The organism is Pseudomonas sp. S3_B08 (genome assembly GCF_054667725.1).
Map to the genome: position 1 here is coordinate 676,577 of NZ_CP162750.1, position 112,890 is coordinate 789,466.

General features: G+C 59.2%; 108 protein-coding genes and 5 tRNA genes (2 of these 113 only partly in view). 56 read left to right on the plus strand and 57 right to left on the minus strand.

What is annotated here, in order from left to right; all coding sequences use genetic code 11:
• The 3 genes in view from AB4N73_RS03210 to AB4N73_RS03220 are tightly spaced (at most 54 nt apart) and all read left to right on the plus strand, a layout consistent with a single transcriptional unit that may run on beyond the window.
• Positions 1-1,068 carry the 3' portion of an MFS transporter gene (locus AB4N73_RS03210; protein WP_460142909.1) on the plus strand. Its footprint begins 141 nt before the window's first position, so the window shows 1,068 of its 1,209 coding nt (coding positions 142-1,209); the start codon falls outside the window, past its left edge; it ends in the stop codon at positions 1,066-1,068.
• Positions 1,065-1,187 (plus strand): hypothetical protein, encoded by a 123-nt coding sequence (locus AB4N73_RS03215; protein ID WP_256584315.1) that lies wholly within the window; start codon positions 1,065-1,067, stop codon positions 1,185-1,187. Before AB4N73_RS03210 ends, AB4N73_RS03215 begins: the two co-directional genes overlap by 4 nt.
• Before the next feature lie 54 nt (positions 1,188-1,241).
• Positions 1,242-1,802, plus strand: a complete 561-nt coding sequence (locus tag AB4N73_RS03220) for a glutathione peroxidase (protein ID WP_041479535.1) — start codon at positions 1,242-1,244, stop codon at positions 1,800-1,802.
• Positions 1,803-2,014: 212 nt separating this feature from the next.
• On the opposite strand, the gene AB4N73_RS03225 is transcribed toward AB4N73_RS03220, so the two are convergent.
• The 3 genes from AB4N73_RS03225 to AB4N73_RS03235 form a co-directional block, all read right to left on the minus strand.
• Complete coding sequence (locus AB4N73_RS03225; RefSeq protein WP_056783953.1) at positions 2,015-3,286, minus strand: OmpP1/FadL family transporter; 1,272 nt, start codon at positions 3,284-3,286, stop codon at positions 2,015-2,017.
• 146 nt (positions 3,287-3,432) lie between these two features.
• Positions 3,433-3,915, minus strand: coding sequence for a hypothetical protein (locus AB4N73_RS03230; protein WP_073472662.1), 483 nt, complete (start codon positions 3,913-3,915; stop codon positions 3,433-3,435).
• 271 nt (positions 3,916-4,186) lie between these two features.
• Positions 4,187-4,411, minus strand: a complete 225-nt coding sequence (locus tag AB4N73_RS03235) for a hypothetical protein (protein WP_016773719.1) — start codon at positions 4,409-4,411, stop codon at positions 4,187-4,189.
• 909 nt (positions 4,412-5,320) lie between these two features.
• Here AB4N73_RS03235 and AB4N73_RS03240 point away from each other — a divergent pair.
• Together AB4N73_RS03240 and AB4N73_RS03245 are read left to right on the plus strand one after the other, a co-directional pair.
• Positions 5,321-5,644 (plus strand): sel1 repeat family protein, encoded by a 324-nt coding sequence (locus tag AB4N73_RS03240; RefSeq protein WP_460142910.1) that lies wholly within the window; start codon positions 5,321-5,323, stop codon positions 5,642-5,644.
• Between the two features lie 175 nt (positions 5,645-5,819).
• Positions 5,820-7,184, plus strand: coding sequence for a DNA recombination protein RmuC (locus AB4N73_RS03245; protein WP_164488343.1), 1,365 nt, complete (start codon positions 5,820-5,822; stop codon positions 7,182-7,184).
• A gap of 662 nt (positions 7,185-7,846) precedes the next feature.
• On the opposite strand, the gene AB4N73_RS03250 is transcribed toward AB4N73_RS03245, so the two are convergent.
• Positions 7,847-11,317 (minus strand): hybrid sensor histidine kinase/response regulator, encoded by a 3,471-nt coding sequence (locus AB4N73_RS03250; protein WP_236169116.1) that lies wholly within the window; start codon positions 11,315-11,317, stop codon positions 7,847-7,849.
• A 223-nt stretch (positions 11,318-11,540) separates the two neighbouring features.
• On the minus strand, positions 11,541-12,083 hold the full coding sequence (locus AB4N73_RS03255; protein ID WP_236169115.1) for a TetR/AcrR family transcriptional regulator: 543 nt from the start codon (positions 12,081-12,083) through the stop codon (positions 11,541-11,543).
• Positions 12,084-12,186: 103 nt separating this feature from the next.
• Between AB4N73_RS03255 and AB4N73_RS03260 the strand changes: the two genes are divergently transcribed.
• The 3 genes from AB4N73_RS03260 (at position 12,187) to AB4N73_RS03270 (ending at position 16,609) form a co-directional block, all read left to right on the plus strand.
• Positions 12,187-13,374 (plus strand): MFS transporter, encoded by a 1,188-nt coding sequence (locus tag AB4N73_RS03260; RefSeq protein ID WP_236169163.1) that lies wholly within the window; start codon positions 12,187-12,189, stop codon positions 13,372-13,374.
• A gap of 115 nt (positions 13,375-13,489) precedes the next feature.
• Positions 13,490-14,641: a TDT family transporter gene (locus AB4N73_RS03265; protein ID WP_236169114.1), complete on the plus strand. Its 1,152-nt coding sequence runs from the start codon at positions 13,490-13,492 to the stop codon at positions 14,639-14,641.
• 96 nt (positions 14,642-14,737) lie between these two features.
• Complete coding sequence (locus tag AB4N73_RS03270) at positions 14,738-16,609, plus strand: MFS transporter (RefSeq protein ID WP_130900883.1); 1,872 nt, start codon at positions 14,738-14,740, stop codon at positions 16,607-16,609.
• 103 nt (positions 16,610-16,712) lie between these two features.
• Here AB4N73_RS03270 and sugE read toward each other — a convergent pair whose 3' ends face one another.
• The 3 genes from sugE to rdgC form a co-directional block, all read right to left on the minus strand.
• Positions 16,713-17,027, minus strand: coding sequence for a quaternary ammonium compound efflux SMR transporter SugE (gene sugE, locus AB4N73_RS03275; RefSeq protein WP_041479526.1), 315 nt, complete (start codon positions 17,025-17,027; stop codon positions 16,713-16,715).
• 119 nt (positions 17,028-17,146) lie between these two features.
• The gene (locus tag AB4N73_RS03280; protein WP_041479525.1) at positions 17,147-18,112 is read right to left on the minus strand and encodes a bile acid:sodium symporter family protein; all 966 of its coding nucleotides are present in this window, start codon (positions 18,110-18,112) and stop codon (positions 17,147-17,149) included.
• Positions 18,113-18,255: 143 nt separating this feature from the next.
• Positions 18,256-19,176 (minus strand): recombination-associated protein RdgC, encoded by a 921-nt coding sequence (gene rdgC / locus AB4N73_RS03285; protein ID WP_024012190.1) that lies wholly within the window; start codon positions 19,174-19,176, stop codon positions 18,256-18,258.
• Positions 19,177-19,335: 159 nt separating this feature from the next.
• Between rdgC and AB4N73_RS03290 the strand changes: the two genes are divergently transcribed.
• The 4 genes from AB4N73_RS03290 to AB4N73_RS03305 all read left to right on the plus strand — a co-directional run bounded on the left by AB4N73_RS03290 (position 19,336) and on the right by AB4N73_RS03305 (position 19,869).
• Positions 19,336-19,411 (plus strand) — tRNA-Val (locus AB4N73_RS03290).
• 19 nt (positions 19,412-19,430) lie between these two features.
• Positions 19,431-19,507 (plus strand) — tRNA-Asp (locus AB4N73_RS03295).
• Between the two features lie 190 nt (positions 19,508-19,697).
• A tRNA-Val gene (locus tag AB4N73_RS03300) sits at positions 19,698-19,773 on the plus strand.
• Between the two features lie 19 nt (positions 19,774-19,792).
• Positions 19,793-19,869: transfer RNA gene (locus AB4N73_RS03305), tRNA-Asp, on the plus strand.
• 89 nt (positions 19,870-19,958) lie between these two features.
• On the opposite strand, the gene AB4N73_RS03310 is transcribed toward AB4N73_RS03305, so the two are convergent.
• Positions 19,959-21,128: a catalase family protein gene (locus tag AB4N73_RS03310; RefSeq protein ID WP_236169113.1), complete on the minus strand. Its 1,170-nt coding sequence runs from the start codon at positions 21,126-21,128 to the stop codon at positions 19,959-19,961.
• Positions 21,125-22,936 carry a di-heme-cytochrome C peroxidase gene (locus AB4N73_RS03315; RefSeq protein ID WP_457263903.1) on the minus strand — a complete coding sequence of 604 codons (1,812 nt, stop codon included), beginning with the start codon at positions 22,934-22,936 and terminating at the stop codon, positions 21,125-21,127. The genes AB4N73_RS03310 and AB4N73_RS03315 overlap by 4 nt, the downstream gene beginning before the upstream one ends.
• A gap of 269 nt (positions 22,937-23,205) precedes the next feature.
• On the opposite strand from AB4N73_RS03315, the gene AB4N73_RS03320 reads away from it, so the two are divergent.
• From AB4N73_RS03320 to AB4N73_RS03350, 7 genes are all read left to right on the plus strand, one after another.
• A complete protein-coding gene (locus AB4N73_RS03320) occupies positions 23,206-23,922 on the plus strand; it encodes an FKBP-type peptidyl-prolyl cis-trans isomerase (protein WP_016773732.1) in 717 nt (238 codons plus the stop codon).
• A 292-nt stretch (positions 23,923-24,214) separates the two neighbouring features.
• Positions 24,215-24,670: a YkvA family protein gene (locus AB4N73_RS03325; protein ID WP_016773733.1), complete on the plus strand. Its 456-nt coding sequence runs from the start codon at positions 24,215-24,217 to the stop codon at positions 24,668-24,670.
• Between the two features lie 112 nt (positions 24,671-24,782).
• A complete protein-coding gene (locus AB4N73_RS03330; protein ID WP_056783977.1) occupies positions 24,783-25,124 on the plus strand; it encodes a helix-turn-helix domain-containing protein in 342 nt (113 codons plus the stop codon).
• Positions 25,121-25,492 (plus strand): hypothetical protein, encoded by a 372-nt coding sequence (locus AB4N73_RS03335; protein ID WP_003223109.1) that lies wholly within the window; start codon positions 25,121-25,123, stop codon positions 25,490-25,492. Before AB4N73_RS03330 ends, AB4N73_RS03335 begins: the two co-directional genes overlap by 4 nt.
• Entirely contained in the window at positions 25,493-25,900 is a 408-nt protein-coding gene (locus tag AB4N73_RS03340; RefSeq protein ID WP_076566754.1) for an SEL1-like repeat protein, read from the plus strand.
• 239 nt (positions 25,901-26,139) lie between these two features.
• Positions 26,140-30,813 carry an RHS repeat-associated core domain-containing protein gene (locus AB4N73_RS03345; protein WP_460142911.1) on the plus strand — a complete coding sequence of 1,558 codons (4,674 nt, stop codon included), beginning with the start codon at positions 26,140-26,142 and terminating at the stop codon, positions 30,811-30,813.
• Positions 30,810-31,196 (plus strand): hypothetical protein, encoded by a 387-nt coding sequence (locus tag AB4N73_RS03350; RefSeq protein ID WP_263469732.1) that lies wholly within the window; start codon positions 30,810-30,812, stop codon positions 31,194-31,196. The genes AB4N73_RS03345 and AB4N73_RS03350 overlap by 4 nt, the downstream gene beginning before the upstream one ends.
• Positions 31,197-31,323: 127 nt before the next feature.
• Here AB4N73_RS03350 and AB4N73_RS03355 read toward each other — a convergent pair whose 3' ends face one another.
• Both AB4N73_RS03355 and AB4N73_RS03360 read right to left on the minus strand, forming a co-directional pair.
• The gene (locus AB4N73_RS03355) at positions 31,324-33,105 is read right to left on the minus strand and encodes a bifunctional diguanylate cyclase/phosphodiesterase (protein WP_460142912.1); all 1,782 of its coding nucleotides are present in this window, start codon (positions 33,103-33,105) and stop codon (positions 31,324-31,326) included.
• 118 nt (positions 33,106-33,223) lie between these two features.
• On the minus strand, positions 33,224-35,308 hold the full coding sequence (locus tag AB4N73_RS03360; RefSeq protein ID WP_252879691.1) for a carboxy terminal-processing peptidase: 2,085 nt from the start codon (positions 35,306-35,308) through the stop codon (positions 33,224-33,226).
• Positions 35,309-35,446: 138 nt separating this feature from the next.
• Here AB4N73_RS03360 and AB4N73_RS03365 point away from each other — a divergent pair, with 138 nt between their 5' ends.
• Positions 35,447-36,409, plus strand: a complete 963-nt coding sequence (locus AB4N73_RS03365) for a zinc-binding dehydrogenase (protein WP_460142913.1) — start codon at positions 35,447-35,449, stop codon at positions 36,407-36,409.
• Positions 36,410-36,504: 95 nt separating this feature from the next.
• Here the strand turns inward: AB4N73_RS03365 and AB4N73_RS03370 are convergent, their stop codons facing one another.
• From AB4N73_RS03370 to AB4N73_RS03395, 6 genes are all read right to left on the minus strand, one after another.
• Complete coding sequence (locus tag AB4N73_RS03370) at positions 36,505-37,158, minus strand: HAD family hydrolase (RefSeq protein ID WP_095180777.1); 654 nt, start codon at positions 37,156-37,158, stop codon at positions 36,505-36,507.
• A 34-nt stretch (positions 37,159-37,192) separates the two neighbouring features.
• Complete coding sequence (locus AB4N73_RS03375) at positions 37,193-38,182, minus strand: ABC transporter ATP-binding protein (protein WP_130929269.1); 990 nt, start codon at positions 38,180-38,182, stop codon at positions 37,193-37,195.
• Positions 38,179-38,979 carry an ABC transporter permease gene (locus AB4N73_RS03380; protein ID WP_016773742.1) on the minus strand — a complete coding sequence of 267 codons (801 nt, stop codon included), beginning with the start codon at positions 38,977-38,979 and terminating at the stop codon, positions 38,179-38,181. The genes AB4N73_RS03375 and AB4N73_RS03380 overlap by 4 nt, the downstream gene beginning before the upstream one ends.
• Entirely contained in the window at positions 38,966-39,802 is an 837-nt protein-coding gene (locus AB4N73_RS03385) for an ABC transporter permease (protein ID WP_191637016.1), read from the minus strand. The genes AB4N73_RS03380 and AB4N73_RS03385 overlap by 14 nt, the downstream gene beginning before the upstream one ends.
• Positions 39,803-39,807: 5 nt before the next feature.
• Positions 39,808-40,614 carry an alkaline phosphatase family protein gene (locus AB4N73_RS03390; protein WP_150638736.1) on the minus strand — a complete coding sequence of 269 codons (807 nt, stop codon included), beginning with the start codon at positions 40,612-40,614 and terminating at the stop codon, positions 39,808-39,810.
• Between the two features lie 133 nt (positions 40,615-40,747).
• Positions 40,748-41,815 carry an ABC transporter substrate-binding protein gene (locus AB4N73_RS03395; protein WP_041479304.1) on the minus strand — a complete coding sequence of 356 codons (1,068 nt, stop codon included), beginning with the start codon at positions 41,813-41,815 and terminating at the stop codon, positions 40,748-40,750.
• A 350-nt stretch (positions 41,816-42,165) separates the two neighbouring features.
• Between AB4N73_RS03395 and phnR the strand changes: the two genes are divergently transcribed.
• Positions 42,166-42,879 carry a phosphonate utilization transcriptional regulator PhnR gene (gene phnR / locus AB4N73_RS03400; protein WP_431078389.1) on the plus strand — a complete coding sequence of 238 codons (714 nt, stop codon included), beginning with the start codon at positions 42,166-42,168 and terminating at the stop codon, positions 42,877-42,879.
• Between the two features lie 526 nt (positions 42,880-43,405).
• On the opposite strand, the gene AB4N73_RS03405 is transcribed toward phnR, so the two are convergent.
• Complete coding sequence (locus AB4N73_RS03405) at positions 43,406-44,740, minus strand: amidohydrolase (protein ID WP_460142914.1); 1,335 nt, start codon at positions 44,738-44,740, stop codon at positions 43,406-43,408.
• A 304-nt stretch (positions 44,741-45,044) separates the two neighbouring features.
• Between AB4N73_RS03405 and AB4N73_RS03410 the strand changes: the two genes are divergently transcribed.
• Positions 45,045-46,955: an S-type pyocin domain-containing protein gene (locus AB4N73_RS03410; RefSeq protein ID WP_460142915.1), complete on the plus strand. Its 1,911-nt coding sequence runs from the start codon at positions 45,045-45,047 to the stop codon at positions 46,953-46,955.
• Positions 46,955-47,209, plus strand: a complete 255-nt coding sequence (locus AB4N73_RS03415) for a bacteriocin immunity protein (protein ID WP_076566779.1) — start codon at positions 46,955-46,957, stop codon at positions 47,207-47,209. The genes AB4N73_RS03410 and AB4N73_RS03415 overlap by 1 nt, the downstream gene beginning before the upstream one ends.
• Positions 47,210-47,256: 47 nt before the next feature.
• On the opposite strand, the gene AB4N73_RS03420 is transcribed toward AB4N73_RS03415, so the two are convergent.
• The 9 genes from AB4N73_RS03420 to minC form a co-directional block, all read right to left on the minus strand.
• A complete protein-coding gene (locus AB4N73_RS03420; RefSeq protein WP_041479310.1) occupies positions 47,257-49,413 on the minus strand; it encodes a mechanosensitive ion channel family protein in 2,157 nt (718 codons plus the stop codon).
• A 74-nt stretch (positions 49,414-49,487) separates the two neighbouring features.
• On the minus strand, positions 49,488-49,664 hold the full coding sequence (locus AB4N73_RS03425; protein WP_016773747.1) for a hypothetical protein: 177 nt from the start codon (positions 49,662-49,664) through the stop codon (positions 49,488-49,490).
• A gap of 192 nt (positions 49,665-49,856) precedes the next feature.
• On the minus strand, positions 49,857-51,146 hold the full coding sequence (locus AB4N73_RS03430) for a M18 family aminopeptidase (RefSeq protein WP_016773748.1): 1,290 nt from the start codon (positions 51,144-51,146) through the stop codon (positions 49,857-49,859).
• A 78-nt stretch (positions 51,147-51,224) separates the two neighbouring features.
• Complete coding sequence (locus tag AB4N73_RS03435) at positions 51,225-52,298, minus strand: hypothetical protein (RefSeq protein WP_460143571.1); 1,074 nt, start codon at positions 52,296-52,298, stop codon at positions 51,225-51,227.
• Positions 52,299-52,412: 114 nt separating this feature from the next.
• Complete coding sequence (locus AB4N73_RS03440) at positions 52,413-53,255, minus strand: protein kinase family protein (protein ID WP_460142916.1); 843 nt, start codon at positions 53,253-53,255, stop codon at positions 52,413-52,415.
• A gap of 150 nt (positions 53,256-53,405) precedes the next feature.
• Entirely contained in the window at positions 53,406-54,041 is a 636-nt protein-coding gene (locus AB4N73_RS03445) for an RluA family pseudouridine synthase (protein ID WP_024012204.1), read from the minus strand.
• Between the two features lie 169 nt (positions 54,042-54,210).
• Positions 54,211-54,465: a cell division topological specificity factor MinE gene (gene minE / locus AB4N73_RS03450; RefSeq protein WP_003223146.1), complete on the minus strand. Its 255-nt coding sequence runs from the start codon at positions 54,463-54,465 to the stop codon at positions 54,211-54,213.
• A complete protein-coding gene (gene minD, locus AB4N73_RS03455) occupies positions 54,465-55,277 on the minus strand; it encodes a septum site-determining protein MinD (RefSeq protein ID WP_056784017.1) in 813 nt (270 codons plus the stop codon). Before minD ends, minE begins: the two co-directional genes overlap by 1 nt.
• 169 nt (positions 55,278-55,446) lie before the next feature.
• A complete protein-coding gene (gene minC, locus AB4N73_RS03460) occupies positions 55,447-56,184 on the minus strand; it encodes a septum site-determining protein MinC (protein ID WP_041479318.1) in 738 nt (245 codons plus the stop codon).
• Positions 56,185-56,301: 117 nt separating this feature from the next.
• Between minC and AB4N73_RS03465 the strand changes: the two genes are divergently transcribed.
• Both AB4N73_RS03465 and AB4N73_RS03470 read left to right on the plus strand, forming a co-directional pair.
• Positions 56,302-57,234 (plus strand): lipid A biosynthesis lauroyl acyltransferase, encoded by a 933-nt coding sequence (locus tag AB4N73_RS03465; protein ID WP_041479319.1) that lies wholly within the window; start codon positions 56,302-56,304, stop codon positions 57,232-57,234.
• Between the two features lie 35 nt (positions 57,235-57,269).
• A complete protein-coding gene (locus AB4N73_RS03470) occupies positions 57,270-58,442 on the plus strand; it encodes a patatin-like phospholipase family protein (RefSeq protein ID WP_041479321.1) in 1,173 nt (390 codons plus the stop codon).
• Between the two features lie 91 nt (positions 58,443-58,533).
• On the opposite strand, the gene AB4N73_RS03475 is transcribed toward AB4N73_RS03470, so the two are convergent.
• From AB4N73_RS03475 to puuE, 8 genes are all read right to left on the minus strand, one after another.
• Positions 58,534-59,319 (minus strand): outer membrane protein OmpK, encoded by a 786-nt coding sequence (locus tag AB4N73_RS03475; RefSeq protein WP_056784020.1) that lies wholly within the window; start codon positions 59,317-59,319, stop codon positions 58,534-58,536.
• A gap of 371 nt (positions 59,320-59,690) precedes the next feature.
• Positions 59,691-60,476: an outer membrane protein OmpK gene (locus tag AB4N73_RS03480; protein WP_460142917.1), complete on the minus strand. Its 786-nt coding sequence runs from the start codon at positions 60,474-60,476 to the stop codon at positions 59,691-59,693.
• A gap of 162 nt (positions 60,477-60,638) precedes the next feature.
• On the minus strand, positions 60,639-61,991 hold the full coding sequence (locus tag AB4N73_RS03485) for a nucleobase:cation symporter-2 family protein (RefSeq protein WP_039763799.1): 1,353 nt from the start codon (positions 61,989-61,991) through the stop codon (positions 60,639-60,641).
• A gap of 168 nt (positions 61,992-62,159) precedes the next feature.
• A complete protein-coding gene (locus AB4N73_RS03490; protein WP_016773757.1) occupies positions 62,160-63,473 on the minus strand; it encodes a urate hydroxylase PuuD in 1,314 nt (437 codons plus the stop codon).
• A 51-nt stretch (positions 63,474-63,524) separates the two neighbouring features.
• Positions 63,525-64,028, minus strand: a complete 504-nt coding sequence (locus AB4N73_RS03495) for an ureidoglycolate lyase (protein ID WP_016773758.1) — start codon at positions 64,026-64,028, stop codon at positions 63,525-63,527.
• 119 nt (positions 64,029-64,147) lie between these two features.
• Positions 64,148-65,143: an allantoicase gene (gene alc, locus AB4N73_RS03500; RefSeq protein WP_016773759.1), complete on the minus strand. Its 996-nt coding sequence runs from the start codon at positions 65,141-65,143 to the stop codon at positions 64,148-64,150.
• 87 nt (positions 65,144-65,230) lie between these two features.
• On the minus strand, positions 65,231-65,746 hold the full coding sequence (gene uraD, locus AB4N73_RS03505; RefSeq protein ID WP_252877737.1) for a 2-oxo-4-hydroxy-4-carboxy-5-ureidoimidazoline decarboxylase: 516 nt from the start codon (positions 65,744-65,746) through the stop codon (positions 65,231-65,233).
• Positions 65,743-66,669 carry an allantoinase PuuE gene (puuE, locus tag AB4N73_RS03510; RefSeq protein ID WP_056784025.1) on the minus strand — a complete coding sequence of 309 codons (927 nt, stop codon included), beginning with the start codon at positions 66,667-66,669 and terminating at the stop codon, positions 65,743-65,745. Before puuE ends, uraD begins: the two co-directional genes overlap by 4 nt.
• 420 nt (positions 66,670-67,089) lie before the next feature.
• Between puuE and uraH the strand changes: the two genes are divergently transcribed.
• Entirely contained in the window at positions 67,090-67,443 is a 354-nt protein-coding gene (uraH, locus tag AB4N73_RS03515) for a hydroxyisourate hydrolase (protein WP_041479332.1), read from the plus strand.
• Between the two features lie 127 nt (positions 67,444-67,570).
• Here uraH and AB4N73_RS03520 read toward each other — a convergent pair whose 3' ends face one another.
• The 6 genes from AB4N73_RS03520 to AB4N73_RS03545 all read right to left on the minus strand — a co-directional run bounded on the left by AB4N73_RS03520 (position 67,571) and on the right by AB4N73_RS03545 (position 76,020).
• Complete coding sequence (locus AB4N73_RS03520; protein WP_460142918.1) at positions 67,571-69,409, minus strand: hypothetical protein; 1,839 nt, start codon at positions 69,407-69,409, stop codon at positions 67,571-67,573.
• 96 nt (positions 69,410-69,505) lie between these two features.
• Positions 69,506-71,254: a hypothetical protein gene (locus AB4N73_RS03525; protein ID WP_460142919.1), complete on the minus strand. Its 1,749-nt coding sequence runs from the start codon at positions 71,252-71,254 to the stop codon at positions 69,506-69,508.
• 98 nt (positions 71,255-71,352) lie between these two features.
• On the minus strand, positions 71,353-73,026 hold the full coding sequence (locus AB4N73_RS03530; RefSeq protein WP_460142920.1) for a hypothetical protein: 1,674 nt from the start codon (positions 73,024-73,026) through the stop codon (positions 71,353-71,355).
• Between the two features lie 193 nt (positions 73,027-73,219).
• Complete coding sequence (locus tag AB4N73_RS03535) at positions 73,220-73,849, minus strand: LysE family translocator (protein WP_041479336.1); 630 nt, start codon at positions 73,847-73,849, stop codon at positions 73,220-73,222.
• Between the two features lie 85 nt (positions 73,850-73,934).
• Positions 73,935-75,284, minus strand: coding sequence for an NCS2 family permease (locus tag AB4N73_RS03540; protein WP_024012217.1), 1,350 nt, complete (start codon positions 75,282-75,284; stop codon positions 73,935-73,937).
• A gap of 289 nt (positions 75,285-75,573) precedes the next feature.
• Positions 75,574-76,020 (minus strand): MarR family winged helix-turn-helix transcriptional regulator, encoded by a 447-nt coding sequence (locus tag AB4N73_RS03545; protein WP_056786765.1) that lies wholly within the window; start codon positions 76,018-76,020, stop codon positions 75,574-75,576.
• 81 nt (positions 76,021-76,101) lie between these two features.
• On the opposite strand from AB4N73_RS03545, the gene AB4N73_RS03550 reads away from it, so the two are divergent.
• Complete coding sequence (locus tag AB4N73_RS03550; RefSeq protein WP_460142921.1) at positions 76,102-77,268, plus strand: aminotransferase-like domain-containing protein; 1,167 nt, start codon at positions 76,102-76,104, stop codon at positions 77,266-77,268.
• Positions 77,269-77,405: 137 nt separating this feature from the next.
• Here the strand turns inward: AB4N73_RS03550 and AB4N73_RS03555 are convergent, their stop codons facing one another.
• The 5 genes from AB4N73_RS03555 to AB4N73_RS03575 all read right to left on the minus strand — a co-directional run bounded on the left by AB4N73_RS03555 (position 77,406) and on the right by AB4N73_RS03575 (position 80,177).
• Positions 77,406-77,777 carry a glutathione S-transferase N-terminal domain-containing protein gene (locus AB4N73_RS03555; protein WP_095180792.1) on the minus strand — a complete coding sequence of 124 codons (372 nt, stop codon included), beginning with the start codon at positions 77,775-77,777 and terminating at the stop codon, positions 77,406-77,408.
• A gap of 102 nt (positions 77,778-77,879) precedes the next feature.
• A complete protein-coding gene (gene folE, locus AB4N73_RS03560; RefSeq protein WP_011062625.1) occupies positions 77,880-78,425 on the minus strand; it encodes a GTP cyclohydrolase I FolE in 546 nt (181 codons plus the stop codon).
• Between the two features lie 77 nt (positions 78,426-78,502).
• A complete protein-coding gene (locus AB4N73_RS03565) occupies positions 78,503-79,060 on the minus strand; it encodes a Smr/MutS family protein (protein ID WP_252883427.1) in 558 nt (185 codons plus the stop codon).
• Between the two features lie 74 nt (positions 79,061-79,134).
• Positions 79,135-79,455, minus strand: coding sequence for a hypothetical protein (locus tag AB4N73_RS03570; protein WP_041479344.1), 321 nt, complete (start codon positions 79,453-79,455; stop codon positions 79,135-79,137).
• A gap of 131 nt (positions 79,456-79,586) precedes the next feature.
• Entirely contained in the window at positions 79,587-80,177 is a 591-nt protein-coding gene (locus tag AB4N73_RS03575; protein WP_016773772.1) for a cysteine hydrolase family protein, read from the minus strand.
• 239 nt (positions 80,178-80,416) lie between these two features.
• On the opposite strand from AB4N73_RS03575, the gene prmB reads away from it, so the two are divergent.
• On the plus strand, positions 80,417-81,325 hold the full coding sequence (prmB, locus tag AB4N73_RS03580) for a 50S ribosomal protein L3 N(5)-glutamine methyltransferase (RefSeq protein ID WP_016773773.1): 909 nt from the start codon (positions 80,417-80,419) through the stop codon (positions 81,323-81,325).
• Positions 81,326-81,459: 134 nt separating this feature from the next.
• Here the strand turns inward: prmB and AB4N73_RS03585 are convergent, their stop codons facing one another.
• Positions 81,460-82,251 carry a hypothetical protein gene (locus AB4N73_RS03585; protein ID WP_460142922.1) on the minus strand — a complete coding sequence of 264 codons (792 nt, stop codon included), beginning with the start codon at positions 82,249-82,251 and terminating at the stop codon, positions 81,460-81,462.
• 99 nt (positions 82,252-82,350) lie between these two features.
• Complete coding sequence (locus AB4N73_RS03590; RefSeq protein ID WP_110645197.1) at positions 82,351-83,304, minus strand: alpha/beta hydrolase; 954 nt, start codon at positions 83,302-83,304, stop codon at positions 82,351-82,353.
• 130 nt (positions 83,305-83,434) lie between these two features.
• Between AB4N73_RS03590 and aroC the strand changes: the two genes are divergently transcribed.
• The 5 genes from aroC to mtnC all read left to right on the plus strand — a co-directional run bounded on the left by aroC (position 83,435) and on the right by mtnC (position 87,655).
• Positions 83,435-84,526 (plus strand): chorismate synthase, encoded by a 1,092-nt coding sequence (gene aroC, locus AB4N73_RS03595; protein WP_460142923.1) that lies wholly within the window; start codon positions 83,435-83,437, stop codon positions 84,524-84,526.
• A 34-nt stretch (positions 84,527-84,560) separates the two neighbouring features.
• Positions 84,561-85,706: an MFS transporter gene (locus tag AB4N73_RS03600; protein WP_024012224.1), complete on the plus strand. Its 1,146-nt coding sequence runs from the start codon at positions 84,561-84,563 to the stop codon at positions 85,704-85,706.
• The gene (locus AB4N73_RS03605) at positions 85,703-86,329 is read left to right on the plus strand and encodes a methylthioribulose 1-phosphate dehydratase (RefSeq protein WP_024012225.1); all 627 of its coding nucleotides are present in this window, start codon (positions 85,703-85,705) and stop codon (positions 86,327-86,329) included. Before AB4N73_RS03600 ends, AB4N73_RS03605 begins: the two co-directional genes overlap by 4 nt.
• A 92-nt stretch (positions 86,330-86,421) precedes the next feature.
• Positions 86,422-86,967, plus strand: a complete 546-nt coding sequence (locus AB4N73_RS03610) for a 1,2-dihydroxy-3-keto-5-methylthiopentene dioxygenase (RefSeq protein ID WP_038861971.1) — start codon at positions 86,422-86,424, stop codon at positions 86,965-86,967.
• A gap of 4 nt (positions 86,968-86,971) precedes the next feature.
• Positions 86,972-87,655 (plus strand): acireductone synthase, encoded by a 684-nt coding sequence (gene mtnC, locus AB4N73_RS03615; RefSeq protein ID WP_236169483.1) that lies wholly within the window; start codon positions 86,972-86,974, stop codon positions 87,653-87,655.
• Between the two features lie 174 nt (positions 87,656-87,829).
• Here the strand turns inward: mtnC and AB4N73_RS03620 are convergent, their stop codons facing one another.
• On the minus strand, positions 87,830-88,108 hold the full coding sequence (locus AB4N73_RS03620; protein ID WP_016773780.1) for a DUF3509 domain-containing protein: 279 nt from the start codon (positions 88,106-88,108) through the stop codon (positions 87,830-87,832).
• Between the two features lie 385 nt (positions 88,109-88,493).
• Here AB4N73_RS03620 and AB4N73_RS03625 point away from each other — a divergent pair, with 385 nt between their 5' ends.
• From AB4N73_RS03625 to AB4N73_RS03670, 10 genes are all read left to right on the plus strand, one after another.
• The gene (locus AB4N73_RS03625; protein ID WP_095180815.1) at positions 88,494-90,332 is read left to right on the plus strand and encodes a long-chain-acyl-CoA synthetase; all 1,839 of its coding nucleotides are present in this window, start codon (positions 88,494-88,496) and stop codon (positions 90,330-90,332) included.
• 95 nt (positions 90,333-90,427) lie between these two features.
• On the plus strand, positions 90,428-90,946 hold the full coding sequence (locus AB4N73_RS03630) for an ankyrin repeat domain-containing protein (protein ID WP_056784059.1): 519 nt from the start codon (positions 90,428-90,430) through the stop codon (positions 90,944-90,946).
• 158 nt (positions 90,947-91,104) lie between these two features.
• Positions 91,105-91,635 (plus strand): hypothetical protein, encoded by a 531-nt coding sequence (locus AB4N73_RS03635; RefSeq protein WP_056784060.1) that lies wholly within the window; start codon positions 91,105-91,107, stop codon positions 91,633-91,635.
• 71 nt (positions 91,636-91,706) lie between these two features.
• On the plus strand, positions 91,707-91,898 hold the full coding sequence (locus tag AB4N73_RS03640) for a PLDc N-terminal domain-containing protein (protein ID WP_016773784.1): 192 nt from the start codon (positions 91,707-91,709) through the stop codon (positions 91,896-91,898).
• A gap of 240 nt (positions 91,899-92,138) precedes the next feature.
• A complete protein-coding gene (gene speE / locus AB4N73_RS03645) occupies positions 92,139-93,014 on the plus strand; it encodes a polyamine aminopropyltransferase (RefSeq protein WP_016773785.1) in 876 nt (291 codons plus the stop codon).
• Positions 93,015-93,302: 288 nt separating this feature from the next.
• Positions 93,303-93,536: a hypothetical protein gene (locus AB4N73_RS03650; RefSeq protein WP_236169486.1), complete on the plus strand. Its 234-nt coding sequence runs from the start codon at positions 93,303-93,305 to the stop codon at positions 93,534-93,536.
• A gap of 209 nt (positions 93,537-93,745) precedes the next feature.
• Complete coding sequence (locus AB4N73_RS03655; RefSeq protein ID WP_003223226.1) at positions 93,746-94,093, plus strand: ribonuclease E inhibitor RraB; 348 nt, start codon at positions 93,746-93,748, stop codon at positions 94,091-94,093.
• A 477-nt stretch (positions 94,094-94,570) separates the two neighbouring features.
• Positions 94,571-95,980 carry a circularly permuted type 2 ATP-grasp protein gene (locus AB4N73_RS03660; protein WP_056784066.1) on the plus strand — a complete coding sequence of 470 codons (1,410 nt, stop codon included), beginning with the start codon at positions 94,571-94,573 and terminating at the stop codon, positions 95,978-95,980.
• A 12-nt stretch (positions 95,981-95,992) separates the two neighbouring features.
• A complete protein-coding gene (locus AB4N73_RS03665; protein WP_016773788.1) occupies positions 95,993-96,943 on the plus strand; it encodes an alpha-E domain-containing protein in 951 nt (316 codons plus the stop codon).
• A complete protein-coding gene (locus AB4N73_RS03670; protein ID WP_056784068.1) occupies positions 96,940-97,743 on the plus strand; it encodes a transglutaminase family protein in 804 nt (267 codons plus the stop codon). The genes AB4N73_RS03665 and AB4N73_RS03670 overlap by 4 nt, the downstream gene beginning before the upstream one ends.
• A 121-nt stretch (positions 97,744-97,864) precedes the next feature.
• Here AB4N73_RS03670 and AB4N73_RS03675 read toward each other — a convergent pair whose 3' ends face one another.
• On the minus strand, positions 97,865-98,686 hold the full coding sequence (locus AB4N73_RS03675) for a c-type cytochrome (RefSeq protein ID WP_460143572.1): 822 nt from the start codon (positions 98,684-98,686) through the stop codon (positions 97,865-97,867).
• Between the two features lie 577 nt (positions 98,687-99,263).
• Between AB4N73_RS03675 and AB4N73_RS03680 the strand changes: the two genes are divergently transcribed.
• The 3 genes from AB4N73_RS03680 (at position 99,264) to AB4N73_RS03690 (ending at position 103,458) form a co-directional block, all read left to right on the plus strand.
• On the plus strand, positions 99,264-100,469 hold the full coding sequence (locus tag AB4N73_RS03680; protein WP_252877747.1) for an acetyl-CoA C-acetyltransferase: 1,206 nt from the start codon (positions 99,264-99,266) through the stop codon (positions 100,467-100,469).
• Positions 100,470-100,493: 24 nt separating this feature from the next.
• Positions 100,494-102,638 carry a 3-hydroxyacyl-CoA dehydrogenase NAD-binding domain-containing protein gene (locus AB4N73_RS03685; protein ID WP_460142924.1) on the plus strand — a complete coding sequence of 715 codons (2,145 nt, stop codon included), beginning with the start codon at positions 100,494-100,496 and terminating at the stop codon, positions 102,636-102,638.
• 91 nt (positions 102,639-102,729) lie between these two features.
• On the plus strand, positions 102,730-103,458 hold the full coding sequence (locus AB4N73_RS03690; protein ID WP_252877749.1) for an amidotransferase: 729 nt from the start codon (positions 102,730-102,732) through the stop codon (positions 103,456-103,458).
• Positions 103,459-103,527: 69 nt separating this feature from the next.
• Here the strand turns inward: AB4N73_RS03690 and AB4N73_RS03695 are convergent, their stop codons facing one another.
• From AB4N73_RS03695 to AB4N73_RS03705, 3 genes are all read right to left on the minus strand, one after another.
• On the minus strand, positions 103,528-104,499 hold the full coding sequence (locus AB4N73_RS03695; RefSeq protein WP_056784082.1) for a magnesium and cobalt transport protein CorA: 972 nt from the start codon (positions 104,497-104,499) through the stop codon (positions 103,528-103,530).
• 132 nt (positions 104,500-104,631) lie between these two features.
• Entirely contained in the window at positions 104,632-105,354 is a 723-nt protein-coding gene (locus tag AB4N73_RS03700) for a 1-acylglycerol-3-phosphate O-acyltransferase (RefSeq protein WP_460142925.1), read from the minus strand.
• Between the two features lie 219 nt (positions 105,355-105,573).
• Positions 105,574-106,263, minus strand: a complete 690-nt coding sequence (locus AB4N73_RS03705) for a crotonase/enoyl-CoA hydratase family protein (protein ID WP_252877751.1) — start codon at positions 106,261-106,263, stop codon at positions 105,574-105,576.
• A 297-nt stretch (positions 106,264-106,560) separates the two neighbouring features.
• Here AB4N73_RS03705 and AB4N73_RS03710 point away from each other — a divergent pair.
• The 6 genes from AB4N73_RS03710 to AB4N73_RS03735 all read left to right on the plus strand — a co-directional run bounded on the left by AB4N73_RS03710 (position 106,561) and on the right by AB4N73_RS03735 (position 109,890).
• A tRNA-Ser gene (locus AB4N73_RS03710) sits at positions 106,561-106,650 on the plus strand.
• Between the two features lie 431 nt (positions 106,651-107,081).
• A complete protein-coding gene (locus AB4N73_RS03715; protein ID WP_256811930.1) occupies positions 107,082-107,336 on the plus strand; it encodes a type II toxin-antitoxin system HicA family toxin in 255 nt (84 codons plus the stop codon).
• Positions 107,333-107,665, plus strand: coding sequence for a type II toxin-antitoxin system HicB family antitoxin (locus tag AB4N73_RS03720; protein ID WP_423664445.1), 333 nt, complete (start codon positions 107,333-107,335; stop codon positions 107,663-107,665). The genes AB4N73_RS03715 and AB4N73_RS03720 overlap by 4 nt, the downstream gene beginning before the upstream one ends.
• A 137-nt stretch (positions 107,666-107,802) precedes the next feature.
• Positions 107,803-108,234, plus strand: coding sequence for a LexA family protein (locus tag AB4N73_RS03725; protein WP_460142926.1), 432 nt, complete (start codon positions 107,803-107,805; stop codon positions 108,232-108,234).
• A complete protein-coding gene (locus AB4N73_RS03730; protein ID WP_457263849.1) occupies positions 108,221-109,501 on the plus strand; it encodes a Y-family DNA polymerase in 1,281 nt (426 codons plus the stop codon). Before AB4N73_RS03725 ends, AB4N73_RS03730 begins: the two co-directional genes overlap by 14 nt.
• A 68-nt stretch (positions 109,502-109,569) precedes the next feature.
• Positions 109,570-109,890 carry a YbjQ family protein gene (locus AB4N73_RS03735; protein ID WP_016773801.1) on the plus strand — a complete coding sequence of 107 codons (321 nt, stop codon included), beginning with the start codon at positions 109,570-109,572 and terminating at the stop codon, positions 109,888-109,890.
• 55 nt (positions 109,891-109,945) lie between these two features.
• Here the strand turns inward: AB4N73_RS03735 and AB4N73_RS03740 are convergent, their stop codons facing one another.
• Positions 109,946-110,224 carry a hypothetical protein gene (locus AB4N73_RS03740; RefSeq protein WP_056784095.1) on the minus strand — a complete coding sequence of 93 codons (279 nt, stop codon included), beginning with the start codon at positions 110,222-110,224 and terminating at the stop codon, positions 109,946-109,948.
• A 221-nt stretch (positions 110,225-110,445) separates the two neighbouring features.
• On the opposite strand from AB4N73_RS03740, the gene AB4N73_RS03745 reads away from it, so the two are divergent.
• The 4 genes from AB4N73_RS03745 (at position 110,446) to AB4N73_RS03760 (ending at position 112,165) form a co-directional block, all read left to right on the plus strand.
• Positions 110,446-110,634 (plus strand): hypothetical protein, encoded by a 189-nt coding sequence (locus AB4N73_RS03745; protein ID WP_024012286.1) that lies wholly within the window; start codon positions 110,446-110,448, stop codon positions 110,632-110,634.
• A gap of 312 nt (positions 110,635-110,946) precedes the next feature.
• Positions 110,947-111,318, plus strand: a complete 372-nt coding sequence (locus AB4N73_RS03750) for a hypothetical protein (RefSeq protein ID WP_016773803.1) — start codon at positions 110,947-110,949, stop codon at positions 111,316-111,318.
• A 135-nt stretch (positions 111,319-111,453) separates the two neighbouring features.
• Entirely contained in the window at positions 111,454-111,873 is a 420-nt protein-coding gene (locus AB4N73_RS03755; RefSeq protein ID WP_024012287.1) for a YMGG-like glycine zipper-containing protein, read from the plus strand.
• A 118-nt stretch (positions 111,874-111,991) separates the two neighbouring features.
• Positions 111,992-112,165: a hypothetical protein gene (locus tag AB4N73_RS03760; protein WP_460142927.1), complete on the plus strand. Its 174-nt coding sequence runs from the start codon at positions 111,992-111,994 to the stop codon at positions 112,163-112,165.
• A 68-nt stretch (positions 112,166-112,233) separates the two neighbouring features.
• On the opposite strand, the gene AB4N73_RS03765 is transcribed toward AB4N73_RS03760, so the two are convergent.
• On the minus strand, positions 112,234-112,608 hold the full coding sequence (locus tag AB4N73_RS03765; RefSeq protein WP_460142928.1) for a hypothetical protein: 375 nt from the start codon (positions 112,606-112,608) through the stop codon (positions 112,234-112,236).
• 267 nt (positions 112,609-112,875) lie between these two features.
• Positions 112,876-112,890, minus strand: the 3' portion of a protein-coding gene (locus tag AB4N73_RS03770) for a DUF6896 domain-containing protein (protein WP_409037392.1). It continues 144 nt past the right edge of the window; 15 of the gene's 159 nt are visible here — the last part of the coding sequence; its start codon lies off the right edge, out of view — the gene reads right to left on this strand; its stop codon occupies positions 112,876-112,878.

Consider the following 112,890-nt stretch of genomic DNA (forward strand, 5'->3'; position numbering starts at 1 on the left):
GCCTTCGCCATAGCCCTGCAAAACCTGATCTGGGGCCTGGCGCAGCCGTTCACCGGCGCGCTGGCCGACCGCTTCGGTGCGGCGAAAGTGGTGCTGGTCGGTGGGATCCTCTACGCGGCGGGCCTGGTGTGCATGGGCCTGTCTGATTCGGCGGTGACTCTGTCACTCAGTGCCGGTCTGCTGATCGGTATCGGTCTTTCGGGCACTTCGTTTTCGGTCATTCTTGGTGTTGTGGGTCGCGCTGTGCCGCCAGAGAAACGCAGCATGGGCATGGGTATCGCCAGCGCCGCCGGTTCGTTCGGCCAGTTCGCGATGTTGCCGGGCACGCTGGGCCTGATCGGCTGGCTCGGCTGGTCGGCCGCGCTGTTGGTGCTGGGCCTGCTGGTGGCGATGATCGTGCCGCTGGTGAGCATGTTAAAAGACAAGCCACTGCCGGTTCTCGGCCACGAACAAACCCTCTCCGAAGCGCTGCGTGAAGCCTGCTCGCATTCGGGATTCTGGCTGCTGGCGTTCGGCTTTTTTGTCTGCGGGTTTCAAGTGGTGTTCATTGGCGTGCACTTGCCAGCGTATCTGGTCGATCAGCATCTGCCCGCCAGTGTCGGCACTACGGTGCTGGCGTTGATCGGACTGTTCAATATCTTCGGCACTTACACCGCTGGTTGGCTCGGTGGCCGCATGTCCAAACCGCGTCTGCTGATGGCGTTGTATCTGCTGCGCGCGGTGGTGATCGCGCTGTTCCTGTGGTTGCCGGTGACGACCACCACAGCGTATCTGTTCGGCATGGCCATGGGCTTTCTGTGGCTGTCGACGGTGCCGTTGACCAACGGTACGGTGGCAACCTTGTTCGGCGTGCGCAATTTGTCCATGCTCGGTGGCATCGTCTTTCTGTTCCATCAGCTCGGCTCATTCCTTGGTGGCTGGCTGGGCGGGGTGGTGTACGACCGAACCGGGAGTTATGACTTGATCTGGCAAGTGGCGGTTCTCTTGAGTCTGCTGGCGGCGGCGCTGAACTGGCCGGTGCGCGAGCGTCCGGTGGCGCGCCTGCAAGCTGCGGCGAGCGCAGCATGAGCCGGATCTGCGCGCGATTCGCGCTGACCGCACTGGCTGCTGCGCTGTTGGCGCTGGTGTGGTGGGGCTGGCAACGCGGCGGTCTGGCGCTGATGCAGTTGGGCATGAGCATTTGCTAGATGGCAGCGTGGCGAGTAACGTCGAAGCCTGATGACTGCCCAAGGAAATTCGACATGTTGATGCGCTGGTGTGCTGTTCCCGCGTTGCTGATGGCGTTGACTGGCCTGGCCCAGGCCGCCGACTGTCCTGAGCTGTTGCAAGGCTCGCTGCCCAAGCTGCGCGCCAAGGAATCCATCGATCTGTGCAAGCAGTACGCCGACAAACCGCTGGTGGTGGTCAATACCGCCAGCTTCTGCGGTTTCGCGCCGCAGTTCGAAGGGCTTGAGGCGCTCAACAAGCGCTATAAGGATCAGGGGCTGGAAATGCTCGGCGTGCCGTCGAATGACTTCAAGCAGGAGTCCAAGGACAGCGCCGAAACCGCCAAGGTCTGCTACGCCAATTATGGCGTGACCTTCAACATGACCGAGCCGCAGAAGGTCCGTGGCGACGACGCCACGCATCTGTTTCAGGTGCTGGCCGCGCAGAGCAATGCGCCGAAGTGGAATTTCTACAAGTATGTGGTCGACCGGCAGGGCAAGGTCGTGGCGAGTTTTTCCAGCTTGACCAAACCGGATGACCCCGAGTTTATCGCCGCGATCGAAAAGGCCATTGCCTCCAAACCGCTGAAGCCCTGAAGCCCTGAAGCCTTGTGATGGTCCTGTAGGAGCTGACGAGTGCAACGAGGCTGCGATCTTTTGATCCTGGAATTTCAAGAACAAAAGATCGCAGCCTCGTTGCACTCGTCAGCTCCTACCGGTTTGTTCGATGCCCAGGCATGAAAAAGCCCCGCCTCTGTAAAGAGAGCGGGGCTTTTTCTTGGGCGAGGGGTTAGCCTCGCCACGGTGCATCAGAAGCGGTATGTCGCGCCGACACCGAAGCCGTTTGCCGAGTTTTCATACTTGGCATCGTAAGTCTGGCCACGCGCGTTTTCGTTGCGGATGTTGACCGACTCTTCTTTCAGGTACGAGTACGCGACGTCGATGGTCAGGTCGTCGGTCGGGCTCCAGCCGGCACCGATACTGAAGATGGTGCGGTCGCCAGTCGGGATACGCGGCGAGCGGTCTTCGTTATTGGTTGGCGACTGGTCGAAGGTCAGACCGGTACGCAGGACCCATTCCTTGTTCAACTGGTACGAGGTACCCACGGCATAGGCCCAGGAGTCATGCCAGTTCTGGTCTTCGTTGATCGAACCGAACTGACCGGCCAGCAGAGGCTGCACGCCGGAGTTCTTCACGGTGATCTTGTCCAGTTGGCTCCAGCGGGTCCAGGTGGTGCCGGCGTAGACGTTCCAGCGATCGTTGATCGCCTGGGTGACCGACAGGTCCACGGATTCCGGCGTGGTGATCTTCAACGAAGCGTCGTACTTCTGGTTGGCGCCAACGCCCACCAGCGCCAGAGCGTTGTAGTTGACCTTGGTGTCGCCTTCGAGCTTGTAGTCGACCTTGGAGTGATAGGTCAGGCCGACACGGGTGGTGTCGGTGGCCTGGACCAGCAAGCCGACGTTGTAGCCCAGCGCGGTGTCGTCACCCTTGATCTTGACCTTGCCGTCCGGCAGTGCCTGGGTGATCGACAGGTTGGATTCCAGCGAGCCGTCGATGCGGTTGATGGTCGGGCCGAAACCGATCGACACCTTGTCGTTGAAGGCGTAGCTGACGGTTGGCTGGAAAGTAATGACTTGCACTTCGGACTTGCTGCCGAAGTAACGACCGGCGAAGCCGTTTTCGTAATCCGTGATCAGACCGAACGGTACGTACACACCGAGGCCGAATGCCCAGTGATCATCGATCGGTTTTACATAGAAGCCCATCGGTACGGCAGTGAGGGGCACCATGTCGCCCTTGTTGCTGCCGCCGTTCGGGCTGGAGCTGGTATCGCTGATATCGGTATGCGCGTCGACCAGGGCGACGCCGCCGGTTACTTGTTCGCGCTTGATGCGCGCCATGCCGGCCGGGTTGCCATAAACAGTGCTTGCGTCGTCGGCAGAAGAAGATCGCCCGGCAAAACCAGTCCCCATCCCACTGATGCTTTGTTCGTTGAGGGCAAAACCTGCCGCGAAGATTTGTGTGGAGGCAAGGGTAACGGCGAGGCTAAGGGTGGTTTTGAGCATGACTTTTTTCATTATTAGAACTCCTGGTGATCACCGGGGCGAAAATTACCAACATTTTCGTCCCAGCGCTATAGCTTGTAAGCCTTGAGTTAGAGCGGTTTTGTAGGACAATCCGACCAAAATGGCGACTTGTTGCGAGAACTTGTGAAACCGCCCGGTCAGCAAGCGACCTGATTCAGCGGTGAAACACAGGTTTGCCAGGCATAGGTGAAGTCGCGCAAACGGCCTTGCGGTTGAAAGGTCTGGCGCCAGATGCGCGCCATGCCGAGCAGGTCGGTCGGAGCGGGGAGGATGGGGTTCTGTTCTTCTACCAGCAGCCAGGCGATGGCCGTGGCGTAACGCAGGTTGACGGTCAGTTCCAGATGCGGGCCGCTGAGGAATGCATGCTGACTGGCGAGGCCGCGCACCAGGCTGGCGCGCTCCGGGTCGAGCGCCAGATAATCGTCCCAGAGCGCCTGATGCCGATGCTCGGCAATCCGGTAGAGGCCGTGGCCACGGCGGTCGTGCAGGGCAGAGCCGAGGGCGGATTGGCTGGCAGCGATACCCAGCAGCAGGGATTCGGCGGTTGCGCAGTGGCGTCCCAGATAGATCAATGTGGGACGGATCACATAGCGGCACAGTTCGCTGGCAGCGATACCCATAACACCCTCGGTTCTTATTGTTGAGGGCGAGTCCTGAAGGGGCTTTGGCAGCAGTGGATCGAATCAGGCTCGCCGCAAGCGGGTCAAGCCGCTTGAGTTGAAGTGTAGTGTCATATTCAGCCTGTAAAGGCCTGTTTTTAAAATATTTCCGCCATCGCATCCCGGGCGTTAGATCGGAACATGCTTAGAAGCGTTGCGCTAAAAGTGAAATATCAGGCAATAAAAAGCCCCGCTTTTCAGCAGGGCTTTGCTTTTGCAGCCTGTCCGGCTTTCAGGCAACCAGTGCCTGACGGGTACGCTCGATCACGGCCTGCAGCGGTTCGGCGCTGGAGTATTGATCGGGGTACAGACGCTCGCTGTGACGAGCGATACCGTGTTCATTGACTACGGTGAAGCTGAAGCAGCCTTTGCGAGCGGCCATGATCAGGCAGTTCATTGGAGCAAAAGCGTTGGTTAGGGTGCGAATGGCATCCTGAGTCTGGATTTGAGTAGACATAGTTATTAGGTGTTCCTACAAATGACACGGATAAGAACCGTGCAACGTTAAAACGTTCCAGTAACGTTGATCACCATTGATCGAACGAAGAACCCGACTGGAACAAAGCAGCCAGTTTGAAGCGCTGATAAGTGAGCGCGCTTGGGCTGGCAGGTAGGTACTTAGGAGGACAGGCATCACAGCGAGGGCAAAGGTTCTGGGCCCGGGGTGAAGATCCTGATCAATTTGCAGGTTGGTTCGGTCAGAGTAAGTGTTCTTCGCAACGCCCTTTGCTTTCGTTCAAAGGCAGCGTCGTCGCAAGAGTTACCTGGAAACCATCGAGGGGTCGTTCCCGCTTTTTTCGGCAGTGTCTTCCTGTTGGAAGTTGACCGTGGGAGATGTTCGACCGGAATTGACTTTCAGCTTGGTACTAACGCCGCGGATAGTAACGGATCCGTTCGGGCGAAGCAAACCCCATGACGAAAAAAGCTTCGCACGGAATGGTCGTGTCACACCGTCCGTCGGCGTGCATGCTTTTCGCAGAGCCTTTCGGTCGTTCGCAGCTGCGCAAAATGACCCCAAAAAGCGCACGCATATAACCGGCGCACAGGTACTTGTGCACATTAGTTGCGCAGAGCGTAACGCAACTGTCACATCGATCCTGACTCCAGTCGCTGCCTGTATCAAAAGTTTAAGTCAATGAAAAATATCGTCTTTTTTTGTTGGTGAAAAAATCGTCAGTTTGACTGCGAGCCCCATTCCATAAGGCTTTGCGAGGATCACAGAGCGGTTGTCCACTGACTTATCCACAGCTTCTGTGGATTGTCCCTAGCGCTTGCTCTAGGACGGGCGTGCCGGGTTTTTTTCGACTTTACCTGTAAGAAAAAGAGAGTAAAGTGGCGCGCCTTCCGATCTGTCCCGCAGTGCTTTATGAAGTTTCGCTCAGTATCAGACTCTGTTACCTCCAATCCGAACTCTGTTACCGCTCCCAAGCGTTTTTCCGTACGTGTGGCTGAGTGGCTGCTCGATGCGCCGCGCCTGAGCGACAGCCCCAGCGCCAAACACCTCGCGGGCCGCCTGCTCAAGCAACCGGCCCGTGAAGGTGTAGTCGCTGCGCAAAGCCGTCTCGGCCAATTGATCTGCCGTGAGTGCGGCAATGCCCGTGACCGGCGTATCGGTCAGGAGCTGCTGCGTCAGGCCGCCCGCGCCGGTGACCGTCGCGCACAGCAGGAACTCGGTCTGATCGAAGACTGAGCTGTCCAAGCCCAGACACCTTGGTTAACCTTCAGGCTTTATCCGATTGGCAGGAGTCGCTATGGCTATGGACTTGACCAGCATATTGCTTGGTCTTGCGGCAGCAGGGGTGCCGCTGCTGGCGCTGGCCTGGCAACTGCAACGCCGGGCCGGCAATGCCCAGGCCGATCTGGCCTTGCTCGAGGAGCGCCTGGCGATGGCGCAACTGGCCCAGGACGGCCTCACCGCGCAGCTTGAAGCGAGCCGCGATGAAATCGCCGATCTCGGCCAGGCCAATGCCGCCAAACAGGCAGACCTCGCCGCCCTGCGCCGCGAAGTTGAATTGCTGCAGATCGAGCGCGATGACGCCCGCGACGCCTCCCACGCCTGGAACCTCGAACGCGCCAACAAGGACGCTGAGTTGCGCCGCCTCGACGCCCAAGCGGCCTCGCTGAGTGCCGAACTGCGAGAGCAACAGGAAAGCCATCAACAACGTCTCAACGACCTGCAAGGCTCGCGCGATGAGTTGCGTGCGCAATTCGCCGAGCTGGCCGGCAAGATCTTCGATGAGCGTGAGCAGCGCTTTGCCGAAACCAGCCAGCAGCGGCTCGGGCAGTTACTCGATCCGTTGAAAGAACGCATCCAGTCCTTTGAAAAACGCGTGGAAGAAAGCTATCAGGCCGAAGCCCGCGAGCGCTTCTCGCTGGCCAAGGAGCTGGAGCGTTTGCAGGCATTGAACCTGCGCCTGAGCGACGAAGCGACCAACCTGACTCGCGCGCTCAAGGGCCAGAAAACCCAAGGCAATTGGGGCGAACTGATCCTCGAGCGCGTTCTTGAGCATGCAGGTCTGGAGAAGGGCCGCGAGTACCAGACCCAGGTCAATCTCAAAGGCCCGGACGGTGAACGCTTCCAGCCCGATGTGATCATTTATCTGCCCGGCGACAAGCAGGTGGTGGTCGATTCGAAAGTCAGCCTCACGGCCTATCAACAATATGTTGCGGCTGATGACGACACGTTGGGGCAGATCGCGATTAAGCAGCACGTGTTGTCGCTGCGCAATCACGTCAAAGGTCTGGCCGGCAAGGATTACAAGCGCCTGGAAGGCCTGCACAGCCTCGATTTCGTTTTGTTGTTCGTACCGATCGAAGCGGCATTTTCCGCTGCGTTACAGGCTGAGCCGTCGCTGTTTCAGGACGCTTTCGACCGCAATATCGTGATCGTCAGCCCGACTACGCTGCTGGCCACGCTGCGGGTGATCGACAGTTTGTGGAAGCAGGAACGGCAGAGCCAGAATGCCCGGGAAATCGCTGAGCGGGCGGGTTGGCTGTACGACAAGTTCGTGTTGTTTATTCAGGATCTGGACGAAGTGGGCAATCGTCTGCAGCAACTGGACAAGGCTTACAGCTCAGCGCGCAATAAGCTGACAGAGGGGCGCGGTAATCTGGTCAGCCGCAGTGAGCAGTTGAAGTTGCTCGGTGCGCGGGCGAGCAAGAGCTTGCCGGCGGATTTGCTGGAGCGGGCGATGACGGATGTTGATGGGTTGGTTGAGTTGCCTGAGTAGGCGTCGTTTTTTGGGCTGATTTTGGGGGCATATCCGTTGCTGCGGGCGTGGCGGCTGGCGGTTTCGCCTGACGGCGACTTACTTTTTTACAAGCGCCTAAAAAAGTAAGCAAAAAACGCTAGCTCCTGCGTTCGGCCCTCGCAGGCTCGGGTTCCTTCGCTCCGGGATCGATCCGGGCGCAGCGGCTCCGGTTTGCTTCGCTGCACCTACACTCGCTGTGTCTGGCTGCGCCAGACGGTCGCTGCGCTCCCACGCCCGGATCAATCCCTCCACTCAGCCTTCCGACGTCGCCGGTGGATCAAGATCAAAAGCACTCGAGCTTGCGCTCATTGTTGAGTGGGGCGGCTGCGCCGCGGGCAGCTTCGCTGCTTTGCTTTTCTGTGGGAGCGAGCCTGCTCGCGAAGGCAATCTGCCGACCAACCATTCCATTCAGATATCGACGGTCCAACTGTAGGAGCTGCCGAAGGCTGCGATCTTTTGCTCTTGCTCTTGCTCTTGCTCTTGCTCTTGCTCTTGCTCTTGCTCTTGCTCTTGCTCTTGCTCTTGCTCTTGCTCTTGCTCTTGCTCTTGCTCTTGCTCTTGCTCTTGCTCTTGCTCTTGCTCTTGCTCTTGCTGTTCTGTGGGAGCGAGCCTGCTCGCGAAGGCGTCTGCAAGGTCACCTTCTACAACGGCAAATACCGACTCAACAGTGCCCGCAACGCTGCCGGCTTCACCGGTTTGGCCAGGTAATCCAGGCCCGCAGCATGCACTTGCGCTACGGTCTCCGGGCGTCCATCCGCGCTGATGACCACGCCGGGCACGGGTTCACCCAGGCGCGTGCGCAACCACGCCATCAGCTCTGTGCCGGTATCGCCGTGGTCGAGGTGATAGTCGACCAGCGCCAGTTGCGGCCGCACACCTTCATTCAATATCGCTGCGCATTCTTCGCGATTGCGCGCCGTCCATACCTGGCAGCCCCAGCGGCTCAGCAGGCTGTTCATGCCGATCAGGATGCTGTCTTCGTTATCGATGCACAGCACCTGCGCGCCGCTGAGCATTTTGCTGTTTGGCTCGACCGTGGCGCTCGCCGCAGGCGTTTGCGTGCGCGCCAGCGGTACCGTGACGCTGAACACACTGCCGCGCCCCGGCCAGGAGCGAACGCGCAGGGTGTGCCCGAGCACGCGGCACAAGCCGTCGGCGATCGCCAGACCCAGGCCCAGACCTTTTTCGGCGCGGGTCTGGTGGCTGTCGAGGCGTTTGAATTCTTCGAAAATCACTTGTTGTTTGTCTTCCGGAATGCCCGGGCCGCGATCCCAGACTTCCAGACATAACTCACCACCGCGCCGACGCACGCCCAGCAGCACCGGGCCTTTGGCGTAGCGGAACGCGTTGGTGAGGAAGTTCTGCAGAATCCGCCGCAGCAGTTTGATGTCGCTGTCGATGCGCAATTGACTGCCGCGCACCCGGAACGTGAGCTTTTGCTCTTGGGCGAGCGCCTTGAACTCCGCGCCGAGGGTGTCGAACAGTTCATTGACGACGAACGCTTTGCGGTCCGGGTTGATCTTGCCGTTTTCCAGGCGCGAGATGTCCAGCAGATCGCTGATCAGGTCTTCCGCCGAACGCAGCGAGCTGTCGAGGTGTTGCACCAGTTGTTGCGCCTCTGCGCTCAAGCCTTCGTTTTGGTGGGAGAGGGCGGCGGAGAACAGTCGCGCGGCGTTCAGCGGTTGCATCAAGTCGTGGCTGACGGCGGCGAGGAAGCGGGTTTTCGACTGGTTGGCCGCCTCGGCATTGCCCTTGGCTTCGGTGAGCGCGACGTTGAGTTGCGACAGTTCCTGGGTGCGCTCGCTGACCCGTTGTTCCAGCCCTTCGTTGGCCTCGGTCAGCGCCTGTTCGGCTTCGCGGAACGCGGTAATGTCGGTGAAGCTCATGACAAATCCGCCGCCGGGCATCGGGTTGCCGATCAGCTCGATCACCCGGCCATTGGGGAACAGCCGTTCGGAAGTGTGCGCGCGGCCCTGACGCATCCAGTGCAAGCGTCGCGCGACGTGCACTTCCGCTTCGCCGGGGCCGCACAAACCGCGTTCGGCGTTGTAGCGAATGATGTCGGCAATCGGCCGGCCGACGCTGATCAGGCCGTCGGGGTAGTTGAACAGCTCCAGATAACGCCGGTTCCACGCCACCAGTTTCAGCGACTGGTCGACCACGCTGATGCCCTGGGTGATGTTCTCGATCGCGCCTTGCAGCAGGGCGCGGTTGAACTGCAGCACTTCCGAGGCTTCGTCAGCGATTCGGACTACGTCCTCCAACTGCATTTCCCGACCTTCGATGGCGGCCTTTACTACGGCGCGCGTCGAAGAGGCGCCAAGGACACCGGCGAGCAAGCGTTCGGTGTGGGCAATCCATTCGCTGTCGGCGTTCTGGTTGGGGTTGAAACCCTTGCCCTGACGGTAGGCGAAGCGAATGAAGCTCTGCCGCGCGCGTTCTTCGCCGACGAAACGCGCCGCCAGTTGCAGCAGATCGTCGATCTGCACCGCCAGCATTGAACGAGCATTAGGCCGCGCGCTGATTTCCTGACCGATGAAACGCCCGGCCTGCCAGTGCTCGGAAACCCGCGTGCGCGACAGCACCGAGACCCAGGCGAACAGGGTGAAATTACCCGCCAGCGACAACACCACGCCTTGGGTCAGCGGCGTAATCGGCAGGTTCAGCGGATTACTATGCAGCCACGCCAACCCCGGAAAACTCGCCAGCGACCAGCCGAGACTGTGCGCGGCAATCGGCAGCACCAGCGTGTAAAACCACAGAAACGTCCCGGTGGCGAGGCCGGCGAACACGCCCCGGCGGTTGGCCTGTTTCCAGTACAGCGCGCCAAGCATCGCCGGCGCCAGTTGCGTTACCGCCGCGAAAGCGATCTGGCCGATGGTCGCCAGGCTCGCGGTCGAGCCGAGCAAGCGATAACTGACGTAGGCCAGCAGCAGAATCACCACGATGCTGACGCGGCGCACCGAGAGCATCCACTGGCGGAACACTTCGAACGGGCGCTCGGCGTTGTTGCGCCGCAACAGCCACGGCAACAGCATGTCGTTGGAGACCATGGTCGACAGTGCGACGCTGGCGACAATCACCATGCCGGTCGCTGCCGATGCACCACCGATAAACGCCAGCATCGCCAGCGCCGGATGGGCCTGGGCCAGCGGCAGGCTGATCACGAACGAGTCGGGTAGCACGTGGCTGGGCAGCATCATCTGACCGGCAAGGGCGATAGGGACTACAAACAATGCGGCCAAAGCCAGATAGGCGGGGAAGACCCATTTCGCCAGTCGCAGATCCTGCGGGTCGATGTTCTCCACCACGGTGACGTGAAATTGCCGCGGCAGGCAGATGATCGCCATCATCGCCACGCCGGTCTGCACCACCATCGATGGCCAGTTGATGGTTTCCTTCCAGTACGCCTCAAGGCGCGGGGCGAGCATCGCCTGATTGAACAGGTCGTCGAAACCGTCATACAGGCCGTACGTGACGAAGGCGCCGACGGCGAGAAAGGCGAACAGCTTGACCAGCGATTCGAACGCGATCGCCAGCACCATGCCACGGTGGTGTTCGGTGGCGTCGAGGTTGCGCGTGCCGAAAACGATGGTGAACAACGCCAGCACCAGCGACACGATCAGCGCCGTGTCTTGAGCGCGGGTGCCCATGGCATCGGCGCCGGCGCCGATCAGCAGGTTCACGCCAAGGACAATGCCTTTGAGTTGCAGGGCAATATAGGGCAACACGCCGACCAGACAGATCAGCGCCACAACCACCGCCAGCGATTGTGATTTGCCGTAGCGCGCGGCGATGAAGTCGGCGATGGAGGTGATGTTCTCCTGTTTGCTGATCATCACCATTTTCTGCAGGACCCACGGCGCGCCGACCAGCAGCAGGATCGGCCCGAGGTAGATCGGCAGGAATGACCACAGTTGTTCCGCCGCCTGACCGACCGCGCCGAAGAACGTCCAACTGGTGCAGTAAACCGCCAGCGACAGGCTGTACACCCAAGCGCGCACCCGTGGCGGCAACGGCGTGCTGCGACGGTCGCCGTAGAAGGCGATGGCGAACATGATGGCCATGTAGGCCAGGGCAACGACGGCGATCAGCCCGGTGGACAACGACATGCAGCACTCCCGACAAAAGACTCCCCGGCACTCCTGCCCGGGCGGACAGTCTCGCACGCGCGCGGCGGTTAGTCAGTGTCGACCAAGGTCGTGGCGTGGCGGGGTGTCGCAGGCGGGGTACCGGGTGGTTTTTGTGGTGCCCGGGCGGGCCTCTTCGCGAGCAGGCTCGCTCCCACTTTCTGGAATGCATTCCCTTGTGGGAGCGAGCCTGCTCGCGAAGGCGTCAGTCCTGCCGCAATGCAATATCGATCAACCGATGCAACTCATCCACCTCCAGCGCCGTGGCCGAAAACAGAATCCGGAACACCACCGGCGCCACCACCAGATTGATCAAGCGGTCGACACTCGGTGTGTTTTCATCCGGATAGCGATCGACAATGGTCTGCAACTGCGCACCGATGATCGCCACGCAATAGCCGGGCGTAGCGCTGGCCTGCACGTCGCGCATCATGTTGCGCCCGACCTCCGAGCTCATCTCGTCGAGATATTGCTCGGCCCAGGCGCGGATATCGCCGCGCAGGCTGCCAGTGTTCGCCGGCTCGCTGTCCGGGCGCATGCGGGCGAGGGCGACGTCCGCCAGCAACGCCGCCAGATCACCCCAGCGGCGGTAGATCGTCGACGGCGTAACCCCCGCGCGGGCGGCAATCTGCGGGACGGTCACGGTGGAACGTTCCTGCTCTTGCAGCAGCGCATTGACCGCCGAATGAATCGACTCCTGCACCCGGGCACTGCGGCCACCGGGGCGTAAACCTTCTTTAATAGCCATGCGGCAGACCTTAACACAAAGAATTTGCTTTAAGCGCTGGGCGGTAGCACACTCCGCAAAAGCAAAAAATTAGCTTTTGCGGAGTATGCCCATGACCAGCCCCTTGAATAGTGTCGCTTCCCACCGGTCCAGCTTGTGGTTTCTGGCGATCACCTTACTCAGTTTTCTCGCCGCTTCCACCGCTCCGACGCCGTTGTATCACTTGTATCAGGATCAGCTGCATTTCTCGGCAGCGATGTTGACGCTGATCTTCGCCGTTTACGCTTTCAGTCTGTTGGCGGCGTTGCTGACGGTTGGTTCGCTTTCCGACCATCTCGGACGCAAACCGGTGATCTTCAGTGCAGTGCTGCTCAATGCGCTGGCGATGCTGCTGTTCATTTATGCCGACAGCGTGTCGTGGTTGATCAGCGCACGGGTGCTGCAAGGTTTCGCCACCGGCATGGCCACTGCCGTATTGAGTGCAACGCTGCTCGACACCGACCGTCAGCAGGGGCCGCTGATCAACAGTGTCGCGCCGTTACTCGGGATGGCTTTGGGCGGTTTGGGCTGTGGCTTGCTGGCAGAATTCGCACCAGCGCCGTTGCAGCTGACCTATTGGTTACTGTTGGCACTGTTTGTGTTGCAAGGCGTGTATGTCTGGCGCCTGCCGGAAAGTGTCTCGCGGCAAGGTGGGGCGCTGGCGTCGTTGCGGCCGACCCTGCACGTGCCGGTGCAAGCGCGTTCAACGTTGTGGCGAGTGCTGCCGCTGAACACCGCAACCTGGGCGCTCGGAGGTTTTTATGCCTCGCTGGCACCGTCGTTGGTGCGCACGGCCACTGGCTCTTCCTCCAATCTGATCGGCGGCGCTACGGTCGCGGCGCTCACCGTGACCGGTGCGTTGATGATTTTCATGATGCGCAATCGTCCGGCCGCTCAGGCGTTGCGGCTGGGTGCGAGCTTGCTGCCAATCGGGCTGGTCCTGATGCTGCTCGGTGTGCATGGCGCCAGTCTGTCGTTGTTTTTCTTCGGCACCCTGGTCGCCGGTTGCGGCTTCGGTTCCGGTTTCCTCGGTGCGGTGCGCAGTCTGGTGTCGCTGGCTTTGCCGCATGAACGAGCCGGGTTGATGTCGGCTTATTACGTGCTCAGTTATCTGGCGTTCTGTCTGCCGGCGCTGCTGGCCGGGCATCTCGCTCGCAGTTTCGGGTTGCTGGCGACCACTGATGGTTACGGCGTTGTATTGATCGTGCTGGCCGTGGCTGCGCTGCTGCTCAGTCTGCGTCCGCAGACAGGCAGAGTTTGCAGCGCTCCTTGAGCGCGTGTAGGCACTTATCTGCAAAACAGATAACAGTTAGAGATATTACCCGTTATATCGATATTCGATTCGGATCTACCATGGACTCCACCTCACCAGAGGACAGGAGTTCATGATGATTTGCCCTAATAGTGTCACGCCCGGCTACAAACCTTTCAGCCAGCTTCAGCATCCGCGCGAAGTGATCCGCCAGTTCACGCCGAACTGGTTCGCCGCGACCATGGGCACCGGTGTGCTGGCATTGGCGCTGGCCCAGTTGCCGCTGGCCATTCCCGGATTGCGCGCTGTGGCCGAAGGGCTGTGGCTGTTCAACATTCTATTGTTCAGCTTGTTTACTGCTGCCTACGCCGCGCGCTGGATTTTGTTCTTTGACGAGGCGCGGCGGATTTTCGGTCATTCGACTGTATCGATGTTCTTCGGCACCATTCCCATGGGCCTGGCGACGATCATCAACGGCTTTCTGTTGTTCGGGCTGCCGCGCTGGGGCGACGGTGTCATTCAGCTCGTTGAAGTGTTGTGGTGGATCGATGTAGCGATGTCGCTGGCCTGCGGTGTGTTGATTCCGTACATGATGTTTACCCGTCAGGAACACAGCATCGATCAGATGACTGCGGTCTGGTTGCTGCCGGTGGTGGCGGCGGAAGTGGCAGCGGCCAGCGGCGGTTTGCTCGCCCCGCATCTGACCGACGCCCATGCGCAACTCGTCGTACTGACCACCAGCTATGTGCTCTGGGCTTTCTCCCTGCCGGTGGCGTTCAGCATTCTGACCATCCTGTTGTTGCGTATGGCCTTGCACAAACTGCCCCACGAAAACATGGCCGCGTCGAGCTGGCTCGCCCTCGGTCCGATCGGCACCGGTGCGCTGGGCATGTTGCTGTTGGGCGGTGAGGCGCCAGCGATTTTTGCCGCCAATGGCCTGGCTGGCGTCGGTGAAATCGCTTCGGGCCTGGGCCTGGTGGCGGGGATTACGCTGTGGGGGTTTGGTCTGTGGTGGATGTTGATGGCGCTGCTGATCACCGTGCGTTATCTGCGTGACGGCATTCCGTTCAACCTCGGCTGGTGGGGCTTCACCTTCCCATTGGGCGTGTATTCGCTGGCAACGCTGAAACTGGCAAGCGTCCTCAGCCTCACGTTTTTCAGTGTGTTCGGTACGGCGCTGGTGATTTTGTTGGCGGCAATGTGGCTGATCGTCGGCAAGCGCACCGTGCAGGGCGCGTGGCGTGGCGAGCTGTTTGTCTCGCCGTGTATTGCAGGTTTGAAGAAATAATCCGAAAAGTTTAGGTAAGGTGTGGCCTGGATCGTGGTGCGGGATTCCAATAACAAGCACCCAGGCCTCACTACCTAACATCAGGAAACACGGAAGATGAGTCACCCCTCACAGTTCAACCTGTTGCGCACCCGGCGCTTTTTGCCCTTCTTTATTACCCAGTCGCTCGGCGCGTTTAACGACAACGTGTTCAAGCAGTCGTTGATCCTCGCCATCCTCTATCGGTTGACCATCGAGGGCGATCGCTCGATCTGGGTCAACCTCTGCGCGCTGCTGTTTATCCTGCCGTTTTTCCTGTTCTCGGCGCTGGCCGGGCAGTTCGGGGAAAAATTCGCCAAGGACGCGTTGATCCGTCTGATCAAACTCGCGGAAATCGCCATCATGGCCGTAGGATCGATCGGCTTTCTCTTCGATCATCTGTCGTTGATGCTGGTGGCGCTGTTCGCCATGGGCACGCACTCGGCGCTGTTCGGCCCGGTGAAGTATTCGATCCTGCCGCAGGCCTTGCGCGACGATGAACTGGTCGGCGGCAACGGTCTGGTGGAAATGGGCACGTTTCTGGCAATTCTCGCCGGCACCATCGGCGCCGGGATCATGATGTCGACCGAGCACTACGCGCCGGTAGTCTCCGCCGCGATCGTCGGCATTGCCGTGCTGGGTTATCTGGCCAGCCGCAGTATTCCGCGCGCGGCGGCCTCGTCGCCGGAAATGCGCCTGAACTGGAACATCTTCAGCCAGTCCTGGGCGACGCTGAAACTCGGCTTGGGCCAGACGCCAGCGGTGTCACGCTCGATTGTCGGCAACTCGTGGTTCTGGTTCGTCGGGGCGATTTACCTGACGCAGATCCCGGCCTACGCCAAGGAATGGATGCACGGTGACGAAACCGTGGTCACGCTGATCCTGACCGTGTTCTCGGTGGGCATCGCGCTGGGTTCGATGCTCTGCGAGAAGCTCTCCGGGCGCAAAGTCGAGATCGGACTGGTGCCGTTTGGCTCGTTTGGCCTGACCGTGTTCGGCCTGTTGCTGTGGTGGCATTCCGGTGGGATCCCGGACAGCGTCACCGGCCATAGCTGGATTGCCGTGCTGGGCTTCGTGCACACCTGGGCGGTGTTGATCGACATCCTTGGCCTCGGCATTTTCGGTGGCTTCTATATTGTCCCGCTGTACGCGCTGATCCAGTCGCGCACGGCTGAAAACGAACGGGCGCGGGTGATTGCCGCCAACAACATTCTCAACGCGCTGTTTATGGTGGTGTCGGCGATTGTTTCGATCGTCTTGTTGAGCGTCGCCAAGCTGTCGATCCCGCAACTGTTCCTGGTGGTGTCGCTGCTGAACATCGGCGTCAACGCCTACATCTTCAAGATCGTTCCGGAATTCAGCATGCGCTTCATGATCTGGCTGCTCAGCCATTCCATGTACCGCGTCGAGCACCGCAACCTTGAAGCGATCCCGGACGAGGGCGCGGCGCTGCTGGTGTGCAACCACGTGTCGTTCGTTGACGCCTTGCTCATCGGCGGTGCCGTGCGTAGGCCGATTCGCTTTGTCATGTACTACAAGATCTACAACCTGCCGGTGCTGAACTTCATCTTTCGCACGGCGGGCGCGATTCCTATCGCCGGACGCCAGGAAGATATCCAGATCTACGAGAAAGCCTTCACGCGTATCGCTCAGTATCTGAAGGACGGCGAACTGGTGTGCATTTTCCCGGAAGGCAAATTGACCGCCGATGGCGAGATCAACGAGTTTCGCGGCGGCGTGACGCGGATTCTCGAAGAGACCCCGGTGCCGGTGATTCCGCTGGCGCTGCAAGGATTGTGGGGGAGTTTCTTCAGTCGCGATCCGAATAAGGGTTTGTTCCATCGCTTGTGGTCGCGGGTGACGCTGGTGGCGGGGCCGGCAATTACCGAAGGGACCGAGCCGGCGAAGTTGCAGGTGTTGGTGGGGGAATTGCGCGGATCCGTCAGATAGTTGTTGACTGGACGGCCCTCATCGCTGGCAAGCCAGCTCCCACAGGTTCGATGGTGTACACCAATCTTGTGGGAGCTGGCTTGCCAGCGATGGGGCCGGTGGCTTAAGCGCTGACCTTGAGCCCGATCAACCCGGTAACGATCAACGCCACACTGGCCAGCCGAATCAATGCCATCGACTCGCCGAACAAAATGATCCCGGCGATCACCGTGCCCACCGCACCTACGCCGGTCCAGATCGCATAGGCCGTACCCAACGGCAATTCCTTCATCGCCAAGCCCAATAGACCCAGACTGATAGCCATGGCGGCAACGGTCAGGGCGGTGGGGAGCGGGCGGGTGAAGCCGTCGGTGTATTTCAGCCCGACGGCCCAGCCGACTTCGAACAGACCGGCGCAAAACAGAATGATCCAGGACATGCAGGACCTCCATCGATTGACGGGGTCGTCCCCAGATGAATGACTCGATCGAGCCGCAGGGTCGTCCCCGCGTTGCGCAATATACTGACGAGCATTAACCCGGGGATCAAGTTTTCAGCTCAGTCGGCAGCCCTTTGCGCGAGGTTGTCGCGATCTTCTTTTTCGCTCATGCGCCGGAAGTACGTCGACAGCAGCGCCCCGGAAATATTGTGCCAGACGCTGAACAGCGCGCTCGGCACCGCCGCCAGTGGCGAGAAGTGCGCACTGGCCAATGCCGCGCCCAGTCCCGAATTCTGCATGCCGACCTCCAGTGCCAGCGACTTGCGCTGAGCCAGCGGCAAGCCGAACAGGCGCCCGGTGAAGTAGCCGAGCAGATAGCCGAAGCTGTTGTGCAGCATCACCACCGCCATGATCAGCAGGCCGGACTCGGCGATTTTCGCCTGACTCGCCGCGACCACGGCGGTGACGATAATCACGATGCTGACCACCGACACCAGCGGTAACACATCCACCGCATGCCGCACCTTGTCGCCGAGTAAACGCTGCGCGACCACGCCGAGAACGATCGGCAACAGCACCACTTGCAGGATTGACCAGAACAGCTCCATGAACGATACCGGCAGCCACGCCGAGGCCAGCAGCCAGATCAGTGCCGGGGTCAACAGTGGGGCGAGGAGGGTAGTGACCGCGGCAATCGCCACTGAAAGCGCCAGATCACCGCGTGCCAGCCAGGTCATCACGTTCGAAGAGGTGCCGCTCGGGCAGCAGCCGACCAGAATCACCCCGACGGCGATTTCCGGCGGCAGGTGAAACACCTGGCAGAGCAACCACGCCACACCGGGCATGATCACGAAATGCGCAACCACGCCCAGCGCCACCCGCCACGGATGGCGAGCGACGGCAGCGAAGTCGTCGAGCTTGAGGGTCAGGCCCATGCCGAACATCACCAGACCCAGCAGCGGTACGATCGCGCTTTTCAGGCCGATGAACCACGCCGGTTGCAGGAAGGCCACGACGGCGAATATCAGAACCCAGTAAGCGAAGGTATTGCCGACAAAGCGGCTGAGTGCAGCCAGTGCGCGCATGGCTTGATCCTTATTATTGGTTACACCACAAAACATTGTGGGAGCGAGCCTGCTCGCGAAAGCGGTGAGCCAGATACATTAATGTTGCTGGCGCACCGCATTCGCGAGCAGGCTCGCTCCCACAGGTTAGATGCTCGTCAGAGTCAGATCCCCTGCGGCATCTCTTCCCCACCCAACGCTTCAACCAGTGCCGGCAGGAAGTCGCCGAAGGTCAGCATCATCAGGGTGAAGCTGGCATCCAGTTGGCCCAGGGCTTCATCACCACCGTCCTGTTCCGCCTGATCCTGCAGCAGATCCTCGAATTTCAGGCGCTTGACGGTCATCTTGTCGTCGAGCATGAACGACAGTTTGTCCTGCCAGGCCAGCGACAGCTGAGTGACGACTTTGCCGGTGCTCAGGTGCAGCTGGATTTCCTCGCTGGTCAGGTCCTGGCGCTTGCAGCGGACGATGCCGCCGTCTTCGTGGGTGTCGCGCAGTTCGCACTCGTCCAGTACATAAAAATCGTCGGCGGCTTTCTGCGTGGTGACCCACTCGGTCATCACCGCAGTCGGTGCCATTTTCACGGTCAGCGGACGCACGGGCAGGGTGCCGATCACTTCGCGCAGCGTCGACAGCAGGTCTTCGGCGCGTTTCGGGCTGGCCGAGTTGACGAGGATCAGGCCCTGTTTCGGCGCGATCGCGGCGAAGGTCGACGAGCGACGAATGAACGCGCGCGGCAGAAACGCCTGGATAATTTCATCCTTGATCTGGTCGCGTTCCTTCTTATAGACCTTGCGCATCTGCTCGGCTTCGATCTCTTCGACCTTTTCCTTGACCGCGTCACGCACAACGCTGCCCGGCAGAATACGTTCTTCTTTACGCGCAGAGATCAGCAGGAAATCGCCGCTGACGTGTACCAGCGGCGCATCTTCGCCCTTGCCGAACGGTGCAACGAAACCGTAAGTGGTCAGCTCCTGGCTTGCACACGGCCGCGCCAGTTTGGTCGCCAGTGCAGTTTCCAGCGCCTCGGCATCGACAGGCAGGTCTTGGGTCAGGCGATAGATCAGCAGGTTCTTGAACCACATGGGGCGAGTCACTCCTTTATACAAAGGGGGGCATTATTGTCTTCGCCGGGGCGTAGGCCAACCCTTCTCTAAGCCTTTGGAAGGCCTCGGAAAATTATTTAAAAAAGTGCTTGCCAGAGGTAGGGGTGCTCCGTAGAATGCGCGCCACACCGAAGCGAAGGGTGATTAGCTCAGCTGGGAGAGCGTCTGCCTTACAAGCAGAATGTCGGCGGTTCGATCCCGTCATCACCCACCATTCGTTTCAAGTGTTTAGCGCAGCGGTAGTTCAGTCGGTTAGAATACCGGCCTGTCACGCCGGGGGTCGCGGGTTCGAGTCCCGTCCGCTGCGCCATATTCGGTAACCTGGACCACTGAACGCCAGGTCACCACGGAAAAACCCGCTGAGGCGGGTTTTTTTCTGTCTCAAGGTTGTACCCGCGGGATGTATCGTTTCACCGGTTTTCAGATTTTTTTGAAAAATATTCAATTAAATCAACACTTTACGAAAACTTGTGGCATAATGCGCCCCGTAACGAAGCGAAGGGTGATTAGCTCAGCTGGGAGAGCGTCTGCCTTACAAGCAGAATGTCGGCGGTTCGATCCCGTCATCACCCACCATTCGTTTCAAGCGTTTCGCGCAGCGGTAGTTCAGTCGGTTAGAATACCGGCCTGTCACGCCGGGGGTCGCGGGTTCGAGTCCCGTCCGCTGCGCCATATTCGGTATCTGGAACTGAACGCCAGACACCACAAAAAGCCCGCCTTGTGCGGGCTTTTTGCTGTCTGCGATTTATGAAATCGCCGCGCTACTGCGCCGCATTGCGGGCATGCCGATAATCGCTCACCGCCTCGTACACTGCCTTGCGCAAGCGATTGATCCCGCCAATCGGCCGATGCGCCTCGATGCCGAACCACGGGTTGAACGACAGGTTGTCGCATTGCAGATTCAGCGCCGGCGTATCGAAGTCCTGCGCAGGCAGAGTGATCCGCGCCACGGTTTCAAACGGTGCATCTTGCTCACGCCACTCAATGCTGGTGTCCTCGATCGGCATGTACTTGTTCGCGTCCTGGCGCTGGATCTGCAGGGCAAAACACGCCGGCACCCGATCCGTGGATAACTGTTGATTCAGTGCACTGCGCAGAAAATTCGGCAAGTCGTGATTCTGTTTGGGCAAGGTATACGCCGGGCAACGCTCCGGATCCGGCACGACGCGGAATTTCGCATTGGCCTCACCGAACTTGTAGGGCGATACCGAGAAATATGTAGTCTCGGTCGGACTGTCCGGCGGCGCTGACAGCGTAGCCAGCGCGATAGACAGATGACGGACTTGCCAGGTGCGCGGATCCCATGTCGGAAAAAACGCCATTACCTTCTTGCCGTCAGCCTGCGCCGCCACATTCTGACGATACTCGGCGACATCGCTGACAAAGAAATTCGGATGGCTGAACATCACGAAATCCTGTTCATGCTGGTCCTGGCGGTTGCCTAGCAGTTGCGTGCCAGGAACCTCAAGCAACTTGATCGCCATTCCGCGCGCGTCGCGAATGCTGTCGAATTGCGGGTAGGCATTGCCGTTGGACAACCGGATCAGCGCCTGCCAGGTCTTGCCCGGCTCGCTGAACACACCCTGTCGCAGCGATTGCGCCAGTTCCGGTAAAACCTGCACTTGCGCCTTCACGCAGCCATGCGCTTTGGCGTGGGCATCGCGCAGATAACGCGTGCTTTCGCGATGCTGGTCGACGATGCGCACAGCGGTTTGAATGATGTCCTGGGTCATCGCCGCTTCGCCTGGTGGAATCTGTTCCTGCGCCGACACCGGCCCACGATGCTGCCAAGCGAACCACGCGGCGGCGATGGCCCAGCCGAGCAGGCCGATGATCAGCAGGATCAGCAGCGTCTTGCCAAGCAAACGCCCCAACCAGAGCCAGAAGCGAGCCAGTGGCGGCAGTTCTTTTTTGAATGTCGGCATGATCATGGCAACTGCGCCTCCAGTGATCCGCCCAGCACTTTCAGGTATTCGAGCAGCGCCCAGCGCTCCTCTGGTTGCAGGAGGCGGCCGATCACCCCGTTGCCGCGAGCGCCAGCGCGGAATTCGTGGCCGCTGTTGTGGTTGCCGCTGATGCGCGTGTCGAACAGAAAACCGTTGGCGAAAGGCTCGGTGCGATAGCCGAGGTGGCGCGGGTCGTATTCGAGCGTGCCTTTATAGAAGGTGGTGGCGCGCTCATCCTGCGGTGACAGCAACTGATAGATGCTTGGCACCGAACCGTTGTGCAGAAACGGCGCAGTCGCCCACACGCCAGCCAGCGGTCGAGCCTTGTAAGCGACCTTCTCGCGCACGCCGATCGGCAGGCCGAAACCGTCCATGCGCGGTTTTTCTTCCGGCGTGATCTGCGCGTCGCGATAGGCACGGTTTTCCACGAACGCGGTGACGTAAGCCAGGCCCTTGGCCACCGACAATTGGCTCAGATCAAGCGGCGCTTTAGGTTCGGGGTGCAGTCTGACGTCCATTTTTTCCAACTCTTTGACATCCCATTGCAGCGCGCTCAGGTCGAAACGATGGCTGGCAACGTTGTTGGCCGCATTGGGATCGGTACCGATCACGTCTACGGGCAGCATGTGCAAGTGCTGCACCCAGCGTTCGCCTTCCTGCGATTGGCGCGGGACATGGCAGCCGACGCAGTTTTCCGCGAACAGCGCGCGGCCTTTGGCGGCCAGCGGCTTGTCGATCGCACCGAACAGATCTTCCGGCCAGGTCGGCGGCTTCAACTGCTGCAAGGTTTCTTCGATGGCGTGCAGATCGCGCACGCGCACGCTGGAGGGGTAGCGCTCAGCACCTTGCAGCGGCTGGCCGTTGCCGTCGAAGAAATTCAATGTGGCTCCGACGCCGAGCGCTTCGCCGATATTGCGCGCCATCGGCTGCTGGGCCGAGCCATTCCACTGCACCCAGTCGAACGTCCACATGTCCCACAGCTGCGGATAATCCACCGGGGCATCGGCTACGCGGTAGTTGGCAGGGGAAATCGCATCGCCAAACGTCGCGTTGGCAATCCGGCCGAACGCATCGGTGCGCCCCGGGCCTTCCTCGGTCGGGTACAGGCCGCGATGGGTGTCGTTCCACGCCACTTTGATGAAGGTGTTCAGCGAGGTCTTGAACTCGCTGCGCAATTGTTCGCGGCGCGCTTCGTAATCATCTCCGAGCACCTGGCGGGCGAAGCGCTCGAACTTCCACGGGTTGTAGTAAGTCGAGGCGAGACTGGCGACCAGGGCCTGTCCGAAACTGCCACCGCGCAACGTAGGAACGCTGGAAGGCAGCACGTGCTGTGCGCTGCCGCCATCGATACGTACGGCCTGGCCTTTGACGCGCAACTCGCCGGTGTGGCAAGCGGCGCAGGTGATGTCCAGATAATGCTCCGAGGCGTTGCCGGGATTCTGGTGCCGGGCAAAACCGACGGGAAGGTTGCCGGGGTTGTTCGCGCTCGCTTTCTGCTGCGGGTCGACCAGGAAGCCGAAACGGGCGAGATATTCAGGGGAGGCGAAGCGCTGCTCGGAGAAGGGCAATTCCAATGCCTGAAACCACTCGTAACGCAGGCCTTTGACTTGCGTACCTTGGGGCGTGAAGTAGTAGGTCTGCCGTTGCTCTTCGCTCCATTGATCCAGGTAACGTACCTGTTGCGGCGGGGTGTAGAAGGGCAATTTCGGGCTGGCGACGTAATAGACGATCACCGCGAGGGCGATTATCGCCAGCACGATCACCAGAGTGAGAACGCGGAATAGAAGGCGCAAGTTAAACATCCTTGTCGAATTGTTGCGCTGTTATGCCTGAGCCATGACTGCTGGGCAAGTGGCCATTACGCCAGACGCTGAGGCAAGCTCCGATGACGCTTGTCGTCCGTGGATGACAGAAGCTTCATCCAGCCGTTGCCCAAATGCGTTTTAATCCCTGAACTTATCGGAAGATTCCTGCTCTCATGCCGGTAGCCATTGGTCGTGGCGGCCTGATAAGCTCGCGGCTTTACTCGATTGCCCATTCGGCGCATGAACAAGGAAATAGCATGAAACAGCATCGGTTGGCGGCGGCGGTAGCCCTGGTTAGCCTGGTACTCGCGGGTTGTGACTCGCAGACCAGCGTAGAGCTGAAAACCCCGGCGCAAAAAGCTTCCTACGGCATCGGCCTGAACATGGGCAAAAGCCTTGCCCAGGAAGGCATGGATGATCTGGACTCCAAAGCGGTAGCCCAGGGCATCGAAGATGCCGTTGGCAAGAAAGAACAGAAGCTGAAAGATGAAGAACTGGTCGAAGCCTTCGCCTCGCTGCAAAAGCGTGCTGAAGAGCGTATGGCCAAGATGAGTGAAGAGTCGGCAGCCGCCGGCAAGAAATTCCTCGAAGAAAACGGCAAGAAAGCCGGTGTGACCACCACCGCTTCCGGCCTGCAGTACGAAGTAGTGAAGAAAGCCGACGGCCCACAGCCTAAGCCGACCGACGTAGTCACTGTTCACTACACCGGCAAGCTGACCAACGGCACCGTGTTCGACAGCTCCGTAGAGCGCGGCAGCCCGATCGATCTGCCAGTCAGTGGCGTGATCCCGGGTTGGGTTGAAGGTCTGCAACTGATGCACGTTGGCGAGAAGTACAAACTGTACATCCCTAGCGATCTGGCTTACGGCGCTCAGTCGCCAAGCCCGGCAATCCCGGCCAACTCGGTTCTGGTTTTCGACCTGGAACTGCTGGCCATCAAGGATCCAGCCAAAGAAGACGCCGCTGCCAAGTAACACGCAACGGCTGGAAAACAACGCCTCGCACATGCGGGGCGTTGTTGCATCTGCAGGTCAGGGAAGGTAAACAGAGCGAACTGACAGCGATCAGCACAGTCATAGCTTTGAGGCTGCCCGCGCTAGACGCCCTGAGCTGCCAAGTCAATGAAATATTGGGCTTTTTTATGTGAGTAAAAAACGCCCGATCTGAGCGCAGCCCTTATGAAACGGGGCTCTCAGCGCTGAAATGCAGCTCTGTTCACAAGGTTATCCACAATTTGTGTGGATAACATTTCAACGGGAAGAATAGATGAAAGCTCCGTGGAATTTCGCTCGATTCCTGCCGTTGGCCGGTCGCCTGCTGGCCCGTGGACGCTTGCCGACCCTGTTGTTTGCCGTGGCCAGCAAAGGCGCCGCGCAAGGCAATCGCCTGGGCAAACTCAAGGATGATCTGCGCTTGCTGCAGTCGCTGTGCCTGGCCTACTGGCGTGGCGAGTATCGCGCGATCAGTGCCAAGTCGCTGATTTCGGTGGTGGCCGGCCTGATGTATTTCCTCAGCCCGGTCGATGCCATTCCGGATTTCATTCCCATGTTCGGCATGCTCGATGACATCGCTGTCCTCGCCTGGCTGATGAAAACCCTCGATGACGAGCTCAACGCCTTCCGCCTGTGGCGCAAGCGCCAGCAACCCGAGAAGCTGGCGGTGGTTGAGCGCCTTCCTGATACCCCTGAACAATTGCAGCTGCAAGGCCCGAAAAAGCCCTGACTGACGAAGACTGCCTACAGATAGATACCACTCGCGACCTTGGCCGCTGTTAGGATTACACTTCTAGGGAAAAGTGCCGACTCGCTAAGTGGTGTTGTCCTACGGGGTAGTCATGGATATTCAGATAATTGCACGCGATGGCGAACCCGAATACGCGGTTCTGCCGTGGGCTCAATATCAGGCTTTACTGAAAGCAGCAGGGATCAACGCAACACCGGTGCAGCAGCCAGCAGCGCCGCTCGCCGCCTCGCCGGAGCCGATTCTTCCGGGTCTGGATCAATTACGCAGTTTGCGCGAAGGGAAGGGCATCGCCATCGAGGCGCTGGCCCGCACGGTAGGTATCAGCCCGTCTTATCTGGCCATGATCGAAAGTGGTGAGCGTCAGCCCGACGCCGCGATTCGCCGCAGCCTGGCCTGGGAACTGACGGTGCCGGGTTGGAGGGACGAATCGTGAGCGTACGAATCAGCCGTCAACATTGGGACGGATTGCTGGGGGAACTGGACCAGGCGCGTCGTCAGCGCCATCTTCTCACTTATCGAGCCTTGCTTGAGCGTTTGCAGCTGCCGACGCCGGCGATGCAGACACTGACGGCTGCGCTGGAGCATCTGGCCGCACTGGACGCCAAAGCCGAGCAGCCGTTGCGCAGTTCGCTGGTCATCAGTCAGGGCGCCAGTCGTTTGCCGCGTACCGGTTTTTTTGAATGTGTCGAGCGTCTGGGGCGCTTTTCCGGGCCTTCGGATGGCGTTGCAGCGGCGTCCTGGCATGCGTCGGAAGTGGTGCGCGTCTTCGAATACGAATACCCGGAATCGGCGGAGGCCTGAGTGTTTCTGCGCCTCAAGGCGCGGGCCGGTTACTGGCTGGCCCGCAGGCTGTTTCATTGGTCGTGGTTCGTTCGCCAGCCGCGTGGCTGGCGCTGGCTCGAAGGCCAGTTTGCACGCATGGCCAACCTCGGCGATGTCGGTGCGCAAAGCTTTTATGGGCACATTCTGACTTTTCGCGGCGTCGGGTTAGGCGCGCGTGAAGAAGGCGTGCGCTTACTGCGTCTGGCGGCGTTGGCTGGTGATGGTAAAGCGGCGTATCAAGTCGGCGTGATCAGCCTCGCCGGTACCCCGAGCAAGGCGCCGGATCCCGCTGAGGCCGCTCGTTGGTGGAGCATGGCCGCCGAAGCCGGCCACCCGTTGGCCGAGCTTAAGCTGCAACAGCTGATGGCTGGTGATTCAACGCAGTAATTCCATGTATGTCTTCTAAGTAAACGCGGCGTGAGGTTTTCCTCACGCCGCGTTTACGTTTTTGCCTGCACGTTTTTCGCTGGATGTTGGATTGCAGATTAGTCCTACATCCTTTGCCTACTCGCCTGACTTCTTTCCTTTCTGATCCCCCGCACAGTTCCCGCGACTAATTTCTTGCGCGAGGGACCGCTCATGCTTCAGCCCGTTTTTCAGCCCACCTTGTCTGCCTGCGTGTGTTGATGGAAGCCATCGCTCGCATCGAGCAGGAACTCGACAGTTTCCCGCAAACGCTCAGCCTCTACCGCAAACAGCTCGATCACTGGCTCAGTCGCAGGGTGGACCAGATCAGCGAGGCAGCAGACCTGCCATCGCTGGTGGGCATGGAGCGGATCATTCGCTTCGGCGATCGCAGCACGGCGGTCAGTAGCAGCGACGAGGAGTTTTCTTCCAGCGTCGTCCAGTGCCCGCAGGGCGGGCTCATGCAGATCGAGAGCAAGTTCGAATCGGTCTACGACATCCCGCTGGGCAACATTTCCGTCGATGTGGTCGACGTGGATAGCGGCAAGACCGCGCCGGTCACCCTTGATCAGCAGGGCAAGGGCGAATTCAGAGGTGAAGAGGGCAAGTTCTACCGCGTTCTTGTGCACAGCGCTGTCACCTCCAATCAAGTCGCGAAGCTGTTCGAATCCTATGACGGTTTGACCGGCGAGCTGGACGGCTGGCTGCGTAGCGAGTGGCAAGGTTTCAAGCCGCAGTGGTCACAGTCGGTAGCGGCCGCAGCCAGCAACGGCATGCTCGCCGGCAGTTGGGCGGCCATCGAGGGGGTATGGGACAGCCTCGGACTGCTCTCGGAAATTCTTCAGGAACCCGGCAAGTTCGCCGAGCGTTTGGGCAGTGGCGCGGCTGATCTGATCGAGCTGGCACAGACCGCTCCGGATCTCATGGAAAAGCTGCAGTTGCTGGTCAGTGACGAAGCGGCGATGTGCTTGCTGCTGCGGTCGGCAAGCCTGTGGCTGGACATGCTGCCGCCCAGCGAGATTGCCGGCAAGTCTGCTGAAGTGGCGTCGATGATGATCGTGCAACTGATCATCGATGTGTTGATCAGCGTGGTGCTGACGTTTGTCGGAGCGGGGGCGGGGATCGCTTATCTGACGCTGCGTCTGGCTGACCGCGCAGCGCAGCTGTTCAACGTCGCCAAGCGTCTGGTCAAGGCGCTGTTCAGCATCGTCAACGCCTTTATTGAATACGTCGACCGCTACAAAGCCGTTGCCGCGCGGGGCATCGCCGCCGGGGTGAAAAAGGGCCGGATGCAATTGCGCTGGGATGCCAAGCGCAACGCCATGTTGAAGAAAGACGAGCCCCACGACGACGTCCCCGACCAGGCGAAAAACCCCAACGGCGATGCCGCCGACTGCGTCCCCAATACCTGCAAAAACGGCTGCCCGGTGTCGATGGTCACCGGCGAAGAACTGCTGACCCTGACCGACGCAGTGCTTGATGGCGTGCTGCCCTTCGAGTTCACCCGCTTGTACCGCAGCAGCGCGGTCGAGATCGACATCGGCCTGGGTTTTGGCTGGAGCCACACGCTGGCCCATCGCCTGTCCTTCGACGGCGACGGCGTGATCTGGATCGACCACGAAAACCGCCGCACTCGGTTTCCCCTGCCCAACGTCGCGCGTCCAGCGATTCACAACAGCCTGTCGCGGGCGGCGATCTTTCTCGGTGATGAACCGGAAGAACTGATCCTCGCCCTGGCCGGGGAAAACGCGCGCTTCTACCACTTTCGCGCCGGCCGGCTGACCGCAATCAGCGATGTCTACGGCAATCGTCTGACCCTGCAACGCGATCGCTCCGACCGCATTCAGCGTCTGGACAATGGCGCCGGCCGCTCATTGCTGTTGCGTTATGACCGCACGCAGCTGGTGGCGATCGATTATCAGGTGTTCGTCCAGGGCGAGTGGACCACCGAGCAAAACCTTGCCACCTACAGCTTCGATGCCCGGCAACGCCTGCTGGTCGCGACCAACGCGGTCGGCGACAGCGAGCGCTACGACTACGACGACCACCACGTCATCCTCCAGCGCCAGTTGACCGGCGGTGCGAGCTTCTTCTGGGAGTGGCAGCGCGAGGGCAAAGCCGCCCGCTGCGTGAGGCACTGGGCTTCGTTCTCGCAGATGAACACCCGTTACGTCTGGAACGATGACGACGCCAGCGTGACCGTGCATTACGTCGACGGCACCGAAGAAGTCTACGTCCACGACGAGCGCGCGCGACTGGTGCGCCAGGTTGCGGCCGATGGCGGCGAGCAGCTCAAGGCTTATGACCAGCAGGGGCGATTGATCGCCGAGCAGGATGCTTTGGGCGCGGTTACCGAATACCGCTATGACGAACTCGGACGGCTGATCGCGCTGATTCCGCCGGACGATGCACCAACGTCCTACGAGTACCGCAACGGCTTTCTCTACAAGCGTTGCCGTGGTGATGCGGTGTGGATCTATCGGCGCAACGCTGAAGGCGCCGTTACCGAAGCGGTCGATCCCGACGGCCAGGTCACCCATTACTACTACAACCTGCGCGGCCAATTGCTGTCGCTGCGTTACCCGGACAGCAGCCGCCACCGCTGGGTGTGGAACGAGCTCGGCCAGCTCATCGAAGAAACCCTGCCCGATGGCGGCGTGCGGCGCTTTTCCTACGATGCGCTGGGACGGCGGATTACCACCCAGGACGAATTTGGTGTTGTCAGTCGTCAGCAGTGGGACGCGGCCGGCCGACTGATCCTGACGACTTCTCCTACGGGCAGCACGCGCGCCTACAGCTACGGCGCTTACGGCCAGATCACCGCTGAGCGCGACGAGCTCGGACGCATCACCCGCTACGAATATGACGACGACCTGCACTTGGTCTCGCGGCGGATCAACCCCGACGGCACCCACGTGCAGTACCGCTATGACCATGCGCGGCTGTTGCTGACCGAGATTGAAAACGAGTCCGGAGAAAAGTACCGACTGGATTACACGCCGACCGGATTGATCCGACAGGAAACCGGGTTTGATGGGCGGCGCACGGCTTATGCCTACGACCTCAACGGGCACCTGCTGGAGAAGACCGAGTTTGGTGATTTCGGCCCCAGTCTGGTCACCCACTATGAGCGCGATAAGGCCGGGCGTTTGCTGGTCAAAACCCTGCCCGATGGCGCCAAGATCCGCTACGACTACGACCGCCTCGGGCGCTTGGTTGCCGTTGATGACGGGCAAAACCATCCGCTGGCCTTCGAGTACGACCGTCAGGACCGGCTGATCACCGAGCATCAGGGCTGGGGCACCTTGCGCTATGCCTATGACGCCTGCGGTCAGCTCAAACGCCTGCGCCTGCCGGACAACAGCAAGCTCGACTATCACTACGCCAAAGGCGGTGCGCTGTCAGCCATCGACCTTAACGGCACGCCGCTCACGCGCCACGTCTACCAGTCCGGTCGCGAACAGCAACGCCAGCAAGGCTTGCTGCTCAGCGAATACTCCTACGACGATCAGGGCCGCTTGCTTGCCCATGCTGTAGGCCATCGCCACGCCTCGCTGTACCGCCGCGATTATGCCTACAGCGCCAACGGCAATCTCGAGCACATTGCCGACAGCCGCCACGGCCAGCGTACCTACGGCTACGACGCCCTCGACCGGTTGATCCGCGTACGTCACTCGCGCGACGAACTGCCCGAATCCTTCGCCCACGACCCGGCGGGCAACCTGCTGATGCAGGACCGCCCCGGTCCCGCGCAGATCAAGGGCAACCGCCTGCTGATGCAAGGCGACCGCCATTACGACTACGACGCCTTCGGCAACCTGATCCGCGAACGCCGAGGCCACGGCCAGACCCTGGTCACCGAATACCGCTACGACTGCCAGCACCGCCTGATCGGCCTGACCCGCCCCGACGGCCAGACCGCCACTTATCACTACGACGCCTTCGGCCGGCGCATCCGCAAAACAATCGACGGCGCCGTCACCGAATTTTTCTGGCAAGGCGAACACCTCGTCGCCGAAAGCAGCGCCACGCAATACCGCAGCTTCCTCTACGAACCCGGCACCTTCCGCCCACTGGCGATGCTCGACGGCAAAGGCCCGAAAAAAGCCTGCCCGTTCTACTACCAACTCGACCACCTCGGCACCCCGCAGGAACTCACCGACTACAGCGGCGAAATCGTCTGGTCCGCGCAATACGACGCCTACGGCAAAGTCGCCGCCGTCACCCTCGCTGGCGAAGACTACCTCGACCAACCGCTGCGTTTTCAGGGGCAGTACTTCGATGTTGAAAGTGGGCTGCATTACAACCGGCATCGGTATTACGACCCTAGGTTAGGGCGGTATCTGACGCCGGATCCGGTGAAGCTCGCGGGTGGGTTGAATCAGTATCAGTACGTGCCGAATCCGACGGGGTGGGTGGATCCGTTGGGGTTGAACGGATGCCCGCCAGATGGAGACGGAAAAGGGAATCCAACGGCACCATGCGGGAATGCAAAGGTTGATACCAGAGAACCTCTTCCACCGGATATAGAATGGTCGAGTCCTAGCGTTAAACGAGCTTCTGCGCTGCTGGATCAAGGTGCTAAGGACGTTACTGTTAACAGTCGAGCTGAAGCTGAAGAATTGTTCAGAGGGAAATATTTAGGTCAAGGATATAAGAATGCTGAAGAGTTCAATTCCGTTACCGCCAAAGACTATTTCCAAACGCCCTTTGGGAAAGAATCGTACTATCACTGGGATGACACAGCTGTATCTAATGTTGTGAATCGAAAAGTTTACATGGCAAATCATAGTCCTGACGATCCGCATGCTGTCATGCCTCATCTACAATTACATCCAAAGGACGGCAAAGTAATCCGAATTTACTGGCCAAACTCATTTGCAGGTCAAATATGAAACAGCAGAAGAAAATCGCTCGTAGCGTATGGTATGGACTCGAAGGGACGAGCTACGACAATATTGCACAAGAACTTCCGTGCAAAGATCACTCAAGTCGAAAGTGGGTCTCAATATATGCTAATTACAAATATTCTTTCTCAGGCGATCCGCATCAATATTACGATTTTATTCATAAATCGAAAGGGTTCAGGTTTTCGATTGTAGTGTTTACTGTGGCTATTGAAGAAATTGGCTCCAGCGATGGTATTGATGATCGGGATATCGTGATATTAAACTTTGTACCCGTTAATTCTGAGGAGGATATCTATACGGTTTTGGAACGGCTCGCGATCGATCCGGAATTATTCTGCCCTCCATGGCGGTGCGGGTATCCGATTTGAGTAGTCCGATAGATTGAGAATTAGTAGTCACTACTTAGTACCCTTGCGTGTCTTAAGAGGGGGCATGTGATCGCTAGATTATGATTGTGAACTACATGGAGTTCATGATGCGCTACTGTGCTGGGGTTTAACCAACTAGCTGTGATGTCTGGGCCGGAGGCGCTATAGCATCGAGCAAATACACACTAAACCCCACAACCCCCTTCGCATGATGCTTAGCCTGCGAAGCCATCTCCGCAAGCTGGCTGGCATCAAGCGCTGCACAAGCCTCAGGTCGCAGATGCACCACCCCGATCGATAACGACAACAACGCAAATTCTTGCCGCACACCCTGTCGGTTTGGCGCTACAAAACAACCGGCTTCCAGATGCTCGGGCCGATAGAACCGGCGGCATTGGCTTTGGAAATCGTCGAGCAGTTGGTTGAGGCGTTTGCGCCAGTCTTCGGGGCCGAGGACGAGGAGGAAGTCGTCGCCGCCGATGTGACCGACAAAGTCGCGGGTGGGGTCGATGCGTTCGTTGAGGCATTGCGCGAGGCAGAGCAGGACTTCGTCGCCGCGACCGTAGCCGTAGATGTCGTTGAAGGGTTTGAAGCTGTCAATGTCGACGTAGCAGATGATCGATTCGCGGGCCTGTTGCAGCAGGCGGGTGAGGCACTGCTGGATCGGTACGTTGCCCGGCAGCAGGGTGAGGGGATTGGCGTAGCGCGCCTGCTGGATTTTCAGTTCGGTGATCAGCTTCAGCACGTCGATGACCCGGCCGAGGCCGAGGTAACTGCCGTTGAGGGTGATGATGAAGTCTTCTTCGATGCGCTGGCGGGCGCGGCTGGTGATCAGGCGGCTGACTTGCTGCAGTGACTGACTGATTTCCACGGCGAGGAAATCATCGTTCATCAGGCGGCTGATCGGTTTACGTGCAAACAAGTCCGTGGCAAACGGTTTGAGCAGTGCGTCGGACAGGGAATGGCGATGGACGATGCCACAAGGCTGGCCTTGTTCGTCGAGCACCGCGAGCGAATTGAGGTTGGCCTGGCGGCGAAAGGCTTCCAGTACCGTCGCGGTGGGCGTATCGCGTTGCACGGCGGGCTGCTCGTTGAGCAGGGCGCTGAGGTCGCTGCCTTCGTCATTCAGCGCGACGGCGCTGCTGTCGTGTTTGGGCATCAACGCGCGAGCGTCGCGGGACGGATGTTCCTGAGGGCGGCCGAGCAGGTAGCCTTGCACCAGGTCGACGCCCATTTCAGTCAGCACCGCGAGTTCTTCCGGTAGCTCGATGCCCTCGGCGATGACTTGCGCGCGCGAGGCTTTGGCGATTTGCAGAATCGAACCGACAAACTCTCTTTTCAACGCATCCTGATGAATGCCATCGATGAAGTGCCGGTCGATCTTCACGTAATCCGGACGCAATTCCGACCACAGGCGCAGGCTCGAATACCCCGCGCCCAAGTCGTCCAGCGCAATGGAAAAACCCATCGCCCGGTAGTGATGCAGGGCGGTTTGCAGCAACTGGAAGTCATCGATTGGCGTCTGCTCGGTGAGCTCGATGACCACTTGGCTCGGCGCAATGCCCAAGTCCTGCAGCAGTTGCAACGTACGGCCGGGTTGGTGCGCGGCTTCGAGCAAGGATTCTGGCGACACGTTAAGGAACAGCTTGCCCGGCAGTTGCTGCTCATTGAACCGTCGGCAGGCGCTTTGTCGGCAGGCGATTTCCAGTTCACTCAATCGACCAGCCTGTCGCGCCACGGCGAACAGGGCAATCGGAGAGTGAAGAGGGCTGTTGGACGGGCCACGGGTGAGGGCTTCGTAACCGAGAATGCGGCGTTCGGAAAGACAGATGATCGGCTGGAACAGACTGTGTAAACCGCTTTGAGTCAGGATCGAGCCCAAGGCGCTCAGCTGTTCGGTCGTGGTCATGGCAGTCTCTGGCGATAAAAAAAGGACCGGGAGCGCTTGCTCCCGGTCCTTTATTGCACGACAGAATGATGACTGTTTGATGACGATCCGGGGATCGTCAGCACTAAATTGCCATCACTTACTTCTTGGCCACCTGATTGCTCAGTTTCAGGTAATCCAGCAGCACGCGCCCGGTTTCGCTCAGGTAGGCATCGTCTTCTGGTTTGACCTTGTCCGGCTCGGCAGCGGCCAGTGCGTCTTCGTCTTCTTTCTTCAGCTCTTTGAGCGGTTCTTCGCCTTTGGCCTTGCGACGGATGTTCTCCATCGCCAGTTGCTTGGCGTCGATGTCGGCGTGCTGGGCACGACGATCGGCTTCGTTGAGGCTGACGGTTTTTTCTTCCATCAGTTTCTGCGCCAGGGCCAGCTTGTCGCGGATGAACACGAACTCGGCATCCTTGTTGGTGCGCGAGTCATGTTCGGACTTCAACTGGGCGAGGAACGGCTTGAACGGATCGGCCGCCGGCTTGATCGCCGCGCGAATGGTGTCCCACGGCATGGCTTCCGGCAGGGCACTTTCGCCGATTTCCTTGGTGTCGATCAGCGACGGGTAGTCGATGTCCGGCAGTACACCCTGATGCTGGGTGCTCTGCCCGGAGACACGGTAGAACTTGGCCAGGGTCAGTTTCAGTTCGCCGTGGTTCAGCGGCTGAATGGTTTGCACAGTGCCTTTACCGAAAGTCTGGCCGCCGATGATCAATGCGCGATGGTAGTCCTGCATGGCGCCGGCGAAGATCTCCGAGGCCGAGGCGGACAGGCGGTTGACCAACAGCGCCATCGGGCCTTTGTAGAACGCGCCCGGGTTTTCATCTTCGAGCACGTCGACACGGCCGTCGGCGTTACGCACGAGTACGGTCGGACCTTTGTCGATGAACAGGCTGGTCAGCTCGGTGGCTTCCTGCAGGGAGCCGCCGCCGTTGTTGCGCAGGTCGATGACCACGCCGTCGACTTTGTCCTTCTGCAGCTCGGTGAGCAGCTTCTTGACGTCGCGAGTGGTGCTCTTGTAGTCCGGATCGCCGGCACGGAATGCCTTGAAGTCGAGGTAGAAGGCCGGGATCTCGATCACGCCAAGTTTGTAGTCCTTGCCGTCCTGTTTCAGGCTGAGAATCGACTTCTTCACGGCCTGATCTTCGAGCTTCACCGCTTCACGGGTGATCGGCACGATCTTGGTGGTCTGGTCGTTCGGCGCATTGCTCGCCGGAATGACTTCCAGACGCACCACGGTGCCTTTAGGACCGCGAATCAATTTGACCACTTCGTCCAGACGCCAGCCGACCACGTCGACCATTTCCTTGTTGCCCTGAGCAACGCCGATGATCTTGTCGGCCGGAGCGACCTGCTTGGTCTTGTCCGCCGGGCCTGCCGGCACCAGACGCACGACCTTCACTTGATCGTTGTCGCTCTGCAATACGGCACCGATGCCCTCGAGGGACAGGCTCATGTTGATGTCGAAGTTTTCCGCGTTATCCGGCGACAGATAGTTGGTGTGCGGGTCGTAGGACATGGCGAAGGTGTTGATGTACGCCTGGAAGATGTCCTCGGCGCGGGTCTGGTCGAGACGCGCCAGCTGATTCTTGTAGCGCTTGGTCAGGGTTTCCTGGATCTGCTTCGGCTCTTTGCCGGCGATCTTCTGGCGCAGCACTTCGTCCTTGACGCGTTTGCGCCACAGGTCGTCGAGTTCCGCGGTGGACTTGAGCCAAGGCGCGTCCTTGCGATCGATCAGCAAGGTCTCCTTGGTGTTGAAGTCCATCTTGTCGACGCCTTTGTTCAGCTCGGCAAGTGCGAAGTCCAGACGCGATTTGACGCGGTCCAGGTAGCGCTTGTAGATGGTGAACCCGGCGTTGAGGTCGCCGCTTTTGAGGAAGTCGTCGAACTGGGTCTTCCACTTGTCGAATTCGGCGATGTCGCTGGCCATGAAATAGCTGCGCGACGGGTCGAGCAGCTTGATGTAGCTGTCGTAGATGATCACCGAGCGCGCATCGTCGAGCGGCGGCTTGCTGTAGTGGTGACGCTTGAGCAACTCGACGACGTTCAGGCTGGCGATGACTTCATCGCGATCAGGCTGCAACTTGTCCCAGCTGTTGGCTGCGAATGTGGTGCCCGACACCGGCAACAGGCCGATACCGATGAAAAGAGCGAGGGCGGTGCTGGGGAGCAGATGCTTCATGCTGATTCGACGCGGGGACAATTGATAACGCATATTAGGCCGTCTTTGAAGTCGCCGGTTCTTTGAGAGCCGGTCGCATAATGCAAAAAGCCCGGCGCTACAGCTTCGGGCTCAGTCCAGACTCACTATGGAGGCAGTGTGAAGGCATTGCAAGGCGTTGAAGGTCAAGTGGCATGGGTTGAAGAGCCGAGTCCGACGTGCGATGTAGGACAAGTCCGCATCCGGGTGGCGGCAGCCGGCCTCAATCGCGCCGATTTATTACAGAAAGCAGGGCTTTATCCGCCACCACCCGGGGCCAGCCAAGTGCTTGGTCTTGAGTGCTCCGGGGTGATCAGCGAGGTCGGCGCGGGCTCGTCCTGGCAGGTTGGCGACCGGGTTTGCGCCTTGTTGGCCGGGGGCGGCATGGCTGAAGAGGTGGTCGTCGACGGACGGCATGTGCTGCCCGTGCCCGAAGGTGTTTCGCTGATCGAGGCGGCGGCATTGCCCGAGGTGTACGCCACCGTCTGGCTGAATGTGTTTCAACTTGCAGCGCTGAAACCCGGTGAGAAAATTCTCCTGCACGCCGGCGCAAGTGGAATCGGTTCAGCCGCCATTCAGCTGTGCAAAGCCTTCGGTAACCCTTGTTGGGTCAGCGTCGGTTCCGCCGAACGCCTGGCTTACTGCGAAGCATTGGGTGCGCAGGGCGGCGTGGTCCGCACCGATGAAATTGAAAGTCTGCGCGACTTCGGGCGGTTCGATGTGATTCTCGACCCGGTGGGCGGCAATTATGCGGCGCTGAACCTCAAGCTGATGGCGCTGGACGGACGTTGGGTGCTGATCGGTTTGATGGGCGGGCGCGAGGCGAAACTGGATCTGGCGCAGGTGTTGGCCAAGCGTGTGCAACTGCTCGGTTCGACGTTGCGCAGCCGTAGCGATCAATTCAAGGCCGATCTGCTCAGTGATCTGGGCCAGCATGTGTGGCCGCTGTTTGCCGAGGGCCGCTTGCGTCCGCAATTGGCCAGAGCCTTTGCGGTGAAGGATGCCGAAGCAGCGTTTGCCGAACTGGCGAGCAATACGGTGGCGGGCAAGTTGGTGTTGGTGATCAATGAGGGTTTGAGCTGACAGCAAAGCAAGGTCAAAAGATCGCAGCCTTCGGCAGCTCCTACAGAGGCACGCATCCAAAAGTAGGAGCTGCCGAAGGCTGCGATCTTTTGCTTTTATTTCCAGAGGTGGATCGGCCAGCCGGATTTTTCCGCGTGCTCGAGTAGCACCGGATCCGGATTGACCACGTGTGGAAAATCCACTTTCAACAGCAGCGGCAAGTCATTGCGCGAATCGGAATAGAAACTCGCGCCCTCGAGGTTTTCTTCTTCGGCGTCCAGCCATTCCAGCAGGCGAGTGATCTTGCCTTCGCGGTAGGTCAACGTGCCCACGGTATGGCCGCTGTAAACGCCGTGCGCGACTTCCAGTTCAATCCCTAGAATCTCGTCGATGCCGAGTCGATCGGCAATCGGTCTGACCAGGTGCGTGCCCGACGCCGAGATCACCAGAATCCGGTCGCCGGCCTTGCGGTGCGCGGCGATGGTTTTGGTCGCGTCGCTGAAGATGATCGGTTCGATAAAGTCTTCAACCCACGGCCCGACCAGGTGCTCGACTTCTTCTGGCGTACGGCCGATCAGCGGTTCGAGGCTGAACGCCATGTAATCTTCCATGCGTAATTTGCCATGGCTGTAGGCGTCCATCAGTTCGTTGTTCTTGCGCATGAACGACTCGGGATCGACCCAGCCCAGGCGCCCCATCTGCTCGCTCCAGAGGGTGGCGCAGTCGCCGTGGATCAACGTTTCGTCCAGATCAAAAATTGCCAGGGCCATCAGTGCAGTTCTCTCTTCAACGTCAGCAAAGTCATCAGGCTACCTCACACAGGGCCGTAGGATCGATGGAAAGTGCCAGGCGCTGTCCGTCGGGATGCAGATCGGCGGCGGAGCGGTTGAGCACATCGACCACCAGTTCCACGCCGCGTGCTTCGACGCGATAGCGAATGACGTTGCCGAGCAGGCTGTGGCTGCGGATCTGCGCGTCGAGTTCGCCGTCAAGGCTCAGTTCGATGGCTTCCGGGCGGATGGCGATGCGGTGGTTGATCGGCCGTTGCAACAGCTTCGACGCAGCCTCGGCGTCGAGCAGGTTGTAGTTGCCGATGAAGCCGGCGGCGAATACATCGACCGGCGCGGTGTAGAGGGTTTCGGCATCGCCACTCTGGACGATCTTCCCCTGATTCATCAGGAAAATCCGGTCCGACATGGTCAGCGCTTCTTCCTGATCGTGGGTGACGAAGATCGTGGTCAGGCCGAGTTCGCGCTGGATCTGACGAATCTGTTCGCGCAGGTGTTTGCGAATCCGTGCGTCGAGCGCCGACAGCGGCTCATCCAGCAGCAACAAGCGCGGGCGGGTCACCAGCGACCGGGCGAGGGCGACACGCTGGCACTGCCCACCTGACAGTTGATGCGGATAGCGGCTGGCGAAGTCGTGCAGTTCAACCAGTTTCAACACTTCAGAGACGCGCTTGTGGCTGTCATCGGCGTTGACCTTTTGCATGCGCAGGCCGAAGGCGACGTTCTGTTCGACGGTCATGTTGGGGAATAGCGCGTAGCTTTGAAAGACCATACCGATGCCACGTTTCTGTGGGCTCAACGGCACGAGGTCGACACCGTCGAGGAGGATCTTGCCGCCATCCACCGGGGTCAGGCCGGCGATGCAACGCAGCAAAGTCGACTTGCCGCACCCGGACGGGCCGAGCAGGGTGACGAACTCGCCTTTGTTGATTTCGCAATCGATGTCGCTGAACACCGTGGTGCCGGCATAACTTTTCTGCAGGTGTTGGACGCTGACGTAGCTCATTCGCTTTTGTCCTTGTTCAAGATGTTGGCGATCCAGGTCAGGACCAGCACGAAAAAGAAATACGAAATGACCAGCGCACTGGTGAAGTGACCGCTGCTGTTGCGCATGTTGTTCAGGTATACCTGCAAGGTTTCGTAGCGGGTGCCGACGAGAATGTTGGCGAACACGAACTCACCGAAGAGGAACGAGAATGACAGTAGCAGCGCCACCATCAGGCCTTTGCGCAAGTTCGGCAGCACCACCAGAAACGCCGCTTGAAAGGTGCTGGCGCCGAGCAGTTGCGCGGCGTCCATCAGGTCGCGCAGGTTGATCGCTTGCAGGTTGTTGGTGATCGCGCGGTACATGAACGGCAGCGCTACGGTGAAGTAGCAGCCGATCAGAATCCACGGTGTGCCGACCATCGCCATCGGCCCGGAACCGTAGAGCTGCAGCAGCCCCACCGAGGACACCACCGGCGGCACCGCGAAGGGCAGCAGGATGAGGATGTTCATCAGCGCATCGAGTTTCGGAAAGTAGTAATGCACGACAAACAGCAGCGGCAGGATCAGCACCACCGATAACACCAGCGCGCCGACGCAGACGATCAGCGACTGCCCGAATGCGTGGAGAAAGCGCGGATCGCTCCACAGCTGGATGTACCACTTGAAGGTGAAGCCGCTCGGCAGAATGGTCGCCGACCAACTGCTGGCGATCGAATAGACCAGCGTGCCCAGCAGCGGCAACAACAGGATGGCGAACAGCAGATAGACCACGACGCGGTGGTAGAGGCCGGCCGGGCCGGATTCAGCGCGAGACATGGTAGCTCCTCTTCAACAGCAATTGATGCACGACGGTGACAATGGTCATCAGCGCCACGAGCACCACCGCCAGCGCGCTGGCCAGGTTCGGGTCAAGGGAAATGTCGCCGGAGACCATCGCCGCAATACGGATCGGCAGAACGTTGAAGTTGCCGGTGGTCAGCGCATAAACCGTGGCGTAGGCGCCGAGGGCGTTGGCCAGCAGGATCACGAACGTGCCGAGCAACGCCGGGGTCAACACCGGCAGGCCGATGTGCCGCCAGAACTGCCAGCCGTTGGCGCCGAGCAGTGCGGCGGACTCGCGCCAGTCTTCACGCAGAGCGTCGAAAGCCGGATAGAGCAGCAGCACGCCGAGGGGAATCTGGAAATAGGTGTAGAGGATGATCAGGCCGGTTTTCGAATACAGGTTGAAGTCCTGAATGATCCCCGACTGCTTGAGCATGATGGTGATGCTGCCGTTGAAACCGAGCAGGATGATGAACGCGAACGCCAGCGGCACGCCGGCAAAATTGCTGGTCATGTTGGCGAAGGCATTCACGAAGTTGCGCAGCTTCGAATCGACGCGGCGTAGTGAATACGCACCAAGCACGGCGATGATGATGCCGAATACGCTCGACCAGAAACTGATCTCCAGGCTGTACTGGATTGCCTGCCGATAGAACTTCGAACCGAAGATCTTGCTGAAATTGGCCAGGCCCCACCCGGACTCTTCCGATTCCAGGCTGTTGATCATCACCCAGACCAGCGGGGCGATTTCGAAGACGATAAAGAACAGCGCGAAAGGCACCAGACACAGCGCCGCGAGCCATTTGCCGCGAGTCATGGCATTCACTTGAGCAGCTCCCGGCACACAGGTTTGTCGTGGGGCACGCCGAGCAGCTCGCAAACCGTGCCGCAGAGCTCGGTCTGCTTCGGTGTGACATCAGGGTTGAGGCTGAACGCCTCGCCGAGGACGAACAGCGGCACCTGACGTTCTTCCGCCAGCAGGCCGTTGTGCGAGCGATCGTTGTTCATGCCGTGGTCGGCGGTCACCAGCACCTGATAACCAGCGTCGAGCCAGGTCTGCAGATAGTCGGCGAGGATGACGTCAGCCGAGCGCGCGCTGTTGCGGTATTGCGAGCTGTCGAGGCCGTGCTTGTGCCCGGCGTCGTCGATGTTCATCGGGTGGATCAGGAGGAAATCCGGCGCATGACGCAGGCGCAGGTTCTCCGCGTCGGCGAACAGGTGCGAATCCGGATAATGGTCGTTCCAGTAGAAATGCCCGTGCTGGATCGGCAATGTCGGATCGTCGGTGTGGCGGTCGCGCGCAGCCACGAACGGTGAGCGGTTATACAACTCGCTGACCCAGTGATACGCCGCAGCGGCGGTTTTCAGCCCGGCATCGCGGGCGTAGTGATAGATGCTGCGCTGGTTGGACAAGCGCGAGACATTGTTGTGGACGATGCCGCTGCCGATCGGTGGCACGCCGGTGAGGATACATTCGTAAAGCGGTCGGGACAGGGCGGGCAATTCGCACTCCAGTTGATAGAGCGCCGCGCGTCCTGCGCCAACATAAGCCTGCAGATGCCCCATGGCGTGACACGCAACCTCGTAGTTGAGGCCGTCGAGCACGACAAGGATGACGTTGTGCTTCATAGGGGCAAGAACTCCGAAAACAAATCTGGAACCAATCTGTGTCGGAGCTGCCGGACGCTGCGATCTTTCGATGTTGCTTTTAAAGGGCAAGATCAAAAGATCGCAGCCTTCGGCAGCTCCTACAGATGAAGGATTACTTCATCTCTACGATGACTTCTTCGTTCCACTGCTGCGGCAGGGCTTTGGAGGTCTTTTCCCACGCGTCGGCGTCCTTGACTGGCGTAACGTTTTTGTATTGCTCGTTCGGCAGCAGCTTGGCTTTCACGTCTTCCGGCAGTTGCAGGTGTTCGGCGCGGATCGGCCGGGCGTTGCCGCGGGCGAGGTTGGTCTGGCCGGCGTCGCTGAAGATATATTCGCGCGTCAGCTTGGCGGCATTGGGGTTTTTCGCGTACTTGTTGATGATCGTGGTGTAGCCGGAAATCACCGAGCCGTCGGATGGAATCAGCACTACGTAATCATCCGGGTTGGCCATCTTGGCTTTGTAGCTCAGGCCATTGAAGTCCCAGACCACGCCGACTTCAATCTCGCCTTTTTCCATAGTGGCGATGGTCGGGTTGGCCATCGACAGACGACCCTGTTTGGCGAGGTCGGCGAACAACAGCAGTGCAGGCTTGATGTTTTTCTCGTCACCGCCATTGGCCAGTGCGGCAGCGAGGACACCGTTGGCGGCCTGGGCAGCAGTGCTCACGTCGCCGATGGAGACTTTGTATTTACCGGTTTTCAGGTCAGCCCATTTGGTCGGCACGTCGGAGCCGTTCAGCAGCTTCTTGTTGACGATGAAGGCGATGGTGCCGGTGTAGGCCAGTGCCCAGTTGCCGTCCTTGTCCTTGGCCCAGTCCGGAATCTGATCCCAAGTGCTTGGCTTGTACGGTTGCACCACGCCTTGCTTGACCGCGATCGGGCCGAAGGCAGCACCGACGTCGCCGATGTCGGCGGTGGCGTTGTCTTTTTCAGCGGCGAACTTGGCGATTTCCTGAGCCGAACTCATATCGGTGTCGATGTGTTTCAAGCCGTAATTCGCAGCCAGATCATCCCAGGTGCCTTTCCAGTTGGCCCAGTTGTCGGGCATGCCGACGCTATTGACGGCGCCTTCCGCTTTCGCAGCGGCTTCGAGGGTTTTCAGATCGGTGTCGGCCGCCATGGCGGCGCTGCACATTGCAATGGTCGAGCCTAACAGTGTTGCCAGGAAAAGCTGTTTCATTCCGAAGCTCCTTGGTCGTGTTCAACGCTGCGATTGCGGTTGGGTTGGTCTAGGTCAGCAATACCTGAGCCAATTTAGGCGGGCTGGATGACATTTTGATGTCGATGGCCTTGTGGCTGATCTTTTCTCCGCCCGGGATTGGCGGTTGCCAAACAAGCGTAGACCATGACGCAGGCCCGATACGCAAGGGACTTGGCCGATGTATTGCAAGCCGTGAAAACGACCGTTGGGTAGTTTTTGTCATCTGTCGGTCATCTGCACTGCCTAGGCTTGCAACACACGAAAGCGCTCTGAGCAGCGCCCGGATTTGCCCTGAAACAGTGCTGGTCTAGTCCAGATAGGTAACGTTGATGCGCGATGAGGCAACGAAAGCGGTGACAGCGATTGGTCAGGTGCTGCAGGAGCAGATCAATCATGGTTTGCTGGCGGCCGGGAGCAAGTTGCCCGCTGAACGCAAGCTCAGCGAGTTGTTCGGGACGACGCGGATCACTGTGCGTGAAGCGCTGTTGCAATTGGAGGCGCAAGGGCAGATTTATCGTGAGGAGCGGCGCGGCTGGTTCGTGTCGCCGCCGCGTCTGGCGTACAACCTGATGCAGCGCAGTCATTTTCACGCGATGGTCAGTGCGCAGGGGCGTGAGCCGTCGACCGAGGTGATTTCGGCGCGGTTGCAGCCGGCTTCGGCGGCGGTGTGTGCGTGGTTGCAGCTGCCGGCGTTGTCGAGCGTGATCCAGATTTGCCGCTCGCGGCGGATTGATGGGCGACTGGTGTTGTATGTCGAGCACTACCTGAATCCGCAGTTTTTTCCGGGGATTCTTGAGTTTGATTTGAATCAGTCGATCACTGAGTTGTATGCGCGGCATTTCGATTTGCACTATGGGCGGGTGCGGTTTGAGATTGTGCCTACGTCTTTATCTGTCGATGCGGCGGCGGCTTTGCGGGTGTCGGTGGGGAGTCCGGGATTGAGGATTGCTCGGGTCAATTATGATCAGCATGGGCGGCTGATTGATTGTGATCTGGAGTTTTGGCGGCATGATGCGATTCACGTAGGGGTTGATGTGGTTTGATCTTTTTTGACCTTGGCGGCCTTTGGGCCGACCAGGTTTTGGAGGTTTGGGTGAATATCCGTTGCTGCGGTAACGGCTTCTTATGGTTCCGCCCTTACGGCGGGTCACTTTTTCAAACGCCAAAAAGTAACCAAAAGGCTGCGCCCTGACGTTCGGCCCGCTCGCTGGGGCTCGGGGTTCCTTCTGCGGGATCGATCCTGGCGCAGCGGCTCCGGTTTGCTTCGCTGCACCTACACTCGCTGTGTACGACTGCGTCGTACGGTCGCTGCGCTCCCACGCCCGGATCAATCCCTCCACTCAGCCTGCCGACGGGCTCCGAGATCAAGATCAAAAGCGGTGCTCGAGCTAACGCTCATCGTGTGTAGGAGCTGCCGAAGGCTGCGATCTTTTGTTTTTGCTTTCGCTTTTCTGTGGGAAGCGAGCCTGCTCGCGAAGGCGGCCTGTCAGCCGACCAATCTCTGTCGGATGTACTTAATCCCTGTGGGAGCGAGTCTGCTCGCGAAAGCGCCCCCACAGTCACCCCTTCCTACTTGCCCACCGCCGCATTCCCATACAGATAATCCGTCGCCAACGACGCCAATGTTCTCACCCCAACCACCAGCGCCGACTCATCCACAAAGAACCCCGGATTGTGATTCGGCGCGGCCTTGCTCATGTCCTGATCCCGCGGCGTAACCCCGAGAAACACAAACAATCCCGGCGCCTCTTTGGCGAAGAACGAGAAATCTTCCGCCCCACCCACCAGCGGTCCCTGCACCACATCATCCTTGGCCGCCCACTTCAATGTCGGCAGCATTTTCTCGGTCAGTGCCGGGTTGTTAATCGTCGGGTCGTATTTTTCGATGATGGTGACGTCGGCTTTGGCGCCGCCGCTTTCGGCGATTTTCTCGATGGTCTGGCGTACGTCGCTGTGCAGTTTCTGGCGGATGCCGTAGTCGTAGGAGCGGATGGTGCCGGTCATGTCGAGTGATTCGGGGATGATGTTGTAGCGGGTGCCGCCGTTGATGGTGCCGATGCTGACCACCGACGGGTAAGAGGAAATGTCGGTGCGGCGGCTGACCACGGTTTGCAGGCCGACGATGGTTTGCGCGCCGACGGTGATTGGGTCGATGCCATCCCGGGGGCGGCCGGCGTGGGTTTGTTTGCCGTGGATCTTGATGCGCAGGTCGTCGGAGCTGGCCAGGGTCGGGCCGGGGCGGTAGGCGATCTGGCCTGCGGGGACGCCGGCCCAGACGTGCAGCCCGAACACCGCGTCTGGTTTCGGCGATTTCATTACGCCTTCCTCGACCATCATCTTCGCGCCCCAGGTGTTTTTGCCGTCGGGAATGAAGTCGCTCGGGCCTTCTTCGGCGGGCTGGAAGTAGAACACCACGGTGCCGGGCAGGGTGTCGCGCATGCCCGTCAGAATTTTCGCCGCGCTGAGCAGGATGGCGGTGTGGGCGTCGTGGCCGCAGGCGTGCATGACGTCGACTTCCTTGTCGAGATACGTGCCTTTGGCTTTTGAAGCGAACGGCAAGTCGGAGATTTCCTTGACCGGCAGCGCGTCCATGTCGGCGCGCAGGGCGACGGTCGGGCCGGGCAGGGCGCCTTTGAGAATGGCGACAACGCCGGTGCGGGCGACGCCGGTTTTCACTTCCAGGCCCATGGCTTGCAGCTGTTTGGCGACCAGTTCAGCGGTGCGTTTTTCAGTGTTGCCAAGTTCTGGATGAGCGTGAAGGTCGCGGCGGGTTTCCAGCAGCTCCGGCTCGAGCTTCTGCGCCTGCTCGGCGATGCGCGTGCGGGCGCTGTCCATCGTCGCGGCACTGGCGTGGCTGGCGACCAGGGTGAGCAAAAGGGTCTGGGCAATGCGCGTCAGTTGCATGGGCTTCTCCTTGATTATTGTTGTTGGCTTCCTTGCCTGTGACAAAGGCTTTGCACGCAAGTGCGATCGGGTCCGGAAAGCGCTATGCGCTCCGACAGATTTACGTTTGAGCATAAGTTATCAGCGAAAACTCCTACCGCTTTATCAGTTTCGTCCGGCGTGACAGATAAAACGCGGGCGATAACCATGTACCGCACCGCACAACATCTATTTCCATAAATTTCTCCAGGTGCCGGTCACGTTATTGGCTGTTTGAGGGTAACGGGTCAGTGCGACAAAACTATTGTCCATGGAGGACTTATAAATGCAGCGTAATGGAATAACGCTTCCGCCGATTGTTGTGCGTCCGGATAAACAAGATGAATATTTACATTATTTAGGTGCAGGGGACGGCTCGGGACCAGGCATTAACTTTGCGCCGTTGGGTGAAATACTCGATATGGAAAGTATCTATAAAGATACTTCCAGGAATATTGCTCAGGTCATTGAAAATGAACTGGCAGAAGCGAGGGCGGCAGGTGATCAAAGTGTCTTGCCGCCTTTGGATGCGCTGGCGCGGGAGATGCAATTCAGGGATTCCCTGATCGCCAGGAAGTTTGGTGCGCTTTTGGTGGCCAAGGACGTGGCCATCGAACGTTTCGGCCACGCCCAGGTTGAAACCTTTTTCAACGGAGGCCGCTTACCGCAAGTCAATCGGCGAAGCGCCAGCGTCAGCGTACGGCAGGCTTATAGCGCTCTGTTCAACGCCAAGTTACTGGTTGAGGGCATTGGCGTGTTGAACAGCCAGTCGGCCACGGTCAAGGGCATGATTGCCGTGGTGCAAGCGCAGGAAGCCGAGCGGATCGCTCAGGAGCAGGCGCGGTTGGCGGCGGAATACGCCGGGCAGGTTGCACAGGAACAGGCCCGCGTCGCTCAAGAGCAGGCGCGGCGGCAGGCGGAGGAGCTGGCGCGGCAGGCCGCGGCCGATGAAATCAGGCGGCTCGAAGAGGAACAGGCCCGTTTGGCGGCTGAGGCACTAGAGCGCAAGCGTGCCGAGGAACAGGCAGCGCTTGAGGCTGAGGCCGAAGCACGCAGGGTTGCTGAGGAAAAGCGCTGGCAGGACACCTCCGGTGGGCACAGTAGCCTGTTGCGCTTTCAGGGCAATACCAGCCACGCCCAACTGGTATTTGCGACGTCCGCTGGTGCGGTCGCGATTGCAGACAACCTGATGGCGGGTTTTGCCGCTTCGATTCGCGCGGCGGTGGCCGGTTTATCGGAGGTAGCTGCCGGCGCGGCGTCCGGGCTGATGGTGGGGGGGAGTGCGTTTGTCTATTCCCCGGTGTTGGGCAATGGAGAGTTGCCTGAACGCTTTCTGCTCAGCCTCCCACTGGCAGATCTGCTGCCCGGTCAACTGCCTGATCTGGACAGGCTGGCAAGCGAAAGAGCACGACTGAATCTGCCGGTACGTTTGAGCGCCCGTCCGCTGACGGGCTCTCTCGCCGAACTGCTTGTCGTTCCGGTAGCGGGGACAAAACGGCCTTCCGGCGTTCGCGTGGTTGCAGCTGGTTTCAACGCAGGGAACAACACTTACAGCGCGACCCTCAATGACATCCCGCCGACAACCGCGGTCTGGACTCCCGCAGTAACGCCGGCAGACAGTTCAACGCTGTTCCCCATCGAGAATCCGTCCCCACCGCGATATATCGGCGGCAACCTCGTGCCGATTGAAGGACGGATCGACGCTCACCCAGGGCGGGGCAGCATTCGTTTCGACGACTTCATTCTGGTCTTCCCGTCGGAATCGGGCCTGCCACCGCAGTACGTCATGTTCCGGGATCGACGCAATGATCCAGGGGTGGCGAGTGGTCATGGAGCGCCGGTTGCGGGTGGATGGCTGGAGGCGGCTACGCAAGGTGAGGGGGCGGCAATTCCCTCAAAAATTGCAGATCAATTGCGAGGCAAGAATTTCAAGGATTTCAGGGCATTCAGGGAGACTTTCTGGAAAGCGGTGGCCGCTGATGCGGAACTGGCGATGTCGTTTGATCCAGGTAGTCTCAGTGCAATGAGCAAAGGCCGATCACCGTATGTGAAAGCGGGCGATCGGGTTGGTAAACGAGTGAAGTTTGAGTTGCACCACGTCTCATCGTTATCGGATGGTGGGCAGTTGTACGATATTGACAACCTGCGGTTGCTAACTCCGAAACAGCATTTGGCAGTTCATAAGGGAGGCGAGTAATGAAAAAATTAATGATCAATGAAATGTCCGAAGAGCAATTCTTGCATTTCGTACAAAAGATATACCAATCGGATTACGCGACTGAGAAGGGGCAAACCTCAGCTGTAATGGAGTTTGAACGACTGAGCGAACATCCAGCGGGTTCCGATTTGATCTACTACCCAGAATCGGGGAAAAGCGGTCCGGAAAATATTGTGGCGGAAGTCAAAAGGTGGCGGGCCGCCGAAGGAAAACCTGGTTTCAAAGCCAGATAAAACTAGCCCCCTATTGGTATTACCTGCCAATAGGGGGCCATCTCTGTTCAGCTTTCCTTTTTGATTTCCACCCCAGGCGTAATCACCTGCACACTCATCCTTGGTGTCGCCAGATCCAGCCCCGCCTCATCCAGTTGCCTTTTCAGCGACAAATTGAACGCCCGGGAAACTTCCCACTGCTTGATCGGCGCAGTCTTGAACCGTGCGCGCAGAATCGCGCTGCCGGACTCGAAACTTTCCACACCCTGAATCTCCAGCGGCGACCAAATATTGCGGCGCTGCAACGGATCGCTGCGCATCTTCTGGCCGACGTCGCGCATCAGTTTGATCGCGTCGTCGATTTCCATGTTGTATGGCACGGCGACGCGGAAGATCGCGTAGCCGAATTCCCGCGAGTAGTTCTTGATGCTTTTGATTTCGCTGAACGGGATGGTGTGGACGATGCCGTCGATGTCGCGCAGGCGTACGGTGCGGATGGTCAGACCTTCGACGGTGCCGAGGTGGCCGCCAACGTCGACGTAGTCGTCGATGGCCAGCGAGTCTTCGATGATGATGAACAGGCCGGTGATCAGGTCAGCGACGAGCGACTGCGCGCCGAAGCCGATGGCCAGACCGATCACGCCGGCACCGGCCAGCAGCGGTGTGACGTTCATGCCCATGTTCGCCAACGCGACGATCAGCGCGATGATGAAAATCGCCACGAACAGCACGTTGCGGATCAACGGCATCATCGTCTGCGCCCGTGCATTCGCCAGGCCTTTGCGCGAGCGGGTGAGGGCGTGGTGCACGGCGGTGTCGGCGAGGATCCAGATCAGCCAGGAGAAAATCAGCGTGCCGATCAGGCTGAACAGTTTGACGCTGATGTCATGGCCATCGCCTTCGGCGAACGCGATCAGCGAATGGCCCCAGACGCGCAGGCCCAGTTCGATGAAGATCAGCCACACCAGCAAATGCGTCAGGGTGTAGAAGAAGTTTTTCAGTCGCTCCGAATACAGCGCATGGCGTTTCGGCCCGCGTTGCGGTTTCAGCGAATGGCGGCGCACGAGGCCGTTGATAACCATGCACAACACCAGCAGCACCGTGCAGATCAGCGACTGGCGCAGCGCGGTGCTGGTGTCGCCGGCGGAGACAAACGTGGCGAACAGCGAGATGCCGACCAGCACCAGTGCCGGCACGTACCAGAAGGTGCCGAGGATCTCGATGGTGTCGCTGAGGGCGCGGCGGGTCAGGCGGCGTGACAGCGGTTGGTTGCGGATCAGGTGCGCGATCGGTCGGCGGAATCGCAGAATGAACAGGCCGGTCGACAGCGCCGCAAGCACATTGGCCGTGGTCGCGGCGGTGTGCGCCAGATGTACGCCCAGGCTCTCGACCAGACGCGGATCGCTCAGCGCTTCACCGAACGCGGCGAAGCTGCCGATCAGCCACAGCGGCCGAAACGCCTGATGACGCAGGATGTACAGCGCGCGATGGCGATGCGGGCCGTCGAGCAGGGAGAAGGCGATCACGCAGATCGCCGAGAAACAGGTGCCGACCACCAAGGCATAGGCCAGCACCATCGCCAGGCTTTTGCCCAGCGAAGACGGCAGCACGTAGCTCATGTACACCGTCATCACCAATGCGATCAGCCACGGCCCGAGCTTGCGCAGGGCAAAGCGCAGCATGTCGAGGGCCTTGGGGTGTTGCGGCAGTTCTTCGGTGAGGCCGAAGCGCAGACGCACGCGGTGGCTGAGCCAGATCAGCGCGGCGGCGAGCAGGCTCCAGACCATCAGGATCACCGCGAAACCGAAAATGATCGGCAGCCATTCATTGGCCGGCAGCAGCTTGCTGGTCAGTTCGTCCTTGGCCAGATCGAATTCGTTGGACCAGCGGGTGAGCGGGCTGTCGGCGCCGGAAAACTGTTTTTCGAAGCTGGCGAGGGTGCCGCCGATCAGGCCCAGCACGCCTTCTTCGGGGGTGGCTTGAGCTTTCTTCGTAGCGTCGCGCAGCTTCTTCAGATCGCTGAGCAACTGCGCGCGTTGCTTGTCGTTTTCCAGCGACTTGATCACTTCGTCCAGTGACTGGCCGAGGGGTTCCACGGCTTCAGGCTGCGGTTTGGAAGTGTTGAGCAGGCCGGGCAGACCGACCGCTTGGGCGGGCGCCAGCGGCAGCAGCGTCATCAGGCAGACAAGCAGCAGACCGGGCAAAGCAAAAAGACGAGCGAACACCAGAAGACAACCTCGCGATAGGCGGATGCGCTGGAGTGTACGAGGCCCTTTGGCTCAATGCGAGCCGGGCGCGGTCATTCGTTGAGTTTGGCGAGGATCTTGTAGACCACCGTGGCGAGGATCATCAGCATGCCGATCCACATGGCGAACACCCCGGCGTTCTTGTCGCGGAAGTTGAAGCCGATGGCCAGCAGGATCATTCCGCTGAGGATGGGAATGAGCATGGCGTGGAAGGAGGACATCGAGATCATGAAGACTGCCTTGTCTGTGGGGGATGTTTGCAGTCTAGGCGGGTTTTCGAGGCGGGGTGTGATGTGGCTCAGGAATGCATCAGGCCGGGAGGATTCTGCTGTCTGCACAGGCGATTTCGCGAGCAGGCTCGCTCCCACAGGTGAATGGCATTCCATTGTGGGAGCGAGCCTGCTCGCGAAGCTTGTCAGCCGTTACGGCAATTCACGGCTGGCATAGAACGCACTGAGCACTTTGACCAGATGCGCCAGGTCATGGCTGCCGCACAGCTCGCGAATCGAATGCATGGCGAAGGTCGGCAGGCCGATGTCGACGGTGCGCACGCCCAGATGGCTGGCGGTGATCGGGCCAATCGTCGAGCCGCAGCCCATGTCGCTGCGCACCACGAAGCTTTGCACCGGGACTTCTTCGGCCATGCACAGATGGCGGAAGAAACCGGCAGTTTCGCTATTGGTGGCGTAGCGCTGGTTGCTGTTGACCTTGATCACCGGGCCGGCGTTGAGTTTCGGGCCGTGATTGGCGTCGTGCTTGTCTGCATAGTTGGGATGCACGCCGTGGGCGTTGTCGGCGGAGACCAGCAGGGATTTCTGAATCGTGCGGACGAACTCGTCGCCTTCTGGCAGCAGGCGGCGCAGAGTCTGTTCGAGCATCGGGCCGTCGGCACCGCACGCCGAGCACGAGCCGACTTCTTCGTGGTCGTTACAGACCAGCACGCAGGTCTCGTCGGTTTCGGCGGTGAGCAACGCTTGCAGGCCGGCGTAGCACGACAGCAGGTTGTCCAGACGCGCACCGGCAATGAAATCGCCGTTCAGGCCGATCACCGCAGCGCTTTGCGTGTCGTAGAAACTCAGCTCGTAATCCAGCACCACGTCGGCGTTCAAACCGTGTTCGCGGGCCAGTTGGTCGGTGAGCACGGCGCGGAAATCGACGCGCTCGTCACCGGCGAATTGCGCCAGGATCGGCGGTAGTTCGGTCTGCGCGTTGATCGCCCAGCCCTGGTTGGCTTCACGGTTGAGGTGAATGGCCAGGTTGGGAATGATCGCGATGGGTGCCTTGAAGTCGATCAACTGACTCTCGACCTTGCCGTCACGGCGGAAGGTCACGCGGCCGGCCAGCGACAGATCGCGGTCGAACCACGGCGCCAGCAGCGCGCCGCCGTAGACTTCGACGCCCAGTTGCCAGAAGCCCTGACGTTGCAGTTCCGGTTGCGGCTTGACCCGCAGACACGGGCTGTCGGTGTGAGCGCCGACCAGACGGATACCGTCGTGCAGTGGCGAGTTGCGGCCCATTTTGATCGCGACGATCGAGGAGTCGTTACGGGTAACGTAATAGCGGCCGTTGGCCTCGGTGGACCATGGCTCGCGCTCGTCGAGGCGCACATAACCGGCGGCCTCCAGACGCTGAACGAGGCTGGCGGTGGCGTGGAACGGGGTAGGGGAGGCCTTGAGAAAGTCGATCAGGCCCTGGTTCAACTCTGCGCGCATAAGAAACTCCAGACAGCAATGGGCGGCAGTTTAACGCATCACTCAGCGCCATTGGGCAAGTGGTTTGCGCAAGCACGCTCAGGAGTGCTGATCGATGCGCTTGCGCAGGTAGGCAATGATGGCTTGTTGATCATCCTTTCTGGCGGGTTTCGGCAGGTGCTTCGGCCAGCCCTTGCCGCTGCCGAAGAAGGCCTTTTGCGTGACGCTGTCCCAACGCAGGATTTCCCGCGACGCCGATTCCCACCATTCGTGACGGCAGATCTCGTAATACGGGTGGGCAGGTGCAGCACTGCCGAACAGCAACGCCCGGCCGACTTTCTTCATGCCGCCGCGCTTTTTGCGCAGCTTCCACTTGATGCGCAGGCGCTCCCAGGTTGAGGGAACGGGTTTGCTGCGCGGAACCTCGTTGCACAGCTCTGGCAGTTCGGGGTGGAAGGCCTCGCCGTAACGGGCGAAAAAATGTTTCTGCATGGCGTGGAAGAAGTTCTTGTCGGCGAAGTAGTGATAGATGAATTTCTTCGCTTCCTGGATCGGCTGGTCGCGCATGGCAAAAGACAGTGCAATCTGTTCGATCGTATGGATGTCGAACGAACCCTGCGTCCACTCATCGATCAGCCGGACCGATTTCTCCAGCAGCGCTGCATCGCCATCGGTGACGCCGCACAAGCCGCTGTTGTAGAGCTTGAAGCTGTTCGTCGACGAGATGCCGTGGACTTGCAGGCAGCGCGCGAGTCTTTCGTAGTCCGCCCGGTTACAGACGTAACTCCAGTCATATTCGAAGCGGTCCATCACGTAACGGCCGGGCGTGATCATGCTGAACAGCCGGTGCGGCGAACCGAGAAACAGCGTATCGGTGTCGACAAACAGGGTTTTTTCGGCGAGTGTCAGGCCCAGCGCAATGGCGCACGCTTTGCGGCGGTGGTGGTAGCCGTTCTCGCCCTGCCACTGGATCAGGGTCTGCTCGCTCAAAGGGACGGTATCGACCGGCCAGCCGGCATAGTCCTGCGGATGATCGGTCAGGACTCGGATGCACAATGATTCACCTGGCTGCAGTTGTGCCAGGGCGGTGAGGATGCTGAATTTTGCCTCGCGCCGATAAACGTCTTTGTCGCCATAGATCAGGTAGAGCAGCTGGTGCGGTACTTTTTCCAGGGGGGGAAGGCTTCGCGCATAAGCGGCTCCATACGGCGGGGGGCGCGAGTTTACCGTATTGCTCCGCTGATTTGCAGGCCGGGCACTTGCTTCAAAGTGTTGCCAGGGAGGGCGTCAACCGGTGATCAATCTGCCAGAGAGGAAGACTTCACGGCGTTGCTTGCGACCGACGTATTCATGTTTGCTCAACTGATAGACAGCCTCGAACCTGTCTCTCGATAAGCCAGGCAGTGCACTGAGGTATTGATCTACCAGGCGATCGTAGGCGGCTTCGGTGATGAATTTGTAGATATCCCGACGATAGAAGAAGCCGAGTTGAAAACCGAGTGTTTCACTTGCGTGCGCGGTCGGGCCTGCGAAGCAGTTTTCAAAGTCGATGGCTTTGAGTGGCCTTTGCGTTTGCTCGGGCACCATGATGTTGCCCACCCAGAAATCCATGTGGGTGATGTTCTTGCTGGCGAGCGAGCTGAGCAGTTGAAACGCGTCGAGGATAAAGGCTTCGATGTTTTCGGGATTGCGTCTGATGCACTCGGCCCCATCCATATGGCCTTCGAGCAGGTGAGTCAGCAGGAAGAACTCCTCGGTCAGGCCTAGTCTGCTGCGGGTATAGCCATAGCCCTTCAGTGGAGGCATCTCCACGCCCCGGCGCTGAGCTTCGAGGGAATTCATCAGTTCTTCGAGCGGCCAGTCGAAGCGCCCGTTGCGTTGCGGTTTGTTCAGGCTCACCCGCACCTTTGCCTTGAACGTGTCCAATGGCTGGACCTTGGCAAATAGTGGTGTGTCACAGGACGATAACGGTGCGCTGGCTCGGGTCAGTTTGTGCGCGCGGCGTTTTTTAATGAGCTGCTCCAGGGCCTGGCGTGCCTGGATGCTGGGTGCTTCGCTCAAGTGCAGGGTCGTGTTACCGAATGCGTAGATGATCGGGTATTCGGATTGAAGTGTTTTGCTGCAGAACACGGAAAGGCCTCCTGCCTGATATCGAAGTGCCATGATTTTATATTTGATTACAATTTTATGACAGTTCTTTACGTCAATATATTGCCGGTGGATTTTTGGCAGGACAAAAAAGCCCTTCACCAGGAAGGGCTTCCAAAGTATTCACGCAATTCAGAACGGAGCCGGGCACTCGAAGCGCAGGCGCTCGCCGGTCTGCGGATGAGTGAAGCTGAGCATGCTCGCGTGCAGGCACAGACGCGGCCAGGCCGCCAGCGCTTGCTCGTGGGCGTAGAGTCCGTCACCGAGCAGCGGATGGCCGATCGACAACATGTGCACGCGCAGTTGATGCGAGCGGCCGGTAATCGGTGTCAGTTCGACACGGCACCAGTCGCCGCAACGTTCCAGCACCTTCCAGAAGGTCAGCGCATGCTTGCCGAATTCGTGATCGACGACATGCCGTGGCTTGGTCGGTGGGTCGTAGCGCAGGGGCAGATCGATGCTGCCGCTGTCCAGCTCCGGCTGACCCCAGGCCAAAGCGGTGTAGGCTTTTTCGGTTTCGCGGTCGTGAAACTGCCGCGACAGTTCGCGATGAGTGTCGGCGTCACGGGCCAGCAGGATGATGCCGGAGGTTTCCCAGTCCAGGCGATGAACGATGCGCGCTTCCGGGTAGCCGTTTTCCTGCAGGCGGGTAATCAGGCAGTCCTTGTTGTCGTCAGCGCGACCGGGCACCGAGAGCAGCAGGGTCGGTTTGTCGACCACCAGTACGGCGGCGTCCTCATGGATGATGCGGATGTTGGACAGCGGCATTAAAACAGCCTCGTAACAAATGCCAACGGCGGCTCGGGACTGCTGATAACTCTGTAGGAGCTGCCGAAGGCTGCGATCTTTTGACTTTGAAGATCAAAAGATCGCAGCCTTCGGCAGCTCCTACACGAGCATCAACAGCCCGAGCCGCCGTAGCGACTGCCAAATCGACTCAGCGATCGGGCAGGGTGATGTTGAGTTCCAGAATCGAGCAACTGCCCTGGCTTTCCAGTGCAACATGTACGTCGTCGTTGCCGATGTTGACGTACTTGCGGATCACGTCGACCAGTTCCTTCTGCAAGGCTGGCAGGTAATCCGGCGTGCTGCGCTGGCCGCGCTCATGCGCCACGATGATCTGTAGACGCTCTTTCGCTACCGAGGCGGTACTTGGCTTTTTGTTGGCACGAAAGAAGTCAAAAAGGTTCATTACCTACCTCCAAACAGGCGCTCGAAGAATCCCTTCTTCTCGACATCGAGGAATCGGTGGGCTTTTTCTTTGCCCAGCAGGCGGTCGACGGTATCGCTGTAAGCCTGACCGGCATCGCTCTGGTCGTCGAGAATCACCGGCACGCCCTGGTTGGAAGCCTTGAGTACCGCCTGGGATTCCGGAATGACGCCGAGCAGGGTCACCGAGAGGATCTCCTTGACGTCTTCAACGCCAAGCATCTCGCCCTTTTCGACACGCTCCGGGTGGTAGCGGGTGATCAGCAGGTGTTCCTTGATCGGCTCTTCGCCACGTTCGGCACGGCGCGATTTGCTCGCCAGCAGGCCGAGCATGCGGTCCGAGTCACGTACCGAGGAGACTTCCGGGTTGGTCACGACGATCGCTTCATCGGCGAAATACATGGCCAGGTGCGCACCTTTCTCGATGCCCGCCGGGGAGTCGCAGACGACGAACTCGAATTGTTCCTTGAGCTCCATCAGGACTTTTTCCACGCCTTCGACGGTCAGCGCGTCTTTGTCGCGGGTCTGGCTGGCCGCCAGTACGTAGAGGTTTTCCAGGCGCTTGTCTTTGATCAGTGCCTGTTGCAGGTTGGCTTCGCCGTTTACCACGTTGACGAAGTCATACACCACGCGGCGCTCGCAACCCATGATCAGGTCGAGGTTACGCAAGCCCACGTCGAAGTCGACGATCACTGTTTTGTGGCCGCGCAGAGCGAGACCGGTACCGATAGCGGCGCTGGTGGTGGTCTTACCCACACCACCCTTGCCGGATGTAACCACGAGAATCTTGGCCAAGGTGTTTCACCCCTAAGGAAGAAGGACTGTTCAGCCCCTGAAAAACATCTCTTGAAAACTACTGCAGTCGGACAGCCTTGGCTGGAATTTGGCTTTGGGCCTTTTTCCTACTTCGTTTGAGCCGTTTTCGCTACGTTTTAGAGATGCTTGGAAAATGCGGCAGTATCCGTTAAAGCCGAATGATGTTCAACACGTCGCCTGACAGGCTGACCTGGACGCCCGAGCCCCACATCGGATCGCGACGCAAATCCTCGGAGACCTTGTAATGACCGGCGATGGAGATCAGTTCAGCGCTCAATTGCTGACAGAAAATCCGTGCCTTGGTGTCACCTTTGACGCCGGCCAGCGCACGGCCGCGCATCGGGCCGTATACATGGATGTTGCCATCGGCGAGAAGTTCCGCCCCCGGACTGACCGATGAGACCACGACCAGATCGCCACCCTGGGCATATATCTGCTGGCCACCACGTACTGGCGTGGTGATTACGCGGGTCGGTTTGACGGTCGGCTCAGGCGGCTTTTCCGGCTTCTTTTTGACTTCGGCTTCCGGCGTCTCCAGCGGACGCTCGCGGGCGCCGGAGGGCGGTAGCACGGGGATGTCGATGGCGATGGCGGCGGCGATGTCTTCGATGCGGCTGGCGCGAATGGCCAGGGTACGCAGACCGTGCTGACGGCAGACGCGCATCAGCCCCGGCAGGTCAACCGCGCCCTGATTCGGCGGCAGTTTGTCCAGAGCCAGAACCAGCGGTGCATTGCTGAAAAAATTCGGCGCCTGGGCGACTTTGGCGGCCAATTGCCGATCGAGGCTTTCGAGGTCGTTACGGGCCAGTTCCAGCACAGTGATGGCCAGCATGCTGCCCTTGAGCTGGAATACGGGATCTTGGTCTAACGGGTCGGTTTGGCTCATGTCGGCATACAACGGCTTGTCACTAAAAGTGCCGAGACTTATAACGAGAACGCCCGCGAGCCGCAAGCCGGGTCGAACGATGTAGAATGCGCGGCCACTGTATTTACGGAAGCTTTAATGGATCGCCCGCGTTTTCGAAAAGCATATCTTGCTCCGCGCTTCTGGCCGCTCTGGTGCGGCCTGGGGCTTTTGTGGCTGATCGTGCAGTTGCCGTATCCGGCGCTGCTGACCATCGGTCGAGTTTTGGGCGCGTTGATGTATCGCGTCGCCAGCGACCGGCGAACCATCGCCCGGCGCAATCTTGAGTTGTGCTTCCCGGAAAAATCCGCCGCTGAGCGCAAACGCCTGCTCAAGGAAAACTTCGCCTCCACCGGCATCGCCTTCTTCGAGATGGCGATGAGCTGGTGGTGGTCGCGCGAGCGTCTGGCGAAACTGGCCCACGTCGAAGGCCTTGAACATCTGCAGAAAGCCCAGCGCGAAGGCAAAGGCGTGATCCTCATGGCCGCGCATTTCACCACCCTGGAAATCGGCGCGGCGCTGCTCGGCCAGCAGCACACCATAGACGGCATGTACCGCGAACACAAAAACCCCTTGTTCGACTTCGTCCAGCGCCGTGGCCGCGAGCGGCACAATCTCGATTCGCTGGCGGTGGAGCGCGATGACGTGCGCGGCATGCTCAAACTGCTGCGCTCGGGACGGGCGATCTGGTATGCGCCGGATCAGGATTACGGCGCCAAGCAGAGCATCTTCGTGCCGCTGTTCGGCATTCAGGCCGCCACCGTCACTGCGACGACCAAGTTTGCACGGCTGGGCAAAGCGCTGGTGGTGCCGTTCACTCAGGAACGTCTGGCCGACGGCAGTGGTTATCGTCTGGTGATTCATCCGCCGCTGGAAGATTTCCCCGGCGAGAGCGAGGAGGCCGATTGCATCCGCATCAATCAGTGGGTCGAGAGTGCTTTGCGTGCCTGCCCCGAGCAGTATCTGTGGGCGCATCGGCGCTTCAAGAGTCGCCCACCGGGCGAGCCGAAGCTTTATCCCAAGCGTCGTTGATTCACCCGTACTGACAAGCACTGTGGAGTGTTGCGATGAGTCCTGCTGAACCGGTCACAGGTTTGATTCTTTCCGGCGGCGGGGCTCGGGCGGCTTATCAGGTCGGGGTGCTGGCGGCGATTGCCGAGTTGCTGCCGGTCGGTGCGGACAATCCGTTTCCGGTGATCGTCGGCACCTCGGCCGGGGCGATCAATGCGGTCAGCCTGGCCAGCGGTGCCATGGATTTTCGCGCTGCCATCGAACGCCTGACCCAGTTCTGGCAGGGCTTTCGCAGCCACCGCGTGTTGCGCAGCGACTGGCCCGGGGTCATCCATCAGGCCAGCCGTTTTGTCAGCCACAGCCTGCTCGGCCTCGGTCGGCAGATGCCGGTGGCGTTGCTCAACAGTTCGCCGCTGCGCGAGCTGCTCGAGGAAAAACTGCACCTGCCCGGCATCGCCGAATCCATCGCGCGCAAGCAATTGCACGCGGTAGCGGTGACCGCTTTTGGCTACGAATCGGGGCAAGCGGTGACGTTCTATCAGGGCGGCGGCACCATCGACGCCTGGCTGCGGCACCGCCGTATTGGCGTGCCGACGCAATTGTCGGTCGATCACCTGTTGGCCAGTTCGGCGATTCCGCTGTTGTTCGCGCCAGTGAAAATCGGCGAGGAATATTTCGGTGACGGCGCAGTGCGCCAGTCGGCGCCGATCAGCCCGGCGCTGCATCTGGGGGCCAGTCGCGTGCTGGTGGTGGGCGTCAGCGGCAACCCGCGCGGCGTCGATCCGCAGCAGCCGCTGGAGCGCGCCTACAGCGGCCAGCAACCGACTCTGGCGCAGATTGGCGGGCACATGCTCAACAGCACGTTCATCGACAGTCTGGAGAGCGATATCGAGTTGCTGCAGCGTCTGAATCAGTTCAGTCATTTGCTCCCGGCCGGCACACCCACTCGCGCGCTGGGTGTGGCGCCCGTGGAAGTGCTGGTGATTGCGCCGAGTCAGCCGATCGACGAAATCGCCGCGCGGCATCGCCAGGAGTTACCGGCGGCTTTGCGCCTGTTTCTGCGTGGGCCGGGGGCGACGAAGACGAGCGGGGCGGGGGTGCTCAGTTACCTGCTGTTCGAGGCGGGGTATTGCAGCGAGTTGATCGAGTTGGGGCGGCGGGATGCGTTGGCCAAGCGCGAGGAGCTGTGCCGGTTTTTGCGGATATCGGAAGCGGTGGCTCCTGCCTGAAATCTGCGGTGAGGCCTTCGCGAGCAGGCTCGCTCCCACATTGGAACTCGGTCTGAATGTGGGAGCGAGCCTGCTCGCGAAGCTTTCAGGGTCAGAAGTGGAACTTGACCAGGAAGCTTGTGGTGCTCTGATCGGTCTTGAAGTACTGGCTGTCCTTGATCCCGTACTTGTCCGACCAGTAGTCGTACTCGACACCGACATACAACTGCTTCTCGCCGAAATTCAGCGCCTTGCCCAGGTCGTATTTGACCTGCGGGTTGAAGTGCAGGTTGGCGTGGTAGTCGCCCTTGGAATTGGAGTCGTTGTCGACCACCCAGTCCATGAAGCCGTCGATGAGGATGTTCGATTTGCCCACCGGGATGGTGTAGGACCACACCGGGGTGATCTGCCAGACATTGTCACCGGCGCGTGCGCCCTGGGTGTGACGCTGGTAGAAGTTCAGCTGGAAGTAATCGAAGCCTGGAATCGCCAGGTCGAAGCCCGGACCGATCAGGTACGACTCGGTATCGCCTTCACCGAACTCGTAGGTCATGGCCAGCAGCACGTCAGTCACCGGACCAAAGGCCAGTTTCTGATCGAAGATCTTGCCGAACGACAGGCGCGGGCTGAGCTCGCCGTAGTAGGTGTTGGAGCCGACGCCGCCATCATCCTTGCCGTTGTAGAAGATCTTGTCGATGAACAGGAAGTTGTCCCCATACTTCCAGGCATCGGCGTGCTCGAAGGTCACGGTCTGCTGAATGCGCGGGTTGACCTGGAAGTCCTTGCCATACAGGTAGGTCAGGCTGTTGTTCTGCCACTGCAGCAGGCCTTCGGCCATCGCCTGGCCGCCGGCGAACATCGATCCGGCCAGCATCAGGCTGGTGCACATACGTTTCATTCGGTTGCTCCCAAAGTAGGTGTTCCACGTTATTTTTTTAAGATCGGCGCTCTGATGTGGCGCCTTTTTTCGTACCGCAAATTTCATCCGATCGGTCAGCTTTGAATGCTGGTAGCAAAAGCTGCGCCAAGGCTTTTGAAAAACCAAAAAACGCCCGTTCGGCTGCTGAAAAACAGTCGACGAGCGTGTTTTCGGGATGCCTCAGGACTGACCGCAGCCGGGATAAGTTGGCTTTTCGGTCAGAAATTGAATTCAGGCTTTTTTTTAGAGCGAATTCGGAAGGCCGCGGAGAATACTGACTCCTCGGCCAACGCTCAAGTGCCCCGCAACAGAGCACCGACGGCAAGCATGGCGCACGGTTGCGGGCCATCTCAGAAGTGCACCTTCAGCAGCAGGCTGGCGGTGTTCTGGTTGGTATCGAACGCGTGGCTGTTTTCGATGCCGTATTTGTTCTTCCAGTAGCTGTACTCGGTGCCGACGTACAGCTGTTTCTGGCTCCAGCCCATGGCTTTGCCGAGGTCGTATTTGATCTGCGGATTGATGTGCAGGTTGGCGTGGTAGGTGCCGCGCGAGTTTTCGTCGTTGTCGACGACCCAGTCGAGGTAGCCGTCGATCAGCACATCGGAATTGCCCAGCGCAAAGCTGTAGGACCACGCGGGGGTGATCTGCCAGACACCATCGCCGGGGCGCGGGCCTTCGGTCTGGCGGCGGAAAATGTTCAGGGTGACGTAGTTGAAGCCGGGCACTTTCAGGTCGAAGCCGGGGCCGATCAGATAGGCCTCGGTTTCGCCTTCGCCATACTCGTAGGTCATCGCCAACAGCACATCCTTGATCGGGCCGAACTCGATCTTGCGGTCGAGGATCTTGCCGAAGGACAGACGCGGGGTGAACTCGCCGTAGAAAGTATGCGCCCCTTTGTTCGGGTCTTCCTTGCCGTTGTAGAAGATCTTGTCGACGAACAGAAAGTTGTCGCCGTACTTCCACTTGTCGGCGTGCTCGAAGGTGACCGTCTGCTGATACGAGGGGTTGATCGCGAAATTCTTGCCGTACAGATAGCTGAGGCTGTTGCTCTGCCACAGCAGCAGATCGCCGGCCATGGCCTGACTCGCGGCCAGCAGGCCGCCACTCAACAGAACGTTGCTTTGCGTGCGGATCATCTGTTGCTTCCTGTTGTTTTTATTGTTTGAGGCACAAGCAGTTGCGTAGTCCCTATGGGAGCGAGCCTGCTCGCGAAGCGGTTGTGTCAGTCGCCATCAATGTTGAATGACACAGCGCTTTCGCGAGCAGGCTCGCTCCCACAGGTGGCGTGGTGGTTTCAATCAGTGAGCATGGCAATCATTGATCGCCGCACGCTCCTTGCCGCCGAGGATGTTGAACAGCAGGTTCAGCGTCAGCGCGCTGAGGGTGGCCATGGCGATGCCGCTGTGGGTGATCGGGCTCATCCACAGCGGCAGGTGGGCGAAGAATTCCGGACGTACCACCGGGATCAGGCCCATGCCGATGCTTACCGCGACCAGCAACTGATTGCGGCGGTCACCGATGTCGGCCTCTTGCAGGATCTTGATGCCAGTGGCCGCGACCATGCCGAACATCGCAATCGCCGCGCCGCCCAACACCGCCGGTGGAATCGATGCCACCAGAAACGCCGCTTTCGGCAACAGGCTGAGGACGATCAGCAGGCCACCGGCAACGATTGTCACCGAACGGCAGCGCACACCGGTCATCTGCACCAGGCCGATGTTCTGCGCGAACGAGGAGTGGGTGAAGGTGTTGAAGAAACCGGCGAAGAACGACGCGCCGGCATCGCACAACAAGCCACGACGGAGCATGCGCGGGCAGACTTCCTGGCCGGTGATCTTGCCCAGCGCGAGAAACATCCCGGTGGACTCGACGAAGATGATCACCACCACCAGACACATCGACAGAATCGGTGCCAGCTCGAATTTCGGCATGCCGAAATGCAGTGGGGTGACGAACTGAATCCACGGTGCGCTGGCCATGCCGCTGAGGTCGACCATGCCGATCACGCCGCACAGTACATAGCCCAGGCACATGCCGATCAGCACCGAAATATTGACCCAGAATCCGCGCATGAAGCGATGAACCAGCAGAATGGTCGCCAGCACCAGCGCAGCGATGGCCAGATAAATCGGCGAACCGAATTGCGCGGCGTCGACACCGCCACCGGCCCAGTTCACGGCCACGGGGAACAGCGATAAACCGATCGAGGTGATGACCGTGCCGGTCACCAGTGGCGGGAAGAAACGCACGACCTTGGACATGAACGGCGCGATCAGCATGCCGAAGAAACCGGCAGCTATCGTCGCACCGAAGATCCCTTGCAGACCGATGCCGGGCATGCCGGCCATGGCCACCATGCTGCCGACCGCAGCGAAACTGGCGCCCATCATCACCGGCATGCGAATGCCCATCGGGCCGATGCCGAGCGACTGCACGATGGTGGCGATGCCGGCGACCAGCAGGTCGGCGTTGATCAGGAAGGCGATTTCTTCACGACTCAGGCCAGCGGCCTGTCCAATGATCAGCGGCACCGCGATGGCACCGCCGTACATCAGCAGAACATGTTGCAGACCGACCAGGATCAGTTGCAAAAGGGGCAAACGCTGAATGGCGGGTGCGTCGGGGATGCGCGCTTTGGACAGCTCGGACATGCAACACCTCGGATCTTTTTTATTCTTGTGATTAACAGCTGCCGGGTTGCTTGCAGCTGTTTCTTTGCATCAGGCAGACCGCGGAGCGGCCATTCGCGGGCAAGCCCGCTCCCACACAGGTTATGCAAAACCCTGTGGGAGCTGGCTTGCCAGCGATGCTTTTAACGATTAATTGGTTTGCGCTCCCTGGGCAATCCAGGCACCGATCAGGTCACGTTCCTGCTGGGTCATCTGGGTGATGTTGCCCAGTGGCATGATCTGCGTGGTGATGGCTTGCGCCTGAATGCGCGCGGCGTTCTGGCGGATCTGCTCGGGGGTGTCGAACATCACTCCGGCCGGGGCTGCGCTGAACAACGGGCTGGTCGGCTTGGACGAATGGCACACCGTGCAACGCTCTTGAATCACGTTGTGCACTTTGTCGAAACCGGGGCCGGCATTCGAGGCTTGCGCGGGTGCCGCCGCAGGAGCTGCGGGTGCCGCAGGTTGCGCCGCTTCGGCCGGCTTCGCGCCACCGCCCAGTGCCGTTTCCGGCAGCGGTTGGTACTCGATTTTCGCTGGCGCCTTGGCCACTTCAGGTGCAGTCGACATCGGCGTCGGACCAGTGACGTAGGCCAGGCAGATCATGCCCACCGCTGCCACCGGCAGGGTCCAGGCAAACTTGTGGCTGTCGTGACGGGTGTTGAAGTAGTGACGCACCAACACCGCCAACACTGCGATCCCGGCGAGGATCAACCAGTTGTACTGGCTGCCGTAAGTGCTCGGGAAGTGGTTGCTGATCATGATGAACAGCACCGGCAGGGTGAAGTAGTTGTTGTGTCGCGAACGCAGCAGGCCCTTGGCCGGCAGGGCCGGATCAGGCGTGCGGTTCTCGGCGATCGCCGCGACCAGTGCCCGTTGCGCCGGCATGATGATGCGGAACACGTTACCGACCATGATGGTGCCGATGATCGCGCCAACGTGCAGGTACGCACCACGACCGCTGAACACCTTGCTGAAGCCATAGGCGGCGGCAATGATCAGCACGAACAGGATGAAGCCGAGCAGGGCGGGTTTCTTGCCCAGGGCCGAATCGCAGAGGAAGTCGTAGACAAACCAGCCGACGATCAGCGAGCCGATACCGATGGCCACGCCTTCAGGACCGCTGAGGCCGCTGCCGGGTGCGACGAGGTAGAGCACCGGATTGGAGTAGAACACCACGCACAGCAGCGCGATCCCCGACATCCAGGTGAAGTAGGCTTCCCACTTGAACCAGTGCAGGTTGTCCGGCATGGACGGTGGGGCCAGTTTGTATTTTTCCAGGTGGTAGATGCCGCCGCCGTGGATCGCCCACAGATCACCGGCCAGACCGGTTTTCGGGTTGACGCGGTTGAGGTTGTTCTCCAGCCAGACGAAGTAGAACGACGCGCCGATCCAGGCCACGCCAGTGATCATGTGAACCCAGCGCACGCTCAGGTTCAGCCATTCCAACAGATGTGCTTCCACAGTCTTTACCTCTCGCCTGTCACTCTTGTTGTCGAGTGATCAGACCTTCTCTTATTGGTGGGGGGCGAGGATCAACCGCTCATCCTCTTTGAAAAAATGCTCATCGCAGTTATTGCCTGTGCCACTGCGATCAACCACCAGGAAGTCATCCCGCTTTTCGATCGTCAGCACCGGGTGGTGCCAAACGCCGCGATGGTAATTAATGCCCTGCCTGCCGTTGGTGACGAAGGCGCGGACCAAGCCTGATACAGGTTCATCGCCAACTGGCGCGACCACGATCAGAAAGGGGTTGCCGAGCAGCGGTATGAAAGCCTGGCTGCCCAGCGGATGGCGTTCCAGCATGCAAACGGTCAGCGGCATGTCCTGCGCGTCGGCGCGGAAAATGCTGATGATTGCGTTGTCCTCAGGCGTCGCGGTTTCGACCGTCGCCAGTTTGTGGAAGCGCATGGTCGAACCGTTGTTGATCATGAAGTGATCGCTGCCGTCGGTTTCGATCACGTCACCGAAAGGGGCGAAGGCTTCTTTGGTCAGCGGTTCAATCGTCAGTGTGCGCATGCTGTTCTTCTTTTCCGAATTCTGTTTTGTTGGTTCTGACGCTTTCGCGAGCAGGCTCGCTCCCACCTTTGGAATGCTATTCCCTGTGGGAGCGAGCCTGCTCGCGAACGGATTCAACCCTATTTAGCGACCTTGCCGAGTACACGCAGGCGACTCACGCCACCATCCGGGAACACGTTCAGGCGGATGTGGGTGATCGGGCCGAGTGCCTTGATCTGCTCGACGAAGGTGTGTTCGGCGTGCATTTCCAGCTTCTGGCTTGGCAGCAGTTCGCGCCAGAATAGCGACTGGGTTTCGATCTGGCTGTCGGTGCCGCCTTTCACGAACGCGCCCTGGATCGAGCAAGTGTCCGGGTAGTTGCCTTTGAAGTGCAGGGTGTCGACGACGATCTTCTCGATCTCGCCCGGATGACCCAGCGCGACGATCACCCAGTCATTGCCCGGCGTGCGACGACGCGCGGTTTCCCAGCCGTCGCCCATGTTGATGCCACGGCCCGGGTTGAGGATGTTGCTCATGCGGCCGAAGTGTTCGTCGGAGCAGGCGAGGGCGCGGCCACCATTGAGGGCTGCGGCCAAGTCCACTTGCTCGTTGTCGCCAACAGCAGACCAGTCGCGGAACGGAATGCCGTACACACGCAGACGGGCAACACCACCGTCCGGGTAGATGTTGAAGCGCAGGTGGCTGAACGCTTTGTCGTTGCTGATTTCGTGGTAGTGGTGGCTGTTGCCCTGCAACTCGACGGCCGACAGCACTTCGGTCCACTGGGTGTTTTCATCCGGCTCGCCCGACGCCAGGAAGCAGGCTTCCAGCGAGGCGGATGGCGGATAGTTACCGGTGAAGAATGAAGTGTCGATGTCCACGCCTTTGATCGAGCCCGGTACGCCCAGACGGATCACCGCGCTGTCGAAACCTTCGAAGCGCTTGCGGCGCGACTCCCAGCCGTCCATCCACTTGCCGTTGTCATCGAACACGCCCTCCTTCCATACGGCCGGGGTCGGTTGGAACAGACGATTGGCGTCTGCGAACCAGTCATCGGTGACCGAGATGATTTTGGTGCCCAGACGGGCGTCGGCCAGGTTGACGTATTTTTCGAAAGGTACGGCGTAAGCTTTCATTCTTCTTGTCTGCCTTTGATAAGTTGGCTGGGGATGCTCGCAGGGCCCTGGGCGTTTGCGCGTTCATTCACGCTCGGGCCAGGCTTGCTAAAGAGTCAGTAAACGGAACAGGGCAATCTTGTTGATCTCCGCCAGCGCGCATTTGAACTCGGCTTCCACCGAATGGTTGATGCGCGTTTCGAACGCCGCGAGGATCTGATGCCGGTTGCTGCCTTTTACCGCCATGATGAAGGGAAACTTGAACTTGGCTTTGTAGGCGTCGTTCAGCTCGGTGAAGCGCTGGAACTCTTCGGCCGTGCATTGGTGAATACCGGCGCCAGCCTGTTCATTGGTGCTGGCTTCGGTCAGTTGGCCCTGGACGGCAGCTTTGCCGGCCAGGTCCGGGTGAGCGTTGATCAGGGCCAGCTGGCTGGCATGATCGGCGCTCAACAGGATATCGCTCATGCGCTGATGCAGGGTTTCGATCTCGTCGATCGAAGCGTCCGCACCGAGGTCGTAGGCCTTTTCGGCCACCCATGGCGAATGTTCGTAGATGTCGGCGAAGGCTTTGACGAAAGCGTCGCGGCTCAGGGTCGACGGTTGCAGGGTTTGAAAGCGGCTCATTTTGCAGTCCCTTGGTACGGGTGGGTTTCTTGCCAGTGACGCGCGATGTCGACGCGACGGCTGAACCACACCTGTTCATGACTTTTGGCGTATTCGATAAAGCGCTTGAGCGAAGCGAGGCGACCAGGACGGCCGATCAGGCGGCAGTGCAGACCGATCGAAAGCATTTTCGGCGCCTCGGCACCTTCGGCGTAGAGCACGTCGAACGCGTCTTTGAGGTATTCGAAGAAATCGTCACCCTTGTTGAAACCCTGCACTTGCGTGAAACGCATGTCGTTGGTGTCGAGGGTGTAGGGGATCACCAGATGCGGCTTACCGGTCGGGTTGTTCGGTTCCCAGTAGGGCAGGTCGTCGTCGTAGGTGTCGCAGTCGTAGAGGAAACCGCCTTCTTCCATGACCAGCCGACGGGTATTCGGCCCGGTACGGCCGGTGTACCAGCCCAGCGGACGTTCGCCGGTCAGTTCGGTGAGGATGCGGATCGCTTCGAGCATGTGCTCGCGTTCCTGCGCTTCGTCCATGTACTGGTAGTCGATCCAGCGGTAGCCGTGGCTGCAGATTTCGTGGCCGGCCTCGACCATCGCACGGATCACGTCCGGGTGACGCTGGGCGGCCATGGCCACGGCGAAGATGGTCAGCGGAATATCGAATTCCTTGAACAGCTTCAAAATGCGCCAGACGCCGGCGCGGCTGCCATACTCGTAAAGCGATTCCATGCTCATGTTGCGCGCGCCCTGCAGCGGCTGGGCAGCGACCATCTCGGAGAGGAAGGCTTCGGATTCCTTGTCGCCGTGCAGAACATTGCGCTCGCCACCCTCTTCGTAATTGAGCACGAAGGACAGGGCGATCCGGGCATTGCCCGGCCAGTGTGGGTGAGGAGGGTTACTGCCGTAACCGATCAGGTCGCGTGGGTAGTCAGCGCTCACTGCAGTCTTCCTTCTTGTACGTTGACAGATTGGTGTGGCGGCCTGGCAGGCTGGCGTCACAGCGATGGGCTGATTGTATACAACTTTATTTACATTTTGTAAGCCTGAATTTTCGCATTTTTCACCGGCCGTCATCTTTTGCTGTTAATGGTTCCGGCCTGCAAGAAACCTGCCTGACCAGTCAGCTAATGAATAGAAGGTTCAATGATCAGGCGCTTTGGCTACAGATTGGCGATAAAGGCCCGGATGGCGGGGGTAAGGCGAAAAATGTCGTTTTTATTGTGTACAATTTTTTTGAAAAGTGTCTTAATCAGTCGCTCGCCGCAGCGTTTCGTGCTCCGAAACGGTGCGGTCTCCTTTTCAACTGACTTCGGGAGGCGCGAAGTCTGACCGCTTGTTGCGGCCGGGCGCGCAGAATCAATGGGACGTTTGACAACACACGTTTTGGACGCTGCACACGGTTGCCCGGGCAGCTCGATCAAGGTCGAGCTGTACCGCGTTGAAGGGTCGCACCTGGAATTGGTCGCCAGTGCGACAACCAACAGTGATGGCCGGGTCGATGCGCCGCTGCTGCAGGGCGATGATTACCGCACCGGGGTTTATCAGGTGCAGTTCCATGCCGGCGATTACTACCGCGCCCGGGGCGTGCAACTGCCCGAGCCGGCCTTCTTGGACGTGGTGGTGCTGCGTTTCGGCATCTCCGCCGAGCAGGAGCACTATCACGTGCCCCTGCTGATTTCGCCTTACAGCTATTCCACGTATCGGGGCAGCTGACCCCCAAGCAGCTGCCCCCACCGGGAAGCGACTGCGCATATAGCTTCTTTGGTCTTTCGCCCGCTCACACTGCGGGCTTTTTTTATGCCTGTTTACAGCTCATCTGCCGGTGCAGGCGGGTAGCGGCTCAGCGCTCGCGGATAATGAATACCGAATCTGGCGTGGACGCGACCTTCAATACGCCCCCGATCAGCCATACCACTTTGTTCTGCGCGGCTGCATCGGTCAGTGCCTTGAAGGCGTCCTGACCGATTCTGGCGGGCAAGCCCGGTTCCGCCAGTTCGTTGCCAGGCACATGAGTCAGGCCGGCCTGACTGATCGCACCCAGTTTCAAAAAGAAGATCTGATCGTGACCGGCTCGTTTGAAGACCAGCGTCGGCATTCTGTGCTCATAAGTCAGTGGAAACAGCTCGTAACCACAGCCGACCAGCAACGCGCCGAGCAATCGCCGCAGATTCAGATCCGAGGGATAGGTCTTGTAATGATTCCAGGCAGAGGGGAAATGCTGCGGATCGAAGCTCAGGCGTTGCAATTCGCTGTCGGTCTGGGAAGGCATCGGAATAAGCCGTTTGCTTCCCAGGTCGATGTCCGGCGCAACGGCCAGCATGTTCAGCGGGTCGGCAAAATCGGGAGCTGTGGAAAACGGCAGTTGTTTCCACTGATGCAGAACGGCCTGGACATTGATCAATCCGGTGCCGGTAATCGTCTCGGAGTGATCGGCGAGTTCGAACAACCTGCGGGCGACGGCCCTTGCTGTTGCTTCAGAGAAATCGGGGAACGCGCGAGCGACGGACGTTGATATCGGCTCTTCAAAAAAACGTTTGCCCGGATGGACCTCACCCGGATCACTGCCGATGCGAAAAGTCGCTACCGGCTGTCGCTCGGGCATGTTTATCAGCATGCTTTCGAAAGTATTGAAATCTGTCGGGACAAACTCGGGATGACATACGAAATACACTTTGGGTGTCGTGTTCGAGCCGACAGGGACGATTGGATAATGCAGCCAGCCAAGCTGTACCGATTCGATGTGCACAGGTTTGTTCAGGTGCCCCCGGGGCAGCCAGAAATATGGGGTCAGCTCCTCAGGCGGAGTCGTGGCTTTCGACGCGGTAAGTGTTTCTGTGGCCTCGGCAAGTCGTGGACGCTTGCTCGGGCCGGGTACTGCGTTGTCGGACTGGCTGGCTTCGGGCTTGGTACCTGATGGCTTCGTCCCGGGTGTTTTTCGCCGCCAGAAAACGGTGCCGGGGATTTGCTCGAAGAAAACGTCGGGTGCATTGGTCGTTGAGGCAAACGCTTGTTGATATTCACCGTCCTGGTTTTTGCGCACCATGACGGTGCCGTCTACCGTGGTTACGAAGGTCTGCCTGAGTCTGTTGTAACGAAGGCCTTCTGTCGCCATTTCCGGCTTGGTCAACGTCATGGCGTCGGCCGGCGAGATGTATGAGGGCAAGTGTGGTGTGGAGGACGCAGGCCGGTTGGAGGGCCTCTCGGGCCGCTGGATTTGCCAGATCGCCTGACCCTCGGTTCGCGTCAGAGGCAGGCCGGGCACGCCGGGCGCGAAGGTCAGTGGCACATGGTAGTTGCCTTGCCCGTCCTGCTCGACGACAAACTGGCCTTCATTGGCGATTTGAGCGTAGGTGCGCTGATCCGGTCCAGTGAACAAGCCATCGTTCTGCGTCACCGGCACCAATTCGTGGAAGCGCTCTTGCGGCCAGGCGATTGCGGTCCGAGTGGCGCTGAAATCATGCGCTGCTTCTGGCAACGCATGAAGGCTGACCGTGGGCACTGCGTTGGCTGCGGCAGAGGTGGCTGGCGCTTGGCTGATCGCCGGCGAATCGATGCCCAGGAGCAGGGCGTCAGGCATGTCCAGACCCACATTTTTGACGAGGGGCGGTGATCCGGGATGTGTGGCATCGGGCGAATCGGGCGATTTTATGGTCGGGATTTTTTTGGGTGATTTGGCCATGGGAAATACTCGGAAAAAGAGCGCGCAGACGCGTGCGGGTGCCGCGTAGACAGTACGCTGATAAAAAAAGGGTGTTTGTTGACGGGTTACCGCGAATTACGCGGGAGGCACTTTCATCAGCGAAACAGGGCGGAAAATGTTGGTCTGGTGACTGCAGCGATTCACTACTCTTAACGCAGACTTTTCGATGCGGGATTTGTCGGCACGCAATACCCAGCCATGGGCGGCCAGGTTGTAGCCCACGCGCGCGGTTTCGTCGTTGACGCAGATAACGTTCCAGACTTTGACTTCGTCGTTGGCCAATGCGGCAAGATATGGCGGGAGCGCTTTTGAGGCGTCGGGCTCTTCGAAAAAACGTGCATCAAGCCCATCCAGATAAATGCGATCAAAGACCAGATCGACCGTGTGCACAACTCCACCGGTGGTAATAACGCGGATTTGATCTATCAGATCTTCGCTTCCATAGACCGGCAGATAAAAAGTGGTTGTGCCGATGGAGAGTCGGTTTTCTTCCAGCCTTATTTCGACCTTGCCGAGCTGCGTTGCATCAAGTTCCCAAGTGGATGAATAGGGCAGGCGAACTTTGGCATCGGCAAGTGCGCCGGGAGTCGAGAGTTTGATGGTCATGTCCGGGAGTACGTGGATGAGATAACTCGAACCTTCTCCTTCGTAGTTGTCCATGTCGGTTTGCACGGCCAGTCGAATCGGCGTTGCGCAAACTCTTGTACGGCCCATCGGTTCAGCTGCTTTTTCAGCCAGATTGTGAAAGTAGCGCGGAGAGCGAACCTCGAGCGGCAGTTTCATCTGGGTCACCCAATCCCGCGATACCGTGAAATCCGTAAAGGCAGGTGCGATTTCGGTTTGCGCTGTAAGCTCGGCATCTGCAACGACGCCATCCTTGAAGATCAATACGTAACGGCTGAACGGACGAACAGCCATGGTGCGCAGGATCTTCGTAATATTGTCGTGATCGTCTTCGTTACGCGCAGCGGAGTAATAATTGAGCTTGATGCTTTTCGCGCCGAAGTGATAGACGAGATGGCAACCAACAGTCAGGTGATATGACTTGGGTTTGTCCGAGAAAAAATGCGCCTCCGCTTTTGTCAGCTCGTCGCTGCGGAAATCCAGATATATCCGGGTAATGACATCAGAACGTAAAACTGCGTAAAAAGTGGTTGTCTTGCCGGTTCTCGGGACGTAATAGGCAGCGGGTTTGCGGTGGCGGATCCAGCATTCCGCTGCATAAATAATGATCGGGTTTACCGGTTTTCCACGTTTGAGGAAGATTTCGGTTATTTCTACGGTGTGGCCGTCCGGGATTGTGTCTGGCAGATCAAGTCTGAAATGGAAATCATCGCTGGTTACGAAAACCAGGTTTTTGTTGCTCAGCTTTCTAGTGTGTTCGGTGTTCGTATAAACGTCATGAATGGTCAACACGTTTTTGAGGTGGTCAGACGTTTCGAAACCTGAGCGGATGACCAGGTCGTTACCCTCGATATCAAAGGATTCAATCAACTCCTTGCGCCAGTTCATGACGATGTAGCTGGTCTGTTCACCATCATCGACAATGGAAAAACGGCCCGCCACATGCGCAATGTAATATTGATCGGTGCCGGCGCCTCCCGACGCTTTTGCTCTTTCGTGAGAGAGAAATATCTGGTCGTCCCCAGCGCCAGCTTCAATGCTGTCGCTGCCCCGGGATTTGATGATGTTGTTTTGCGCGGAGCCCGTTACCACGCTTGCCGCGCGATGGACTGTCTCAACGTTTTCGATGCTGTCCAGCAAACTGTGCAGGATAGATATCCGGTTATTGTCGGCATCGACATCGCTCGTGATGATCTGCAATGTTCCAGCCAGCAGATCTACGTCATAGCCAGTTCTGTTGGTATTTCGGGAGGAGTAGCTGCCGCCGAGTACCAGTGTGTCATTTCCTGCGCCGCCGCTCAGCGTCGAATGATCTGCGACATGGCGACCCCTTTCAAGGAAGTCCGCTGCGTTCTCAAACAGGAATTGGTCATTTTCTTCGCCGCCCGAAAGTTGTTTTTTTCCTGACTTGTAATGGAAGGTGTTGGGTTTTTTTCTACCCCTCTGATCGAGTCGTTGCCCTCGCTGATAAACCAGAGAACGTTCTTGCCCTCTGCGGCGACCCCCAACTCCGCGCCGGGTGTATCTTTTGTTACCCCCGCCCGTGCATCAATGATGTCATCAGTGCCTACCACTTCAGGGACATTGACCGATTCCCACGCATCCTGTTTGGTCCACCAGTTTCGTTTCCAGACCCGCGTTGGTTTCAGACGCACATCGAACTTGCCGTTGACGATGGCTTCGGTGGTCTCTTTCAAGGGGCCATCGAGCAGCGTTCTGGCGGACTTTTTCAGTTGCAGAGAGTGCTGCAACAGCGTCTTTGCCTTGATATAGCGGTTTTGAACGCTTTGATCGACCTCCATCATGCAGAACGAAAACCAACCGCTACGCCACCGTTCATCGACAGTCAATTCAATGTAGTCATCTATATCGTCAACGATACGCACCGCACCGTAGACCTGTGAGCCAATGGCGAGGATCGCGCCGGCTGCAAGTCCGACAGGGCCGGCAAACGAGAACCCGGCCATCGCGGCGGACCCGAGGATGACAGTCATGGCTGCACTGGTAATGCTCAGGCCAGCGCTGACGTAGTGATCCATCGCTTCTTTGCCGGTGGCATTCTGAGCGGCGTTCATCGACCTCACGGCGGTAAAGATGTCGAAGGGCAGCGTCAGCATGCCGCCGACCAACCCTCCCGATCGACCCAATCTGAGTGCAAAGCGGGTTTTGGCGAAGTCCCGATAAGCACTTTGCCCGGCTGTGAGCATCTGCGTGGCTATCTTGCTCACCGCGACATCGGCCGCGATGGAGCCCAGCTCCGATACAATGCCTGCGCTGTTTATCGCCATTTCAGCAGTGTTTTCGGCTTTGATCGCATCGACAACGCCGCGAATTCCCATAAAGATGCCGAAGCCCTGGATGCCCACGCTGGAGCCCAGCGTCGCGTAACTTTTGGTCAATGCGGCCCAGCGGGGATGATGTTTGGGGACGTGCACGTGTTGCAGATCAAGCGACTGTGCGGCACTCAGAAGTTTGACAAGTTTGTCGCGGTAATTGCCGGATACAGTATCTGCAGCACTCTCCCTCAAGAGCCGGGGAGCGGTGAGCGGGCGCTGGCTGGCCATTTCAAACAGGAGCGTGGGCAACAAGTAGCTATCGCTGCCCGTTGAAGTTTTCAGGTAGTGTTCAACTTTATTGGCGTCGAACTGCAGGCTATTGATAAAAGAGCGTTTGGGGCGGCGAAAGAAACTGTTCTCGCCATTCAACGGATGACCATCAATGGTCGCGCCTAATCCGTCGAGTGCAGTACGGGTAATCGAAATGTCGCCAATTTCGAAAGGGCCGAAAACTTCGTCCACCATTTGCAACTGACTCGATTTTTCGTTAGTTCGGCTCTGATCGATGGTTGAGGGCTTGTATTCGTTGGCTTCATAGCCCAGATCCATGATTATTACGGTATCGGAAACAGGTTGCAGGTCCGCATGTATTGAAGGGTCGGTTTGTGCTGTTGCTTCGCTTATCAGTGTGGCCATTAGAACTTCCTTGTTCCGGCAATTGTCGTTAAGGCGAAGAATATTACGTTGGCTTTTCCAGAGCTGTATATCGGGGGGTTGTTGCTATCTATTGCATATCAAAGATTGAATGTTGTTCGAGTTGAATTGATTCAAAACAACACATCATCCCGCCCGAGGTCCGTTCCGGCAGGATGATCAATAGTGGCGCTTTTCAGTGGCTGCCAAGCAACGACGCGGCGCCAGCACCACCAAATAGTCCGGCACTGACCCGATTGAACCAACTCTGGCCTTTGCCGCTGCGCAGATAACGTGCGGCGCCATGGGCGCCCAGGCCATAGGCCAGCTTGCAGCACAGATCGAGCACTACCCAGGTCGCGATCATGATCAGCAATTGCGGCAGAAAAGGTTGCTCAGCGCGGAGGAACTGCGGCAGAAACGCGGCGAAAAACAGGATGTCCTTCGGATTGCTCGCACCCAGTACAAAGGCGCGTCCGAACAATGTGCGAAAGCGCGGCACCGGTGCAGCCTCAGGTACTTCGGCGCCCGTCGATGGCTGCCGCGACTGCTGCCAGCTCTGCCAGGCGAGGTAGAACAGGTACAGCGCACCGACTATTTTCAGTGCGCTGAACAACTGCTCCGAAGCCATTAGCAATGCGCCGAGGCCAAGTGCCGACGCGCTGAGCAGGCAGATCGAGGCGATCACGCCACCCAGGAACGCGGGGTACGACCGGCGCAAACCGTAATTCAGACTGTTGCTGATCATCAGCAATGACAGCGGTCCCGGGATCAGGATCACCACCAGCGCAGCGCCACTGAACAGCAGCCAGGTTTCCAGACTCATCGTATTGCTCCTTTGTTGTTATCGAGATGTGCAAAAGCCCCACCGGTGAGGGTGAGGCTGGTTTGAAGCCTGAACCGCGCAGCGTTTACAGGAAGATGAACTTGGCGATGAAGATCGCGCAGAGCACCCACAGGCTGACGGAAATTTCCTTGTACTTGCCGGTGCCGGCCTTCAACGCGACGTAAGTGATGAAGCCCAGGGCGATGCCGTCGGCGACCGAAAAGGTCAGCGGCATCATGATCGCCGTGACGATCGCCGGAATGGCGTCGGTCGCTTCGTCCCATTCGATGTGGGCCATACCGCCCATCATCAGCATCGCCACGTAGATCAGTGCACCTGCCGTGGCATAAGCGGGAATCATGCCAGCCAGCGGTGCGAAAAACATGGCCGCTATAAATAGCACACCCACGGTGACGGCGGTAAGACCAGTCCGACCACCAGCGGCCACGCCAGCGGCACTTTCCACGTAACTTGTCACAGGTGGAACCCCCACCACGGCGCCGAATACGCTGGATGCGCTGTCAGCCTTCATGGCTCGGGAAAGATTCTCGATGCGACCGTCAGCGGCGACAAGGTTGGCGCGCTGGGCCACGCCCATCAGCGTACCGGCGGTGTCGAACATGTGCACGAAGAGGAAGGCGAGCACCACGCTGATCATGCTGACGTTGAACACGCCGGCGACGTTCATTGCCATCCAGGTCGGCGCCAGGCTCGGCGGCGCGGACATGATGCCCTCGTAGTGCACCAAACCCAGGCCCCAGCCGGCGAGGGTGACGGTGATGATGCTGATCAGGATCGCACCGAACACGCGGTGGTAACTGAGGATCGCGATCATCAGGAAGCAGATTGCGGCGAGCAGCGGGCCAGGTTCACGCAGCGAACCCAGCTTGATCAGTGTCGCCGGGCTGTCGACGACGATACCGGCCGTCTTCAGACCGATCAGGCCCAGAAACAGACCGACACCGGCGCCCATCGCGAACCGCAGGCTGACCGGGATACTGTTGAGCAGCCACTCGCGGATCCGCGAAAAGGTCAGGAACATGAACAGCACGCCAGAGACGAACACCGCGCCGAGGGCGGTTTCCCAGTTGTAGCCCATGGTGCCGACCACGGTGTAGGTGAAGAAGGCGTTGAGGCCCATGCCCGGTGCAAGCCCTACCGGCCAATTGGCATAGAGCCCCATCAACAGGCAACCGAGCGCAGCGGCGATGCAGGTGGCGACGAAGGCCGCACCGTGATCGATGCCTGCGTCGGCCATGATGTTCGGGTTGACGAAAATGATGTAAGCCATGGTGATGAAGGTTGTCAGACCGGCAATCAGCTCGGTCTTCACCGTGGTGCCGTGCAAGCTGAGTTTGAACAGACGCTCCAGCAGGCCATTGCGTAATGGCGGCGTGAGCTCGAGCGGCGGTGCTTCGGATTTGCGGCTTTCCACAGCGAGTACTCCTCAAGAGTTTTATTGTTATTTCCAGGGCCGGACCCATGAGGGGTGGCAGCGGCCCTTTGAGGCATACGCGAATTTGTTGACCGTATAGTCAGGAACTCGCACGCAGTGGATTATGCTTTTGTGTACAAATAAAGCAAATATTGTTTTTTGTTTTGTCGGCGATTTTTTTGCCGATAGGGATATATGGCTATCAGGATGGCTACGCGAGCAGGCTCGCTCACACAGGAGAATGCGTTCCAATGTGGGAGCGAGCCTGCTCGCGAAGAGGGCGGTCCTGTCAATCGAGTTGCAGCTGATTCCCCCCAAGCGCCAGATTCACCGCCAACCACCCATTCACCGCCGCTTCCCCAGCCTCGGCAAATACCCGCTCGAGCAATTTCACCTGCTCACGGCGCAGCGCTTGCTCGAACTTCGCGCCTTCCGCCGTCAGCTCAAGCAGGCGCTTACGCTTGTCCGTCTGCGAAGCGACGCTGTCGACCAGGTGCATTTCCTGCAACTGGCGCAGGGGCATGTTCAACGCTTGTTTGCTCACGCCCAGCAGGGCCAGCAACTCTTTTACGCTGAGGTTCGGATAGCGCGCGATGAAAAACACGATGCGCTGATGCACCCGCGAGAGGCCGCGACGCTCGAGCATTTCATCAGCCTTGGCAGTGAATGCCTGATAGCCGAAGAAAAACGCTTCCATGGCCTGTTGCTGAGTGGAGGGGTTTTTAAGGTCAAGCATGTTGACGTACTCGCTCAAGCTGTCGTAATTTCAGTCAACCAGTTTGACTCATTTCCTGCATGCCTTGCTACGGTGCCCTCCATGGCTTTTTCCGAACGTGTCTCGCGCCTCAAAAGTTCTTTGATCCGAGAAATCCTCGCGGCGGCCCAGCTTCCGGAGGTCATGTCGTTCGCCGGCGGTTTGCCCGCTGAGGCGATGTTGCCGAAGGTGGAGTGGGACGAGATGCCGTTATCGCTGGGTCAGTACGGCATGAGCGAAGGCGAGCCGGCCTTGCGCGAAGCTTTGGCGGCAGAGGCGAGGGCGCTGGGCCTCGAGTGCGATGCGAGTCAGGTGCTGGTGGTCAGTGGTTCCCAGCAAACTCTGGATCTGGCGGCTAAACTGTATATCGACAAGGGCACGGAGATTTTGCTGGAGGCGCCGACTTATCTGGCCGCGCTGCAAATCTTCCAACTGTTTGGCGCCGATTGCCTGACCGTGCCGCAGGAAGCCGACGGACCCAACCTGGCGCAACTGCGCAAACGTCTGGAACAACACCGTCCGGCGTTTATCTACCTGATCCCGACGTTTCAGAATCCTTCCGCCGTGCGCTACAGCGAGGCCAAGCGCGCCGCAGTCGCGGCATTGCTCGATGAATTTGGCGTCACGCTGATTGAAGATGAGCCATACCGCGAACTGACTTTCGATGGTGGCAGCGCGAAGCCGATTGCCGCGCGTCTGAGAAAAGCCAGCTGGATCTACACCGGCACCGTCTCGAAAACCTTGCTCCCGGGTTTGCGTGTCGGTTACTTGATCGCCAGTCCGGATCTGTTCCCGCACCTGCTCAAACTCAAGCAATCGGCGGACCTGCACACCAATCGCATCGGCCAGTGGCAGGCGCTGCAATGGATCGGCTCGCAGAAGTATCAACAGCATTTGAGCGAGTTGCGGGATTTCTATCGGCTGCGGCGAGATGCGTTTCAATTGGGGCTGGAAAGCCATTTTGCCGATCTGGCTGACTGGGACATGCCGCAAGGCGGACTGTTCTTCTGGCTGACGCTGAAGCAACCGCTGGATACGCGCACTTTGCTCAATGAGGCATTGGCCAATGATGTGGCATTCATGCCCGGTGAGCCGTTCTTTCCCGAGCCGGACAAGCATCATGGGCATTTGCGCCTGAATTTCAGCCACATCGATCCGGCGCGGCTGGATGAAGGGTTGAAGCGGTTGGCGGCGGTGGTGCGGCGGGCGCAGATGGAAAGGGCGGCCTAGCAAAAACGCCGGCTTAAGGGCCGGCGTTGTCAGTGCGGGCCTCTTCGCGAGCAGGCTCGCTCCCACAAAATGGAATGCGTTTCAAGGGTGGGAGCGAGCGCGCTCGCGAAGGCGGCTATCGCTCCAACCCGTTAACATCAGACCGCCGCAAACCGCTTATCCAGATAATCAATAATCACCTTGGATTCATACATCCAGGTTGTCTGCCCGTTCTCTTCAATTCGCAGGCAAGGCACTTTGATTCGGCCACCCTGTTCCAGCAGGGTCTGGCGATCCTGCTCGTTGTTCTTCGCGTCTTTCAGCGCCACCGGCACATTCAGGCGATGCAGGGCGCGGCGGGTTTTCACGCAGAACGGGCAGGCGTGAAATTGATACAGCGTCAGGTCCTTCGCGGCAGCGTCGACTTGCGCCTGAGCAGCGGTGGGGCGTTTTTTCTTCCCCGGGCGGGTAATAAAGTCGATGAAGATAACCAGTTGGCCGAGGCCGACACGAAGCGCTTTGACGAACACGTTGAAAGCCTCACGGTGCAAATGAAGAAGGCGCGCAGCTTACCCGATTTTTCACGGGCGAAAAAAAACCGGCGATCAACGCCGGCTCTTTTCTGTTGCGAATTACTTGATGAGGCTGAGGAATTCGCTACGGGTTGCCGCGTTTTCACGGAATTCACCGAGCATCACCGAAGTGATCATCGACGAATTCTGCTTTTCGACGCCGCGCATCATCATGCACATGTGCTTGGCTTCGATCACCACGGCCACGCCCAGCGCGCCGGTGACTTGTTGCACCGCATCGGCGATCTGGCGGCTGAGGTTTTCCTGAATCTGCAGGCGACGGGCGTACATATCGACGATCCGCGCAACCTTCGACAGGCCCAGCACTTTGCCGCTCGGGATATAGGCGACATGCGCCTTGCCGATGAACGGCAGCAGGTGGTGTTCGCACAACGAATACAGCTCGATGTCCTTGACCAGCACCATTTCGCTGTTGTCGGAGCTGAACAGGGCACCATTGGTGACCTCTTCGAGCGTCTGTGCATAACCGCGGCAGAGGTACTGCATGGCTTTGGCGGCACGCTTTGGCGTGTCGAGCAGGCCCTCGCGGGAGACGTCCTCGCCCAGTTGGCCGAGAATCGCGGTGTAATTCTGTTCCAGGGACATGAAACTACCTGTGGGGATTTTCGCAAAGGGCAAGGGTACGGTGGCGGACACAACCCTGCAAGTTCGGTGTGATGGCTTTATTCGTCGCGACCTTCCATCATCGTCCGTTTCAGCATCACATAAACCGCGCCGGCGCCGCCGTGACGGGCCTGGCAGGAGCAAAAGCCGAGGACTTGGGCGTGCTGGCGCAGCCAGGTGTTGACATGGCTTTTGATCATTGGCCGCTTGCCATCGAGGCGCACAGCCTTGCCATGAGTCACGCGTACGCAGCGGATTTCGAACTTGGTCGCTTCGGCGAGAAAGGCCCAAAGCGTTTCCCGGGCCTTTTCCACGCTCATGCCGTGCAGGTCGAGGCTGCCTTCGAACGGGATCTGCCCGACCTTGAGCTTGCGCATCTGGCTTTCCTGCACGCCGTCGCGGGACCACATCAGTTCGTCTTCCGGGCCGACGTCGATCACGAACTGGTCGGACAAGCCGTCAATGATGGTGGTTTCGCTGCGCACGGTGGCGGACTGACGCAGCTTGGCAATCTGCGCGCGGTCAGCCTTGGGTTTGCCGGTGTCGGCGCGGTCGTGCTTGATCGGCTTGACGCCCTGGATCGCACTTTTGAACAGAGAAAAATCGTCGTCTTGCATGTCAGCCTCCGCGAAGGGCGGCCAGTTTACCCAAGTCGACAGAAAACGGCCCGGCAAAAAGCCAGGCCGTTGGGTCAGTCGTGTTTTTTCATCAGATGCGGGGCCATGTTCAGTTCCCGCGATTGCCGTGCGCGACGGCGGCAGCGGCGCCACAGGGCAACGCCGAAATACAGAAACAGCAAGCCGACGGCGAGCATGATTGCCGAGCCCAGCGGTGATGCGTTCAGGTCACCCAGCGCCGGCGGGCGGCCGAGCAGGCTGGCTGCCCCGGCCATCGCCAGCAGCACGCCGAACGTCGCCAGAATGGCCGAGATCGCCGCGCCAAATCGAAAACGCCAGTTGCTTTGGCCTTTGGGCCGCAAACGGCGTGCGTCAAATCCATCGGATAACTTCATTCCGACCTTCCTCAATGGTATCGGCCCTTCGACCGGGAGTTGACCGGGTTGTTCCTGAGGCTATGGCATTTGCGGCAAATCAGCGGATATAGCGGATGAGCGGCGCCAACGCACCGCTCGCAAGGGCAGGATCAGATCAGGTCCTGAGTCTTGGCCAGCGTGGCGAAGTTGTCGGCCATGATCGCCATTTCCGCTTCCTGCACGCGTTCGGCGCTGAGTACACCGCCCTTGAACGGCAGATCGCGTGTCGCGCAGGCGTCTTCGACCAGGGTGCAGCGGAAACCGAGATTCTTCGCCGCGCGCACGGTGGTGCTGACGCTGGAGTGACTCATGAAACCGCAAACGATCAGGTCCAGCGAGCCGAGGTTCTGCAGGCGCTCGAGCAGTTCGGTGCCATGGAACGCGCTCGGCAGCAGTTTGCCGATAATGGTTTCATCACCCTGTGGTTCCAGACCGGGGATGAACTCGCCACGTTCGCCCTGCGGGTCGAACAGGCCACCCACGGTGCCGAGATGACGCACGTGCACGATCGGCCGACCGGCGGCACGGGCTGCGGCAACCACTTGTTTGATGTTCGCGACGGCCGCGTCCATGCCGCTCAGGGCCAGCGGGCCACTGAGGTATTCCTTCTGGGCATCGATGATGACCACGGTGGCATGGCTCAGTGTGGCCGCTGCGTAACCGCGGCCGCTGAGTTGAAACATCGTTTTTGGAACGGACATTCTGGGGCTCCTCGGGGTGGGGCTTTTGCGACATTGTCCTCTGGCTGAGCGGTTCTGTGAATCGCTACCATCGTAGGCGCCGTCGTTCTTGGCCTGCAGCCTTGTCAAGTTACACGTTCCGTTCAATGCCTGATGCAAAAAAAAGAAATCTCCTACCGTTGCCGCGCGGTTTTTCCTGCGTCGTCGTCGCGCGTTTTGGCTGCTAGAATCGCCAGTCGTTTTTTCTGGAGTTCTACGCCGTGATCACTTCCCGACTTCGTACCCTGCGCGACCACATCCGTTGGGCCGTCAGCCGCTTCCATGGGGAGGATCTGTTTTTCGGTCATGGCACCGACAACGCCTGGGACGAGGCGCGCCAGTTGGTACTGGGCGCTTTGCACCTGCCTTGGGAAATCGCCGACAGCTATCTTGATTGCGCGCTGGAAGACGACGAACTGGTCAATCTGCAGCGCTTGCTCAAGCGCCGCATCGAGGATCGCGTTCCCACCGCCTATCTGCTCGGCGAGGCCTGGTTCTGCGGCATGTCGTTCATCGTCGACCCGCGCGTGTTGATCCCGCGTTCGCCGATTGGTGAACTGATCGAAAACCGCTTTGCGCCGTGGATCGGCAACGAACCGGCGCGGATTCTCGACCTGTGCACTGGCTCCGGCTGCATCGGCATTGCTTGCGCTTACGAATTCCAGAATGCCGAGGTAGTGCTCGCGGACCTGTCGTTCGAGGCGCTGGAAGTGGCCAATCAGAACATCGAGCGCCATGGCGTCGATGAGCGCGTCTACACGGTGCAGGGTGATGGCTTCGATGGCTTGCCGGGTCAGCGTTTCGACCTGATCGTGTCGAACCCGCCCTACGTCGACGCGGAAGATTTCGCCGACATGCCGGACGAATATCAGCACGAGCCGGAGCTCGGTCTGGCCTGCGGTGATGATGGTCTGAATCTGGTCCGGCGCATGCTCGCCGAAGCGGCGGATCACCTGACCGAGAAAGGTTTGTTGATTGTCGAGGTGGGCAACAGCCAGGTGCACGTCGAGGCGTTGTACCCGGAAGTCGATTTCGCCTGGCTGGAGTTCCAGCGTGGTGGGCATGGCGTGTTCATGCTGACAGCCGAGCAGTGCCGCGCGCATCAGGCCCTGTTCGCGTCCCGCGTCTAAGGTTGTGACAGATCGTTCCCGCGCTCCGCGTGGGAATGCATCAATGGACGCTCTGTGTCCGCTTTTGGGACGCGGAGCGTCCCGGGCTGCATTCCCACGCAGAGCATGGGAACGATCAGTACGCGCTCAAGCCCTCAGCGGTGCGTAGCAATCCAGATCAACAACCCCGCCTGAAACACCGCAAATGCCACCAGACACGTAATGGTGAAACGCAGCCCGGCATCTTCGCGCTTGAACTTGCTGACTTTTTCTTCCTGCTTCTTCAGCTTCACTTCCTGCTCCGCGAGATTCTGTTCGGCCTGCTGGAGCATCTGCGCGGCTTCAAGAATTTCGACGATCTGCAGCTTTTCGCTGTTCCAGTCACCAAGCAGATCACCGAGCTGTACCGCCTTGATGCTGCCTTTCAAATGCTGGGCGTCGGCGTAAGCCACATCGAAACCGTGCACGCGCAGGAAATGGTCGCGACGCAAGCGAGTGTCTTCGTTGAGCGCGTCCTTGTTGTTCAGGTCCATGCCGTCGAAGGTGTAGCCGGGCCAGCGTTTTTTCGCCCAATTGATGCCTTGCGCAGCCATGAAGCGGCCGATACCGCGATTCAGCGGTTCAATCTGCAAGCCGCTATCGGGACCGAAGCTCACCCGTTTGCTCGCGTGGTCTACCCACACATCAAGATGATTCTGCTCTTTGCGCACGCGCTGGTTGGGCAGCTTGATCGCCATGCGCATCAGGCTGCGCTCTTTGCTGTTGCGCTCGGCGTAACCGAATTCGACAAAGCGCAACGGCCGGCCGCCGGTATTGCGGTCGGTCTGCAGCGGCGCCAGGCGGAGCATCTTGTGGTGCTCGGCCTGAACGTCCGCCCACGGCAGTTCGACCGCTGGCGGTGCGTCTTTTTCAGCGCTGGTGTCGGGTGAAGTCTGGGTTTCAGTCATAACGGCGAGATCCTGTCCAAGCCCTGCTTGCCGCCAGACGTTGCGCTGGCGACAAAGGCTTATCGGCCGTTTTCTGTGAGGCTGGAGGGTAAAACGCAGTTAACTTGCACGAATTCCGTCAATAAATTCGATGACGGCGGCGCCCAGTTCGGCGGCCAGGGGCAAATTCGGGTCCTTGTAGGAGGCCAATTGCCGCTTCATGTCGTTGTGGACGATGCGCAGCACGTGATTCATGCCTTCGATCACCGTCAGTTGCGCGTCCGGTTTCGCCGCCTTGAGCAGCTTCGCGTCCTCGGTGCCGACCTGAATGTCGTTGCTGCCCTGGACAATCAGCGCCGGCATTTTCAACTGGGCAAAGGCCTGCGCCGGGTCCTGACGGAACAGCGAAATCAGGTACGGCTGCACGCTCGGGCGAAAGATCACCTGCAACGGCTGCGGCACGTTGTCATCGGTATGGCCGGCCTTGAGGCTGTCGAGCAGTTCGTTGCTGCGCAGCATCAGTGGCGGCGGCAGGCTGCGCGCCAACTGTTCGCGGATTACCTGATCGACCGGGCGCGCGCTGCCGGACAGCGAGATCACCGCCGCTGCGTCCAGCTTCGGCGCGGCGAGGCTGGCAATCAGCGCGCCTTCGCTGTGGCCGAGCAGAATCAGTTTGCCGAAACGCGGATCGGCCTTGAGCTTCTGCCCCCACGCCACGGCGTCCGCCGCATAGCCTTCTACAGACAAATCACGTTCATCGGGAGCGGCCGCCAGGCTTGCCGCAACGCCACGCTTGTCGTAGCGCACGCTGGCGATGTTGTGTTTGGCCAGCACCCAGGCCAAGCGCTTGAGGCTGTCATTGCGTCCGCCGTCGGGGTTATTTCCGTCGCGATCTGTAGGACCTGAGCCAGAAATCATCAGAACAATCGGCACCGGGCTGTCGGACTTGGGCAGCAACAGCGAACCGAAAAGTTCGCCGCTGCCGGTGTCCAGAGTGACCGGGCGCTGTAGGACTGTCGCTTGGGCAAAGCCGGTAAAGAGGGTAAGACTCAAGATCAGAACTCGCAGCATCATCACGCCATCATTGGTCAAGGTGCCGGTTGGACTCGCCAGCACCACTAAGGTTCGAGGATGAACTACTCGGTTAGCCTGCGTATACTGGCGCGCATCAAGAATTCGGGTTTGATTTCACGGAGCGTCCTGCATGTCCGGCAATACCTACGGCAAGTTGTTCACTGTCACCACCGCTGGCGAAAGCCATGGTCCGGCGTTGGTCGCCATTGTCGACGGCTGCCCGCCGGGCCTGGAGATTTCCCTGGAAGATCTGCAGCGCGACCTCGATCGCCGCAAGCCTGGCACCAGCCGCCACACCACCCAGCGCCAGGAAGCCGATGAAGTCGAAATCCTCTCCGGCGTGTTCGAGGGTCGCACCACCGGTTGCTCGATCGGCCTGCTGATTCGCAATACCGACCAGAAGTCCAAGGACTACTCGGCGATCAAGGACCTGTTCCGCCCGGCTCACGCCGACTACACCTATCACCATAAATACGGCGAACGCGATTATCGCGGCGGTGGCCGCAGTTCCGCGCGGGAAACCGCCATGCGCGTGGCGGCCGGTGCGATCGCCAAGAAGTATCTGGCCAGTCAGGGCATCGTCATTCGCGGTTACATGAGCCAGCTCGGCCCGATCGAAATTCCGTTCAAGACCTGGGATTCGGTCGAAGAAAACGCCTTTTTCAGTCCTGACCCGGACAAGGTCCCGGAGCTGGAAGCGTACATGGACCAGTTGCGCCGCGATCAGGACTCGGTCGGAGCGAAGATCACCGTGGTCGCCGAAGGCGTGATGCCGGGTCTTGGCGAACCGATTTTCGACCGCCTCGACGCCGAACTGGCCCACGCGCTGATGAGCATCAACGCGGTCAAAGGCGTGGAGATCGGCGCCGGGTTCGCCTGTGTCGCCCAGCGTGGTACCGAACACCGCGATGAACTGACGCCGGAAGGATTCCTCAGCAACAACGCCGGCGGCATCCTCGGCGGTATCTCGTCCGGCCAGCCAATCGTTGCGCATCTGGCATTGAAACCGACCTCGAGCATCACCACCCCGGGGCATTCGATCGACGTGAATGGCAACCCGGTCGATGTGATCACCAAGGGGCGTCACGATCCTTGTGTCGGCATCCGCGCGACGCCGATCGCCGAAGCGATGATGGCCATCGTGCTGATGGATCACCTGCTGCGCCACCGTGGGCAGAACGCCGATGTGCGCGTGAGCACGCCGGTGCTGGGCCAGCTCTGATGGCCGCGCTCAAAGCCGTCGCGGCATAACCGGCGTGGCGGCGCTTCCTTACTGGCGGTTGTCCAGTTTCTATCTGTTCTATTTCGCCTTGCTCGGATCGACAGCGCCATTTCTGGCGCTGTACTTCGATCACCTCGGCTTCAGCGCCGCACGCATCGGCGAGCTGGTGGCGATTCCGATGCTGATGCGCTGCGTGGCGCCGAACATCTGGGGCTGGCTCGGCGATTACACCGGCAGGCGTCTGGCCATCGTGCGCTTTGGTGCGGTGTGCACGTTGCTGACCTTTTCGCTGATTTTCGTCAGCCAGACCTACGCCTGGCTGGCGATGGTCATGGCCCTGCATGCGTTCTTCTGGCACGCGGTGCTGCCGCAGTTCGAAGTGATCACCCTCGCGCATCTGCAGGGGCAGACCTCGCGTTACAGCCAGATTCGCCTGTGGGGCTCGATCGGCTTCATCATCACTGTGGTGGTGCTGGGACGGCTGTTCGAATGGCTGAGTCTGGACATCTACCCAGCGGCGTTGGTGCTGATCATGGCCGGTATCGTTCTCAGCAGCCTGTGGGTGCCGAATGCACAGCCGGCGCAAGGCAATCGGCCGACGGGTGAGGGCTTCCTCAAGCAATTGCGTCATCCCGGCGTGCTGGCGTTTTATGCTTGCGTCGCGCTGATGCAGGTCAGCCACGGGCCGTATTACACCTTTCTGACTTTGCACCTTGAACGCCTCGGTTACAGCCGTGGCGTCATCGGTATGCTCTGGGCCGTGGGCGTGGTGGCCGAAGTGCTGATGTTCATGGCCATGAGCCGCATTCTGGCGCGCTTTTCCCTGCGCCGGGTGCTGCTGGCGAGCTTCCTTCTGGCGGCGTTGCGTTGGGTGCTGCTCGGTTCGTTTGCGGAGTTTCTCTGGGTGTTGTTGTTCGCCCAGGTGTTGCATGCAGCGACATTCGGCAGCTTTCATGCGGCTGCCATCGCTTTCGTGCAACGTAGTTTCGGCGCCCGCCAGCAAGGCCAGGGCCAGGCGCTGTATGCGGCACTGGCCGGCACCGGCGGGGCGCTCGGCGCGCTGTATTCCGGCTACAGCTGGAATGCCCTCGGCGCAACATTGACCTTTAGTATTGCCAGTCTCGCAGCGCTTGCCGCTGCCGTTATCATTGCCACATGTATGCAAGAGGACAGGCCATGAGCCTTAGTCGTGAACAGCTCGCCCAGCAGATCGTTGACGCCGGGCGTTTTCTATATGGCCGTGGCTGGTCGCCAGCTACCAGCAGCAACTATTCGACACGCCTGTCGCCGAGCGAAGCGCTGTTGACCGTATCGGGCAAGCACAAGGGCCAGTTGGGTGTGGATGACGTGCTCGCTACCGATCTGTCCGGCAATAGCCTGGAGCCGGGCAAGAAACCCTCCGCCGAAACCTTGCTGCACACCCAGCTCTACAGTTGGCGCGCGGAAATCGGCGCGGTGCTGCACACCCATTCGGTGAATGCCACGGTGCTGTCGCGCCTGACCCCGGAAGATTTCATCGAATTTGAAGACTACGAATTGCAGAAAGCCTTCAGCGGCATTTCCACCCACGAATCACGGGTGCGTGTGCCGATTTTCGACAACGATCAGGACATTGCGCGCCTCGCCGCCAAGGTGCAGCCTTGGCTCGACGCCCATCCCGATTGCGTCGGTTATCTGATCCGCGGCCATGGTCTCTATACCTGGGGCGCGCAGATGAGCGACGCGCTGCGGCAGATCGAGGCTTTTGAATTCCTGTTTGAATGCGAGTTGAAAACCCGCAGCGTCATGAACCGCCAAGGCTGAGTTCATCTGAAACAGCCCGTTTGCCTGATGCCATGCGGCGCCCGACCGGTCTTCAAGAGCCGGACGGCGCCGCCGCTACCGAGGAATTGCCCATGAGCAGCCTGTCCGTTTATCACGTTTCCAGCCCTGAGATTCCCAACAAGGTGCTGACCCATTTCGAAGACATCGCCTCGACGCTGGCCGAGCAGGGCGTGCGTTTCGACCGCTGGCAGGCCGCCGCGAAGATTCAGCCCGGCGCCAGTCAGGAAGAGGTCATCAGCGCTTATAAAGAGCAGATCGACAAACTGATGACCGAGCGCGGTTACATTACGGTCGATGTGATCAGCCTCAACAGTGATCATCCGCAAAAAGCCGAGCTGCGCGCCAAGTTCCTCGAAGAGCACCGCCATGGCGAAGACGAAGTGCGATTTTTCGTCGCCGGTCGTGGCTTGTTTACCCTGCATATCGACGATTACGTCTACGCCGTGCTCTGTGAAAAGAACGACCTGATCTCGGTTCCGGCCGGCACCAAGCACTGGTTCGACATGGGCGAACATCCGCATTTCGTGGCGATTCGTCTGTTCAACAACCCGGAAGGCTGGGTTGCCAATTTCACCGGCGAAGACATCGCCGGTCGTTTCCCGCGTCTGGAGGACTGAAACCGTGTCGATCAAAGCCATCCTCACCGACATCGAAGGCACCACCAGCGCGGTGAGTTTCGTCTTCGACGTGCTGTTTCCCTACGCCGCCGAACATTTGCCCGACTTTGTGCGCCAGACCGCTTCGCGTGCCGATGTCGCCGAACAGCTCGACGCCGTGCGCCGAGACAGCAATGAGCCGCAGGCCGATGTCGAGCGGGTTGTTGAAATCCTCTTGAGCTGGATCGCTGAAGACCGCAAAGCCACGCCGCTCAAGGCGTTGCAGGGCATGGTCTGGGCGCAGGGCTATCAGGCCGGGCAGTTGAAAGGGCATGTTTATCCGGATGCCGTTGAAGCGCTGCAACGTTGGCATGCGGCCGGTTATCAACTGTTTGTTTACTCGTCCGGCTCGATCCAGGCACAGAAACTGATTTTCGGTTGCTCGGAAGCGGGGGATCTGACACCGCTGTTCAGCGGCTATTTCGACACCACATCGGGGCCGAAGCGTGAGGCGCAGTCCTACCGCAACATTCAGCAGGCGGTGGGTGTTGAAGCCGATGAAATCCTGTTCCTGTCGGATATCGTCGAAGAGCTCGACGCTGCCCAGTCAGCCGGCATGAAAACCTGTGGCCTGGCGCGTGAAGGCGGGGAGTTGGCAGGACACGTGACGGTGGACAGCTTTACCGGGATCGAACCGGAAGCGTTCTGACCATTGCACGCATCCCTGTAGGAGCTGTCGAGTGAAACGAGGCTGCGATCTTTCGATTTACGCATGAAATCAAGATCAAAAGATCGCAGCGTACCGCAGCTCCTACAAAAATCATGCGCACAAAAAACAGGCCGTGAAGCGCATGCTCCACGGCCTGTTTTTGTTTAAAGCCAATTACAGCGAGTGATAGGTCGGCAGAGCAAAACGCTGCTGGCTCTGCAGCATCGCAATTTGCGGCAGCTCGCTGGCTTGTTCGGCCAGGTCGCGGCGGATCGCGCTGATCGCCCACGACAGTTGGTCACCGGCATGCAGTTGCTGATACGAGAGGGCGCGTTTGAAGACTTTGCCGTCGCTGCTACGCAGAGTGAGCAGGATGCCACCGTCAGGACGCGGGGCAGTGCTGACTTCGTAGTTGGAGAACAGCGATGTAAATTTTTCTTGAATCAGGCTCATGTCATCAGCTCCGTATGTACTTGAATGGCAAGCATGCGGAGGTAGTTGCAGCGTTTGTGCCAGTATTGATTCGAATAAAATCCCTTTAAAATCAACAAGTTGAAGGCGTTGCATTTTGCAGGCGTCGTGCAATCTGCATGAATGGCCATCGTGCATCCTGCATTTTGCGTGATTTTTCTCCGTACAACGGAACCAAACGTCCGTACCAGAATCCGCTCTTCCCCGGAGGCGCGACGGGATACAAATCATTGCAAAAACCGCGTGTACAGCCCCGCGAGCACTGACGTACTTTCCTTCTCGACCCACGGAGTAAACGCGTCGGTCGCAGTCATTACCCGATAACAAGAACAGCGGTCTGCACGTCAAGATCGAACGGGGAGCTTTCATGCGTCACGCACCAAGCGACACGATTACCTGGGGCATGATGCTCCGCAAACTGCCGATGATCGCCAAGGCCATCCCCCGGGTGGTCAAAGGCATGAAGGTGGCCAACGTCACGGATCCGACCCAAACGTGCGGCCTGGGTTGGACGTTCGAGCAGGCGACGCTGCGCAATCCCGATGGTGCGGCGTTGTTGCAGGGCGACGTTGCCTTGACCTATACACAGGTCAATCAGTGGGCCAATCGCATCGCGCATTACCTGAGCGAGCAGGGCATCGGCAAGGGCGATGTGGTCGCGGTGTTCATCGAGAACCGTGCGGAATTACTGGTGACAATCCTGGCGCTGGCCAAGCTCGGCGCGGTCAGTGCGCTGCTCAACACCTCATTGATGCGCGACACGCTTGTTCACAGCATCAATCTGGTTGCGCCTGTGGCCATCGTGGTCGGCGAAGAACTGACCGCTGCCTATGCCGGCGTGCGTGATCAGGTAGCGATCGCAGCGCCCCGCACCTGGTTTGTCGCTGATCAGGACACATACAGCCACCCGGGCATCGCGCCCGAGGATTACGTCAATCTGATCAGCGCCAGTGCTGACGCCAGCAGCGATAACCCGCCGAGCAGCGCGCAAGTATTCTTCGACGATCCGTGTTTCTACATCTACACCTCCGGCACCACCGGTCTGCCCAAGGCCGGGGTTTTCAAGCACGGACGGTGGATGCGCAGTTCGGCGAGCTTCGGCATGATCGCCCTCGATATGCGCCCGGATGATGTCGTTTACTGCACCTTGCCGCTGTATCACGCCACAGGTCTGTGCGTGTGTTGGGGATCGGCGATCAACGGCGCCTCGGGTTTCGCCATCCGCCGCAAATTCAGCGCCAGCCAGTTCTGGAATGACGTGCGCCGCTATCGCGCGACCACCATCGGCTATGTTGGCGAATTGTGCCGCTACCTGGTCGAGCAACCGGTCAGCGTCGATGACAGCCGTCACGATGTGCGCAAGATGATCGGCAATGGCCTGCGTCCTGGTGCTTGGGCCGAGTTCAAATCACGTTTTGCGGTGGAGCATATCTGTGAGCTGTACGCGGCCAGCGACGGCAACATCGGTTTCACCAACATCCTCAATTTCGACAACACCGTCGGGTTTTCGCTGATGGCCTGGGAACTGGTCGCTTACGACCATGACAGTGGCGAACCGTTGCGCGGCGAAGATGGTTTCATGCGCAAGGTCGGCAAGGGCGAGCAAGGCCTGCTGCTGGCGCGGATCGACGAAAAAGCGCCGCTGGACGGTTACACCGATCCGCAGAAAACCGCCCGCGTCGTATTGCACGATGTGTTCAACAAGGGCGATCGCTTTTTCAACACCGGCGACCTGCTGCGCAACATCGGTTTCGGCCATGCTCAATTTGTTGATCGCCTCGGCGATACGTATCGCTGGAAGGGTGAAAACGTGTCGACCACCGAAGTCGAAAACCTGTTGCTGCAACATCCATTGATTGCTGAAGCTGTGGCCTACGGTGTCGAAATCCCCAACACCAACGGGCGCGCCGGAATGGCCGCCATCACTCCTGCGGAATCCTTGGCCACGCTGGATTTCGCTGAATTGCTGAGTTTCGTCCGGCAACGTATGCCGGCTTATGCCGTGCCGTTGTTCCTGCGGGTGAAAGTGAAAATGGAAACCACCGGGACCTTCAAATACCAGAAGACTCGCCTGAAAACGGAAGGCTTTGACCCCGGGCTTACGGGCGATGATCCGATCTTCGCCTGGTTGCCCGGCAGCGAAACTTACGTGCATGTCAGTGAGCAAATCCTCGCTGAAATTCAACAGGGCAAACATCGATATTGAGTGTGGCTATCGGGACGCTCGGAAAATACCGAGTGACAGGCACCGTCGCGCTCGGGAAACTGTCGGCTTTCCGATAGACCGAAATGGAGTGCCACATGTCTGACCAAAGCCGCCAGATGACCCCTGAAGAAGCTGCCGAATTCACCGAGCAGGTTTTCAACAAGGCGCGCGACGGTGATGCCGAGATGCTTGATCGCCTGGTCACCGCCGGGCTGCCGGTGAACCTGAAAAACAGCAAGGGCGACACCTTGTTGATGCTCGCCAGCTACTACGGCCATGTTGATGCGGTGAAGGTTCTGCTTAAACACAAAGCCGATCCGGAAATGCGCAATGGCAACGGCCAGAGCCCGATTGCCGGCGCTGCGTTCAAAGGCGATCTGGCGGTGGTCAAGGCGCTGGTTGAGGCGGGCGCCGAGATTGAAGGTTCTTCCTTCGACGGCCGCACGGCGCTGATGATGGCGGCGATGTTCAACCGCGTTGAAATCGTCGATTACCTGATCGGCCAGGGCGCTGACCCGAGAGCCAAGGACGCCAATGGCGTGACCGCGCTGGATGCGGCGCGGACCATGGGTGCAGTCGATACCACTGCGCAGCTGGAAAAGTTGCTGGCCTGATAAACGATCAAAAGATCGCAGCCTGCGGCAGCTCCTACACTTGATGCGTTCGCCAAGTGAGCGCAGGACCTGTAGGAGCTGCCGAAGGCTGCGATCTTTTGCTTTTCTGCGCTATTCTTCGCGCCCGAAATTCCACTGTCACTACAGGATCCGCCCTCATGAAAGCCGCACTCGTCGAACTCATCAGCAAAATCAGCTCCGGCTGCATGGGCGAGGACGAGATCCTGAAAGTGGCCGACGAAGCCGCGCAGGCCTACGCCGATGCCAATGCTTTTCTGGCCGCCAATCCGGACATCAACTACGACGACACATTCCCGATCCCGCTGGGTGAGTGGGTAGTGGTCGGCAGCCTGCCGGAAACTGTGCTGTTCCAGGCCGATACCTATGTCGATCTGTTCGCACAAATCGTTGCTTCGTTTGGCCCCGGCGTGGATTTCAACCTCAAGCCCAAACAACTGGCCAAGACCGAAGCACTGACCGCACTCAACCGCATCCAGGTGCAGATGAGCAGCCTGAACAAGGAAAACGGCGGTTACACGTTGATGAACTTCAGCCAGTTGCTCGACGATGAATTGCAAATGGTCCTGGTCTACGGCAACGACGTGCCCCGCGTGCTGGAGTTGTGCGCCGAGGTCGGCATCGCCGCTGCGCCGGCACTGGAAGCCTTGAAGGTCGCTGTTCACGTCTGAACGCAATAAAAGGGAACCCTGCGCGCGACCGTCTATCCTAAAAGTGCATGCCACTATTCTGGAGCGACACCATGGGTTCCACGTTCAACGGTCTGATCGGCCTGATTATCCTTGCCCTCGATATCTGGGCCATCATCAATGTGCTCAAAAGCGGCGCCTCCACCGGGATGAAAATCGTCTGGGTGTTGCTGATTATCCTCCTGCCGGTGCTGGGCCTGATCATCTGGGCGATTGCCGGACCGCGGGGCAACGTCCGGATCTGAGCTGATTTTCGATCACACGGTCATCCCTGTGGGAGCGAGCCTGCTCGCGAAGACGTTGTGTCAGTCGCCATCAACGGCAACCGACGCTCCGCTTTCGCGAGCAGGCTCGCTCCCACATTGGTTTGCGGTGGTAAAAACAAGCTGAGGTTCGACCTGTCATCTTCGGCAACGTAGAATGCGCGCCTTTCCCGGGCAATCGTCCCCACGATGGCGCCCGCGCATTTATCGGAGCACTTGACCATGACCGTTACCAAGACCAGCGAGTACCTGGAAACCCTCTACGAAGGCTACGGCCAGCGTTTTCGCATGGAAAAACTGCTGCACGAAGTGCGCACCGAACACCAGCATCTGGTGATCTTCCAGAACCCGCGCATGGGCCGGGTGATGGCGCTGGACGGCGTGATCCAGACCACCGAAGCCGACGAATTCATCTACCACGAAATGCTCACCCACGTGCCGATCCTCGCCCACGGCACTGCCAAGCGCGTGCTGATCATCGGCGGCGGTGACGGCGGCATGTTGCGCGAAGTGACCAAGCACGCCGGCGTCGAACACATCACCATGGTCGAAATCGACGGCACCGTGGTCGACATGTGCAAGGAATTCCTGCCGAACCATTCCGCCGGTGCCTACGATGATCCGCGCCTGAACCTGGTGATCGATGACGGCATGCGTTTCGTCGCCACCACCACTGAAAAATTCGACGTGATCATCTCCGACTCCACCGACCCGATCGGCCCGGGCGAAGTGCTGTTCTCGGAGAATTTCTACCAGGCGTGCCACCGCTGCCTGAACGAAGGCGGCATCCTCGTGACTCAGAACGGCACGCCGTTCATGCAAATCGACGAAGTCAAAACCACCGCCGGTCGCCTGCGCAGCCTGTTCCCGGACTGGCACTTCTACCAGGCCGCCGTGCCGACCTACATCGGCGGCTCGATGACCTTCGCCTGGGGCTCGACCAACCCGGCCTACCGCAAGCTCAGCCGTGAAACCCTGCAACAGCGCTTCATCGGCAGCGGCATCGTCACCCGTTACTACAATCCGGAAATCCACATCGGCGCGTTCGCCTTGCCGCAATACGTGCTGCAAGCGGTCAACAAGCCAAGCAACGACTGATCACTCTGAAGTCGCTCTGCAAGGGAGCTTTTGTGGCGAGGGGATCTATCCCCGTTGGGATGCGCAGCATCCGTGAACCGGCCTGCGCGGTGTCTCCGTTAAACCGCAATGGACGGCATTACGACTGCTGCGCAGCCGAACGGGGATAAATCCCCTCGCCACAGAGTCCGCCCTATCGATCGGATGGTTATTTTCACCGTTGGCGGCTGTAATCCTTTTGAACCAACTCTCGCGGAAAAAAGTCGAGATAGAGGTAAGCCCATTTACGGGTTGATCGAGGAGGCACTGATGCAAAAGTGGAAAGTCACTTTCGTGGATGATCACGGCGAAATTGTTGATGAAGTCTTCGAACGTGAGGAATGCCCGTCCGATGATGAAGCCGCGCGGCTGATCAAGGAGCGGCTTCTTCCGGTCGCCGCCCAGCTGGATCTCAACGATCTGGAAGGGCGCACCGCCGATGCCGGGGTGAAAAACCTCAAGACCCAGAACGGCATCGAAATCCTCAGCATCACCCCTGTCTGAACACTTCCTGTCATCTCGTAAACCAGGCCTTGGCAGCGGCGCTCTCTTGGGGCTACTCTGCAAGCGAGATCAGCGAATGGATCGCTAAGGTCTGGTCTTGTCAGCTACATGCTTGTTTCCCGCGCGCAACCACGTTGCCGTAGTACTTAGGCCAAAAGGCCCGGGGCGGGAATACGGAAAGTCTATCCATCAATCGAGGGGGACGATTCATGAGCACAGCCTATCAAGAAGACATCAGCAGCAACGTTCTGCGCCGCATGAAAGAAGGCGGCTTCGATTTTTCCCGGTTCCATCCCATCGAGTTCTACGCGATTTTCCCGGACGAGGAGCGGGCGCGCAGGGCAGCAGGCAAATTTCGCGGTGAATCCATCAATGCCCAGGTCAGTGCGCGCGACGACGGCGCCTGGTCGCTGGAATTGAGCAAAGTGATGTACGCAACCTATGACGACATCGGCGATTTCGAGCAAGGCTTTTCTGCCGTGGTCGAACCGCTGGGCGGCATTATCGAGGGTTGGGGCGTGAAGCAGGAGGTGCGCAATCGTTACCGGTTGAATTGATATTGCGCATTGTTTGTCGGGCAACGGCTGACCTTCGGGTCGGCCGTTGTCGTTTCTGGCTTCTGCACATCGCAGTGGCAAAACCCTGAAACAAGAATCCCGGGCAAAAAAAAGCCACCGGAGAGGGTGGCTAAAAGGGAAGACGGGTGTGCAATAAAGTCCTGTCGGGACGGGGCTGCCAAGGCAGTTCAGATCAGTTGAGCTGACTACTTCGCGACGGCGTGCCGGGGAAGTTTTGCAGCGAATGCGCGGATTATCCGCAATCGCGGCCGGGCAGTGAAATCAACTCTGACTATGCTGGTGATAGGCGATGCAGTGCGTCGCAATGAAGCGGGGGCAATCGGGCCGGGGCATTTGCCGCACAGGAATGGTGCGCAGCGTTCGGCGTGGATCTACAACCGATTGAAATCAAAGCGTTTATGCCGATGGCACGGGCCTTGCGAAGGCCTGTATGTCCGGAGTGACAAGGAGTACGGCATGATCCGCACCTATTTTGACGAGATGTACGATGCCGGCGGCCTGGTCCGCCCGCATTACCGGGAATTTGCCCGCTGGCTGGCCGAGACGCCCGACGAGCTGCTCGCGCAGCGCCGCCGCGAGGCCGATCTGCTGTTCCACCGTGCCGGGATCACCTTCACGCTCTATGGCGACGAGCAGGGCACCGAGCGCCTGATTCCGTTCGACACCATTCCCCGCAGCATTCCCGCCAGTGAATGGCGGATCGTCGAGCGCGGCTGCATCCAGCGGGTCAAGGCGTTGAACATGTTTCTCGCCGACCTCTACCACGAGCAGCGCATCATCAAGGCCGGGATCATTCCCGCCGAACAGGTGCTGGCCAACGAGCAATACCAATTGGCGATGCAAGGTCTGGATCTGCACCGCGATATCTATTCGCACATCTCCGGCGTCGATCTGGTGCGCGATGGCGATGGCACTTATTACGTTCTCGAAGACAACCTGCGCACACCCAGTGGCGTCAGCTACATGCTCGAAGACCGCAAGATGATGATGCGCCTGTTTCCCGAACTGTTCTCCGCCCAGCGCATCGCCCCGATCGATCATTACCCCAATCTGCTGCTTGACACCCTGAAAAGCTCAAGCCCGATCGACAACCCGAGCGTGGTGGTGTTGACGCCGGGACGCTTCAACAGCGCGTTCTTCGAACATGCGTTTCTGGCGCGGGAGATGGGCGTTGAACTGGTGGAAGGCGCAGATCTGTTCGTGCGTGACGACAAGGTGTTCATGCGCACCACCGATGGCCCGAAAGCGGTCGACGTGATCTATCGCCGCCTCGACGATGCCTTCCTCGATCCTCTGGCATTCAACCCGGATTCGATGCTCGGTGTGCCGGGGCTGCTGTCGTCCTATCGCTCCGGCAACGTGGTGCTGGCCAATGCCATCGGCACCGGGGTCGCGGACGATAAATCGGTTTACCCGTTTGTCACCGACATGATCCGTTTTTACCTCGACGAAGAGCCGATCCTGAAAAACGTGCCGACTTGGCAATGCCGCAACCCGTCCGAGCTGTCCCACGTACTGGCCAATCTTGCGGATTTGGTCGTCAAGGAAACCCAGGGCTCCGGCGGTTACGGGATGCTGGTCGGACCGGCCGCGACGACGGCGGAAATCGATGCCTTTCGCGAGCGCATCAAAGCCAAACCCCATGCCTACATTGCGCAGCCGACGCTGTCGCTGTCGACCTGTCCGACCTTTGTCGAAAACGGCATCGCGCCGCGCCATATCGACTTGCGTCCGTTCGTGCTGTCCGGCCGCGAAACCCGTGTGGTGCCTGGCGGTTTGACCCGTGTCGCGTTGCGTGAAGGCTCCCTGGTGGTGAACTCCTCCCAGGGCGGCGGGACCAAGGACACCTGGGTAGTCGAGGATTGAAGGAAGCTTGCCATGTTAAGTAGAACTGCCTCGGATCTGTACTGGATGTCGCGTTACCTGGAGCGTGCGGAGAATCTCGCGCGCATGCTCGACATCAGTTATTCGCTGTCGCTGATGCCGCAGGACGGGCGCGGCGACGGTCTGCACGAACTCGCCATGCCGTTGCTGATCACCGGCACCCTGGACGATTACCTTGAACGCCACGGCGACCTGCACGCAGAGCGCCTGCTGCATTTCTTCGCACTGGATGCGGCCAACCCGGCCAGTATCTACAGCTGCCTTGGTGCAGCGCGGGCCAGTGCCCATGCCGTGCGCGGGCGAATCACTGCGGACATGTGGGAAAACATCAACGCGACCTGGCTGGAAATTCGTGGCATCGCCGAGCAGGGCCTGAGTCGTTATGGCATGAGCCGGTTCTGCGAATGGATCAAGGAGCGTTCGCACCTGTTTCGTGGCGCCTCATACGGCACGATCATGCGCAACGACGCGTTTCGCTTTATTCGTCTGGGCACGTTTATCGAGCGCGCGGACAACACGCTGCGCCTGCTTGATGCCCGTTACGAAATGGCCGGCGATCAGGCCGAAGCAGTCAGCGACGGCACGGCGCACGCCTATTACCAATGGAGTGCGCTGCTGCGGGCCTTGTCCTCATTCGAGGCCTACACCGAAATCTACCGCGACGCGCCCGGCGCCCGGCATGTCGCCGAATTGCTGCTGTTGCGCGCCGATGTGCCGCGTTCGCTGCGTGCCTGTACAGAAGAGATTGACCAGATCCTCGCGCAACTGCCCGGCGCCAACGGCCGCCCGGCACAACGCCTGGCGGCGGAAATGGATGCGCGCCTGCGTTACACCGGCATCAACGAAATTCTCGAAGAAGGCCTGCACGCCTGGCTGACCGAATTCATCCCGCTGGTGCGCCAGTTGGGCAACGCCATTCACAGTTCCTACCTGGAGGCTGCATGAGACTTTCCATAAGCCACGAGACCACCTATCACTACGAAGATCAGGTGCGCGCGAGCATCCAGTACCTGCGCCTGACACCCCACGACAGCGAGCGTCAGCATGTCCTCAGTTGGCAACTCGACCTGCCGCGTCCGGTGCGTGCGCAGCTCGATCCGTTTGGCAACATCCTGCATGTGCTGACCATGGACGAGCCCCACGAAGCGATCATCATTGGCGCCCGGGGTCAGGTCGATATCGACGAATTGCGCGAGGCCGAACATGAGAGCCAGTCGGCGCTGCCGTTCCTGCGCTTCACGCGCCTGACCGAAGCCGACGAAGCCTTGCGCGAGTTTGCCGCGAAGAACTGCAAGCAACGGCGTGATCGCACCGCGCTGATCGACTTGATGCACGGTCTGAATCAGCACATGAGCTACACGCCGGGCTCCACCGAAGTCGACACCAGCGCCGCCGAAGCTTTCGCCGGTCGGGCCGGGGTCTGTCAGGATCATGCCCACGCCTTCCTAGCCTGCGCCCGCAGTCTCGGCGTGCCGTCGCGTTACGTGTCGGGTTATCTGTACAGCGAAGATTGCGAGCATCTCGCCAGTCATGCCTGGGCGGAAGCGTGGCTGGATGACGCTTGGTACAGCTTCGACGTGACCAACCAGCTGGCGCGCCCGGAGCGACACCTGAAGCTGGCGGTGGGCCTGGATTATCTCGATGCCTGCCCGGTCCGTGGCATGCGCCGGGGCGGTGGCTGCGAGCAGATGCATGCGAAGGTGTTCGTCTCGCCGACACCGGTTATTTCCGTGCAGCAACAATAGATTCGGGATACCGCTATCGCTGCCAAGCCAGCTCCCACAGGATGACCGCTGATTCGAACTCTGCGCATACCCTGTGGGAGCTGGCTTGCCAGCGAAGAGGCCAGTAATAACACCCTAAGGCTTACGGCTTAACTTTGCGCCCGGCCATGTGCTTGAGATAGCCCACCAGCATTTCAAGATCGGTATCCGGCAATACCTCAGCAGAAAACCCCGGCATCTTCGCCTGCGGCCACTGGCGCAAACTCTGCGGATCGCGGATGTAGCGCTTCAAGAAATCCGCCCCGAAATACTCGGTCGGGCTATACGGAATATTCAGATCCGGACCGAACTGCGCGTCTCCGGCACCATTCAACCGGTGACAGGCCAGGCAGTTTTTTTGAAACAGGGCAAAACCCTGGTTCACCGGATCATCGGCCTTCAAGGCAGGATCGGGCAGCAGGGCAGGAAAGCGTTGGGCCACCGGCGCCATCAGCTTGATGCTGGCGACTTCGAACGGCCACTGTTCGGGGCTGATATTGCCCGCCTGCGGATCGGTCCAGACCAGATAGAACGGCCCGGCGCTGTGCTTGCCGGCAGACAGCGGTGGCCACGGCCGCGCCGGGTCCTCGATTGCCAGCCATGCTCGTGCGCCGTCCTTGTTCAGCAAGGGTGCAGCGGCCAGCTCTGCGGCAAAGCCATCCAGCGCCACCGCTTGCAAGTGATCCTCAGGTCTAACGCCCGTTAGCAAGGCGGCCAGCGGCACGGCCCGATAGGTCATGTCCTTCTTGTAGGAAACATCATTGTTGATCGTGAGAGTTTGCAGCTGAGGATGCTTGAGCAGCTCTTCGGTCTGCCAGGTGCGGCTGTTTGCGCCCAACTGCAGATCCAGTTGTGCGGCAGCCAAGGGCAAGCTCAGTAGCAAGGCACCGAGCGCAATGAGGGTTTTCAAATGATCGCCGTCCATGTCGTGGTAGTGCGCAAAGGTTGGCACAACCGCGCTGGCCCGGGTAGCGGGCCAGTCACAGTTTCAATGGCGACATACAGCACGCGACGTTTGAATCAGCCGATGACCTTGGTCAGATTCGGCAAGATCAACAACAGCGTCGTGGCGAAAAGAATGAGTCCTGCTTGACGTACTTTCGGTTGTTTGAACATGGCTTGACCGCCTTTATTGTTATTTCCTGATGCGTGCCTGACTGCATTTCCCTGACGGCACGCGTTGCACTTCCTGTTGAAGCACGCCCGTCTCGGCAAAACCCGACGACGATGGCGTACATGTTCACCTTAGAGCCCGCGTCACTCTTCGCTTAGATCCATTTCATATGGGGATCTTGAAAAAAGCTTTTAAAACGGCATGAGGCGTATTGCCAGCTTCTTTGCCGCCCGCTGGCTAGACAACTCGACGACCTGAACCGGTTCACCTGAGGTCCGATGACCGTCCGTCTGAGCGTGTGCGTCAAGCGCTTTGAGCAATGTGGTCATTGCTTGCCAGTCGGCGCAGGGCGAAAGTGAAGTGACAATAAATCAGGTTCGAGGACGTCATGACTGAAGCTTTGATTTTCGATGCGTTACGCACTCCGCGTGGCAAAGGCAAGGCCGATGGCGCGCTGCACAGCGTGAAGCCGGTCAACCTGGTGGCGGGTTTGCTGAGCGCTTTGCAGGCGCGCACCGCGCTGGATACCAGTCAGGTCGATGACGTCGTCCTCGGCTGCGTCACGCCGATCGGCGATCAAGGTTCGGACATCGCCAAGACGGCAGTGCAAGTGGCCGACTGGGACGTCAGCGTCGCCGGTGTGCAGATCAACCGTTTCTGCGCTTCGGGTCTGGAAGCGGTGAATCTTGGCGCGATGAAAGTGCGCTCAGGATTCGAGGATCTGGTGGTGGTCGGCGGCGTCGAGTCGATGTCGCGGGTGCCGATGGGCAGCGATGGCGGCGCCTGGGCACTGGACCCGCAGACCAACCTGCACAGCCATTTCACCCCGCAGGGCGTCGGCGCCGATCTGATCGCCACCCTCGAAGGCTTCAGCCGGCAGGATGTCGATGACTACGCACTGCACTCCCAGCAAAAAGCCGCACGAGCGCGGGCCGACGGCTCGTTCAACAAGTCGCTGGTGCCGGTGCAGGATCAGAACGGCATCATCCTGCTTGACCACGATGAGTTCATCCGCGCCGAGTCTACCCTCGAGGGCCTGGGCAAGCTCAAGCCGAGTTTCGAAATGATCGGGCAAATGGGCTTCGACGCCACGGCGTTGCGGGTCTACAGCCATGTGGAGCGGATCAACCACGTGCACACGCCGGGCAACAGTTCCGGGATTGTCGACGGTGCGGCGCTGATGCTCATCGGCTCCGAAGCCAAGGGCCGCGCGCTGGGGCTGCAGCCACGCGCGCGTATCGTCGCCACGGCCGTCACCAGCACAGATCCGACCATCATGCTCACCGGCCCAGCGCCGGCGACCCGCAAAGCCTTGGCCAAGGCCGGACTGCGCGTGGAGGACATCGATCTGTTCGAGGTCAACGAAGCGTTTGCTTCGGTGGTGTTGAAATTCATCAAGGACATGGCCGTCGACCCGGGCAAGGTCAACGTCAACGGCGGCTCGATCGCCATGGGCCACCCGCTGGGCGCCACCGGTTGCGCGATCCTCGGCACCCTGCTTGATGAACTGGAAGCGCGCAACTTGCGCTACGGCCTGGCGACGCTGTGTGTCGGCGGCGGCATGGGCATTGCCACCATCATCGAACGCCTCTGAGCCCCGACTTCAAGGAACCCTGTTATGAGCGAAGCCATTCGTTACGAAAAAGGCCAGGACGGTATCGTCGTGCTGACCATGGACATGCCGGGCCAGAGCGCCAACACCATGAACGCCGTGTATCGCGAGGCCATGGCCGCTTGCGTTGCTCGTTTGTCAGCGGAGAAGGACAGCATCGCCGGAGTGATCATCACCTCGGCGAAGAAAACCTTTTTTGCCGGCGGCGACCTCAATGAATTGATCAAGGTTGGCAAGCCCGAAGCCAAAGCTTTCTACGACATGGTGCTGACCCTCAAGGCGCAATTGCGCAGCCTGGAAACCCTCGGCAAACCGGTGGTCGCGGCGATCAACGGCGCTGCGTTGGGCGGCGGCTGGGAGATCTGTCTGGCCTGCCACCATCGCATCGCTGTGGATGATGCCTCGGTGCAACTCGGTTTGCCGGAGGTGACGCTGGGCCTGTTGCCGGGCGGCGGCGGGGTGGTGCGCATGGTGCGCATGCTCGGCATCGAAAAAGCCCTGCCGTACTTGCTTGAAGGCAAGAAGGTGCGCCCGCAACAGGCGTTGCAGGCCGGGCTGATCGATGACCTGGCAGCGAATCGCGATGAGCTGCTGGCCAAGGCGCGCGCGTGGATTCTCGCCAATCCGACGGCAGGGCAGCGCTGGGACGTCAAGGGTTACCAGATTCCTGGCGGCACGCCATCGAACCCGAAAGTGGCGCAGATGCTGGCGATTGCGCCGTCGATCCTGCGCGCGAAAACCCACGGCACCCTGCCGGCGCCGGAGAAGATTCTATGCGCGGCGGTGGAGGGCGCTCAGGTCGATTTCGACACCGCGCACCTGATCGAAACCCGCTACTTCACCGAGCTGACGACCGGGCAGATTTCGAAAAACCTGATCGGCACGTTCTGGTTCCAGTTGAACGAAATCAACGCCGGCGGTTCCAGACCGCAAGGTTTTGCGCCCTATAAAACCCGGAAAGTCGGTGTGCTCGGCGCCGGAATGATGGGCGCGGGCATCGCGTTTGTCAGCGCTTCGGCCGGTATCGAAGTCGTCCTCAAGGACATCAATCTCGCTGCTGCCGAGAAAGGTAAGGCGCATTCAGCGGCGCTGCTGGATAAAAAAGTTGCCCGTGGCCAGCTGACTGTCGAGCAGCGCGAGGCGGTGCTGGCGCGCATCGTTGCGAGCGAAAGCGATGGCGATCTGGCCGGTTGCGATCTGATCATCGAAGCGGTGTTCGAGGATCGCCAGCTCAAAGCCAAGGTATCTGCCGCCGCGCAACAGGTGGTGGGTGGCGACGCTGTCATCGCCTCCAACACATCGACCCTGCCGATCACCGGCCTGGCGACGGCCGTGCCCGATCAAAGCAAATTCATCGGCCTGCATTTCTTCAGTCCGGTGGAAAAAATGCCGCTGGTGGAAATCATCAAGGGCGCGCAGACCAGCGACGAAACTCTCGCTCGCGGTTTCGACTTCGTTCTGCAAATCAAGAAAACTCCGATCGTGGTCAATGACAGTCGCGGCTTCTTCACCTCGCGGGTTTTCGGCACATTCACCAACGAGGGCATCGCCATGCTCGGCGAGGGTGTCAGTGCGCCGATGATCGAGACCGAAGCGCGCAAGGCCGGGATGCCGGTCGGGCCGCTGGCCATCTCCGATGAAGTTTCCCTCAGCCTGATGAGCCATATCCGTCAGCAGACGGCCAAGGACTTGCAGGCAGAAGGCAAACCGCTGATTGAGCACCCGGCCTTCGCCGTGATTGACTTGATGCTCAATGAATTCAAGCGACCGGGCAAAGCTGCCGGAGGCGGTTTTTATGAGTATCCAGCGGGCGCGCAGAAGCATTTGTGGCCGGAGCTGAAAACGCGCTTCGAGAAGGCCGACGGACAGATCTCTGCGAAGGATGTGCGTGATCGGCTGTTGTTTGTGCAGGCCATCGAAACCGTGCGCTGTGTGGAGGAGGGCGTGCTGACCTCGACGGCGGATGCCAACGTCGGTTCGATCTTCGGCATCGGTTTCGCCGCGTGGACCGGCGGGGCGCTGCAGTTCATCAACCAGTATGGCCTGAAGGACTTCATCGCCCGCGCGCAGTATCTGGCCGAGCAATACGGCGAACGTTTTACCCCGCCAGCGCTGCTGCTGGACAAAGCGGCGAAAGGTGAAATGTTCTAGGGCGAGCGAGCATTTCGGGGCTTGCCTTGGCCGGGTGTTTCAGGGCAGGCTCTGGGTGTTCATTATTCCCATCACGTGTCAGGTATTTTTTATGTCGCTGCGCATCTGCATTCTCGAAACCGACATCCTGCGGCCCGAATTGATTGACCAATATCAGGGCTATGGGCACATGTTTCAGCGGCTGTTCTCGCAACAACCGATCGCCGCTGATTTCACTGTCTATAACGTGGTGAAGGGGAATTACCCAAGCGACGACGAGGCTTTCGATGCGTATCTGGTCACTGGCAGCAAGGCAGATTCGTTCGGCACGGATCCGTGGATTCAGACCCTCAAGACCTATCTTCTGAATCGCTACGAACGCGGCGACAAATTGCTCGGCGTGTGTTTCGGTCATCAATTGCTGGCGCTGCTGCTTGGCGGCAAGAGCGAGCGGGCCTCTCAGGGTTGGGGCGTCGGTACTCACAATTACAAGCTGGCAGCCAAGGCGCCGTGGATGAGCCCGGTACGCGAAGAGCTGACACTGCTGATCAGTCACCAGGATCAGGTAACCGAGCTACCGGAAAACGCCACGGTCATCGCGTCCAGCGATTTCTGCCCGTTCGCGGCGTATCACATCAACGATCAAGTGCTGTGCTTCCAGGGTCACCCGGAATTCATTCACGATTACTCCCGCGCGCTGCTCGATCTGCGCCAGGAAGCGCTGGGCTCGCAGATCTACAGCAAGGGGGTTGCGAGCCTAGAGCAGGAACATCATGGCGCTACGGTTGCGGAGTGGATGATGCGGTTCGTGGCGCACAAACCAGAAACGGCTCAACGCTAAAAGGGCCTGCTCCCACAATCCCTGTGGGAGCGAGCCTGCTCGCGAATCTCCGGGGCAACGCGGTCCCGGCTACAGCCACCCGGACCGCTTGAAGCTCGCCCACAAACTCACACACCCCACCGCAATAAACCCCAGCACTGCAAAATAACCGTAGTGCCAGGTCAATTCCGGCATGTTCTGGAAATTCATTCCGTAGATCCCCGCCACCGCTGTCGGGAACGCCAGAATCGCCGCCCACGCTGCAAACTTGCGTTGCACCACGCTCTGCCGTGATGCCTCAAGCAACACGCCAATCTCGATGGTCTGGCTGGCAATGTCCGCCAGCGTGGTCAGGTCTTCCATCTGCCGCGTTACATGAATCTGCACATCGCGAAAGTACGGGCGCATGTTCTTGTCGATGAACGGGAAACTGAGCTTTTGCAGCTCCTCGCCGATCTCCACCATCGGTGCCGCGTACCGACGCAAGCGCACCACATCGCGGCGCAGACCGTGCAGCTTTTGAATGTCGCGCTCGTTGAGGGCGCTACACAAGACGTTGCGCTCCAGCTCATCGATCTCGGCGTGGATCGCTTCGCCCACCGGCTGATAGTTCTCGATGACGAAATCGAGCAGCGCATAGAGGACGAAATCCTCTCCGTGCTCGAGCAACAGCGGACGCGCTTCACAGCGTTGACGCACATAGGCGTACGACGCGGAATGGCCGTTGCGTGCGGTAATGATGTAACCCCTGCCGGCGAAGATATGCGTTTCGATGAATTGCAAAACGCCGTTTTCGCGAACCGGTGAGTAGGTGACGATAAACAGTGCGTCACCAAAGGTTTCCAGTTTTGGTCGGCTGTGTTTTTCCAGCGCGTCTTCGATGGCCAGTTCATGCAAGTTGAACTGACGTTGCAGGTTGGATAATTCCTGTGCGTCCGGTTCTTCCAGGCCGATCCACACGAAGTGGCCGGGTTTGGCCGCCCAGGCAGCACCTTCGTCCAGCGCAATATTGGTGACTTTCTTACCCTCGCTGTACACCGCAGCAGCAACAACTCGACCCATGGTGGTGATTCACTTCTTCTTGGCAGATGGCAGGGAAACTAGGCTTCAGCTTAGCCGTGTCGCTGCTTGAGAGTCAGTGAAACTTCTACAGTTCACCCGGCAAAAGAAAACCCGCACGGGGCGGGTTTGGTTTCACGCGGCTTGCAGTTGCCGATCCATCGACTCGATGCACTCGCGCATCTGCTCGCGGCATCGCTCGATGAGCATGGGTATGTCGTCCATGGTCATTCCGACTGTAGGAATTGCCGGCAAGGAACGTATGAGAACGTTGCCGCTGCGCCAGCGATTCAGGCGCATGTGTTTGATATAGCTGCTCACGCACACCGGAACGATCGGCACGCCGGCGGCAATTGCCATCTGGAACGCGCCTTTCTTGAACGGCAACAGATCTTCACCGAGGTTGCGGGTGCCTTCCGGAAACACCCAGATCGAGGTGTCTTCGTTCTGCAAGGTGTGGGTCGTCGTCAGCATCGACTGCCGCGCCTTGTGCGCATTGCCACGGTCGATCAACACATTGCCGGCCAGCCAGAACAACTGGCCGAACAACGGCACCCACTTCAGGCTCTTCTTGCCGATACAAACGGTGCGACGAGGGACGACATTGCCGAACACGAACAGATCGTAGTTTGACTGATGGTTGGCGATGATCACGCAACTGTCAGGCTTGTTCATCAAACCGTTGACCTCGGACCTGACCCGCAAACGCAAGATACACATCGCCGGCAAAGCGTAGAGGCGGGCGCACAGTCGACTGTTGTCCGGGTTGAACGGGCGGCACAATCCAAGGATCACGCCGAGCACGCCGGCCAGAATAAAGTGCAGGCCCATCAACAACATACGAAACACAAACAGCATTTTTGCAGGCCCACCGGGACAAAAGGTGGCGCAGTGTACGGATGTGCACTGTTTTCGGCAATTGCCGCTATAGAGTCCGGAGATGGCCGATGTTTAAGCGCATGTTTCAGCGTTGCCTGTCAGGCGCGTCCTAGAGCTTTCAGCGAATCTTCAACGCTGAACGTAAGAAAAAGCCCGACCAAGGTCGGGCTATTCTCTTACCGGCAGATTTTGGACGAGTCAGCCCAGATGTTGCTGATCCTGCAGGATCGCGTCGTCGAGGGTTTCCAGCAGTTGCTTGCGCACTTTGAGCTTGGTGTTCTTGTGCGCCAGCATGTTGATCTTCTTCAACTGACGCGCGGCAGCCAGCGCGGCGCCCTGCAATTCTTCGGCAGTGACGACTTTGTCGAGGAAGCCTGCATCAACGGCACTTTGCGGATCGAACATCTCGCCATTGATTACCGAGCGATGGAAAGCCGAACGCCGCAAGCGGTCGCGTGCCAGCTCAATACCGGCGTGGTGCATGGTCATGCCAATCTGCACTTCGTTCAGGCCGATGCTGTACGGGCCATCGACACCGATGCGGTAATCGGCGGACAACAGCAGGAAAGCGCCCTTGGCCACGGCGTGCCCCGGGCAAGCAACGATCACCGGGAACGGGTGAGAGAGCAGGCGGCGGGCCAGGGTCGAACCGGCCGTCACCAGCGCAACGGCTTCTTTCGGGCCGGCGGTCATCACCTTGAGGTCATAACCACCGGAGAGAATCCCCGGCTGCCCGGTAATGATCACCACGGCGCGATCCGCCACCGCCTGATCCAGCGCCGCATTAAACGCCGCAATCACGTCCGGAGAAATCGCGTTGACCTTGCCATTGTTCAGGGTCAGGGTCGCGATACCGTCTTCGAGGTGGTAGGCAATCAACTCGCTCATGACGCTATTCCTTATTAGAAAGATGGGCAGACGTTACCCACCGCCGCAGGCCAGGTAAAGCGCCGTGACTGACCTGCCAGTCACCGTTTTGCGCTTCGGCCAGCGCTGCGCGCGTGTTGCCTGCTATAAAAGGAAGCGCACGGTTTACCCAAGATTGGCGGGTTTGCCATCGTCCGCTCTGGCTGAACGCAGCGGCCTCTCTTAAGCGCATGAAAATTCTGAAAAAAAGTTTGCCATCGGAAAAGCTTTCGACTACATTAGCGCGCCTCGACAGACAGAACATGTCTGCAGAGATACGGTGAAGTGTCCGAGTGGCTTAAGGAGCACGCCTGGAAAGTGTGTATACAGGAAACTGTATCGAGAGTTCGAATCTCTCCTTCACCGCCAAATTTGAAACGACTAAACCCCTGAAAACTTAGAGTTTTCAGGGGTTTTGCGTTTCTGAAAGCCAAAAAAGTGAATATCAAAAATAACCCGACTCAGTGTCGGTTTGTTTGTGCCTTGGATGGATGCGCCAAGCGCACAGCTCCCTTGAGCCCTTCACCTTTTCTCGCCAAGAATATCCGCGCTGATATAGCGGTGTCCCAATTCTGGTACTCGGAAAAGAGCACTGCCTGCTGGAAACGGAAAAGTCGCTCTTCCTCACACAACTCGCAGAATTCGCCTACAACCGCGCGTTGAGTCTCTCGTTATCCTGATGCAGTAACAGTCTGCAGCGATCCCATCAAGAAATACGTTTTCCGCAGAAAGCAGGCTTTCTCCTCGTAATTGCGGGTTGACCCAGTTGCCCTATTATCGCGGTATCATGATCTAATACCATGAACAACAAACAGCTCGGCACGCTTAAAGCTATTTTTTCAAGGCCGGTCCCAAATAACCTGGAGTGGGTTCGTATGGAATCCCTCTTCGGCGCAGTAGGCGCCCAGACCATCGAAGGCAGCGGCTCTAGAGTGCGTTTTGAATTGAACGGTGTGGTCGTGACGTTTCACCGGCCCCACCCAGACAAAGAAGCGAAGCCCTATCAGGTGCGCGACGCTCGGGCTTTCCTTGAGCAAGCAGGAGTCATCCCGTGAATGTAATGAACTACAACGGCTATGCCGCCCGGATTGAATACAGCGACGAAGACGGCCTCTTTGTCGGCCACATCGCCGGTATCAAGGACGTCGTTGGATTCCATGGAGAGTCGGTCGCAGAACTGCGAAACGCGTTTCAGGAGGCCGTGACTGATTATCTCGAAACCTGCGCCAGGCTCGGTCGCGCACCGCAGAAACCCTATTCGGGAAATCTGAGCCTGCGTTTGGCACCAGGGCTGCATGCGACGGTCGCTGTAAAGGCGCAGCTTGCTCACAAGAGCATCAATCAATGGGTTGCAGACGTGCTCGATCGTGAAGTCCACGCGTAGCCGCGAAATCCAATTTTCGGCAGAAGTTGTACAAAACCCTGTCACCCGTCGAAATCTCCTACACGCCTCATTGACCCCCCGAACCGTCCCGAGTTTACTGTATGCGCATACAGTAAATTCACTATCAGGTTCGTATCATGAGCGTCATCATCCTCGGCCCTTTGTCAGGCGCGGGCGAACAGCTTGCGCTGTATTCGTTTCGGATTCCCGCCGGTTTTCCTTCGCCGGCGGCTGATCACATTGAAAAGCACATCTCTCTGGACGAGGTTTTTGATATTCGTGCACCGCACGTTTATCTGGCGAAGATCGAAGGCGAGAGCATGCAGGATGCGGGGATATTTTGCGGTGATCTGGTGATTGTTGATCGCAGCCTGAATGCCGAGCACGGCGATATCGTCATCGCCGGTCTCAACTCCGAACCTGTCTGCAAGCGCCTGCACATGCGCGACAACACCATCATTCTTCTTTCGGCCAACAGCAAATACCCGCCTCGCTATGTGATGGAAGGGGATGAGCTGGTGATCTGGGGTGTGGTGACTTACAGCGTGCGCGACCATGGCAAATCGTGAGCAGGTTTTCGCGCTGATCGATTGCAACAGCTTCTATGCCAGCTGTGAGCGAGTGTTCCGGCCCGATCTGGCGAAGACGCCGATTGTCGTGCTGAGCAATAACGATGGCTGCGTGATCGCGCGCAGCTACGATGCCAAACCTTTTGTGAAAATGGGCGCGCCGTACTTTCAGATTCGTGATGATCTGCGCCGCCACGGCATTCAGGTGTTCAGCAGTAATTACGCGTTGTACGGCGACATGAGCGAACGGGTGATGACGATCATCGAATCCATGGTGCCGGCGGTCGAGGTTTACAGCATTGATGAGGCGTTCGCCGATCTCAGCGGCATTCCTGGGGACCTGACAGGTTTTGGCCGGACCATCCGCTCTGCTGTTTATAAGCGCACCGGCATCCCGGTCGGCGTCGGCATCGCCCCGACGAAAACGCTGGCCAAGCTCGCCAACCACACCGCGAAACGCCTGCAAGCGCATACCGGGGGCGTGGTCGACATCTGCGATCCGTCCAAACGCGACTGGGTGTTGCGCAATACCGATGTCGGTGAAGTGTGGGGCGTCGGACGGCGGATGAAAGCTCATCTGGAAAGCATGCAAATCAGAAGTGCGATGGACTTGGCGAAGGCCGATCCGTGGACACTGCGGCGCAAGTTCAGCGTGGTGATCGAGAAGACCGCGCGCGAACTGGGCGGCACATCCTGTCTGGAACTGTCGGAAACAGAACCGCCGAAGCAGGAAATTTGCAGCAGCCGCATGTTTGGCAACCGTTTGACTACCATTGAGCCGATCAAGGAAGCCGTTGCTACTTATGTGCATCGAGCGGCGGAAAAGCTGCGTGCGCAGAGTTCGCTGTGCAAAAAGATCCGCGTGAGTATCCGCACCGGCATGTTCAATCCGGAAGAGGCGAAGTACGCCAATGGCGCGCTGATCGAGTTGCCTTATCCGACCAATGATGTGCGATTGCTGAGCAAGGTGGCGAGCGAAGCGATCGATCGATTGTTCCGGCCGGGGTTCAAGTACAGCAAGGCTGAGGTGCTGTTGATGGATCTGCGACAGCCCGGAGAATTTACCGAAGACCTGTTTGCACAGTCCCAACCTCAAGCGGCGGAGAGGGTAATGGGCGTGCTGGACCAGATCAATCAGCGCTGGGGGCATGGAACGTTGCGAGCGGGGAGTGTGCCGGCGGATCCGGCCTGGGGCATGCGGCGGGAGATGATGAGTTCGAGTTTTACGACGAAGCTGGATCAATTGTGGGTCGTTAAATCCAATTGAGGCACGGGCCAGATCTGGTGCCGCGTTACAATCGCTGCCTTCACTTATGCAGTAAAGGGACGACTTTCATGATCATTTCCACCACTCATTCCGTCGAGGGGCGGCAGATCACGGCCTATCTGGACATCGTCAGCGCCGAGTCTGTGCAGGGCGTCAACGTGATCCGCGATATGTTCGCCGGCATGCGCGACTTCTTTGGCGGGCGGTCGCAGACGTTGGAGCGGGCTCTTAAAGAAGCACGCATTCAGGCCACCGACGAACTGAAAGATCGAGCGCGGGCATTGCAGGCTGACGCGGTGGTCGGCGTGGACTTCGAGATCAGCATGCCGGCAGGCAAGGGCGGCATGGTCGTGGTGTTCGTCACCGGAACTGCGGTCAAGCTGCGCTGATCATTGTGTTCAAGGCAAAGTCCACTCGCACAACGAATGGGCTTTTTCGCGTCAATCAGCCTTGTGGCTTGAGCAACACAGCGCCTCTTGAGTCATAGGTCAGCGGTGTATCGATGGCAACGAGGGGCGGCGTCCCGTCAGGCTGCGCCGATGGTGCGGGCTCGCTGGGATGGTAGACGACGCCCGGTTGCAGAAGCGGTTTGTCTGGGTATTTGATGGTGATTTCACCCGAGGCGATCTTTTCCTTGAGTTTTTCCGCACCGGCCTTGCCGGCAGCGATCTGCTCGTCCGTGAGTTTTACGACTGGCATGTTCGGGAATCCATTGATCTGCATGATCTCTCCTTGAGATTCATTTGTAGGAGTAAGGGCAGCGGCCGTTCGATGGAAATCTTTAGCGAATGATCGTTCACGACGCTTTTTTCCATTCGTCGGTGATCAGTCTTTCTGAACGGCAAGTCCAGTAGTGACCAGCTAGTCTCAAAAGCGCTGAGGGGCGATATTTTCCAGGCAAAACTGTTTTGTCGGTGTCGACCCAGTTGCGTAGGGGAGAGTCTATGTCAGGTCCATTTATCGAAGATGATGGCGCAGAGTTTTCATTCAACAATTGTGTGCGCTGCGGTCAGTCGGAGTATCAGTCGGGGTTTGGCGAGGATCCGGTGAGCATCGGCAAAATCAAATCCACAGCCCCCAAAGGGCCGAAAGCGAAATTCCTACCCAAGGTCACGGCAAGGACCAGAAAGTGATTTTATCCTGCACCCCGTCACTGAACGGGGTTTTTTATGTGCGCAAGAATAGGGGTTTGAAATCTCTGGCAAGCATTGACATTAATGTCGGTTTTTTTTCACAAACTTTTCACGTTGGCCAACGTAGTGTGAAGCCATCCGTTAGAAAGCAAGTCTCCAGCCCGTCTCCCCAGCGGGCTTTTTTTTGCCCGGCATAAAACCTTTTCCCTGATCGCGGTCCAAACGACGCTGTCGCCTGCGTCTGGACTTTCCTGGGCCGAGCGCATTAAATCCCGCTCCTTTTCGTCATCCCGTTTATTTGAGGTTTTCGTCATGCGTTTAACACTGCCTGCTCTGGTTCTTGGCCTTCTGGTTGCTCAAGGTGCGATGGCTGCCGGTGATGGCACCGCTGCGCTGGGCGGTGGCCTGGGTGGCGCGCTGGGTAACGTGGTCGGTCAGAAAATGGGCGGCAGCACCGGTGCCGCCATTGGCGCTGGCGTCGCGGGCGCAGCAGGCAGTGCCGTCGCCGCACGCAAGGGCAGCCGCACCAAAGCGGCGATCGGCGGCGGTGTCGGTGCAGCCGGTGGTTCGGTGATCGGCAACAGCCTGGGCGGCCGCAACGGCGCCACCATCGGCGCGGGCCTTGGCGGCGCGGCCGGCGGCGCAGTCGGCAGCAACCTGGGCAAAGGTCACAAGCGCCACTGAGACTGATGGCCTGTCAGAAAAAGCCCGACTCGATGTCGGGCTTTTTCATGGCTGAACGTTTCGTCAGAAATCATCTCCAATCTGCATACGCCCCGCTTGGGCGGACTGTCCCGATTCGGGAACTGCGAGGTTCATATGCGATTGTCATTATCTGCACTGTTTTTTGGCTTGGTCGTGGCGCAGGGCGCGATGGCGGCCGGAGACGGCACCGCTGCCGTAGGCGGTGGTCTCGGCGGTGCGCTGGGTAATGTGGTTGGCGGACAACTTGGCGGCAGTACGGGCGCAGCGGTCGGCGCAGGTGTTGGCGGCGCGGCCGGCAGTGCCGTCGGCGCGAACAAACGCAACCGCACCGAAGCCGCGATTGGCGGCGGTCTTGGCGCAGCAGGGGGCTCGGTCGTCGGCAACAGCCTCGGCGGCTCCACCGGCTCCGCCATTGGCGCGGGCCTGGGCGGCGCAGCAGGCGGCGCGGTAGGTAACAATCTTGGCGACGACGACGGCGGATCTCATTCCGGCGGTCACAAGCACAAGAACAAACACAAAAATAAACATCGCTGATTGATCAACGAAAACCCGGCCTGGCGCCGGGTTTTTTGTGTCTGGCCGTCAGGCAGAGGAACGATTGGCGGCAGGGCTTTTCGAACGTCATACATCCCACACGCTCAAGAGGTGCGCCATGACTCCTGAAACTGAAGGCAAAGAAGAGAAGGGCCCTAATGGGCTGCCGTTTATCAATGATCCGGGCAGTGAAGATCCTGGTGCGGTGACGGATGATGCGCCGGTGCCGTTGAATGATGCGGATGAGGCGGATATGGAGTATGAGGAGGATGGGGATGGGGATGAGCAGTGAGGGGGTGTTGAGGGTTTGAATGATGGTTTAAGGGCCTGACTCAGCAGGCCCTACAGAAAATCTGTTCCTCAGAACGAGACGTCGATTCTTTGTGCTCTGATTTTTACAAACTGACCATTGAGGTGCGGAAAATCGAAGTGGATATCTTGATCCGCAAATTCGACGAACGACTTGAGCGTATCGCCTTCTAAGCGCCCGTAGATATCGCATGAGAAACCATTGTCAATCATCTTGACACGTGTTCCGCTGCCATCACATTTTGAGATGTCTATTTCGTCCGGCAGCACCATTTCGAACTCGGCTGAGTAGGTCTCACCTACTTCGATTACTGACGGGCAGTGGCCTGCGAAGCATCTCACAGTCACACCGTTGATGCTGAGTAGGACCATTTCTTCGATGATTGGGTCGATCTCTACAATATGCGCGGGATATTTCTTAGTCATCTGCGAGCCATGCTCTCGTTTTCTTTCAGAGGATTGAGGTGATCAGTGAAGTTTTTTATGAGTTGGACTTTGCCATAATGGCCTGAGTCAGCAGGCGCTTAAGTCTCGTTTTCAGAGGTTTTCCGGCGGGTCGATTAATTCATAGAGGTCATCGGAGGGCGATATTTTTTTGATTCTGCCTGAGCCTATATAAGACTTGAACTCGCTCTCAAGAAAATTTATGTCAGTGTATTTTTTGTACTCTTCAGGTCTGTCGGTGGCATACATTTAAAGGCGCCACTC

Bases quoted from the DNA above. Each gene is read 5' to 3' on its own strand.
- AB4N73_RS03745 (WP_024012286.1), top strand. From the start codon at position 110,446: ATGTCAGGTCCATTTATCGAAGATGATGGCGCAGAGTTTTCATTCAAC.
- AB4N73_RS03475 (WP_056784020.1), bottom strand. From the start codon at position 59,319: ATGAAACGTATGTGCACCAGCCTGATGCTGGCCGGATCGATGTTCGCC.
- AB4N73_RS03415 (WP_076566779.1), top strand. From the start codon at position 46,955: ATGAAAAAATTAATGATCAATGAAATGTCCGAAGAGCAATTCTTGCAT.
- AB4N73_RS03495 (WP_016773758.1), bottom strand. From the start codon at position 64,028: ATGCGCACACTGACGATTGAACCGCTGACCAAAGAAGCCTTCGCCCCT.
- AB4N73_RS03465 (WP_041479319.1), top strand. From the start codon at position 56,302: ATGGATCGCCCGCGTTTTCGAAAAGCATATCTTGCTCCGCGCTTCTGG.
- AB4N73_RS03255 (WP_236169115.1), bottom strand. From the start codon at position 12,083: ATGGCTATTAAAGAAGGTTTACGCCCCGGTGGCCGCAGTGCCCGGGTG.
- AB4N73_RS03620 (WP_016773780.1), bottom strand. From the start codon at position 88,108: ATGAGCCTGATTCAAGAAAAATTTACATCGCTGTTCTCCAACTACGAA.
- AB4N73_RS03375 (WP_130929269.1), bottom strand. From the start codon at position 38,182: ATGAGCTACGTCAGCGTCCAACACCTGCAGAAAAGTTATGCCGGCACC.
- AB4N73_RS03630 (WP_056784059.1), top strand. From the start codon at position 90,428: ATGTCTGACCAAAGCCGCCAGATGACCCCTGAAGAAGCTGCCGAATTC.
- AB4N73_RS03520 (WP_460142918.1), bottom strand. From the start codon at position 69,409: ATGGCCAAATCACCCAAAAAAATCCCGACCATAAAATCGCCCGATTCG.
- AB4N73_RS03280 (WP_041479525.1), bottom strand. From the start codon at position 18,112: ATGCGCGCACTGGCTGCACTCAGCCGCTTTGTCGGCAATACCTTCGCT.
- AB4N73_RS03535 (WP_041479336.1), bottom strand. From the start codon at position 73,849: ATGAGTCTGGAAACCTGGCTGCTGTTCAGTGGCGCTGCGCTGGTGGTG.
- AB4N73_RS03675 (WP_460143572.1), bottom strand. From the start codon at position 98,686: ATGGACGGCGATCATTTGAAAACCCTCATTGCGCTCGGTGCCTTGCTA.
- AB4N73_RS03310 (WP_236169113.1), bottom strand. From the start codon at position 21,128: ATGATCATGCCGACATTCAAAAAAGAACTGCCGCCACTGGCTCGCTTC.
- AB4N73_RS03530 (WP_460142920.1), bottom strand. From the start codon at position 73,026: ATGGCCACACTGATAAGCGAAGCAACAGCACAAACCGACCCTTCAATA.
- AB4N73_RS03570 (WP_041479344.1), bottom strand. From the start codon at position 79,455: ATGAAGTTATCCGATGGATTTGACGCACGCCGTTTGCGGCCCAAAGGC.
- rdgC (WP_024012190.1), bottom strand. From the start codon at position 19,176: ATGTGGTTCAAGAACCTGCTGATCTATCGCCTGACCCAAGACCTGCCT.
- AB4N73_RS03715 (WP_256811930.1), top strand. From the start codon at position 107,082: ATGAACAACAAACAGCTCGGCACGCTTAAAGCTATTTTTTCAAGGCCG.
- AB4N73_RS03545 (WP_056786765.1), bottom strand. From the start codon at position 76,020: ATGCTTGACCTTAAAAACCCCTCCACTCAGCAACAGGCCATGGAAGCG.
- phnR (WP_431078389.1), top strand. From the start codon at position 42,166: ATGCGCGATGAGGCAACGAAAGCGGTGACAGCGATTGGTCAGGTGCTG.
- minE (WP_003223146.1), bottom strand. From the start codon at position 54,465: ATGAACCTTTTTGACTTCTTTCGTGCCAACAAAAAGCCAAGTACCGCC.
- AB4N73_RS03655 (WP_003223226.1), top strand. From the start codon at position 93,746: ATGAGCACAGCCTATCAAGAAGACATCAGCAGCAACGTTCTGCGCCGC.
- AB4N73_RS03605 (WP_024012225.1), top strand. From the start codon at position 85,703: ATGAGCCTTAGTCGTGAACAGCTCGCCCAGCAGATCGTTGACGCCGGG.
- AB4N73_RS03345 (WP_460142911.1), top strand. From the start codon at position 26,140: ATGGAAGCCATCGCTCGCATCGAGCAGGAACTCGACAGTTTCCCGCAA.
- AB4N73_RS03610 (WP_038861971.1), top strand. From the start codon at position 86,422: ATGAGCAGCCTGTCCGTTTATCACGTTTCCAGCCCTGAGATTCCCAAC.
- AB4N73_RS03230 (WP_073472662.1), bottom strand. From the start codon at position 3,915: ATGGGTATCGCTGCCAGCGAACTGTGCCGCTATGTGATCCGTCCCACA.
- AB4N73_RS03470 (WP_041479321.1), top strand. From the start codon at position 57,270: ATGAGTCCTGCTGAACCGGTCACAGGTTTGATTCTTTCCGGCGGCGGG.
- AB4N73_RS03640 (WP_016773784.1), top strand. From the start codon at position 91,707: ATGGGTTCCACGTTCAACGGTCTGATCGGCCTGATTATCCTTGCCCTC.
- AB4N73_RS03695 (WP_056784082.1), bottom strand. From the start codon at position 104,499: ATGGGTCGAGTTGTTGCTGCTGCGGTGTACAGCGAGGGTAAGAAAGTC.
- AB4N73_RS03590 (WP_110645197.1), bottom strand. From the start codon at position 83,304: ATGATGCTGCGAGTTCTGATCTTGAGTCTTACCCTCTTTACCGGCTTT.
- AB4N73_RS03350 (WP_263469732.1), top strand. From the start codon at position 30,810: ATGAAACAGCAGAAGAAAATCGCTCGTAGCGTATGGTATGGACTCGAA.
- AB4N73_RS03740 (WP_056784095.1), bottom strand. From the start codon at position 110,224: ATGCAGATCAATGGATTCCCGAACATGCCAGTCGTAAAACTCACGGAC.
- AB4N73_RS03550 (WP_460142921.1), top strand. From the start codon at position 76,102: ATGGCTTTTTCCGAACGTGTCTCGCGCCTCAAAAGTTCTTTGATCCGA.
- AB4N73_RS03625 (WP_095180815.1), top strand. From the start codon at position 88,494: ATGCGTCACGCACCAAGCGACACGATTACCTGGGGCATGATGCTCCGC.
- AB4N73_RS03215 (WP_256584315.1), top strand. From the start codon at position 1,065: ATGAGCCGGATCTGCGCGCGATTCGCGCTGACCGCACTGGCTGCTGCG.
- aroC (WP_460142923.1), top strand. From the start codon at position 83,435: ATGTCCGGCAATACCTACGGCAAGTTGTTCACTGTCACCACCGCTGGC.
- AB4N73_RS03660 (WP_056784066.1), top strand. From the start codon at position 94,571: ATGATCCGCACCTATTTTGACGAGATGTACGATGCCGGCGGCCTGGTC.
- AB4N73_RS03360 (WP_252879691.1), bottom strand. From the start codon at position 35,308: ATGAAGCATCTGCTCCCCAGCACCGCCCTCGCTCTTTTCATCGGTATC.
- AB4N73_RS03480 (WP_460142917.1), bottom strand. From the start codon at position 60,476: ATGATCCGCACGCAAAGCAACGTTCTGTTGAGTGGCGGCCTGCTGGCC.
- folE (WP_011062625.1), bottom strand. From the start codon at position 78,425: ATGTCCCTGGAACAGAATTACACCGCGATTCTCGGCCAACTGGGCGAG.
- AB4N73_RS03700 (WP_460142925.1), bottom strand. From the start codon at position 105,354: ATGCTGTTTGTGTTTCGTATGTTGTTGATGGGCCTGCACTTTATTCTG.
- AB4N73_RS03385 (WP_191637016.1), bottom strand. From the start codon at position 39,802: ATGACTCGCGGCAAATGGCTCGCGGCGCTGTGTCTGGTGCCTTTCGCG.
- AB4N73_RS03760 (WP_460142927.1), top strand. From the start codon at position 111,992: ATGACTCCTGAAACTGAAGGCAAAGAAGAGAAGGGCCCTAATGGGCTG.
- AB4N73_RS03765 (WP_460142928.1), bottom strand. From the start codon at position 112,608: ATGACTAAGAAATATCCCGCGCATATTGTAGAGATCGACCCAATCATC.
- AB4N73_RS03425 (WP_016773747.1), bottom strand. From the start codon at position 49,664: ATGATCTCGATGTCCTCCTTCCACGCCATGCTCATTCCCATCCTCAGC.
- AB4N73_RS03445 (WP_024012204.1), bottom strand. From the start codon at position 54,041: ATGCCGCTGTCCAACATCCGCATCATCCATGAGGACGCCGCCGTACTG.
- AB4N73_RS03325 (WP_016773733.1), top strand. From the start codon at position 24,215: ATGAAAGCTCCGTGGAATTTCGCTCGATTCCTGCCGTTGGCCGGTCGC.
- AB4N73_RS03635 (WP_056784060.1), top strand. From the start codon at position 91,105: ATGAAAGCCGCACTCGTCGAACTCATCAGCAAAATCAGCTCCGGCTGC.
- uraH (WP_041479332.1), top strand. From the start codon at position 67,090: ATGGGACGTTTGACAACACACGTTTTGGACGCTGCACACGGTTGCCCG.
- AB4N73_RS03370 (WP_095180777.1), bottom strand. From the start codon at position 37,158: ATGGCCCTGGCAATTTTTGATCTGGACGAAACGTTGATCCACGGCGAC.
- AB4N73_RS03390 (WP_150638736.1), bottom strand. From the start codon at position 40,614: ATGAAGCACAACGTCATCCTTGTCGTGCTCGACGGCCTCAACTACGAG.
- AB4N73_RS03755 (WP_024012287.1), top strand. From the start codon at position 111,454: ATGCGATTGTCATTATCTGCACTGTTTTTTGGCTTGGTCGTGGCGCAG.
- AB4N73_RS03410 (WP_460142915.1), top strand. From the start codon at position 45,045: ATGCAGCGTAATGGAATAACGCTTCCGCCGATTGTTGTGCGTCCGGAT.
- AB4N73_RS03685 (WP_460142924.1), top strand. From the start codon at position 100,494: ATGAGCGAAGCCATTCGTTACGAAAAAGGCCAGGACGGTATCGTCGTG.
- AB4N73_RS03680 (WP_252877747.1), top strand. From the start codon at position 99,264: ATGACTGAAGCTTTGATTTTCGATGCGTTACGCACTCCGCGTGGCAAA.
- AB4N73_RS03575 (WP_016773772.1), bottom strand. From the start codon at position 80,177: ATGTCCGTTCCAAAAACGATGTTTCAACTCAGCGGCCGCGGTTACGCA.
- AB4N73_RS03355 (WP_460142912.1), bottom strand. From the start codon at position 33,105: ATGACCACGACCGAACAGCTGAGCGCCTTGGGCTCGATCCTGACTCAA.
- AB4N73_RS03320 (WP_016773732.1), top strand. From the start codon at position 23,206: ATGAAACAGCATCGGTTGGCGGCGGCGGTAGCCCTGGTTAGCCTGGTA.
- AB4N73_RS03430 (WP_016773748.1), bottom strand. From the start codon at position 51,146: ATGCGCGCAGAGTTGAACCAGGGCCTGATCGACTTTCTCAAGGCCTCC.
- uraD (WP_252877737.1), bottom strand. From the start codon at position 65,746: ATGAGCCGCTTTCAAACCCTGCAACCGTCGACCCTGAGCCGCGACGCT.
- AB4N73_RS03270 (WP_130900883.1), top strand. From the start codon at position 14,738: ATGAGTCACCCCTCACAGTTCAACCTGTTGCGCACCCGGCGCTTTTTG.
- AB4N73_RS03725 (WP_460142926.1), top strand. From the start codon at position 107,803: ATGAGCGTCATCATCCTCGGCCCTTTGTCAGGCGCGGGCGAACAGCTT.
- minC (WP_041479318.1), bottom strand. From the start codon at position 56,184: ATGAGCCAAACCGACCCGTTAGACCAAGATCCCGTATTCCAGCTCAAG.
- AB4N73_RS03225 (WP_056783953.1), bottom strand. From the start codon at position 3,286: ATGAAAAAAGTCATGCTCAAAACCACCCTTAGCCTCGCCGTTACCCTT.
- AB4N73_RS03705 (WP_252877751.1), bottom strand. From the start codon at position 106,263: ATGAGCGAGTTGATTGCCTACCACCTCGAAGACGGTATCGCGACCCTG.
- AB4N73_RS03585 (WP_460142922.1), bottom strand. From the start codon at position 82,251: ATGACTGAAACCCAGACTTCACCCGACACCAGCGCTGAAAAAGACGCA.
- AB4N73_RS03380 (WP_016773742.1), bottom strand. From the start codon at position 38,979: ATGTCTCGCGCTGAATCCGGCCCGGCCGGCCTCTACCACCGCGTCGTG.
- AB4N73_RS03735 (WP_016773801.1), top strand. From the start codon at position 109,570: ATGATCATTTCCACCACTCATTCCGTCGAGGGGCGGCAGATCACGGCC.
- AB4N73_RS03395 (WP_041479304.1), bottom strand. From the start codon at position 41,815: ATGAAACAGCTTTTCCTGGCAACACTGTTAGGCTCGACCATTGCAATG.
- AB4N73_RS03670 (WP_056784068.1), top strand. From the start codon at position 96,940: ATGAGACTTTCCATAAGCCACGAGACCACCTATCACTACGAAGATCAG.
- AB4N73_RS03650 (WP_236169486.1), top strand. From the start codon at position 93,303: ATGCAAAAGTGGAAAGTCACTTTCGTGGATGATCACGGCGAAATTGTT.
- AB4N73_RS03405 (WP_460142914.1), bottom strand. From the start codon at position 44,740: ATGCAACTGACGCGCATTGCCCAGACCCTTTTGCTCACCCTGGTCGCC.
- AB4N73_RS03730 (WP_457263849.1), top strand. From the start codon at position 108,221: ATGGCAAATCGTGAGCAGGTTTTCGCGCTGATCGATTGCAACAGCTTC.
- speE (WP_016773785.1), top strand. From the start codon at position 92,139: ATGACCGTTACCAAGACCAGCGAGTACCTGGAAACCCTCTACGAAGGC.
- AB4N73_RS03250 (WP_236169116.1), bottom strand. From the start codon at position 11,317: ATGTCGTTGTCCACCGGGCTGATCGCCGTCGTTGCCCTGGCCTACATG.
- AB4N73_RS03565 (WP_252883427.1), bottom strand. From the start codon at position 79,060: ATGCAAGACGACGATTTTTCTCTGTTCAAAAGTGCGATCCAGGGCGTC.
- AB4N73_RS03665 (WP_016773788.1), top strand. From the start codon at position 95,993: ATGTTAAGTAGAACTGCCTCGGATCTGTACTGGATGTCGCGTTACCTG.
- AB4N73_RS03690 (WP_252877749.1), top strand. From the start codon at position 102,730: ATGTCGCTGCGCATCTGCATTCTCGAAACCGACATCCTGCGGCCCGAA.
- AB4N73_RS03750 (WP_016773803.1), top strand. From the start codon at position 110,947: ATGCGTTTAACACTGCCTGCTCTGGTTCTTGGCCTTCTGGTTGCTCAA.
- alc (WP_016773759.1), bottom strand. From the start codon at position 65,143: ATGAAAGCTTACGCCGTACCTTTCGAAAAATACGTCAACCTGGCCGAC.
- AB4N73_RS03240 (WP_460142910.1), top strand. From the start codon at position 5,321: ATGAAGTTTCGCTCAGTATCAGACTCTGTTACCTCCAATCCGAACTCT.
- AB4N73_RS03235 (WP_016773719.1), bottom strand. From the start codon at position 4,411: ATGTCTACTCAAATCCAGACTCAGGATGCCATTCGCACCCTAACCAAC.
- AB4N73_RS03485 (WP_039763799.1), bottom strand. From the start codon at position 61,991: ATGTCCGAGCTGTCCAAAGCGCGCATCCCCGACGCACCCGCCATTCAG.
- AB4N73_RS03330 (WP_056783977.1), top strand. From the start codon at position 24,783: ATGGATATTCAGATAATTGCACGCGATGGCGAACCCGAATACGCGGTT.
- sugE (WP_041479526.1), bottom strand. From the start codon at position 17,027: ATGTCCTGGATCATTCTGTTTTGCGCCGGTCTGTTCGAAGTCGGCTGG.
- AB4N73_RS03265 (WP_236169114.1), top strand. From the start codon at position 13,490: ATGATTTGCCCTAATAGTGTCACGCCCGGCTACAAACCTTTCAGCCAG.
- AB4N73_RS03220 (WP_041479535.1), top strand. From the start codon at position 1,242: ATGTTGATGCGCTGGTGTGCTGTTCCCGCGTTGCTGATGGCGTTGACT.